The organism is Stenotrophomonas sp. YJH_SMC_16, from assembly GCF_059367875.1.
In genome coordinates, this window is record NZ_JCAFRH010000007.1 from 1 (window position 1) to 112,212 (window position 112,212).

General features: G+C 67.5%; 101 protein-coding genes, 1 pseudogene and 1 riboswitch. Of the genes and pseudogenes, 60 read left to right on the plus strand and 42 right to left on the minus strand.

Features of this window, described 5'->3' with window-relative positions; genetic code table 11:
- Positions 1-553: 553 nt before the first annotated feature.
- Positions 554-1,168: a DUF938 domain-containing protein gene (locus tag AC5P6E_RS15690; RefSeq protein ID WP_019337590.1), complete on the plus strand. Its 615-nt coding sequence runs from the start codon at positions 554-556 to the stop codon at positions 1,166-1,168.
- Positions 1,169-1,241: 73 nt separating this feature from the next.
- On the opposite strand, the gene AC5P6E_RS15695 is transcribed toward AC5P6E_RS15690, so the two are convergent.
- Positions 1,242-4,928 (minus strand): indolepyruvate ferredoxin oxidoreductase family protein, encoded by a 3,687-nt coding sequence (locus AC5P6E_RS15695; RefSeq protein WP_329836175.1) that lies wholly within the window; start codon positions 4,926-4,928, stop codon positions 1,242-1,244.
- A gap of 169 nt (positions 4,929-5,097) precedes the next feature.
- On the opposite strand from AC5P6E_RS15695, the gene AC5P6E_RS15700 reads away from it, so the two are divergent.
- Positions 5,098-5,733 (plus strand): tetratricopeptide repeat protein, encoded by a 636-nt coding sequence (locus AC5P6E_RS15700; protein ID WP_019337591.1) that lies wholly within the window; start codon positions 5,098-5,100, stop codon positions 5,731-5,733.
- 600 nt (positions 5,734-6,333) lie between these two features.
- Here AC5P6E_RS15700 and AC5P6E_RS15705 read toward each other — a convergent pair.
- Positions 6,334-7,818, minus strand: a complete 1,485-nt coding sequence (locus tag AC5P6E_RS15705) for an AAA family ATPase (protein WP_019337592.1) — start codon at positions 7,816-7,818, stop codon at positions 6,334-6,336.
- A gap of 123 nt (positions 7,819-7,941) precedes the next feature.
- Here AC5P6E_RS15705 and AC5P6E_RS15710 point away from each other — a divergent pair, with 123 nt between their 5' ends.
- From AC5P6E_RS15710 to AC5P6E_RS15750, 9 genes are all read left to right on the plus strand, one after another.
- Positions 7,942-8,571 (plus strand): ParA family protein, encoded by a 630-nt coding sequence (locus tag AC5P6E_RS15710; RefSeq protein ID WP_019337593.1) that lies wholly within the window; start codon positions 7,942-7,944, stop codon positions 8,569-8,571.
- A 49-nt stretch (positions 8,572-8,620) separates the two neighbouring features.
- Complete coding sequence (locus AC5P6E_RS15715; protein ID WP_019337594.1) at positions 8,621-9,097, plus strand: SixA phosphatase family protein; 477 nt, start codon at positions 8,621-8,623, stop codon at positions 9,095-9,097.
- A 4-nt stretch (positions 9,098-9,101) separates the two neighbouring features.
- On the plus strand, positions 9,102-9,719 hold the full coding sequence (locus AC5P6E_RS15720; RefSeq protein ID WP_043400783.1) for a YceI family protein: 618 nt from the start codon (positions 9,102-9,104) through the stop codon (positions 9,717-9,719).
- Entirely contained in the window at positions 9,716-11,767 is a 2,052-nt protein-coding gene (locus AC5P6E_RS15725) for a phospholipase D family protein (protein ID WP_019337596.1), read from the plus strand. The genes AC5P6E_RS15720 and AC5P6E_RS15725 overlap by 4 nt, the downstream gene beginning before the upstream one ends.
- 10 nt (positions 11,768-11,777) lie before the next feature.
- Positions 11,778-12,212 (plus strand): hotdog fold thioesterase, encoded by a 435-nt coding sequence (locus AC5P6E_RS15730; RefSeq protein ID WP_010487227.1) that lies wholly within the window; start codon positions 11,778-11,780, stop codon positions 12,210-12,212.
- A 120-nt stretch (positions 12,213-12,332) separates the two neighbouring features.
- Positions 12,333-13,124: a lysophospholipid acyltransferase family protein gene (locus AC5P6E_RS15735; RefSeq protein ID WP_019337597.1), complete on the plus strand. Its 792-nt coding sequence runs from the start codon at positions 12,333-12,335 to the stop codon at positions 13,122-13,124.
- A gap of 52 nt (positions 13,125-13,176) precedes the next feature.
- Positions 13,177-14,166: a YheT family hydrolase gene (locus tag AC5P6E_RS15740; RefSeq protein ID WP_029380138.1), complete on the plus strand. Its 990-nt coding sequence runs from the start codon at positions 13,177-13,179 to the stop codon at positions 14,164-14,166.
- 56 nt (positions 14,167-14,222) lie between these two features.
- Entirely contained in the window at positions 14,223-16,292 is a 2,070-nt protein-coding gene (locus AC5P6E_RS15745; protein ID WP_305730311.1) for a tetratricopeptide repeat protein, read from the plus strand.
- Positions 16,293-16,302: 10 nt separating this feature from the next.
- Positions 16,303-16,914 (plus strand): YbhB/YbcL family Raf kinase inhibitor-like protein, encoded by a 612-nt coding sequence (locus tag AC5P6E_RS15750; protein ID WP_019337126.1) that lies wholly within the window; start codon positions 16,303-16,305, stop codon positions 16,912-16,914.
- Between the two features lie 132 nt (positions 16,915-17,046).
- Here the strand turns inward: AC5P6E_RS15750 and AC5P6E_RS15755 are convergent, their stop codons facing one another.
- The 3 genes from AC5P6E_RS15755 to AC5P6E_RS15765 all read right to left on the minus strand — a co-directional run bounded on the left by AC5P6E_RS15755 (position 17,047) and on the right by AC5P6E_RS15765 (position 19,321).
- A complete protein-coding gene (locus AC5P6E_RS15755; RefSeq protein ID WP_019337127.1) occupies positions 17,047-17,496 on the minus strand; it encodes an META domain-containing protein in 450 nt (149 codons plus the stop codon).
- Between the two features lie 129 nt (positions 17,497-17,625).
- A complete protein-coding gene (locus AC5P6E_RS15760; RefSeq protein ID WP_019336486.1) occupies positions 17,626-18,453 on the minus strand; it encodes an META domain-containing protein in 828 nt (275 codons plus the stop codon).
- Between the two features lie 73 nt (positions 18,454-18,526).
- Positions 18,527-19,321 (minus strand): undecaprenyl-diphosphate phosphatase, encoded by a 795-nt coding sequence (locus AC5P6E_RS15765; protein WP_010487209.1) that lies wholly within the window; start codon positions 19,319-19,321, stop codon positions 18,527-18,529.
- A gap of 224 nt (positions 19,322-19,545) precedes the next feature.
- Here AC5P6E_RS15765 and glnA point away from each other — a divergent pair, with 224 nt between their 5' ends.
- The 4 genes from glnA (at position 19,546) to AC5P6E_RS15785 (ending at position 24,080) form a co-directional block, all read left to right on the plus strand.
- Positions 19,546-20,955: a type I glutamate--ammonia ligase gene (gene glnA / locus AC5P6E_RS15770; RefSeq protein WP_010487206.1), complete on the plus strand. Its 1,410-nt coding sequence runs from the start codon at positions 19,546-19,548 to the stop codon at positions 20,953-20,955.
- 345 nt (positions 20,956-21,300) lie between these two features.
- Positions 21,301-21,639, plus strand: a complete 339-nt coding sequence (locus AC5P6E_RS15775) for a P-II family nitrogen regulator (protein ID WP_004134334.1) — start codon at positions 21,301-21,303, stop codon at positions 21,637-21,639.
- Between the two features lie 21 nt (positions 21,640-21,660).
- A complete protein-coding gene (amt, locus tag AC5P6E_RS15780) occupies positions 21,661-23,088 on the plus strand; it encodes an ammonium transporter (RefSeq protein ID WP_019336488.1) in 1,428 nt (475 codons plus the stop codon).
- Between the two features lie 245 nt (positions 23,089-23,333).
- The gene (locus AC5P6E_RS15785; RefSeq protein ID WP_019336489.1) at positions 23,334-24,080 is read left to right on the plus strand and encodes an N-acetylmuramoyl-L-alanine amidase; all 747 of its coding nucleotides are present in this window, start codon (positions 23,334-23,336) and stop codon (positions 24,078-24,080) included.
- Positions 24,081-24,110: 30 nt separating this feature from the next.
- On the opposite strand, the gene AC5P6E_RS15790 is transcribed toward AC5P6E_RS15785, so the two are convergent.
- Together AC5P6E_RS15790 and AC5P6E_RS15795 are read right to left on the minus strand one after the other, a co-directional pair.
- On the minus strand, positions 24,111-24,812 hold the full coding sequence (locus AC5P6E_RS15790) for a LytTR family transcriptional regulator DNA-binding domain-containing protein (RefSeq protein ID WP_019336490.1): 702 nt from the start codon (positions 24,810-24,812) through the stop codon (positions 24,111-24,113).
- Positions 24,800-26,398 carry a histidine kinase gene (locus tag AC5P6E_RS15795; RefSeq protein WP_483698450.1) on the minus strand — a complete coding sequence of 533 codons (1,599 nt, stop codon included), beginning with the start codon at positions 26,396-26,398 and terminating at the stop codon, positions 24,800-24,802. Before AC5P6E_RS15795 ends, AC5P6E_RS15790 begins: the two co-directional genes overlap by 13 nt.
- Positions 26,399-26,636: 238 nt before the next feature.
- Between AC5P6E_RS15795 and AC5P6E_RS15800 the strand changes: the two genes are divergently transcribed.
- The 8 genes from AC5P6E_RS15800 (at position 26,637) to AC5P6E_RS15835 (ending at position 35,908) form a co-directional block, all read left to right on the plus strand.
- The gene (locus AC5P6E_RS15800; RefSeq protein WP_029550661.1) at positions 26,637-28,145 is read left to right on the plus strand and encodes an alpha/beta hydrolase; all 1,509 of its coding nucleotides are present in this window, start codon (positions 26,637-26,639) and stop codon (positions 28,143-28,145) included.
- Between the two features lie 66 nt (positions 28,146-28,211).
- Positions 28,212-29,387, plus strand: a complete 1,176-nt coding sequence (mltA, locus tag AC5P6E_RS15805) for a murein transglycosylase A (RefSeq protein ID WP_019336493.1) — start codon at positions 28,212-28,214, stop codon at positions 29,385-29,387.
- A gap of 84 nt (positions 29,388-29,471) precedes the next feature.
- Complete coding sequence (locus AC5P6E_RS15810; RefSeq protein WP_008268793.1) at positions 29,472-29,786, plus strand: hypothetical protein; 315 nt, start codon at positions 29,472-29,474, stop codon at positions 29,784-29,786.
- A gap of 138 nt (positions 29,787-29,924) precedes the next feature.
- The gene (locus AC5P6E_RS15815; RefSeq protein WP_495231080.1) at positions 29,925-31,970 is read left to right on the plus strand and encodes a TonB-dependent receptor; all 2,046 of its coding nucleotides are present in this window, start codon (positions 29,925-29,927) and stop codon (positions 31,968-31,970) included.
- 114 nt (positions 31,971-32,084) lie between these two features.
- On the plus strand, positions 32,085-33,146 hold the full coding sequence (locus tag AC5P6E_RS15820) for a two-component system sensor histidine kinase NtrB (protein WP_029380135.1): 1,062 nt from the start codon (positions 32,085-32,087) through the stop codon (positions 33,144-33,146).
- Positions 33,139-34,587 carry a nitrogen regulation protein NR(I) gene (ntrC, locus tag AC5P6E_RS15825; protein WP_019336496.1) on the plus strand — a complete coding sequence of 483 codons (1,449 nt, stop codon included), beginning with the start codon at positions 33,139-33,141 and terminating at the stop codon, positions 34,585-34,587. The genes AC5P6E_RS15820 and ntrC overlap by 8 nt, the downstream gene beginning before the upstream one ends.
- Positions 34,588-34,680: 93 nt before the next feature.
- Positions 34,681-35,250 (plus strand): superoxide dismutase family protein, encoded by a 570-nt coding sequence (locus tag AC5P6E_RS15830; RefSeq protein WP_019336497.1) that lies wholly within the window; start codon positions 34,681-34,683, stop codon positions 35,248-35,250.
- A gap of 31 nt (positions 35,251-35,281) precedes the next feature.
- Positions 35,282-35,908: a superoxide dismutase family protein gene (locus tag AC5P6E_RS15835; protein ID WP_019336498.1), complete on the plus strand. Its 627-nt coding sequence runs from the start codon at positions 35,282-35,284 to the stop codon at positions 35,906-35,908.
- Positions 35,909-36,120: 212 nt separating this feature from the next.
- Here AC5P6E_RS15835 and AC5P6E_RS15840 read toward each other — a convergent pair whose 3' ends face one another.
- Positions 36,121-37,008: a hypothetical protein gene (locus AC5P6E_RS15840; RefSeq protein ID WP_019338204.1), complete on the minus strand. Its 888-nt coding sequence runs from the start codon at positions 37,006-37,008 to the stop codon at positions 36,121-36,123.
- Positions 37,009-37,101: 93 nt separating this feature from the next.
- Between AC5P6E_RS15840 and AC5P6E_RS15845 the strand changes: the two genes are divergently transcribed.
- Positions 37,102-38,397, plus strand: coding sequence for an acetyl-CoA C-acetyltransferase (locus AC5P6E_RS15845; RefSeq protein ID WP_029550824.1), 1,296 nt, complete (start codon positions 37,102-37,104; stop codon positions 38,395-38,397).
- A 131-nt stretch (positions 38,398-38,528) separates the two neighbouring features.
- On the opposite strand, the gene AC5P6E_RS15850 is transcribed toward AC5P6E_RS15845, so the two are convergent.
- The 3 genes from AC5P6E_RS15850 to AC5P6E_RS15860 form a co-directional block, all read right to left on the minus strand.
- Positions 38,529-39,824 carry a heme biosynthesis HemY N-terminal domain-containing protein gene (locus tag AC5P6E_RS15850; protein ID WP_019338206.1) on the minus strand — a complete coding sequence of 432 codons (1,296 nt, stop codon included), beginning with the start codon at positions 39,822-39,824 and terminating at the stop codon, positions 38,529-38,531.
- A gap of 6 nt (positions 39,825-39,830) precedes the next feature.
- Positions 39,831-40,808, minus strand: coding sequence for a uroporphyrinogen-III C-methyltransferase (locus tag AC5P6E_RS15855; protein ID WP_019338207.1), 978 nt, complete (start codon positions 40,806-40,808; stop codon positions 39,831-39,833).
- A 104-nt stretch (positions 40,809-40,912) separates the two neighbouring features.
- Positions 40,913-41,722: a uroporphyrinogen-III synthase gene (locus AC5P6E_RS15860; RefSeq protein WP_019338208.1), complete on the minus strand. Its 810-nt coding sequence runs from the start codon at positions 41,720-41,722 to the stop codon at positions 40,913-40,915.
- Between the two features lie 35 nt (positions 41,723-41,757).
- Between AC5P6E_RS15860 and AC5P6E_RS15865 the strand changes: the two genes are divergently transcribed.
- The 5 genes from AC5P6E_RS15865 to AC5P6E_RS15885 all read left to right on the plus strand — a co-directional run bounded on the left by AC5P6E_RS15865 (position 41,758) and on the right by AC5P6E_RS15885 (position 44,842).
- Positions 41,758-42,225, plus strand: coding sequence for a YiiD C-terminal domain-containing protein (locus tag AC5P6E_RS15865; protein WP_005407593.1), 468 nt, complete (start codon positions 41,758-41,760; stop codon positions 42,223-42,225).
- A gap of 32 nt (positions 42,226-42,257) precedes the next feature.
- Complete coding sequence (locus AC5P6E_RS15870; RefSeq protein WP_019338209.1) at positions 42,258-42,683, plus strand: hypothetical protein; 426 nt, start codon at positions 42,258-42,260, stop codon at positions 42,681-42,683.
- Between the two features lie 57 nt (positions 42,684-42,740).
- Positions 42,741-43,178 carry a rhodanese-like domain-containing protein gene (locus AC5P6E_RS15875; protein WP_004153552.1) on the plus strand — a complete coding sequence of 146 codons (438 nt, stop codon included), beginning with the start codon at positions 42,741-42,743 and terminating at the stop codon, positions 43,176-43,178.
- 99 nt (positions 43,179-43,277) lie between these two features.
- The gene (secB, locus tag AC5P6E_RS15880) at positions 43,278-43,796 is read left to right on the plus strand and encodes a protein-export chaperone SecB (RefSeq protein ID WP_004153553.1); all 519 of its coding nucleotides are present in this window, start codon (positions 43,278-43,280) and stop codon (positions 43,794-43,796) included.
- A 20-nt stretch (positions 43,797-43,816) separates the two neighbouring features.
- A complete protein-coding gene (locus AC5P6E_RS15885; protein WP_010487166.1) occupies positions 43,817-44,842 on the plus strand; it encodes an NAD(P)H-dependent glycerol-3-phosphate dehydrogenase in 1,026 nt (341 codons plus the stop codon).
- Between the two features lie 142 nt (positions 44,843-44,984).
- On the opposite strand, the gene AC5P6E_RS15890 is transcribed toward AC5P6E_RS15885, so the two are convergent.
- Positions 44,985-45,437 (minus strand): YybH family protein, encoded by a 453-nt coding sequence (locus tag AC5P6E_RS15890; RefSeq protein ID WP_010487164.1) that lies wholly within the window; start codon positions 45,435-45,437, stop codon positions 44,985-44,987.
- Between the two features lie 135 nt (positions 45,438-45,572).
- Between AC5P6E_RS15890 and AC5P6E_RS15895 the strand changes: the two genes are divergently transcribed.
- The gene (locus tag AC5P6E_RS15895) at positions 45,573-46,247 is read left to right on the plus strand and encodes an Ivy family c-type lysozyme inhibitor (protein ID WP_019338210.1); all 675 of its coding nucleotides are present in this window, start codon (positions 45,573-45,575) and stop codon (positions 46,245-46,247) included.
- A gap of 60 nt (positions 46,248-46,307) precedes the next feature.
- Here the strand turns inward: AC5P6E_RS15895 and AC5P6E_RS15900 are convergent, their stop codons facing one another.
- From AC5P6E_RS15900 to AC5P6E_RS15920, 5 genes and pseudogenes are all read right to left on the minus strand, one after another.
- A complete protein-coding gene (locus AC5P6E_RS15900; RefSeq protein ID WP_019338371.1) occupies positions 46,308-46,682 on the minus strand; it encodes a hypothetical protein in 375 nt (124 codons plus the stop codon).
- A 490-nt stretch (positions 46,683-47,172) separates the two neighbouring features.
- Complete coding sequence (gene arsB / locus AC5P6E_RS15905) at positions 47,173-48,204, minus strand: ACR3 family arsenite efflux transporter (RefSeq protein ID WP_019338372.1); 1,032 nt, start codon at positions 48,202-48,204, stop codon at positions 47,173-47,175.
- 13 nt (positions 48,205-48,217) lie between these two features.
- Entirely contained in the window at positions 48,218-48,721 is a 504-nt protein-coding gene (locus tag AC5P6E_RS15910; protein WP_029550843.1) for an arsenate reductase/protein-tyrosine-phosphatase family protein, read from the minus strand.
- 36 nt (positions 48,722-48,757) lie between these two features.
- A pseudogene (gene arsN2 / locus AC5P6E_RS15915) lies at positions 48,758-49,177 on the minus strand (arsenic resistance N-acetyltransferase ArsN2); the annotation flags it as partial.
- Position 49,178: 1 nt separating this feature from the next.
- Positions 49,179-49,508: a metalloregulator ArsR/SmtB family transcription factor gene (locus AC5P6E_RS15920; protein WP_019338374.1), complete on the minus strand. Its 330-nt coding sequence runs from the start codon at positions 49,506-49,508 to the stop codon at positions 49,179-49,181.
- Between the two features lie 17 nt (positions 49,509-49,525).
- Here AC5P6E_RS15920 and arsH point away from each other — a divergent pair, with 17 nt between their 5' ends.
- A complete protein-coding gene (gene arsH / locus AC5P6E_RS15925; RefSeq protein WP_019338375.1) occupies positions 49,526-50,254 on the plus strand; it encodes an arsenical resistance protein ArsH in 729 nt (242 codons plus the stop codon).
- Between the two features lie 23 nt (positions 50,255-50,277).
- Here arsH and AC5P6E_RS15930 read toward each other — a convergent pair whose 3' ends face one another.
- The 3 genes from AC5P6E_RS15930 to AC5P6E_RS15940 form a co-directional block, all read right to left on the minus strand.
- Positions 50,278-50,964, minus strand: a complete 687-nt coding sequence (locus AC5P6E_RS15930; RefSeq protein ID WP_019338376.1) for a L,D-transpeptidase family protein — start codon at positions 50,962-50,964, stop codon at positions 50,278-50,280.
- Positions 50,965-51,121: 157 nt separating this feature from the next.
- Positions 51,122-51,394, minus strand: a complete 273-nt coding sequence (locus tag AC5P6E_RS15935) for a hypothetical protein (protein ID WP_010487149.1) — start codon at positions 51,392-51,394, stop codon at positions 51,122-51,124.
- Between the two features lie 212 nt (positions 51,395-51,606).
- Positions 51,607-52,557, minus strand: coding sequence for a DUF2268 domain-containing putative Zn-dependent protease (locus AC5P6E_RS15940; protein WP_019338377.1), 951 nt, complete (start codon positions 52,555-52,557; stop codon positions 51,607-51,609).
- A 206-nt stretch (positions 52,558-52,763) separates the two neighbouring features.
- Here AC5P6E_RS15940 and AC5P6E_RS15945 point away from each other — a divergent pair, with 206 nt between their 5' ends.
- From AC5P6E_RS15945 to AC5P6E_RS15965, 5 genes are all read left to right on the plus strand, one after another.
- Positions 52,764-53,339 (plus strand): OmpO family porin, encoded by a 576-nt coding sequence (locus AC5P6E_RS15945; RefSeq protein ID WP_004134798.1) that lies wholly within the window; start codon positions 52,764-52,766, stop codon positions 53,337-53,339.
- Between the two features lie 123 nt (positions 53,340-53,462).
- The gene (locus AC5P6E_RS15950) at positions 53,463-54,230 is read left to right on the plus strand and encodes a helix-turn-helix transcriptional regulator (RefSeq protein WP_010487141.1); all 768 of its coding nucleotides are present in this window, start codon (positions 53,463-53,465) and stop codon (positions 54,228-54,230) included.
- Positions 54,231-54,298: 68 nt separating this feature from the next.
- Complete coding sequence (locus AC5P6E_RS15955) at positions 54,299-54,667, plus strand: VOC family protein (RefSeq protein WP_019338378.1); 369 nt, start codon at positions 54,299-54,301, stop codon at positions 54,665-54,667.
- 121 nt (positions 54,668-54,788) lie between these two features.
- The gene (locus AC5P6E_RS15960) at positions 54,789-55,763 is read left to right on the plus strand and encodes a Dyp-type peroxidase (protein ID WP_010487139.1); all 975 of its coding nucleotides are present in this window, start codon (positions 54,789-54,791) and stop codon (positions 55,761-55,763) included.
- An 84-nt stretch (positions 55,764-55,847) separates the two neighbouring features.
- A complete protein-coding gene (locus tag AC5P6E_RS15965; RefSeq protein ID WP_019338379.1) occupies positions 55,848-56,267 on the plus strand; it encodes a hypothetical protein in 420 nt (139 codons plus the stop codon).
- Positions 56,268-56,373: 106 nt separating this feature from the next.
- Here the strand turns inward: AC5P6E_RS15965 and pnuC are convergent, their stop codons facing one another.
- The 7 genes from pnuC to AC5P6E_RS16000 all read right to left on the minus strand — a co-directional run bounded on the left by pnuC (position 56,374) and on the right by AC5P6E_RS16000 (position 65,147).
- Positions 56,374-56,943 carry a nicotinamide riboside transporter PnuC gene (pnuC, locus tag AC5P6E_RS15970; protein WP_019338380.1) on the minus strand — a complete coding sequence of 190 codons (570 nt, stop codon included), beginning with the start codon at positions 56,941-56,943 and terminating at the stop codon, positions 56,374-56,376.
- Between the two features lie 8 nt (positions 56,944-56,951).
- Complete coding sequence (locus AC5P6E_RS15975; protein ID WP_019338381.1) at positions 56,952-59,141, minus strand: TonB-dependent receptor; 2,190 nt, start codon at positions 59,139-59,141, stop codon at positions 56,952-56,954.
- Positions 59,142-59,211: 70 nt separating this feature from the next.
- Positions 59,212-59,307, minus strand: a riboswitch (TPP riboswitch).
- A 43-nt stretch (positions 59,308-59,350) separates the two neighbouring features.
- Entirely contained in the window at positions 59,351-60,475 is a 1,125-nt protein-coding gene (locus tag AC5P6E_RS15980; protein WP_019338382.1) for a phosphotransferase enzyme family protein, read from the minus strand.
- Between the two features lie 128 nt (positions 60,476-60,603).
- The gene (locus AC5P6E_RS15985; protein ID WP_005407617.1) at positions 60,604-61,011 is read right to left on the minus strand and encodes a glycine zipper 2TM domain-containing protein; all 408 of its coding nucleotides are present in this window, start codon (positions 61,009-61,011) and stop codon (positions 60,604-60,606) included.
- A 246-nt stretch (positions 61,012-61,257) separates the two neighbouring features.
- Positions 61,258-63,249 (minus strand): peptidoglycan-binding protein, encoded by a 1,992-nt coding sequence (locus AC5P6E_RS15990; protein ID WP_029380126.1) that lies wholly within the window; start codon positions 63,247-63,249, stop codon positions 61,258-61,260.
- 111 nt (positions 63,250-63,360) lie between these two features.
- A complete protein-coding gene (locus AC5P6E_RS15995) occupies positions 63,361-64,131 on the minus strand; it encodes a hypothetical protein (RefSeq protein WP_019338383.1) in 771 nt (256 codons plus the stop codon).
- Positions 64,132-64,508: 377 nt separating this feature from the next.
- A complete protein-coding gene (locus AC5P6E_RS16000; protein WP_010487129.1) occupies positions 64,509-65,147 on the minus strand; it encodes a response regulator in 639 nt (212 codons plus the stop codon).
- A gap of 74 nt (positions 65,148-65,221) precedes the next feature.
- Here AC5P6E_RS16000 and AC5P6E_RS16005 point away from each other — a divergent pair, with 74 nt between their 5' ends.
- Positions 65,222-68,818, plus strand: a complete 3,597-nt coding sequence (locus AC5P6E_RS16005; protein ID WP_010487128.1) for an ATP-binding protein — start codon at positions 65,222-65,224, stop codon at positions 68,816-68,818.
- Here the strand turns inward: AC5P6E_RS16005 and AC5P6E_RS16010 are convergent.
- The gene (locus AC5P6E_RS16010; RefSeq protein ID WP_019338385.1) at positions 68,812-69,213 is read right to left on the minus strand and encodes a c-type cytochrome; all 402 of its coding nucleotides are present in this window, start codon (positions 69,211-69,213) and stop codon (positions 68,812-68,814) included. The genes AC5P6E_RS16005 and AC5P6E_RS16010 overlap by 7 nt on opposite strands.
- Positions 69,214-69,278: 65 nt before the next feature.
- Positions 69,279-70,955 carry an electron transfer flavoprotein-ubiquinone oxidoreductase gene (locus AC5P6E_RS16015; protein WP_019338386.1) on the minus strand — a complete coding sequence of 559 codons (1,677 nt, stop codon included), beginning with the start codon at positions 70,953-70,955 and terminating at the stop codon, positions 69,279-69,281.
- A 257-nt stretch (positions 70,956-71,212) separates the two neighbouring features.
- Here AC5P6E_RS16015 and AC5P6E_RS16020 point away from each other — a divergent pair, with 257 nt between their 5' ends.
- The gene (locus tag AC5P6E_RS16020; protein ID WP_329835091.1) at positions 71,213-72,376 is read left to right on the plus strand and encodes an acyl-CoA dehydrogenase family protein; all 1,164 of its coding nucleotides are present in this window, start codon (positions 71,213-71,215) and stop codon (positions 72,374-72,376) included.
- Between the two features lie 99 nt (positions 72,377-72,475).
- Here the strand turns inward: AC5P6E_RS16020 and AC5P6E_RS16025 are convergent, their stop codons facing one another.
- A complete protein-coding gene (locus tag AC5P6E_RS16025) occupies positions 72,476-72,955 on the minus strand; it encodes a tRNA (cytidine(34)-2'-O)-methyltransferase (RefSeq protein ID WP_005407625.1) in 480 nt (159 codons plus the stop codon).
- 69 nt (positions 72,956-73,024) lie between these two features.
- Positions 73,025-73,501: an XAC0231 family protein gene (locus AC5P6E_RS16030; protein WP_010487121.1), complete on the minus strand. Its 477-nt coding sequence runs from the start codon at positions 73,499-73,501 to the stop codon at positions 73,025-73,027.
- Positions 73,502-73,916: 415 nt separating this feature from the next.
- Here AC5P6E_RS16030 and AC5P6E_RS16035 point away from each other — a divergent pair, with 415 nt between their 5' ends.
- The 4 genes from AC5P6E_RS16035 (at position 73,917) to AC5P6E_RS16050 (ending at position 79,428) form a co-directional block, all read left to right on the plus strand.
- Entirely contained in the window at positions 73,917-76,766 is a 2,850-nt protein-coding gene (locus AC5P6E_RS16035; RefSeq protein WP_019338388.1) for a M16 family metallopeptidase, read from the plus strand.
- Between the two features lie 194 nt (positions 76,767-76,960).
- The gene (locus AC5P6E_RS16040; RefSeq protein WP_005407628.1) at positions 76,961-77,278 is read left to right on the plus strand and encodes a DUF4156 domain-containing protein; all 318 of its coding nucleotides are present in this window, start codon (positions 76,961-76,963) and stop codon (positions 77,276-77,278) included.
- A 102-nt stretch (positions 77,279-77,380) separates the two neighbouring features.
- Positions 77,381-78,397: a 3-oxoacyl-ACP synthase III gene (locus tag AC5P6E_RS16045; RefSeq protein ID WP_010487115.1), complete on the plus strand. Its 1,017-nt coding sequence runs from the start codon at positions 77,381-77,383 to the stop codon at positions 78,395-78,397.
- A gap of 140 nt (positions 78,398-78,537) precedes the next feature.
- Complete coding sequence (locus tag AC5P6E_RS16050) at positions 78,538-79,428, plus strand: alpha/beta fold hydrolase (protein ID WP_019338514.1); 891 nt, start codon at positions 78,538-78,540, stop codon at positions 79,426-79,428.
- Between the two features lie 32 nt (positions 79,429-79,460).
- Here AC5P6E_RS16050 and AC5P6E_RS16055 read toward each other — a convergent pair whose 3' ends face one another.
- Complete coding sequence (locus tag AC5P6E_RS16055; protein WP_019338515.1) at positions 79,461-79,892, minus strand: YkgJ family cysteine cluster protein; 432 nt, start codon at positions 79,890-79,892, stop codon at positions 79,461-79,463.
- A 104-nt stretch (positions 79,893-79,996) separates the two neighbouring features.
- Here AC5P6E_RS16055 and oleC point away from each other — a divergent pair, with 104 nt between their 5' ends.
- The 3 genes from oleC (at position 79,997) to AC5P6E_RS16070 (ending at position 82,882) form a co-directional block, all read left to right on the plus strand.
- On the plus strand, positions 79,997-81,655 hold the full coding sequence (oleC, locus tag AC5P6E_RS16060) for an olefin beta-lactone synthetase (protein WP_029550854.1): 1,659 nt from the start codon (positions 79,997-79,999) through the stop codon (positions 81,653-81,655).
- Positions 81,652-82,644: a 2-alkyl-3-oxoalkanoate reductase gene (oleD, locus tag AC5P6E_RS16065; RefSeq protein ID WP_019338517.1), complete on the plus strand. Its 993-nt coding sequence runs from the start codon at positions 81,652-81,654 to the stop codon at positions 82,642-82,644. The genes oleC and oleD overlap by 4 nt, the downstream gene beginning before the upstream one ends.
- Positions 82,645-82,726: 82 nt before the next feature.
- Complete coding sequence (locus AC5P6E_RS16070; RefSeq protein ID WP_004153593.1) at positions 82,727-82,882, plus strand: DUF1328 domain-containing protein; 156 nt, start codon at positions 82,727-82,729, stop codon at positions 82,880-82,882.
- Between the two features lie 82 nt (positions 82,883-82,964).
- On the opposite strand, the gene ddlA is transcribed toward AC5P6E_RS16070, so the two are convergent.
- A complete protein-coding gene (gene ddlA / locus AC5P6E_RS16075; RefSeq protein ID WP_029550855.1) occupies positions 82,965-84,059 on the minus strand; it encodes a D-alanine--D-alanine ligase in 1,095 nt (364 codons plus the stop codon).
- A gap of 378 nt (positions 84,060-84,437) precedes the next feature.
- Between ddlA and AC5P6E_RS16080 the strand changes: the two genes are divergently transcribed.
- The 4 genes from AC5P6E_RS16080 (at position 84,438) to AC5P6E_RS16095 (ending at position 88,160) form a co-directional block, all read left to right on the plus strand.
- On the plus strand, positions 84,438-85,073 hold the full coding sequence (locus AC5P6E_RS16080) for a ubiquinone biosynthesis accessory factor UbiJ (protein WP_019337432.1): 636 nt from the start codon (positions 84,438-84,440) through the stop codon (positions 85,071-85,073).
- Complete coding sequence (gene ubiB / locus AC5P6E_RS16085) at positions 85,070-86,725, plus strand: ubiquinone biosynthesis regulatory protein kinase UbiB (protein WP_126560772.1); 1,656 nt, start codon at positions 85,070-85,072, stop codon at positions 86,723-86,725. Before AC5P6E_RS16080 ends, ubiB begins: the two co-directional genes overlap by 4 nt.
- Before the next feature lie 5 nt (positions 86,726-86,730).
- A complete protein-coding gene (locus AC5P6E_RS16090; RefSeq protein ID WP_019337434.1) occupies positions 86,731-87,309 on the plus strand; it encodes an O-methyltransferase in 579 nt (192 codons plus the stop codon).
- Between the two features lie 107 nt (positions 87,310-87,416).
- Positions 87,417-88,160: a pseudouridine synthase gene (locus AC5P6E_RS16095; RefSeq protein WP_019337435.1), complete on the plus strand. Its 744-nt coding sequence runs from the start codon at positions 87,417-87,419 to the stop codon at positions 88,158-88,160.
- A gap of 70 nt (positions 88,161-88,230) precedes the next feature.
- On the opposite strand, the gene AC5P6E_RS16100 is transcribed toward AC5P6E_RS16095, so the two are convergent.
- On the minus strand, positions 88,231-88,758 hold the full coding sequence (locus AC5P6E_RS16100; protein ID WP_010487093.1) for a DUF2059 domain-containing protein: 528 nt from the start codon (positions 88,756-88,758) through the stop codon (positions 88,231-88,233).
- A 133-nt stretch (positions 88,759-88,891) separates the two neighbouring features.
- Between AC5P6E_RS16100 and arfB the strand changes: the two genes are divergently transcribed.
- The 3 genes from arfB to dcp all read left to right on the plus strand — a co-directional run bounded on the left by arfB (position 88,892) and on the right by dcp (position 92,198).
- Positions 88,892-89,323, plus strand: a complete 432-nt coding sequence (gene arfB, locus AC5P6E_RS16105; protein ID WP_019337436.1) for an alternative ribosome rescue aminoacyl-tRNA hydrolase ArfB — start codon at positions 88,892-88,894, stop codon at positions 89,321-89,323.
- Between the two features lie 4 nt (positions 89,324-89,327).
- Positions 89,328-89,930, plus strand: coding sequence for a 1-acyl-sn-glycerol-3-phosphate acyltransferase (locus AC5P6E_RS16110; protein WP_019337437.1), 603 nt, complete (start codon positions 89,328-89,330; stop codon positions 89,928-89,930).
- Between the two features lie 111 nt (positions 89,931-90,041).
- Positions 90,042-92,198: a peptidyl-dipeptidase Dcp gene (dcp, locus tag AC5P6E_RS16115; RefSeq protein ID WP_019337438.1), complete on the plus strand. Its 2,157-nt coding sequence runs from the start codon at positions 90,042-90,044 to the stop codon at positions 92,196-92,198.
- A gap of 134 nt (positions 92,199-92,332) precedes the next feature.
- Here dcp and AC5P6E_RS16120 read toward each other — a convergent pair whose 3' ends face one another.
- Entirely contained in the window at positions 92,333-92,779 is a 447-nt protein-coding gene (locus AC5P6E_RS16120) for a 3-dehydroquinate dehydratase (protein ID WP_004153636.1), read from the minus strand.
- Positions 92,780-92,782: 3 nt separating this feature from the next.
- Positions 92,783-93,184 (minus strand): hypothetical protein, encoded by a 402-nt coding sequence (locus AC5P6E_RS16125; protein ID WP_010487081.1) that lies wholly within the window; start codon positions 93,182-93,184, stop codon positions 92,783-92,785.
- 257 nt (positions 93,185-93,441) lie between these two features.
- Here AC5P6E_RS16125 and lepB point away from each other — a divergent pair, with 257 nt between their 5' ends.
- Both lepB and AC5P6E_RS16135 read left to right on the plus strand, forming a co-directional pair.
- On the plus strand, positions 93,442-94,068 hold the full coding sequence (gene lepB / locus AC5P6E_RS16130; RefSeq protein ID WP_010487079.1) for a signal peptidase I: 627 nt from the start codon (positions 93,442-93,444) through the stop codon (positions 94,066-94,068).
- 124 nt (positions 94,069-94,192) lie between these two features.
- Positions 94,193-95,449 carry an MFS transporter gene (locus AC5P6E_RS16135; protein ID WP_019337439.1) on the plus strand — a complete coding sequence of 419 codons (1,257 nt, stop codon included), beginning with the start codon at positions 94,193-94,195 and terminating at the stop codon, positions 95,447-95,449.
- An 81-nt stretch (positions 95,450-95,530) separates the two neighbouring features.
- On the opposite strand, the gene AC5P6E_RS16140 is transcribed toward AC5P6E_RS16135, so the two are convergent.
- On the minus strand, positions 95,531-96,439 hold the full coding sequence (locus AC5P6E_RS16140; protein WP_019337440.1) for a LysR family transcriptional regulator: 909 nt from the start codon (positions 96,437-96,439) through the stop codon (positions 95,531-95,533).
- Between the two features lie 325 nt (positions 96,440-96,764).
- Positions 96,765-97,733: a LysR family transcriptional regulator gene (locus AC5P6E_RS16145; protein WP_012478790.1), complete on the minus strand. Its 969-nt coding sequence runs from the start codon at positions 97,731-97,733 to the stop codon at positions 96,765-96,767.
- Between the two features lie 109 nt (positions 97,734-97,842).
- On the opposite strand from AC5P6E_RS16145, the gene aceB reads away from it, so the two are divergent.
- From aceB to AC5P6E_RS16165, 4 genes are all read left to right on the plus strand, one after another.
- Entirely contained in the window at positions 97,843-99,465 is a 1,623-nt protein-coding gene (aceB, locus tag AC5P6E_RS16150; protein WP_012478791.1) for a malate synthase A, read from the plus strand.
- Positions 99,466-99,530: 65 nt separating this feature from the next.
- Complete coding sequence (gene aceA, locus AC5P6E_RS16155) at positions 99,531-100,832, plus strand: isocitrate lyase (RefSeq protein WP_019337654.1); 1,302 nt, start codon at positions 99,531-99,533, stop codon at positions 100,830-100,832.
- Between the two features lie 417 nt (positions 100,833-101,249).
- Positions 101,250-102,290: a GGDEF domain-containing protein gene (locus tag AC5P6E_RS16160; RefSeq protein WP_019337655.1), complete on the plus strand. Its 1,041-nt coding sequence runs from the start codon at positions 101,250-101,252 to the stop codon at positions 102,288-102,290.
- Positions 102,291-102,294: 4 nt separating this feature from the next.
- The gene (locus AC5P6E_RS16165) at positions 102,295-104,793 is read left to right on the plus strand and encodes a putative peptide modification system cyclase (protein WP_329835101.1); all 2,499 of its coding nucleotides are present in this window, start codon (positions 102,295-102,297) and stop codon (positions 104,791-104,793) included.
- A 7-nt stretch (positions 104,794-104,800) separates the two neighbouring features.
- On the opposite strand, the gene AC5P6E_RS16170 is transcribed toward AC5P6E_RS16165, so the two are convergent.
- Positions 104,801-105,097 carry an NHLP-related RiPP peptide gene (locus AC5P6E_RS16170; protein ID WP_019337657.1) on the minus strand — a complete coding sequence of 99 codons (297 nt, stop codon included), beginning with the start codon at positions 105,095-105,097 and terminating at the stop codon, positions 104,801-104,803.
- A gap of 138 nt (positions 105,098-105,235) precedes the next feature.
- Between AC5P6E_RS16170 and AC5P6E_RS16175 the strand changes: the two genes are divergently transcribed.
- Entirely contained in the window at positions 105,236-106,402 is a 1,167-nt protein-coding gene (locus AC5P6E_RS16175) for a putative peptide maturation dehydrogenase (protein WP_019337658.1), read from the plus strand.
- A 19-nt stretch (positions 106,403-106,421) separates the two neighbouring features.
- Here the strand turns inward: AC5P6E_RS16175 and AC5P6E_RS16180 are convergent, their stop codons facing one another.
- Genes AC5P6E_RS16180 through AC5P6E_RS16190 form a run of 3 tightly spaced genes read right to left on the minus strand, consistent with a single transcriptional unit; the run spans position 106,422 to position 111,215 of the window.
- The gene (locus AC5P6E_RS16180) at positions 106,422-108,422 is read right to left on the minus strand and encodes an acetyl/propionyl/methylcrotonyl-CoA carboxylase subunit alpha (protein ID WP_010487059.1); all 2,001 of its coding nucleotides are present in this window, start codon (positions 108,420-108,422) and stop codon (positions 106,422-106,424) included.
- Positions 108,423-108,430: 8 nt separating this feature from the next.
- Positions 108,431-110,041, minus strand: coding sequence for a carboxyl transferase domain-containing protein (locus tag AC5P6E_RS16185; protein WP_010487057.1), 1,611 nt, complete (start codon positions 110,039-110,041; stop codon positions 108,431-108,433).
- A gap of 10 nt (positions 110,042-110,051) precedes the next feature.
- A complete protein-coding gene (locus AC5P6E_RS16190; RefSeq protein ID WP_019337659.1) occupies positions 110,052-111,215 on the minus strand; it encodes an isovaleryl-CoA dehydrogenase in 1,164 nt (387 codons plus the stop codon).
- Between the two features lie 161 nt (positions 111,216-111,376).
- Here AC5P6E_RS16190 and AC5P6E_RS16195 point away from each other — a divergent pair, with 161 nt between their 5' ends.
- Positions 111,377-111,994 (plus strand): TetR/AcrR family transcriptional regulator, encoded by a 618-nt coding sequence (locus AC5P6E_RS16195; RefSeq protein ID WP_019337660.1) that lies wholly within the window; start codon positions 111,377-111,379, stop codon positions 111,992-111,994.
- Positions 111,995-112,212: the final 218 nt, after the last annotated feature.

Consider the following 112,212-nt stretch of genomic DNA (forward strand, 5'->3'; position numbering starts at 1 on the left):
ACCACAAGGCGAACCGCCTCGTCCCTCATGCCCTGAGTGATCTGCTTTGCCATGGGTCTACCTCGATGCTTGAAATTGATCCTATCGAGTGTCCAAGTTGATTAGACCACCACAACCCATCCATGGGGGCTCGATGGCGCCATCCATGGCGCCAACGGTCCTGTCCACCCACACCGCCCCACCTCTGACAGCTGGCCGGTGGCTGTTGGTGGGTGCCGACCGTTGGTCGGCACATCTGTCAGATATCGAATGAATTCATCCGTGCCGACCAACGGTCGGCACCCACCAAGGCTGTACGCCGTTCCGACAGATCGCGGAAGTCTGTCGAAGGCGGGGCGGGTCCGGTTGAGGGGGCGTGAGCCGCATGGATGCGGCGACCGAGCTTACATGGACGTACTTGCAGCGACCCCCGCAACCGGGCCCCCCCCGCCAACCCACGGAATGCCAGCTTTTGACGTTGCTCTGGCTCCGGCTCCTGCGGGTGCAGGGCTGCAAGCCCTGCAGACACCCCCTCGTGCACAATGGGGCCGACCCCGCCTGGACACCGTCCCTGATGTCGAGCAAGCCGTATTCAGAAGCCTGCGAGCGCAACCGCGAACCGATCGCCACGGCACTCGACCCGTGGATGGGCGACCGCCATCGGGTGCTGGAAATCGGCAGCGGTACGGGACAGCACGCGGCCTTCTTTGCCGAGCGCTGGCCGTGGCTGCGCTGGCAGCCCAGCGATCATCCGGACCATCTGCCCGGTATCGAGGCCTGGCGTGCGGAGGCCGCGCTGCTGAACCTGCTGCCGCCGGTGGCATTGCAGGTGGAACTGCCGCCTGCGCCGGGCCTGACGCTGCCCGAAGGCAGCACGTTCGATGCGGCGTTCAGCGCCAACACGCTGCACATCATGGGCTGGGACCACGTGCAGGCGTTGTTCGCCGCGCTGCCACCGGTGCTGCGTCATGGTGCGCTGCTGGCAGTGTATGGCCCGTTCAACTACGGCGGTCGCTACACCAGTGACAGCAATGCGCAGTTCGATGCCTGGCTGAAGGCACGTGATCCGCGCAGCGGCATCCGCGATAGCGAAGCGGTGCAGGCGCTGGCGGCCGACAATGGCTTCACCCGCCTGGGGGATGTGGCGATGCCGGCCAACAACCGCCTGCTGCTGTGGCGGTTGGGGTAAACCGCCGGTAGTGCCGGCCGTTGGCCGGCAACCGACTGCCGGGATGAATGCCGGCCAGCGGCCGGCACTACCATCAGGCCACCTGCACGATGTGCAGTGCCTTCGGATTGCGCCACTGCGCCAGCAGGGCGGCTTCGCGTGCCTTGGCCTGCTCGAAATGCGCTTCCTTGACGTGGCCGTAGCCGCGGATGTGCTCGGGCACGCTGGCGATCTCGACCGCCAGCGCGAGGCGGTCGTCATCGAGGCCATCCAGCAGCAGCTGCACGGTCGCCTCGTAATCCCCGATCAGTTTGCGCTCCATGCGGCGTTCCTCGGTGCGGCCGAACACGTCGAGTCGGCCGCCACGCAGGAACTTCAGCTTCGCCAGCAGGCCGAAGGCCTTGAACATCCACGGGCCGTATTCCTTCTTCAGCAACCGGCCCTGCTCGTCCTTCTTGGCGAACAGCGGCGGTGCCAGGTGGAAACGCAGCTGGTAGTCGCCCTCGAACTGCTGCTGCAGCCGGCGCTGGAAGTCGCCGCTGGTGTACAGGCGGGCCACTTCGTACTCGTCCTTGTAGGCCATCAGCTTGAACAGGTAGCGGGCCACCGTCTCGGTCAGCGCGGTGGAACCACCGATGCGGTCGGCTTCGGCGGCGCGCACGCGCTCGACCAGGCTGCGGTAGCGGTTGGCATAGGCGGCATCCTGGTACTCGACCAGGAAGGCGGCGCGACGCTCGATCATTTCGTCCAGCGAGCGCGACAGGCGCGCATCGTCCAGCGGCAGGAACGCCACGTCGCCACCGTGCGAGGGCAGGCCGCGCAGTTCGCGTTCGTCGCCGGTGTTGCGCGGTGCCGCGGTGGCGCCCCACTCGTTGCCTTCCCACTCGCCCGGCGGCAGCGGGTGCAGCGGGCCCGGGGTGGATTCGGTATCGGTGTGGCGGTTGCGCACCAGGCCGGCAGCCTGCTGCACGGCCTGCGGATCGACCGCCGCCAGGCGGCCCCAGGCAAACGCCTGCTGGTTCATCGCCACGGCGGCGCCATTGAGTTCGATGGCGCGCATCAGCGATGCGAACGACAGCGGCACCAGGCCCTGCTGCCATGCGTAGCCGAGGATGAACAGGTTGGCGGCGATGGCATCGCCGAGCAGCGCGGTGGCCAGCTGGGTGGCATCGAGCAGCAGCGGTTCCTCGCCACCCAGCGCCACGCGCACCCCGGCCACGATGTCGGCGGCGGGGAACTGCATGTCCGGGCGGGTGGTGAAGGTGCCGGGCATCGCCTCGTAGGTGTTCAGCACCACCTGCGAACGGCCGGCACGCACCTTCGACAGGGCCCAGTAGTCGTTGACCACCACCATGTCGCAGCCCAGTACCAGATCGGCTTCGCCGGCGGCGATGCGCACGGCGTGGATGTCTTCAGGGCGACGGGCAATGCGGATATGCGTGGTTACCGCGCCGCCCTTCTGCGCCAGGCCGGTCTGGTCGAGCACGGTCGCGCCCTTGCCTTCCAGGTGGCCGGCCATGCCCAGCAGCGCGCCGATAGTCACTACGCCGGTACCGCCCACGCCGGTGATCAGGATGTTCCAGGGCTGTTCCAGGGTGCCGCGGATGGTCGGCGCCGGCAGGTTGTCCAGCAGGGTGGAGGCATCGCGCTTGCTGCCCTTGCGCGGCTGGCCACCGTGCACGGTGACAAAGCTCGGGCAGAAACCATTCACGCAGGAATAGTCCTTGTTGCAGTTGGACTGGTCGATCTCGCGCTTGCGCCCGAACTCGGTTTCCTTCGGCAGCACCGACACGCAGAAGCTCTTCTTGCCGCAGTCGCCGCAGCCTTCGCAGACCAGCGAATTGATCATCACCCGCTTCTGCGGGTCTTCCATCTTGCCGCGCTTGCGGCGGCGGCGCTTCTCGGTGGCACAGGTCTGTTCGTAGATCAGGATCGAAACACCCTTCACTTCGCGCAGGCGCTTCTGCACTTCGTCCAGTTCGCTGCGGTCGTGGAACTCGACATCGCTGGGGAAGTGCTCGCGCTGGCCGGTCCACTTGCCGATGTTGTCCGAAAGCACCACGATGGTGTGGATGCCTTCGGCGCGCATCTGCTTTGCGATGTCCGGCACGCTCAGCGGGCCGTCCACCGGCTGGCCGCCGGTCATCGCCACCGCATCGTTGTAGAGGATCTTGTAGGTGATGTTGACGCCGGCGGCGACCGCTTGGCGGATCGCCAGCGAACCGCTGTGGAAATAGGTGCCGTCGCCCAGGTTCTGGAACACGTGAGGGGTGTCGGTAAACGGCGCCTGCCCGGCCCAGGTCACGCCTTCGCCGCCCATGTGGGTGAAGGTATCGGTGCTGCGGTCCATCCAGGTCACCATGTAATGGCAACCGATGCCGGCCAGCGCACGCGAGCCTTCCGGCACCTGGGTGGAGGTGTTGTGCGGGCAGCCCGAGCAGTAATGCGGTACGCGCGGGAAGCTGGCGCGCGGCAGCGCAAGCTCGGCTTCCTTCTCCTGCATCCACTGCAGGCGCTGCTCGATCGATTCGTTGTTGAAGAACTTCTGGATGCGGCGGCCGATCACGCCGGCGATGGTGGCCGGCGTAAGTTCACCGGTGGACGGCAGGATCCATTCGCCGCTCTCGTCGTACTTGCCAACGATGGACGGGCGCTGGCCCCAGCTGGCCGGCCAGTTGAAGAACTGTTCCTTCATCTGGCGCTCGATGAAGGCACGCTTCTCCTCCACCACGATGATGTCTTCCAGGCCCTGCGCGAAGCGGGCGATGCCTTCCGGCTCCAGCGGCCAGGTCATGCCGACCTTGTACACGCGGATGCCGATGTCAGCGCATGCGGCTTCATCCAGGCCCAGGTATTCCAGCGCCTGCAGCACGTCCAGGTAGCTCTTGCCGGTGGTGACGATGCCCAGCCGCGCGCGCGGCGCGTCCATCACCACCTTGTCGACGGCGTTGGCGCGGGCGAAGGCCTGCGCGGCCTTCACCGCGTAGCGGTGCAGGCGCATTTCCTGGTCCAGCGGCGGGTCCGGCCAGCGGATGTTGAGGCCGCCCGAGGGCATCTCGAAGTCTTCCGGCAGCACGATGCGGCGTGCCAGCGGATCGACCTCCACCGACGCCGACGATTCCACCGTCTCGGCAATGGTCTTGAAGCCGACCCAGCGCCCGGTATAGCGGCTCATCGCCCAGCCCAGCAGGCCCATGTCCAGGATGTCCTGCACGCCGGCCGGGTTCAGCACCGGCATCATCGCGCTGACGAATTCGTCTTCGCTGCCGTGCGGCAGGGTCGAACTGCGGCAGGCATGGTCATCGGCGGCCAGCGCCAGCACGCCGCCGTAGCGCGAGGTACCCGCAGCATTGGCATGCTTGAACACGTCGCCGCAGCGGTCCACGCCCGGGCCCTTGCCGTACCACATGCCGAACACGCCCTGCACGTTGGCGCCGGGGAACAGGTTGGTCTGCTGCGTACCCCACACCATGGTGGCGCCGAGGTCCTCGTTCAGGCCGGGGGTGAACTTCACCTTGGCGGCCTCAAGATGCTTGCGCGCGCGCCACAGCTCCAGATCGAAGCCACCCAGCGGGCTGCCGCGGTAGCCGCTGACGAAGCCGGCACTGTCGATGCCTTCGGCGGCGTCGCGCAGGCGCTGCATCAAGGGCAGCCGCACCAGCGCCTGCACGCCACTCAGGTAGATCCGCCCCTCGTTGCGGGTGTACTTGTGGTCGAGCGTGTAATCACGGTCGAGCAGGTCGGCGGAAGAGGGCGAAGTGAGTTGCGCGGTACTGGTCATGGCTGGCCCGGTAGGATCGGCTGGCACCGGCCGCGTGCAGGCACGCGGCGGGAAAGGCGCGAATTGTAGCAGCGGGGCCGCGCAGGCCCCGGCACTCGCGCCCGTGGCGGTGCTGGGGTTAGGATCGGGAAGAGAGAGGGAGGCTGCAGTTGCGGCCTGGGGAGAAGGGATGTCAGTTCCAGGAAAGATCCTGGCCAGCATGCTGCTGGCCTCGGGAGTGGTCACTGCGTGGGCCGCGCCGGTCGTGCCGGCACCACAGGAGTTCTACTTCGACAACGACCCGGCGGCCACGCCGATGGTGGCGGTGCACGGCGAGGGCGATGACCTGGTGGCTCAGCTGGTCAAGCTGCGTGAACGCGGCCGCCGCGCGGTCGAGGCGACGGTACAGCTGGCATCGGTGGCCGGGGCGCAGGGTCGCGGTGAACTGGCCGAGCAGCTGTACGGCGAAGCTCTGAAAGAGGCCCCGGCGCAGAGCAGCAGTGGCCGCAGCGTGCGCTGGAACTACGGCTGGGACCTGCTGCGCCAGGGCAAGCCGGAGGCAGCGCTGGAACAGTGGCTGGCTTCGGCCGGCAATGCGCGCAGCAAGCCCAGCTGGGTACCGCCGACCTATGCGCTGGCGCTGTGGCGCATGGGGCAGAAGCAGGAGGCGGTGCAGTGGTATGCGGCTGCGGTACGCACCGAGCCGACGCAGTGGAGTACCAGTGCCCACCATGCGCAATTGCTGCCGCAGTGGCGTGAGGACGAGCGCGCGTCGCTGGCCGAGGTGCAGCAGGCGTGGGTTGCCGCGCCGCCTGCCTGGCCCTGAGGGAGGGGTTCGGCCGGGTTGCACCCGGCACCCCCAGAGGCAACAGCCAAAGCCAAAGCCAAAGCAACAGCAACAGCAACAGCAACAGCGGGCAATCCGTGGGATGGCGGGGCGGTGTGGGTTGGCAGGACACGCCGTAAACCCGTCCATGGGGGCTCGATGGCGCCATCCATGGCGCCAACGGACCTGCCAACCCACACCGCCCCGCCTCCGACAGTTCCCTGCTGCTGGTAGGTGTCGACCTTGGTCGACACGGTAGATCCACGTCATGCGTGGATGAATCTGTATCGGAATCGACTATTCGATATCTGATCGAAGAGCAGCCGAGCGTGGGCTCGGCTCTACAGAAGGCGGCCAACCAACCGGCTTTTGCTTTTGCTTCTGCTTTTCTTTTTTCTTTTCCGTGGCGGACGCACTCGGAAATTGTCAGAGGCCGGGCGGGGTGGGTTCGCGGGGGTGTCCGCGGCATGGATGCCGCGGCCAAGCCCCCATGGACGGGTTGACGGCGTCCCCCGCGAATCCATCCCGCCCGGCCAAGCGCGGCTTTTGATGTTCACGGTCAACCAGCCGCCACGAGGGGCTGCGCCGTTCGCTGGAAACTCAATCGTCCGCGGAAACTGTCCGCCCCGACGCCCACGCCCGTAGTGCCTCCACCTGCTCGGCCATCAGCACCGACAGTGGCCGCGTGGCGCGGATCTCGGTCATCAGCAGCTCGGTGTCCAGCGGCCGGCCCTCGGCATGCGCCGCATACAGGCCGGCGACGATCGCCTGCTCGATCTCGGCGCCGGAGAACCCATTGGCGGCCGCCGCCAGCGCGGGCAGTGCGAAGTCGTCGGCGTTGAGCTGGCGCCGGCCCAGGTGCAGCCGCAGCAGTTCCACGCGCACGTCAGGCGAGGGCAGGTCGACGAAGAAGATCTCGTCGAAGCGGCCCTTGCGCAGCAGCTCGGCAGGCAGCTCGTGCACCTGGTTGGCAGTGGCCACGATGAACACCGGCGCCTTGCGCTCGGCCATCCAGGTCAGCAGGTAACCGAGCACGCGGCGTGACACGCCGCCGTCCTCGCCACCGCTGGCCAGGCCCTTCTCGATCTCGTCCATCCACAGCACGCAGGGCGCCAGCTGCTCGGCCGAGGCCAGCGCCTGGCGCAGGTTGGCCTCGGTCTCGCCGTGGTACTTGTTGTACAGCGCGCCCACGTCCAGGCGCAGCAGTGGTACGCCGAAGCCGGCGGCGGTGGCCTTGGCCAGCATCGACTTGCCGCAGCCCTGTACGCCCAGCAGCAGCATGCCGCGCGGCGGGTCCAGCCCGGCCGGGGCCGAACCGGCAATGAAGGCCACGCGGCGCTGGTTGATCCAGCGCTTGAGCCGGTTGGCACCGGCCACATCGCCGAAACGCGCGCTGTCGTGCTCGAAGAACAGGTGGCCGCTGCGGTTGAGCAGCTCGAACTTCAGCCGTGCCAGCTGTGGCAGGTCGTCGTCGCGCAGCGCGCCATCGGCGTAGATCAGCTGGCGGGCGATGCGCCGGGCATCGACCAGGCTCAGGCCCTGCAGGTTCTTCAGGATCTTCTTCACCGCCTCGCTGTCGACTTCAACCCGGCGGCCGCCATGCTCACGCGCATAGGCGTCGGCCTCTTCGCGCAGCATCTTCAACAGGGCGTTGGCATCGGGCAGGCGCGGGTTGAAGCGCACCGCCAGTGCTTCCAGCTCGGCCGGCAGCTCCACCTTGGCACCAATCAGCACCAGCACATGCGGCTCGCTGTGGCGGCGCTGGATCAGGTCGCGCAGGGCGCGCTGGTGACTGGCATAGCCCAGGTAGGGGTGGAAATCGAGCAGCAGGTAGACCCCGCGCTGCTCCGCCTGGCGGATCATCTGCAGGGCCGCGCTGGCGTCGGGCGGCCCGACCGGCGGGTCTTCGCTGTCCAGGTCGATCCGGCGCAGGCCCTCGGTGATCGACCAGCGGTGCAGCGCCCGCCATACGTGCATCAGCGTCTGCCGGAACAGCTCGACGATGCGACCCTCGTCCTGGGTCTCGATGACGATCAGTGGGGTGTTGGCGCGGATCAACGCGCTCAGATCCTGCAGTTCGCTCATGCCGGTTCGATCCTTCGGGGGCGCCACGATAGCAAAGGCGATGGCCGCTGGTTCAGCACGACGCTACCTCCCGTCACCATCGCCGGTGTACGCTCGGGGCACGTACCCGGAAGCGAGGCTGGCATGAAGACGATCCTGGTGGCCGGTTCCAAGGGCGGGGTGGGCAAGACCACCGTCGCCACCCACCTGGCCGCGTACGCGGCATTGCAGGGCAAGGCCACGGTGATTGCCGATGCCGACCCGCAGGGCTCCAGCACCCGCTGGGCACAACGCCGTGCCGGGCTGGAAAGCGCGGTGCTGCCGATCGATGTGTATCGGAAGAAGCAGTGGGCGCAGAAGCTGCCCGATGGCACCGACACCGTCATCATCGACGCGCCGGCCGGTGCCCTGGCTGACGATATTCCCCATTTCCTCGACGCTGCCGACGCGGTGGTGGTACCGGTGCTGCCCTCGGCGCTGGACATCGAAGCGATCGTCGGCTTCCTCAACAGCCTGGCCCGGAACCCGCGCGTGCACAGCCGCAAGCTGCCGGTGGGGCTGGTGCTCAACCGTACCAAGCCATGGACCCAGACCTCGCAGCAGGCGCTGCAGATGCTGGGTGAATGGCCGTACCCGGTGGTCGCGCAGCTGCGCGACAGCCAGAGCTACGTGGTCATGACCGGCCTTGGCCGCAGCCTGTTCGACTACCGCTCGGCCCAGGTGCGCGAGCACCAGGCCGACTGGGAGCCGCTGCTGTCCTGGCTCAAGCTTTGATGCCTGCATCACTCTTTCTGCTGCATCCTCTTCTTCATGGAAACCCGCGATGCGTGAATTGATCCTGCTGCGCCATGCCCATGCCGAACCGGCGACCCCCGGCCAGGCCGACCTCGACCGGCCGTTGTCGCCGGTGGGGCTCGCCGAAGCCGAAGCCGCCGGCAAGTGGCTGAAGGAGAAAAACCTGCTGCCGGACTGCGTGCTGTGCTCACCGGCGCGGCGCACCCGGGAAACCCTGGAAGCCGTGCTCGGCACCATCGGCTACGTCGAGAAGCGCCTGGAAGACCGTATCTACGAGGCCACCCCCGGCACCCTCGCGGCGCTGGTGGACGACCGCCGTGACCTCGACCGGGTGCTGATCGTCGGCCATAACCCCGGCCTGGAGCGCCTGGTGGCGTTGATGACGGAAGGCACCAGCAGCGACTATCGCGGCATGCCGCCGGCTGGCATTGCCGTGCTCGGGTTCCCGCGCGAGGCCTCGATCGAGCCGGGCGTGGCCAGCCTGAACGCGTTCTGGTGGCCGTGATCCAATGAGCCTGGCGCGGCGCAGCCGCTTTCTGCTGCCCGTGCTGCTGGTTTCCGGCGCGGCCTGGGCTGCCGCGCCACCGCCAACGCCCCTGCCGCCGGTGGTCGCCGAGGCGCACCGGGTCCTGCGCCTGGATACCCAACGCTCGCAGATCGGTTTCGAGGTGCGCACCCGCTTCGGGCAGCGCATCGAAGGCCTGTTCCCGCACTTCGAAGGTCGCATCGAGGTCCTCTCCGATGGCCGCCACCAGGTGCACCTGAAGATGTTCACGCGCTCGGTCGAAATCCCCGGCAAGGCGCGCTACACCGGCTGGATGCGCGGCGAGGAGTTCTTCGACGCGGGCCGCCACCCGGTGGTCGAGTTCGACTCGCTGCCGTACTGGCCGGAGACCGTGGAAGACGGGGGCGACATCAACGGGCGGCTGACCCTGCGCGGGATCAGCCACCCCGAGACACTGAAGGTCGAGAAGGCGGAGTGCGCCCGACCCGGCTATGATTGCGACGTCGTCAGCCGCGGTACCGTGCAGCGAGGCCGGTATGGAATGGACAGCTGGCAGCTTGCCTTGAGTGACCGAGTGACCTTCGTATTGCGAGCGCGCCTGAGCGAGGCGCCGAAACCGTGAACCTCCTGCTGCGTGTACTGGCGCTGGCAACCGTGTTGCTGGGCAGCGGTTGTGCATCGCTGTCCACTGCCGAGCGCGACCGTGCCGAAGCGATCGCCGTGCAGGCGCGATCGACCCAGGTCGACTGCCAGCGCGCCGACCGCTGCGCGCAGGACTCGCCGCTGCGTGCGCTGGCCGGCCGGGCGTTCACCGAATCCACCCCGGAGCAGCCGCGCCACTACGCCACCCTGCTGGATGAGGGGGAGGGCGCCCTGGTGGCACGCCTGAACCTGCTGCGCAGTGCCACCCGCAGCATCGACCTGCAGACCTACATCTTCGACAAGGACGACAGCGCACGGCTGGTCATCGACGAACTGCTGGCCGCGTCGCGGCGCGGGGTAAAGGTGCGGGTGCTGATCGACCAGCTCTCGGCGATTTCCGACCTGCAGATCCTCGGCGCGTTGTCCGGTGCCCACCAGAACTTCCAGCTGCGGGTCTACAACCCGACCTTCGGCAAGGCCCGGCTGAACTACTTCGACTACGCCGGCAGCGTGCTGTGCTGCTTCCGCCGGTTCAACCAGCGCATGCACAACAAGCTGCTGGTGATCGACGATGCGATCGGCGTGGTCGGCGGCCGCAACTACCAGGACGACTATTACGACTGGGACCGCGAGTACAACTTCCGCGACCGCGACGTCATGATCGCCGGCCCGGAAGCGCGCGCGATGGCGGCCAACTTCGATGCGTTCTGGCGCGCCCACCGCAGCGTGCCGGCCGAGCGCCTGAATGACGTGGGCCGCACCCTGCTGCGCGAGGGCGTGCCGGTGCTGCCACCGGCCACCTTCCGCCGCCCCGAGCGGGTGCAGCGGGTCAGCGCCGAAGCCAATGACATGGACTTCGTCACCCGTTCCTTCGTGGATACCGCGCTGCCGGTGGCTTCGGTGCGCTACGTCGCCGACCTGCCGCGCAAGCACCGCCGCGAGAAAGCCGATGCCCCGCTGGCCGGCCAGCACGTGACCGAGCCACAGCTGGATGCACTCATTGCCGGTGCGCAGAAGGAAGTGATCCTGCAGACCCCGTACCTGGTGCTGTCCAAGCCGGCGCAGAAGCTGTTCCGTGAGCTGCGCAAGCGCCCGCAGCCGCCGCGCGTGGTGGTGTCGAGCAACAGCCTGGCGGCCACCGACAACCCGATCGTGTATGCGCTGTCGTACAAGTACAAGCGGCGCAACATGCGCGAACTGGGCTTCAACATCTTCGAATACAAGCCGTTCCCGCTGGATGCACCGGTCGACTACCGCAACCTGCTGCCTGATCCGATCGCCGCGCCCGCGGGCGACGACGACGGCGGGCGCAATCCGCTGATTGGCGGCAGCGCCGCTGGCAGCAATGCCGGCGGTGGCAGCGATGGGGATCTGGCCGCGACCCGCAGGCAGGTACCGGTGAACCATCCGCGTACCGGCAGCGCCTACCAGAACGCCCGCGAACGCCGTCGTGCCGCTGGCAGCGAAGTGGAAACGCGCCTGCTGCGTACCGAGACGCGTCCGTCGTTCCTGGGCAGCAAGGCGGTCAACAAGCCGCTGCCGGTCACCCGCAAGGGTGCCCGCATGGGCCTGCACGCCAAGTCGCTGGTGGTCGACCGCCGCATCGGCGTGGTCGGCACCCACAACTTCGATCCGCGCAGCGAGAACTACAACACCGAAGGCGCGGTGATCATCGACGATCCGGTCTTCGCCGAGCAGCTGGCCGAGAGCATCCTGCGCGATACCCATCCGCAGAACGCGTGGACGGTGGCGCCGCGGGCCAAGCCGCCGGTGCTGTCGGGCCTGAACTACAGCGTCGGCAAGGCCTCCGAAGCGCTGCCGATTCTCGACTTCTGGCCGTGGCGCTATGCCACCGACTACGAGTTCAAGCCCGGCCCGGACTGCCCGCAGCCGCTGCCACGGCAGGACCCGGATTTCCATCGCTGCTACGTTGCCGTCGGCGACTTCCCCGAAGTCAACGTCGGCCCGAAGTGGCTGCTGGTGCGCATGCTGACCGCATTCGGTGCCGGCCTCGTTCCCATTCTCTGAAGGTGCCCGCATGACCCAGGTGTTCCGCGAAGCTGTTTCCATCGAGCAGCTCAATGCGCTCAGCCGCAATACGGCGATCGAGTCGCTGGGCATCGTCTTCAGCGCCGCGGGCGAAGACTGGCTGCAGGCCACCATGCCGGTGGACGAGCGCACCCGGCAGCCCTACGGCATCCTGCACGGCGGTGCCTCGGTGGTGCTGGCCGAGACCCTGGGCAGCAGCGCCGGCAACCTGTGCGTGGATACCGCAAAGCAGATCTGCGTGGGCCTGGAAATCAACGCCAACCATGTGCGTGCGGTGCGCTCGGGGACTGTCACCGGCACCGCGCGCGCGCTGCACGTGGGCCGCAGTACCCAGTTGTGGGAAATCCGCATCGAGGACGAGCAGGGCCGGCTGGTGTGCATCTCGCGGCTGACCCTGGCGGTGGTGGCCGCCGGCCACGGTTGAGCCCCCATCGGGCGTGTTGACGGCGGCAGAACCCAGCGTTCCCCGCCGATTGCCCCGGTCAATGGCGGTTATGGCCTAAATCGGCTGGCAGCTGCCGCGGCGCTCCGGTATCGTGCGCGGATGACTTCCCCCACTCCGGCCCCCCGTGGCGGCGTGGCGCGTGTGTGCCGTTACCTGTACCGCGTACCGCTGCTGTTGGTCCACATCACCGTGTTCCTGCCGCTGATCCTGATCGGCATGCTTCCGCCGTGGGGCGAGCTGCGCGTGGGCGAGGATACCTTCGGCGCGAAGGTGGTGAACTGGTGGCAGGGCGGGCTGATGTGGATCTTCGGCTTCCGCCTGTCACGGGTGGGCCAGCCCTTGCCCGGTGCCGTTCTGTTCGTCGCCAACCACGTCAGCTGGGTCGACATCTCCATCCTGCACAGCCAGCGCATGATGGGCTTCGTTGCCAAGCGCGAGATCGCCAGCTGGCCGTTGGTGGGTTGGCTCGCCGCGCGCGGCCAGACCATCTTCCATCAGCGTGGCAACACCGAATCGCTCGGTGGGGTGATGCAGGTGATGGCCGATCGCCTGCGTGCCGGCAAGGCGGTCGGTGTGTTCCCGGAAGGGCGCACCCGCGGTGGCCACGAAGTGGGGCCGTTCCATGCCCGCATCTTCCAGGCCGCGGTTGAAACCGGCGTGCCGGTGCAGCCGGTGGCGCTGGTGTACGGGATGAAGGGCGACGCACAGACCATCGTCGCGTTCGGCCCGGGCGAGAGTTTCGCCGCCAATTTCCTGCGCCTGCTGGGTGAGCCGGCGCGGCATACCGAAGTGCATTTCCTGGAGCCGATCGGTACCCAGGACCTGGAAGGCCGTCGACGCATCGCGGAAACCTCGCGCGCGCGCATCGTGGCGGCCATGAGCACGCAGTGAGGGTGCGGTGGCCCTGATACCGCCACCTGTCCTGGACGCCGGTACGCCGACGCTGCATGCGGCTGACTATCAGCCGCCGCGCTGGCTGCGCAATCCGCACCTGCAGTCGATGCTCAGTTCCAGCCGCATGCGCCTGCAGCGCGGCCTGCTGCTGCTGGCGGCCACCGGTGCAGTCAGCGAAGAGCTGATCCTCGATGGCGGTGATGGCGTGCGCCTGCAGGGCTGGCACAGTCATGTCGAAGGCCGCGAGCCGAAGGGTGTCGCGCTGCTGCTGCATGGCTGGGAAGGCAGTGCCGAATCCAGTTACATGCGCATGGCCGCCGCGCGCATGATCGAGCAGGGTTTCGACGTGGTGCGGCTGAACTTCCGCGACCACGGCAACACCCATCATCTCAATCCCGGCATCTTCCACTCCAATCTCATCGATGAAGTGGTGCACGCCGCAGGCGACATCGCCCAGCGCTGGCCGCAGCTGCCGCTGGTGGCCGCCGGCTATTCGCTGGGTGGCAACTTCGTGCTGCGCCTGGCTCTGCGTGCACCGGCCGCCGGCGTGCCGCTGCTGCGCGTGGCCTCGGTGTGCCCGGTGCTGGATCCGGCGTTGACCATGGAGAACATCGAGAACGGCCCGGCGATGTACGACTGGTACTTCCGCCGCAAGTGGGCCGGCTCGCTGCGCCGCAAGCGCGATCTGTTCCCCGAGCTGAGCGACTGCGACGACCGCGTGCTGAAACTGGACATCCGTGCACTGACCGCCTGGCTGGTCGAACGGCACACCACCTTCGGCTCGCTGCAGGCCTATTTCGATGGCTACTCGATTGCCGGTGACCGCCTGTCCACCCTGCAGGTGCCGGCCGACATCCTGATGGCGCAGGACGACCCGGTGATCCCGTACGCGACCTTCAGCGATTGGCAGCTGCCGCGCCAGGCGCACCTGGAAACCGCCTGCTGGGGAGGCCACTGCGGCTTCCTGGAAAACTGGCGGGGTGACGGCTTCTCCGAGCGCTGGGTGGCGCAGCGCCTGCAGCGGGTGCTGGCGGGCTGAACCGGCACCGGTGCGCGGACCGCTACAATGCGGGTTTGCACTTGAACCGGACCGCCATGCAAGACCAGATCATCCAAGCGTTGCGCCAGAACCAGGCCGACCAGGCCGTGCAGCTGGCCCAGGCATGGACCCGTGATGAACCCGGCCAGGCCGGCGCCCACCGCTGGCTGGCGCTTGCGCTGCAGCAGCAGGGCAAGGCCGAAGATGCCATGGAAGCCCTGCAGCAGGCGTTGCAGCTGGCACCGGACGACGCCCAGCTGCACCTGCAGCATGCTGGCCTGCTGCTGGCCCTGCGCCAGTACGAAGGCGCCGACGAAGCGCTGGCGCGCACCACCGGGCTCGACCCGAACTCCTTCTCCGCCTACCTGATGCAGGCGCACCTGGCGATCGGCCGCAACGACTTCGATGAAGCCCAGCGCCTGTCCACGCTGGCCTCGCGCGTTGAGCCGGATCACCCGGAACTGCTGACCATCGACGGCATGATCGCGCTGCGCCGTGACGATCCGGATCGTGCGCTGACGCTGCTGTCGGCGGCCAACCAGGCGCAGCCCAACGACACCCGCGTGCTGTACGCGCTGGGCTTCGCCTACCTGGGCAAGGACATGCTGGCCTTCGCCGAGCAGGCGTTCCGCCGCGTGCTGGAACTGAACCCGGCCATCAGCTCGCTGCATGGCCTGGTGGTGCAGCTGGCGCTGCGCCAGGGCAACCTGGAGGCGGCTGCCGAAGCGATGCAGATCGCCCTGCAGCAGGAAGGCATGGATACGCCGTCGATGCGCCGCCTGGCCGGTGAACTGTCGCTGCGCGGTGGCCAGCCGCTGCGGGCGCTGGACCACCTGCTGCCGTTGCTGGAATCGATCCCCGACGACCGCCAGGTGCTGCAGCTGCTGCTGATGTCCTGGCAGCGCCTGGGCCGCGAAGACGAGGCCCGCGCGCGCCTGGACGCCGCCTTGGAGCAGCACCCGCAGCTGCACGACCTGTGGCTGGCGCGCCTGGCCGTGGAAGAAGTGGGCAGCCCGACCGCCGCCGCGACCGTGGAACGCTGGATGGACGCGATGCCAGGTCATCTGCCGGCCCTGGAAGCGCGCCTGCGCCTGCATGACATGGTGGGCGAACACGAACAGGCTGAAGCCATCGCCGAGCGTATCGTCAGTCTCGAACCGGGCCGCGTCAGCGGCGAAACCCGCCTGGTTGAAGGCCTGTTGCAGCGTGATCCGGTCGCCGCGATCGCCCGCGTGCAGGCGCTGATCGACAGGGCGCCGGACGGCCATCGCGCCGACCTGCGTACCTGGCTGGGTGAAATCCAGGATCGCGCTGGCCAGCCGGAACAGGCGTTGCAGACGTGGATGGCGCTGCAGGCCGACCAGGCGCCGCAGCGCCTGCCGCTGCCGCCGCAGGCCAAGGCGCCGCCGAGCTGGCCGGACAAGGGCGAGATCGACGCTGATGCCAGCTCCGCGCCGATCTTCCTGTGGGGCGCGCCGGGTTCGGGCGTGGAGCGGGTTGCGACCGGCCTGGCCGCCGCCAGCCCGGTGCTGCGCAGCGACCGTTACACCAGCAATCCGCCGGATGATGCATTCCAGAACTACCACACGCTGCAGGACCTCGCCTCCGGCGTGCTGACCCCGGAGCGCCTGGTGCAGCGCTGGCGCGAGCAGTTGCCCGCGCGCGGCGTGCAGGGCGATGCCGTCATCGACTGGCTGCTGTGGTGGGACAACGCACTGCTGTGGGCGCTGCGCCCGCAGCTGCCGCAGGGGCGCTTGGTGCTGGTGCTGCGTGATCCGCGCGACATGCTGCTGGACTGGGTGGCCTACGGCGCCGCCGCACCGCTGGCGATGACCTCGCTGGCTGAAGCCAGCGAATGGCTGGCGCGCGCGCTGGCGCAGGTTGCCACCCTGCACGAGGAAGATCTGTACCCGCACGTGCTGCTGCGCATCGACCAGATCGGCAACGATCCGCATGCGATGGCCGAGCTGCTGGGACGCCTGTTCGAGCGGCAGATGCCGCCGGCCGCACAGCTGGGCGCACCGCGCTTCCCGCCGGGCCACTGGCGCAACTATCGCGACGTGATGAGCGCCGCCTTTGCCAAGCTCACCCCGATTGCGGTGCGCCTGGGTTACCCGGAAGAGTAAGGAGAAGCCGATGCAACTGAGCAGCCACAGCCTGACCAACGGCGCGCCGATCGACCGCGAGTTCGCCGCTGGCGATGCCGCAGGCTTCGCGCCGGACCGCAACCCTCATCTGGCCTGGAACGGCGCGCCGGAAGGCACGCGTTCGTTCCTGCTGGTGTGCGTGGATCCGGATGTGCCGACCGTTGCGGAAACGGTCGGCCGCAGCGACATGACCGTGCCGCGCGACCAGCCGCGCTGCGACTTCGTGCATTGGGTGATGGCCGACATTCCGGCCTCGGTGCAGGAGATCGCCGCCGGCAGCTGCAGCGATGGCTTCGTGGTGAAGGGCAAGACCGCACCGGCGGGCCCGGCCGGCAGCCGCCAGGGCCTGAACGACTTCACCGGCTGGTTTGCCGGCAATCCGGACATGGCCGGTGACTATCTGGGCTACGACGGCCCGTATCCGCCGTTCAACGACGAACGCGTGCACCGCTACTTCTTCCGCGTGTTTGCGCTGGACGTGGCCTCGTTGGAGCTTCCGGCACGCTTCACCGCCGCAGATGCGTACCGTGCCATGCACGGCCACGTGCTGGCCGAAGCGGCGTTGCACGGTACCTACACATTGAATCCTGCGCTGGGTTGAGCGCGTCTGCAGGGCCGGGCCAAACCCGACTTTGCTTTCTGTAGCCATGCTCGCCTGCTTTTCGCCCAGTCGAGCATGGCTGGCCTCTATAAAGCCCCGATCGAGCCGGCTCGACCTTGCCGGCTGCACTTCTCATCTGTTTTTCAGTGGCACCGGCGCGAACACCAGCGTGTCGCCACGTGCGGTATGCAGGGTCAACGGCCCCGCGCGACCCATGATCAGTGTGGAGGCCCCCAGAATCCTGCGCTTGGCTTCGGTTTCCTGTTCGCCTTTGGCACCGAAGCATCCCTTCAGGTTCTGTTCCATGCTGCCCAACGTGAGCTGGCTGTCTTTCAACGTGTATGGGCCGCCCATGCCGTTGCACAGGTTCAGCACGTTGGCACTGGTGCCGCGGAACAACAGACCGACGGGCGGATCACTGGCGATGAACAGTGCATCCAGGCGCTTGCCGTTGCCGTCGACTGCGTGGGTGAGATGCCACTCGTATGCCTGTAGGCGTTGCAGATCGCTGGCATCACTGGCTGCCGCGAGGCCGGCAGGCGTTGTGGCCAGCAGGAGCGCGAAAATGCGGGAAAGAATCATGCCTGTCTCCTTGGCGGTTGGGTATGTAGAGTCGAGCCATGCTGGACTGCCTTCTTCCCAGCCGAGCATGGCTCTACTTCAAGGTGTCCCATGGAAGAAGGGCGACCTCGCGGCCGCCCTTCTGTTTTCTTACTTCTTCTCGATGGCCGACTCGACCACCATGTCCAGCACGTACGCCTGCGACGGCGCATCAGCCGGCGGGTTCTTCACTTCGTAGCGCTTCACGCGCACCACGTTGCGCACGCCGTCTTCGTGGGTGTAGCCCTCGATGTTGCCGTAGAAGTTCTCGAACTTGCCCGGCTCACCCTGCTTCAGGCCCTTGTCGTCGAACTTGACCTCACGCACCTGCAGGCACTGGTAGTCCGGGATCAGCGGGTGCGAGCACTTCTCGGTCTTCGCGGCCACTTCCAGGAACACGGTTTCGCCGGCGCCGCCATAGCGGGTTTCAGCGGTCGGTTCCGGGTTGAACACCAGCACGTCGCCCTTGGCGGTGGTCAGGGTCAGCTTGCCATCGGCATCCTGCTCGGCCTTCAGCTCGCCCTGCAGGCGGCTCGACACGGCCTCGTCCAGCGCCATCAGCGCCTTGTCGGTGCAGGCCATCATGGTCGACGCCATCGCGCTGACGCTCAGCTTGCCAGCGTCGAAGGTGTAGCCGCCGCCCATGCGGTTGCAGGTATTGCTGACCGACAGGCGGCCCTCAGCGAAGTCCAGGGTGACCGGCTTGTCTTCGCGGGCGAACAGCGCGTCGATGCGCTTGCCGTCGGCGCCGGTGGCCTGCTGCAGCCGCCAGTGCTGGCTCTGCAGGCGCTGCGCGTCCAGGTGCGCCAGCGTCTGCTGGTCTGCTGCCTTGGCCACGGCCGGGGCCACGTCGTCGCCGCCGGTGCCGGCCGGGGCCGGGGTCTGGCTGCAGGCGGCCATCAGGGCCAGCGGGAGGAGCAGGGTGAGCTTGCGGTTCATGGTGATTCTCCTTGGGGAACCGTGGGGGAAACGGGGTAGGGCCGACAACGGGGTTACCGTGCCCCGGCGCTGTTCAGCTGCCGGACGGCAACCACAGCAGCAGCGCCGCGCCCAGCGCGATGCGGTAAATGGCGAAGGCGGTGAACCTGTGCGACTTGATGTAGCCCATCAGCCACTTCACTACGACGAAGCCGGTGACGGCCGCGGCAAGGAAGGCCACGCCCACGTCGGCCCAGTTCTCGCTGCCCAGCTGCCCGGCCTTGGCCATCTCCAGGAAGGTGTAGGCGCTGGCGGCGAACATGGTCGGGATGCCGACCAGAAACACGAACTCAGCGGCGGCGGCGCGGCGGCTCAGGCCCAGCAGCATGGCCAGGAAGATGGCCGAGGCCGAGCGCGAGGTGCCGGGGAACACGCCGGCCACCACCTGCGCCAGGCCCACACCGATCGCCACTGTCCAGGTCACCTGGTCGCGGTCGGGCAGGCGCGCGGTATAGGCCTCCACCAGCAGCATCCAGACGCCACCGATGATCAGTGCCCAGGCCACCGGGCTGACCGTCTCCGGCAGCGACCAGCCGGCCTTGCGCACCACCAGGCCGACCACGGCGGTGACCAGGAAGGCCGCGCCCAGCTTGAACACGTACTCGCGGTTCTCGCGCTGGTTCAAGCCGGTGGCCAGCTGCAGCAGGCGCTGGCGGAACACCAGCACCACGGCCACGATCGCGCCGGCCTGGATGACGATGTTGAAGAAGTCCGAGCGGGCACCCAGCCAGTGCTGGGCGATGAGCAGGTGGCCGGTGCTGGAGATCGGCAGGAATTCGGTCAAGCCTTCGAGGATGCCCAGCAGCAGGGCGGAGAGCAGGTCGGACATGGACAGTGCGGGCACGCGCGGCAGGAAGGAAGAAGGTCGAGAGGATAGACGATCCCTGCTGCACCAAACGGGTGCATCTGGTGCTGGATGCACCCAATTGGTGCGCACCGATTTGCACCGGTCCAGGGCACCCTTTTTGAAATCAATGACTTGCAGCCTGCGAAAAGTTGGCACGGTCGTTGCTCTACCTCAGCAGGCATTCATCCCCATCCGAGGTCGTACCGATGTCCGTGGAAAACGTTGAGAAGCTGATCAAGGACAACCAGATCGAGTTCGTCGATCTGCGCTTTGTCGACATGCGTGGTGTCGAGCAGCACGTGACCTTCCCGGTCAGCATCATCGAGCCGTCGCTGTTCGAAGAAGGCAAGATGTTCGACGGCAGCTCGATCGCCGGCTGGAAGGGCATCAACGAGTCGGACATGGTGCTGCTGCCGGATACTGCCAGCGCCTACGTCGACCCGTTCTACGCCGATCCGACCATCGTGATCAGCTGCGACATCCTGGACCCGGCCACCATGCAGCCGTATGGTCGTTGCCCGCGCGGCATCGCCAAGCGCGCCGAGGCTTACCTGAAGTCCTCCGGCATCGCCGAAACCGCGTTCTTCGGCCCGGAGCCGGAATTCTTCATCTTCGACTCGGTCCGTTTCGCCAATGAAATGGGCAATACCTTCTTCAAGGTCGATTCCGAAGAAGCCGCCTGGAACAGCGGTGCCAAGTACGACGGCGCCAACAGCGGCTACCGTCCGGGCGTGAAGGGTGGCTACTTCCCCGTGCCGCCGACCGACACCCTGCACGACCTGCGCGCCGAGATGTGCAAGACCCTGGAACAGGTCGGCATCGAAGTGGAAGTGCAGCACCACGAAGTGGCCACCGCAGGCCAGTGCGAGATCGGCACCAAGTTCAGCACCCTGGTGCAGAAGGCCGACGAACTGCTGCGCATGAAGTACGTCATCAAGAACGTCGCGCACCGCAATGGCAAGACCGTCACCTTCATGCCCAAGCCGATCGTCGGCGACAACGGCAGCGGCATGCACGTGCACCAGTCGCTGTCCAAGGGCGGCACCAACCTGTTCTCCGGTGACGGCTACGGTGGCCTGAGCCAGCTGGCGCTGTGGTACATCGGCGGCATCTTCAAGCACGCCAAGGCCATCAATGCCTTCGCCAACTCGGGCACCAACAGCTACAAGCGCCTGGTGCCGGGCTTCGAAGCGCCGGTGATGCTGGCCTACTCGGCCCGCAACCGTTCGGCCTCGTGCCGCATTCCGTGGGTCTCCAACCCGAAGGCGCGCCGCATCGAAATGCGCTTCCCGGATCCGATCCAGTCCGGCTACCTGACCTTCACCGCGCTGATGATGGCCGGCCTGGACGGCATCAAGAACCAGATCGACCCGGGCGCACCGAGCGACAAGGACCTGTACGACCTGCCGCCGGAAGAAGAGAAGCTGATCCCGCAGGTCTGCTCCTCGCTGGACCAGGCGCTGGAAGCGCTGGACAAGGACCGCGAGTTCCTGAAGGCCGGTGGCGTGATGAGCGATGACTTCATCGACGGCTACATCGCGCTGAAGATGCAGGAAGTGACCAAGTTCCGCGCGGCCACCCACCCGCTGGAATACCAGCTGTACTACGCCAGCTGACCGGATGCGATGGCGGTGGGCTTCCCCTCCCACCCGCCGCCATCGCTTCCGTTCTCGCGGCTGGGGAGCCGCAAGGCGGGCGCAGGCCCGCCGTTGTAGAGCGGACTGTCGGTCCGCTGCATTGGAACGCGGGCCTTTGGCCCGCTTATCCAGGGGCAAGAGAAAGACCGGATACGCGACCAGGGCCGCCCTCCCTCCCGCGTCGGTCGTGCAAGGAGAGAGGCACGGCCGTCCCGGCCCTGTATGTGTCCGGTGCAACAGCCACGGCCATCATCTGATGGCCGCGGGTTGCCTGATGCCAACGCGCGTCTGCGCGCTGGCCCCATCCACCATCGGGACATGCGCATGAAACTGATCTCCGCCATCATCCGGCCGTTCAAGCTCGACGAGGTCCGCGAGGCCCTGTCCGACGCAGGCGTGTCGGGCATCACCGTGACCGAAGTGAAAGGCTTCGGTCGCCAGAAGGGCCACACCGAGCTGTATCGCGGCGCCGAGTACGTCGTCGATTTCCTGCCCAAGATCAAGATCGAAACCGTGGTCACCGACGAGCGTGCCGACGCGGTGATCGAAGCGATCCAGTCGTCGGCAGGCACCGGCAAGATCGGTGACGGCAAGATCTTCGTCACCGCCGTCGAACAGGTCATCCGCATCCGCACCGGCGAAATCGGTGCCGACGCGCTGTAACCCCCTTCCGGAGACTCCCCCATGAAGATGCGCCTTCTCACCGGGTGGCAAGCCCGGTTCCATGTCGTGTGGCTGTTGATGCTGCTCAGCGCGTTCGCCGCCGGTGCGTGGCCGGGCAGCGCCCATGCCCAGGCACAGGTGTCGCCGCTGCCGAGCGAAACCGTAGCGGTTGAACCGTTGCAGGCCCCGGTGGCCGCAGCACCTGCCGCTGCCGAAGCAACGGCCCCGGCGTTCGACCACGGTGACGTGGCCTGGATGCTCACTTCCACCCTGCTGGTGCTGCTGATGGTGGTGCCGGGCCTTGCCCTGTTCTACGGCGGCCTGGTGCGTTCGAAGAACGTGCTGTCGGTACTCAGCCAGATCCTGGTGGTGTTCTCGCTGGTGCTGCTGCTGTGGGTGGCGTACGGCTACAGTGCGGTATTCAGCGCCGGCAACCCATTCTTCGGCTCGTTCACCGAATTCGCCTTCCTCAAGGGCTTCACTCCGGAGTCGGTCGGCAACACGCCGATCAAGGGCCTGCCGGATTACCTGTTCGTCGCCTTCCAGTCGACCTTCGCGGGCATCACCACTGCGCTGATCGTCGGTGCCTTCGCCGAACGCATCAAGTTCCGTGCGGTGCTGCTGTTCTCGGCGCTGTGGTTCACCCTCAGCTACATCCCGATGGCGCACATCGTCTGGGGGGGCGGCTACCTGGGTGAGATGGGCGCGATCGATTTCGCCGGTGGCACCGTGGTCCACATCAACGCAGGCGTTGCCGGCCTGGTGGCCGCATGGTTCGTCGGCAAGCGCCTGGGCTATGGCCAGACCGCGCTGAAGCCGCACAACGTGCCGTTCACCTATATCGGCGCGATGCTGCTGTGGGTGGGTTGGTTCGGCTTCAACGCCGGCTCCGCCGCTGCGGCCGATACCGTAGCTTCACTGGCCTTCCTCAACACCGTGCTGGCCACGGCTGCGGCTGTACTCGGCTGGACGCTGGTGGAAGCGATCAGCAAGGGCAAGCCGTCGGCACTGGGCGCGGCCTCGGGTGCGGTGGCCGGCCTGGTCGGCATCACCCCGGCCTGCGGCACCGTCGGCCCGCTCGGCGCGATCGTCATCGGCTTCGTCGCCGGCGTGGTCTGCGTGTGGGGCGTGACCGGCCTCAAGCGCCTGCTGAAGGTGGACGACACCGCCGACGTGTTCGGTGTGCATGGCGTCGGCGGCATCGTCGGCGCGATCCTTACCGGCGTGTTCAGTGCGCAGTCGCTGGGTGGCACCAAGGCCGATCTGGATATCGGCCACCAGGTGTGGGTGCAGGTGGTCAGTGTCGGTCTCACCGTGGTGTGGTCGGCCGTGGTGACCGCGGTCATCCTGCTGGTGGTCAAGGTCGTGGTCGGCCTGCGCGTGACCGAAGAGGCAGAGCGCACCGGCCTGGATGTGACCTCGCACGGCGAATCGGCCTACGAGGCCTGAAGTAGCGGTGCATGGACGGGGTGGGTGCCGACCGTTGGTCGGCACTTCCACTGTCCTCGTTCTGGTAGGTGCCAAGCTTGCTTGGCACGGGGTCTGGGTCTGCTCTGGTGGGTGCCGACCGTTGGTCGGCACAGCCGGTAGCCCATCCACGCATGGCGTGGATCTACCGCATCCTCTCTGGTGGGTCCCAAGCTTGCTCGGCACGGCGGCATGCATCATCGCGCCCGATCGCGCACAATCAGGCCATGCGCCCGATCCGCACTGCCTTCATGCTCTCGGCCTGCCTGTTGCTGGCCGCCTGTGCCTCCGCGCCACGGGAGACGCACAACCCGCTCGCCACCTGGGTGCCGTCGCCCAACCAGAACGCGCGCACGCCGGTCATCATCGTCATCCACCACACCGAGCAGAAATCGGTGCAGCAGAGCCTGCACACTCTGCGCACGGCCAACAGTGGTGGACCGGTCAGCGCGCACTACCTGATCGGCGCCGATGGCCATCGCTACCAGCTGGTGGCCGATGTGCGCCGCGCCTGGCATGCGGGGGCCGGACGCTGGGGCACCATCACCGATCTCAATTCGGCCTCGATCGGCATCGAACTCGACAACGATGGCCGCAGCCCGTTCAGTGCGGCGCAGATCGAATCGCTGATCGTGCTGCTTCGCGATCTCACCACCCGGTTGAACATCCCGCCGCGCCAGGTGATCGCCCACGCCGACCTGGCACCGACGCGCAAGCAGGATCCGAGCCGCTTCTTCCCCTGGCAGCAGCTGGCCGAGGCCGGGTTCGGGGTCTGGCCGCGCGCTGCGGATGGTGCTGCGCCGGAAGGCTTCGATGCGTGGAATGCACTGGCCCGCTTCGGCTATCCGCTGGACAACCGCGAAGCCACCGTCGCCGCCTTCCACCGCCGTTTCCGTGGCCGCGACGACTTGCCGAAGACGCTGGATGCCGAGGACGCCCGCATCCTGCATTCACTGCTGCTGCAGACCCCATGAGCCAGTAGTGCCAGCCCATGGCTGGCAGCCTCACTCCATCCCCAGCTCGCTGCGCAGTGCCGCCACATGCGCGCGCCCAACAGGCAACTCGCTGCCGTCGCTCAGCACCAGCCAGTAGCGGCTGCCCGAGGCCGCATGCAGGGTACGCACCTGGCGCAGGTTGACCAGGTAGGAACGATGGCAGCGGACGAAATCCGCAGGCAGCACGCTGGCCAGCGCGGCCAGGGATTTGTCATGCAGTTCACTGCCACCGTCGCGCAGGCGCACCTGGCAGTAGTCGCCGTCGGCGCGTATCCACAGCACGTCCGCCAGTTCGACGGTCGCTGTACCCTGCGCACGCCAGATGCCCAGATACCGCGCGCGACCGGCGCGGACGCCACCGGTATCGAGCAGGCGTTCCAGCGCCTGGGCAAGGCGCTCGCGTGAGAAGGGCTTGGGTACGAAGTCGAGTACGCCGTGTTCGAACGCCTGCAATGCGCGCTCGCGGTGTGCCGACACCACCACGCACTGGTAGCGCCCGGCCACGGCGCGGCGCAGCAGCTCGAAGCCATCGTCGCCGCCAAGGTTGAGGTCCAGCAGCAGGCCGTCGTAGACGCTGCGCTGCAAGCGGTCGCCGGCCGCTTCCAGATCGGCCACCGCATCGAAACGCGCCCGTGCACCGGCCACCTCGCCGCACAGGCGCAGGAGGCGCTGTCGCACCAGCGGCTCGTCCTCGACGATCAGGATGCGCATGTCAGCTCGATCCGGCCACACCAGTGGTCACCGTCGATGCCCTGCACGAAGCTCCAGCCGGCGGGGCTGGCTGCCGCCAGACTGGCCTCGATGTAGCGCGTGCCGGTGCCACGTCCGCGATGCGGGGCCGAGCCTCGCGCACTGTGCAGTTCCAGTATCCAGCGCGCGTTGTCGCGCTGCACGCGCAGGCGGAAAGGGTGCAGTGCACAGGCGACAGCACCGGCATGGGTCAGTGCATTTTCCACCTGCGCATGCAGGATGCCGGGCGGCAACGAAATCGCCGCATCCTCGCCCTCGACGTCCAGCATCATGCGCCGGTCCAGAGCAAGACCGACGATATCCAGATGGCTGCGGCACAACGCCAACTCGTCCTGCAGGGGTACGCTCTGGCGGCTGCTGCTGTCGCGCAGGCGATCGAACTGATCAGCCAATGACTCCACCAGGCGGCTGGCGCGCATCGGTGACTGTTCGATCAGCTCCTGCAGGCAGGTCAGCGTGTTCATCAGCCAATGCGGCTGGATACCCCGTTGCAACAACTGCAACGACAGCTGCGCGCGTTCTTCGCGCAGCCGGGCGTTGTGCCGGTCTAGCGCCTGCAACTGGGCAGCGTGGCGCAGTAGCAGGAACACCATCAGCACCGCCAGCAGCAGGAAGTAAGGGCCATCAAGGAAGGCGCCGCGTGCGACCAGCAGCGCGAGCAGGCCGGCAGACAGCAGCGCCAGGATCGGCCATCGGTCTTCCTGCCCCGCAGGCGTGCGCAGCAGCACCCACACCGAGGCGAGCAGGCTCAACAGCAGCACCGCCGCTGAGCGGGTGTCGAAGCCGGGCAATGCGATGGCCGCGGCCATGATCAGCGCCAGATAGATGAAACCACTTGCCTTGGGCACGACCACCTCGAAGCGACGCGCAAGATAGGCTGGCAGCAGCACGGCCGCGATGACATGCAGTGCAAGCAGCGCGACCAGGCGAACGCCGTGCCACGGGTAGGTGTAGCCCAGCAGTGATCGCCACGCCTCGACCGCGGGCAGTGCAAGTCCCACCACCCCCAGCGCCAGCAGCAGCCGCGCGCCGGGTTTGTGCGCCTGTCCCCGCAGCACGGCCAGGAAGTACAGGCACGCTGCCGCCAGCGCACCGGTGGCGAACGCGGCGATCAGCCACGGCAGGATCACCTGGCCGTACAGCACGGCGGCAGGCGCGATCAGTACCATCGCATTGGCACCATGCAGAGCAAAGCGTTGCTGTTGGCTGGACGCAAGCGCCACCAGCTCATCGCTGGCGTTGGCCGAAGGAGGCGGCAGCACGCGGACGATGTCGATGCGTCCCGGCCGCTCTTCTTCGGCGGTACGGCCGACCACGCCATTGCTGATCCACGGTGTGCCATTCCAGTACAGCTGGCTGGCCGCGCGCAGCGACAGTCGCAGGGCGCGGCCGTGATCACCGGCGACAGCCGGCGCAGGCACATGCCAGCGCAGCCAGTACGGGCCGCGCCAGCGCGCCAGCGCGCGTTGGTCCAGTGGCTGCCAAGCCAGGTCCTGCGCCGGTCGCGTCGGCAGGGGGCCGGATGCTCCGAGGTTCGCAGGTGCCATCTCCGCCCCGCGCAGCTGCACCATTCCGGGCGGGGGCGTCGTCGCGATCAGCCACGCGGCGACGGCCGCAAGCAATACAACGAGGACAGCCAGGGTTCGTAGGATCTGCATGGCGGCCATCGTATCGGCTGCGCGGAGACATTGGGCTGCCGTCTGGAGACGTTCGGCAGATGGACGCGCCCGCAGCGCGGCGAGGGAGCAGATGCTGGCGGTGCACATCCTTCCATCGGAGCCCAACATGACCCGCAGCGCCTCTACCTCCGCCGGCCGTTTCCAGGTTCGTCGCCCTGTCGTGGCTGCCACCCTCGCCGTGCTCTGCCTGGCCCTGGCCGCGGCCCTTCCCGCGCAGGCCAGTCCGGCGGCGCTGACATTCGAGCCCTACACACTGCAGACCAAGGGCCATGGCGATATTCCCGCCGAGATCGCCACGCTGGAGGTGCCGCGTCGGCACAGCGAGCCGGACGGTCCGCGCCTGCACCTGAAGGTGGTGCGCCTGCGCGCGACGGCCGGCAATGGCCGCGCGGCACCGGTGGTCTACCTGGCGGGTGGTCCGGGTGGTTCCGGTATCGACACTGCACGGGGTCCGCGCTGGCCTGTGTTCGACCAGGTGCGGCGCGAATCCGACGTGCTGCTGCTCGACCAGCGCGGCGCCGGCCAGTCCGAGCCGCCGCCGGAATGTCCGCATGAAACACGTTTCGACGACGCCCAACCCCTGCAGCGCGATACGGCCCTGGCCGCAGTGCAGGCCACGGCGGCGAAGTGTGTAGCGTTCTGGCGTCAGGCCGGCGTCGATCTCGGCGCTTACACCACGGCCGAGAGTGCCGGTGACCTCGACGACCTGCGGCGCGCGCTGGACGTGCCGAAGATCAGCCTGTGGGGCATGAGCTACGGCACCCATCTGGCCTTGGCCACGGTACGCCTGCATGGTGCCGGTCTGGAGCGCGTGGTGCTGATGGGGTCCGAAGGGCCCGACGATACGCTGAAGCTGCCGCTGAGCAGCGACGCGCTGCTGCAGGAGCTGACAGTGCTTGCGCGCAAAGACGGCTTCGACGATCTCGCCGGATCGGTCACCCGCGTGCTGCAAGCGCTGCGTGAGCAGCCGCGGCAGGGCCGCAGCCACATGCATGCGGGCAAGCAGGTCACCATCGGCCTGTACGACGCGCAGATCGTCATCGCCAACATGCTGGGGCAGCGCATCACCCAGCAATGGCTGCCGTTGGTGCTGCGCGAGGCCGAGCGCGGCAACTACGATCCGCTGGCAGACCTGGTGCTGATCGGGCGCGCCCAGTTCGCACAGTTCCCGGCCATGGGCCTGGCGATGGACGTTGCTTCCGGGCAGAGCCCGCAGCGCCGGGCGCTGGCCGAAGCACAGGCACGCCAGAGCCTGTTCGGCGACGGGCTGAACTTCCCCTTCCCGGCCATCGGCGAAGGCCTCGGCCTGGCCGATCTGGGTGAGGGCTTCCGCCGGCCGCTACACAGTGAGGTGCCGGTGCTGTTCATCAGCGGCACGCTGGATGGACGCACGCCCCCGGCCAATGCCGCTGCACTGCTGCCGGGGTTCAGCAACGGCCACGCGCTGCTGGTGCGCAATGCAAGCCACCACAACGAGCTGTGGACCGGCAACCCCGCCATCGCCCGCAACATCGTCGACTTCCTCGCTGGCCGCGCCGTGAGCGACACCGTGCTGGACGTGCCGCCGCCGGTGTTCGCCACCCACAGCAGTGAGTCGCTGGGCGGCAAGCGATAAGGCCGTCGTGTGGCGCAGGATGCGATCCCGGTCCTGCGCCACGCCCGATTGCACTACATTGGGGCAATGACTGACCTCATCGCCCCCTTCAACCGCACGTGCTGGAGTCTTCTTGCGCTTGCCGTGCTTGCTGGTTGTTCCACCACCGCCCCCCGCACCGGATCCGAAGTGCCGACGGCCGTCACACCGCCGGCGGCCACCTACGCCAAGGTCGCATGGAGCGCACTGCCGCCGGTCTCCGACAGCGATCTGCAGGCCGGCTTCGTTGCCTGGCGCAGCAGCTGCACCCGCCTGAAGAACGATGCAGTCTGGGCCAGACCCTGCGCCACCGCCGCGACGGTGGCGGACAAGGACCCGGCCGCGATCCGCCAGTTCCTGCAGCGCGATTTGGATGTCTATGCACTGCGTGCCGGCGGCCACCAGGCCGACGGGCTCATTACCGGCTACTACGAACCGATCTATCCCGGCAGCCTCACCCGCACGGCCACTGCCACGGTGCCGGTGTACGGCACGCCGGATGATCTGGTGGTGGTGCAGCTGGAGAGCCTCTACCCGGAACTGAAGGGCAAGCGTTTGCGCGGGCGCGTCGAAGGCAAGGTGCTCAAGCCCTATGACGACGCCGGTACCATCGCGGCCAAGGGCGCCAAGGCGCCGGTGCTGGCCTGGCTGACTGATCCGATGGACCTGCAGCTGCTGCAGATCCAGGGATCCGGCCGGGTGCGACTGGGCGATGGCACGCAGGTGCGGCTGGCCTATGCAGAACAGAATGGCCACCCGTACCGCGCCATCGGTCGCTGGCTGGTGGACCAGGGCCAGCTGAAGAAGGAAGACGTCACCATGGACGCCATCCGCACCTGGGCCCGAGCCAATCCCGCACGCGTGCCGGAACTGCTGCGCAGCAATCCCAGCTACGTGTTTTTCGTGCGCAACCCGGACAGCCCGGAAGGTCCACGCGGTTCACTGAACGTGCCGCTCACCGCCGGTTACAGCGTGGCAGTGGACCGCACCGTGGTGCCGCTGGGCAGCCTGCTGTGGCTGTCCACCACGCGCCCGGACGGCAGCCCGGTGGTGCGCCCGGTGGCCGCGCAGGACACCGGCGGTGCCATCGCCGGTGAAGTGCGCGCCGACCTGTACTGGGGCAGCGGCGATGCCGCCGGCAAGCTGGCCGGTGACATGAAGCAGAAGGGCAACATCTGGATGCTGTGGCCGAAGGGCGTGGCGTTGCCGGCGCCGGCCCAATGAAGCGCTCACCTGCGTGCTGCAAGGTCGGGCGATAATGGCGCCATTCCGAACTTTCCGGCCGCGTCTGCGGCCAGGACCTCCGCAATGACCTACGCAAAGCACAACGCAAGATCCGGCGCGAAATCCGCCGCAAAGAAGTACTACAAGCACTGGGCCGAATCGGGCCTGGGCAAGGGCAACGTGCTGATGGAAGCACGCGGCGAGAAGATCGTGCGCCAGGTGGAAATCTACGGCACCAAGATGGTCTGGGCCGACGAGCATGCCCACAGCGACGACCGCTTCCTGCTGGCCGACCAGCCGGTGTCGTTCCTGGATTTCGACGAGGACGACGAAATCTCCGCGCGCGAATTCGAAAGCGCCTGGAAGAAGGCCAGGGAAGCCACCGGCTACCCGGTGTAAGCACCGCTCCACCCCGCTGTGTAGAGTCGAGTCATGCTCGACTGCTGTTTGCCAGGAGCCGTCGAGCATGGCTCGACTCTACATGGCAGGCGTGTGAAATGTTATATGATTACATTTCATCCGCACCCTTCCACCCCCATGAAGACCTCCACGCTGGTGGCCGCCCTCGCGGCCGCTCCGTTCGCCCCTGAAGCTTTCGCACAGTCCGCCGATGCCGCGCTCACCCTCGGCAAGGTACAGGTGCACCAGCATGGCGAAGGCCAGCTCAGCGCACACCAGGTGCTGACCTCGGTGGACGTGCTGGGCGCGGACCAGATCGAAGACCGCAACGTCTCGCACAGCTGGGAACTGCTGGGGCAGATGCCCGGCATCCAGCTCACCGAAACCCGGCAGGGGGCCGAATCGGGCAAGGTCAGCTTCCGCGCCTTCAACGGCGAGGGCTACCTCAACGCCATCAAGACCCTCATCGATGGCATCCCCAGCAACGTCAACAGCGGCAACCAGCGCTTCATCGACATGCTGTTCCCGCTGGAGATCAGCTACATCGAAGTGGTGCGCGGAACCAACGACCCGCGCTACGGCCTGCACAACATCGGCGGCAACGTGAACTTCGGTACGCGCCAGGGCGGCAACTACACCGATGCGCGGCTGGCCTACGGCAGCTACAACACCCGCGATGCGCAGCTGGCGATCGGCCGCGAAAGCAATGGCTTCGCGCAGAACTACTTCGTCGGCACCCAGGCCAGCGATGGGTACCGCGACCACGACACCTCGAAGAAGTATTCGCTGGGTGGCAAATGGTTCTACGGGTCGCTGGACAACGGCCTGCGCGTGGGCCTGAGCGCGCGCGCCTACCACCACGAAGCGGACGAACCCGGCTTCATGACGGCCGACGAACTGCGCACGCATCGTCGTGGCAGCGACCTGCGCAACGGCAACGATGGCGATGACCGCGACATGCGGCAGATCGCCGCGCACGTGGACCTGAAGCTGTCCGACGCGCTCACCTTCGGCACGCGGCTGTACTACAACCGCTACGAAGACGACCGCCGCGTGACCTTCAGCGACCTGCCCACCGGCAACCTGCCACGCCAGCGCCGCGTGTGGGATGAGCGCCAGACCGGCCTGCTCAGCACGCTCACCTGGCAGGCCAGCCCCGCGCTTACCGTCGAATGCGGCCTGAACTACGAGCAGCAGGACAACGGCTACGTCCGCGAGCGCTACGCCTACGCCGAACCCACCGATTTCAGCCAGGCACCGGCGCGCGTGCAGAACAACGACCGCCACAGCTTCGACAACTGGGGTGCCTACGTGCAGGCCATCTACCAGCCCGGCGAGGCGTGGAAGATCGTGCCGGCCTACCGTATCGACCGCTTCAGTGGTAGCACGCACCTGATGAGCGGGATCAGCGCCCGCCTGCAGGACTACGGCACGATCGGCCAGCCCAAGCTGAGCGTCATCCACAGCCTGGGCCAGACCACCCACGTCTACGCGAACTGGGGCCGCACCTTCCAGGTGCTGACCGGTTCCACCGCACCGGCCTACCTCACCCCGGGGCAGGCGCCGATGCAGCCGTCCACCAACACCGGCATGGAGCTGGGCCTGAAATTCCAGCCGTTTGCCGGCAGCCAGGCACGCCTGGCGGTGTGGCAGCAGGATGCAGAGAACGAGGTATCCAACATGCCGGCTACCGGTACGACGGTCACCTTGGGCAAGACCCGCCGACGCGGCGTGGATGCGCAGCTGAGCCTGCAGATGGGCGACGACTGGACGGTCTGGGCCTCGCACGCCTACCAGGAAGCGAAGATCACCCGCGACGACCGCGATGCCAGCGTTTCCCTGCAGGGCCGCGAAGTGGCCGCCACCCCGCGCCACATCAGCAATCTGGGCGTGGACTACCGCGCCACTGATGCGCTGCGGCTGGGCCTGCAGGCGCGTGCACAGGGCGATTACTACCTGGAAGAGCGCAACGCGGCCGGCAAGTTCGGAGGCTTCGCCGTGCTCGACCTCAGCGGCGCGTACCAGATCAACCCGCGCTGGAGCGTGGACCTGCAGCTGAAGAACGTCACCGGCCGCGAGTACGCCTACGCCTGGTACGACAGCTTCTTCTGGGACAGCGCCCGCCCGATGTTCTCGCCTGCCCCGGGCCGCAGCGTGTTCGTCGGCCTGAACATGAAGCTGTAATCGGCCACGCACCCGGTAGTGGTCGAGCCTGCTCGACCTGCGGCAGGGGTCAGAGCCCTTTCCGCGAGGAAAGGGCTCTGACCCCGAACCCACGTTTTGCACTACATTGGTGCAATGTCCGACCCCGCACCCCCGCCGTCCCTTGATGCCCTCGGCACGCCGCTGGCCTGGGCCGGGGCCGATGGCTGCATTGCCGGCTGCAATCCGGCGTTCGCCCGCTGGCTGGGCGTCAGCGTCCGGCGCCTGTTGGGTCGGCCGCTGGCCGCACTGGAAGTGCAGGGCGAGGCACTGGCCCATTTCCTGGCCCGCGATGAACGCGACAGCCTGCGCCTGAACCGGCTGGCGCTGGCGGTGCCCGGCGAGGCCCCGCGCTTCGCCGAGGGCTGGATGAGCCGCCGCGACGATGGCGGCTGGCTGCTGGAGGCGCATCCGGTCGATGAATTCCCCGGGCTGGACCCGACCCAGGCCCTGCCCAGCGCGCTCAGTGCAGCGTTGAAGGGGCTGGCCCACGAGCTGCGCAACCCGCTGGCCGGGCTGAAGGGCGCGGCCCAGCTGCTGGCCCGCCGCGCGGCCCAGCGCGATGCCAGCGAACGCGAGCTGATCGAACTGATCGGCTCGGAGATCGAGCGCCTCAACGGCCTGCTCGACCAGCTGCTGTCGCCGGCCCCGGCCGCGCCGCATGCCGAACTGAACATCCATGCCGCGCTTGAGCGCGTGCTGCGACTGGCCGAGAACGAGGCCGGCTGGGCGGTACGCCTGCAGCGCGACTACGACCCCAGCATTCCCGAATTCCATGGCGACGCCGACCGCCTCACCCAGGCGGTGTGGAACCTGGTGCGCAACGCGATCCAGGCCGGTGCCGGCAACATCACCCTGCGTACCCGCGTGGAGCATGGCGTGCGCATCGCCGAGCAGCTGCACACGCTGGCGTTGCGCCTGGAAATTGCCGACGACGGCCGTGGTGTACCCGAGGAACTGGCCGAGCACCTGTTCCTGCCGCTGGTCAGTGGCCGTGCCGAAGGCACTGGCCTGGGCCTGGCGCTGGCCCAGCAGGTGGCGCGCGAGCACCGCGGCACGCTGACCTACCGCTCGCGCCCGGGCCATACCGTGTTCACCCTGCTGCTGCCGATCGTCAGTGGCACCGCCCCAGCCGAGGAGGCCCCGCGCGATGTCTGAGTCTTCTTCGTCCCCGCAGCGCATCTGGGTGGTCGATGACGATCGTGCCGTGCGCTTCGTGCTGTGCACCGCGCTGCGCGAGGCGGGCTACCAGGTCGTCGATTTCGACAGCGCTGCGCCCGCGTTGCAGGCGTTGAACGAGGGCCCACCGCCGGCGCTGCTGTTCACCGACGTGCGCATGCCCGGCGACGACGGCCTGGTGCTGCTGGACAAGCTGAAAGCCGCATTGCCGCAGCTGCCGGTGGTGGTGATGTCGGCCTATACCGATGTGGCCAGCACGGCCGGTGCGTTCCGTGGTGGCGCGCATGAATTCCTGTCCAAACCGTTCGACCTGGACGACGCGGTGGCGCTGGCGCAGCGTGTGCTGCCGGCAATTGCGCCGGCACTGGCGGCGCCCACACCTGCGGCGGAAGCGCATAGCGACCAACCGCCGCAACTGGTGGGCGATACCCCGCCGATGCGCGCGCTGTTCCGTGCCATCGGCCGCCTGGCGCAGGCGCCGCTGGCGGTGCTGATCACCGGCGAGACCGGCACCGGCAAGGAGCTGGTGGCCAATGCGCTGCATCGCGAATCGCCGCGCGCGCAGGGGCCGTTCGTCGCGCTCAATACCGCTGCAATCCCGTCCGAGCTGCTGGAAAGCGAGTTGTTCGGCCACGAGGCTGGTGCCTTCACCGGCGCGCAGCGCCGCCATATCGGCCGCTTCGAACAGGCCGACGGCGGCACGCTGTTCCTCGATGAGATCGGCGACATGCCGCTGTCGCTGCAGACGCGCCTGCTGCGCGTGCTGGCGCAGGGCGAGTTCTTCCGCGTGGGTGGCCGCGAGCTGATCCGCGTCGATGTGCGCGTGGTCGCCGCCACCCACCAGGATCTGGAAGGCCTGGTTGCACAGGGAAAGTTCCGCGCCGACCTGCTGCACCGCCTGGACGTGGTGCGCCTGCAGCTGCCGCCGCTGCGTGAGCGCCGCGAGGACATCGCGCAACTGGCCAGCACCTTCCTGGCCGCCGCCGCGCGCAAGCTGGATACGCCGCCGAAGCGCCTGACCGCTGCCGCACTGCAGGCGCTGCGCGAACACGACTGGCCGGGCAACGTGCGCGAACTGGAAAACGTGTGCTGGCGGATGGCGGCGTTGGCCGCCGCCGACACCATCGGCGTGGCCGACGTCGATACCGCGCTGAACCGCACGCGCGGCCGTCGCGGCAGCACCAGCGGTGCCGATCCCGGCCAGTGGGAAGCGCTGCTGGCCGAATGGGCACGCCGTCAGCTGGCCGAAGGCGTGGAAGGGTTGCACGCGCAGGTGCGTGAGCGGGTCGACCATGCCCTGCTGGAGGCCGCGCTCCAGATCACCCATGGCCGTCGTGCCGAAGCCGCTGCCCGCCTGGGCCTGGGCCGCAATACCCTTACCCGCAAGCTGGGCGCTGGCCGCCGCCGCGGGGGCCATTGAACGGTCCCTGCACGCGATCCTCGCGCCCGCTTGCCGAACCGTTGATCGTTCATGGACGATGCCGTCCGTAGTGTCACCTGCAAGGAGTCTTCGATGCGTCTGTCCTTTGCCATCCTGCCGTTGTCCGCCGCCGTGCTGCTGTCTGCCTGTGGCAGCGCGCCGAAGAAGGCCGGGCCCACCCCGCCACCACCGACCGTGGTCAGCGCCGCGAAACAGGCCGAGGCCAATCTCTCGCCGGCCTCGGCCAGCATCGTCAGTGGCCGCATCGCGCTGATGGTGGAGCCCGGTGGTCTCCACATCACCGGCCTGATCGGTGGCCTGCAGCCGATGCAGCAGGCCGGCTTCCACATCCATGAGCGTGGCGACTGCAGCGCGGTGGATGCCAGCAGTGCCGGCAATCACTTCAATCCCGGTGGCGCTGCGCACGGCCGCGCCGGCACCGGCAAGCACCACCTGGGCGACATGGACAATCTGCGTGCCGACGCCCAGGGCCGCGCCAACGTCGATATCCACCTCAAGGGCGTTACCCTTGGCGGAGGCGCCGCCACCGATATCGCCGGACGTGCACTGGTCGTGCATGCCAACGCCGACGACTATCGCAGCCAGCCCGCCGGCAATGCCGGCGTCCGCATCGCCTGTGGCGTGATCCGGGTTGTCCGCTGATCACTGCAGGCATCATCCAGGGAGAGATTCCATGCGTTTGATCCACACGTCGCTGTTCGCAGCCATTGCTGCACTGGGCCTGGCGGCCTGCAACCAGCAGCCGGCCGCGCCGCAGGCTGAAACCCCGCCGGCCGCACCGGCCGACGGCGCCACCACCGAACCGGCCGCAACGCCGGCGCCGGCCGCTGCAGCGGCCACCGATGCCACCGCCACCGCGGAACTGGCACCGACCCAGGGTAACGAGACCAAGGGCAGCGTCACCTTCAAGGTGGTTGACGGCAAGGTCCACGTGACCGGCCAGATCAGCGGCCTGAAGCCGGGCAGCGAGCACGGCTTCCACATCCACGAGAAGGGCGACTGCAGCGCCCCGGACGGCATGAGCGCCGGTGGCCACTTCAACCCGGGCAAGCAGGATCACGGCAGCGTGTCCGCTGATCCGCACCACGGTGGCGACATGCCCAACATCAAGGCCGACGACAAGGGCGTGGCCACCATCGACGGCCCGGTGTCGAGCAACGTCAACATCGGCAAGGGTGATGACTTCGACATCATCGGCCGTGGCCTGATCGTCCACGCCGACGCGGACGACTACAAGACCCAGCCGACCGGCAACGCCGGCGCGCGCCTGGCATGTGCGGTGATCCAGAAGGCCCCGTAAGGGCGCTTTTGCTGGAAACGGAAAACGCCGGTGCAAGCCGGCGTTTTTCTTTGCATCGCTTTCTGTAGAGCCGAGCCCATGCTCGGCTGTGCTTCCGGCGGCCTGAGCCGAGCATGGGCTCGGCTCTACAGCAATACGCACGGCGGTCGCGCCCCGGCGAAACGCAATTGCACGGTAGCGCCGGGCCATGCCCGGCGGCGCGCATCCGCAGATCAGCGCGCCAGCAGCTCGCGCGCGTCCTGCCCGGCCTCGCAGTGCACGAACAGCACCGGCACGCCGTGCGCTTCCAGCACCGCGGCCATCTGCCGCTGGCGCATCAGGAACTGCTCGTAGATGCCCTTCAGGCGGTCGCAGTCGTTGTTGCCGTGGTTGTAGTGCGCGCACCAGCCGGCCGGGTCGAACAGCGCCATGCGTGCCTCGCCGTGGGTGTAACGCAGCAGCGGCTCGGGTGCGGCGTTGAGCCATTCGTCCTCACCCGGCGCCATGATCGCCGTCTCGATCAGCGGCCACAGCGCGGCCAGGCCCTGGTTGTCGTACTGCATCGACATCATCGCGGCCAGATCGTTCACGGTGAAGTAGCGTGCGTGCTCGATGCGGGCACCAAAGGTGTTCTGCGCCATCAACGCGGTGTCGGCATGCGCCATGCCGTTGGCCAGCAGCGTATCTTCCAGCGCCTCGGCCACCGCATTGGTGGTGGCCACGTCACTGCCGGCCAGCAGGAACGGCACCACACGCAGGCCACCACCCACCAGGCTGGCATCGGCCTGGAACGGCAGCGGCACGTCACCCTGGGCGTCGGTACCGAACGCCAGCAGGCGCGGGCCCTGGTTGCGGCCCGGCGCACGCATCTGCAGTTCTTCCAGCCGGCGATGGATCGGCCAGCCCGGGCGCAGCACTTCGGCCGGGTCGAAATGGGCGGCGGCGAACACCAGGTCCAGCTCGGCCACCTGCGGCACCAGCTTGGACAGGTCGCGGCCGACGCGATCGGCCAGTTCACCGGCCTGTTCGGCGCTGAGTACCGCCTGGCGGGGGATTTCGCCGCCGGCCAGTTCCAGGGCCAGCACGCCAAGGGCATTCATCGCGGGGTCGGGTTTGCTCATGGTTCCACGGTTGGCCCATCACAGGGCGGCAGCTACACTTGGCTCCATTATGCCTGCTCCGCCGTGCAGGCCATGTTGCAGACACCCTCATCCATGCCAGGTATCTCCATGCCCAACGCTCGTCCCGTCGCCATCCTCGGTGGCGTCCGCATTCCGTTCTGCCGCCAGAACACCGCGTATTCGGATGTCGGCAACCTCGGCATGTCGGTCCGTACGCTGGGCGCGCTGGTCGAACGTTTCGGCCTGCACGGCCAGCAGCTGGGTGAAGTGGCGATGGGTGCGGTGATCAAGCACTCCAGCGACTGGAACCTGGGCCGCGAAGCCACGCTGTCCTCCGGCCTGTCGCCGCTGACCCCGGGCATCACCCTGCAGCGCGCCTGCGGCACCTCGCTGGACAGCATCATCACCGTCGCCAACAAGATCGCGCTGGGCCAGATCGAATCGGGCATCGGCGGTGGTTCGGACACCACCTCCGACGTGCCGATCGTCTACGGCAAGAAGCTGCGCGCGCGCCTGCTGGCCGCCAACCGTGCCAAGAGCACCGGCGACAAGATCCGTGCGCTCACCGCCGGCTTCAAGTTCTCCGAACTGAAGCCCGAGTTCCCGGGCGTGGCCGAGCCGCGCACCGGCAAGAGCATGGGTGACCATTGCGAGGACATGGCCAAGGAATGGAACATCTCGCGCGACTCGCAGGACGAGTGGGCGGTGTCGTCGCACAAGAAGCTGGCTGCCGCCTATGAGCGTGGCTTCTTCAACGACCTGATCGCACCGTTCCGTGGCGTCGAGCGCGACAACATCCTGCGCCCGGATACCTCGCTGGAAAAGCTCGCCACGCTGAAGCCGGCCTTCGACAAGGTCTCCGGCCGCGGCACCCTGACCGCAGCCAATTCCACCCCGCTCACCGATGGCGCTGCCGCGGTGCTGCTGGCCAGCGAGGAATGGGCCCGCGCACACGGCCACGAACCGCAGGCGTACCTGCGTGATGCCCACGTCTCGGCCGTTGATTTCGTGCATGGTGAAGGCCTGCTGATGGCACCGACCGTGGCTGTGCCGGAGATGCTCAAGCGCAATGGCCTGACCCTGCAGGACTTCGACATCTACGAGATCCACGAAGCCTTCGCCGCGCAGGTGCTGTGCACCCTGCGTGCGTGGGAGAGCGAGGATTACTGCCGCAACCGCCTGGGCCTGGATGCACCGATGGGCCGCATCGACCCGGACAAGATCAACCTGCTGGGTTCGTCGCTGGCCACCGGCCACCCGTTCGCTGCCACCGGCGCCCGCGTGATTGCTACGGCCGCCAAGCAGCTGGCCGAACGCGGCGGCGGCCGCGCGCTGGTGTCGATCTGCACCGCCGGCGGCATGGGCGTGGTGGCGATCGTCGAACGCTGATTGTTGCGACCGCACGCCAACCAAGGTTGGCGACTACCGGGTTCCACACATGAAAACGCCGCCCAATGGGCGGCGTTTTCGTTGGTGGCTCCGGTGGGTGCCGACCGTTGGTCGGCACACCTCAGCCATGCTTACGGCAACCGCGGATTACCGAATTCGTCGCGCTCTTCGTTGGCGTCATACACCGGCGGCTGCACCGTGATGGGCTGCTCTTCCACCGTGGCCCGTGCAGGTGCTTCAATGCCGCGCACCAGCTCCACGCTGTCCTCGCCGCGCTGCAGTCGCAGCGCATTGGCCAGGCATTGCGCGGCCAGCGCGTGCTCGCCACGCTGCGCGAACAGCTCACCCAGTGCTTCCCACGCAGGAGCACCAGCGCCGGCGGCGATGGCCTCATGCAGGAACGCATCGGCGGCATCCCACTGCTGCTGGGCCAGGGCCACGCGGCCCTGTGCCAGGCGCAGCGCGGCCGACTCGTCATGCACGTTGCGCCAGCGCGCCAGGTTGCTCTGGCGGGTGGCCAGGCGCTCGGCCGGCAGGCGGCCATACAGCGCCACCAGTTCGTCGTCCCAGCGATGGTCCAGGGCCTGTTCCAGCGCCAGCAGCGCCGGCTCGTCCCAGTTCAGGGCTACCGCGCGGCTGGCATACGCGCCGACCACGTCCGGGGTGGGGCGCAGCGCCTTCGGCGTGGCTTCCCACTGCGCGGCCAGCGCGTTGACGTCGGCCGCTTCCAGCAGCGCCTGTGCGGCCAGGCGTGCTTCCAGTTCGCTGTTGGCGTCGGCCGGCAGCACCTTGCTCTGGCGCAGTGCACCCAGCTGGCCATACGCCTCGTGGGCGCGGCCGGCCTGTGCCAGTGCTTCGGTGCGCAGCCACAGGCCGCGCGGCGGCAGCGGCTGGATCGCCGCCACGTCCAATGCGTTGATTGCATCCACCGGCAGATCGCGCGCCAGCAGCTGTTCGGCGCGCAGCAGCGCCTGCAGGGTGGCATCGCTTTCGCCCAGGCGCTGCAGCAGCGCTTCACCGGCGGGGCCGTCGGCACGCGCCTGCGCACTGCGCACGGCGTTGGCCAGCGCCACCGCGCTCACTTCCGGATCCTTGGCGGCGCCGTCCAGCAGCTTCTCGGCACGCTGCCACTGGCCGTGCTCATAGGCCTGCAGGCCGTCGATCAGGCGCACCCGGCCCTGCTTGCGGCGGTAGCGGCCCCAGGCGCGGAACGGTGCAGCGATCAGGCTCCACAGCAGCCACAGTACCAGCACCGCGATCACCGACAGCAGCGCCACCTTGGGCAGGTTGCTGTGGTAGTCGTAGCCGCCGTAGCGCAGGGTCACTTCGCCGAAGCGGTTGAGGTCATCGGCGCCGAGCCATTGCGCGGCAACCACGCCGATGGCCACGGCCAGCAACAGCACGACCAGGGATTGCAGGGGTTTCATGTGGGATTACCTCCGGTCGGTCTGGGTACGCAGCTGCTGCAGGGTGCTGCCAAGAACAGCGTTGCTGGCCTGCAGCGGAAGCTCGCGCAAGGCCTTCAGTTCAGCACGTTGCGCGCGCAGGGCCGGTGAATCCGGCCAGCGCCGTTGCGCCCAATGCTCCACGCGTGCCAGCGCAGTATCGCGGCCGGTGCGGTCGCCACGTTCGATCGCGGCGCGCGCCAGGGTCAGTTCCAGCTGCAGTGCATCGTCTGCATTGCGGCGCTCGGCGGCGGTCAGCGGACCGTTCTGGCGGCTGGGGCTGATGTCCACGAACGGGGCCAGCGTGGCCTGCCACCAGGTCTTGCCGACGCCGGGCGCGCTGTCGCCTGTTACCTGCGAGGGCAGGCCCTGCAGGGCTTTGGCCAGGCTATCCAGGCGCTGCAGCGATTGCGCGCGCGGGCCGGCACCAAGGGAATCCAGTGCATCGCGCTCCTGCACCAGGGCCTGGCGCAGATTCAGGCCGTCGCTGTCGGGCAGATCGGCCAACGCGGTGGCGGCCTGTGCATACAGGCGGCGTGCGCCTTCCACGTCGTCGGCGTAGTTCAGTCGCTGTGCCGCCTGGGTCAACAGCAGCTCGGCCTCATCGCGCTGTACCGCCTGGCGGCCCTGGTTGGCGCTGTCGGCCAGCTTGGCCAGGTTCTCTTCCAGCAATGCACTGCGCTGCGAAAGGCCCAGCATCTCGTCGCGCAGCACGCGGTTGGTGGTCGCCGCATCCTGCAGGCGCTGGCTGGTCGCGCGCTGGTCGCGGCGCAATGCATCCAGCGTCGCCTGCAGGCCCTGCAGCTGCACGGCCGTGGTCTGTGCCTGCGCTTCCTGTTCGTGCTGTTGCTGTTGCCAGACGTACCAGCCGGCATAGCCGCCCACGCCAAGCACGACCACCCCGGCCAGCGGCAACAGCCAGCGCACAGGTCGACGGGGCGGGGAAACGGGCGGAGTCTCGTTCATGGGGCTTCCTTGTCGGCAACGTCGCCGGTCAGGTTCCGGCAGGCCGCGTTGTGCACAGCATCACTGTTGCCGACCACAGCGGCAAGCGTGACCCACGTCCCTGTTCAGGTCGCTGCCGGGACGGTGAGCGTGGCGTGTGCAGCGGCCACCAGTTGTGCCGTGGTGGGCCCGGCCGCGCGCACCACGCGTTGCAGCCCCAATGCGTGCGCCTGTTCGCCGAGCCGTTCGCTGGCCACGACCACGGTGGCCAGCGCCTGAAAGCGTTGCTGCAATGCCGGCGGAAGCTGCTGCCAGAAATGCAGCAACGCCTCACCACTGCTGACCGCCAGCACCCACGGCTGCGCTGAATGCGCCAATCGAGCCAATGTGCGGGGCGGCAGGCGCAGCAATCGGCGCTGGTAGACGTCGGCGCGTTCGATCGTGGCGCCCGCCGCCTGCAGTTGCGCGGCAATCAGGCCGCGCCCGCCAGGGGCGGTGACCAGGCCGATGCACAGGCCCTGTACGTTGGCCAGCACCGGCAGCGCCAGCAGCCCCTCGCTGTCCATCCGCTGCGGTGCATGCACCTCGGCGACGCCCTGCGCCCGCAGCGCGCGCGCGGTGCCTTCGCCCACGGTCAGCCACGGGCTGCGTTGTGCTTCGGCCAGTGGCAGCAGGGTGGCGGCCGCAGTAACGGCGGCCGGGCTGGTAAACACCACCCGATCGCAGTTCAGCGTGCGTTGCAGCTGACGTACCACTGGCGTGCCGTTCAGGCGCTGCAGACGCCAGGGCGGCAGGGCCACCACATGCCCGCCCAGCCCAGCAACGGCGCGGCGCAGCGCGGAATTCTGGCCTTGCGGTCGCAGCGAAATGAAGGTCCAGCCCGGCTCGGAACCGGCGGCGCCAGTGGGTATCGTATGGTCGGCCATTGCCTGCATTATGCGGGCCCTTCGTTGTCGTGGTCTCTGCTCCGATGTCCGTTGATGCTCTGACTTCCTCGCTGGCCGCCCTGCAGGACGTGCTGGACTGCATGCCGGCGGTACGCGCCATGCAGATCCAGCTCGACGGCTATGCCGATGGCGTGCTGCGCATCACCGCGCCGCTGGCCGCCAACGTCAACGACAAGGGCAACGCCTTCGGTGGCAGCCTGGCCTCGGTGCTGACCCTGTCGGGCTGGGCCCTGGTCAGCCTGCGCCTGCGCCTGGCCGGCCACGATGCCGAGGTCTACGTGGCCGACAGCAACCTGCGCTACCTGGCGCCGGTCTACGAAGACCTGCACGCCCACGCCGAAGCGGCCGAAGCCACCGGCTGGGACGCTTTCCTGAACACCTTCCGGCAGCGCCGCAAAGCCCGCATCAGCATCATCGCCACCCAGCCCGGTGCCGATGGCAAGCCTGCCGCCGAGTTCAGCGGTCGCTTCGTTGCCTTCGCCAAAGGGTAGGATGGCAGGCTGACGTTCTGGGGAAACCACCGATGCGCCGCCTCATCCAGTTCCTGATGTGTTCCCTGCTGCTGGTCAGCGCCGTGGCTTCGGCCGACGACCTCAGCCGCAAGCAGCGCAAGCTGCTGGAAGAGACCCAGATCGCCTACGGCGCCACCATCCGCTGGGGCAGCATGGACGATGCGATCGGCTATCTGGACCCCAAGCTGCGCAAGGAAAAGCCGCCCACCGAGTTCGAGCTCAACCGCTACGCGCAGCTGCGCGTGTCGTCCTACCGTGAGCGCAGCAGCGCCTCGCTGGACGGGGGCCTGGTCGAGCGCCGGGTCGAAATCGGGGTGATCAACCAGAACACCCAGGCCGAACGCACCGTGGTGGTGGTCGAGCGCTGGCGCTGGGATGCCGAGGCCAAGCGCTGGTGGCAGACGGCCGGCCTGCCGGACCTGTGGAAGGGGCAGTGACGGGCCGCGTCCGGCTTGTGCGACAATCGGCGCCCGCTTAATCGACCCGTGACCTGAGTGAATTACGAAGAGTTGCTGGCCTTTGCAGGCCGAAACCCGATGCTGTCCGCGGCCCTGGTCGGCCTGACCGTGGCCATCATCGTCACCGAGATCCGCCGCCTGTTCCGGGGCTTCAAGGGCATCAAGCCCGCCGAACTGACCCAGCTGATGAACGCGGGCGGCACGGTGGTGGTCGACCTGTCGGCCAGCGGTGACTTCGAGAAGGGCCACATTGCCGGCAGCCGCAACGCCCAGGCCAGTGCCTTCGGCCCGGACAACAAGCTGGTGGCCAACGCCAAGCAGTCGCCGGTGGTGCTGGTGTGCCGCAGCGGCAACGCATCGGAAACCGCCGCCAAGGCGCTGAAGAAGGCCGGTTTCGAGAAGGTCTACGTGCTCGACGGCGGCATTCCCGCCTGGCAGCAGGCCGAGCTGCCGCTGGTCAAGGGCCGCAACTGATTGCCGCAGGTGGCGGATCCGGCCTTGTATGGGCCTGATCCCGCCCCCATCGCAGTAGTTCGACCATCGTTTTCATTGCATTCATTGGAGTTACTGGAAATGTCCGAAGAGATCACCAACGGCGCCGCTGCGCCGGTCGATGCCGCCACCGGCCCCGCTTTCACCGTCGAGAAGATCTACGTCAAGGACGTCTCCTTCGAGTCGCCGAACGCTCCGACCATCTTCAATGACCAGGTGCAGCCGGAGCTGCAGCTGAACCTGAACCAGCAGGTGCAGCGCCTGGGTGAGAACGCCTTCGAAGTCGTGCTGGCCGTGACCCTGACCTGCCAGGCCGGTGAGCGCACCGCCTACGTGGCCGAAGTGAAGCAGGCCGGCGTGTTCGGCCTGGTCGGCCTGGACCCGCAGTCGATCGACGTGCTGCTCGGCACCCAGTGCCCGAACATCCTGTTCCCGTACGTGCGCCAGCTGGTCAGCGACCTGATCCAGGCCGGCGGCTTCCCGCCGTTCTTCCTGCAGCCGATCAACTTCGAAGGCCTGTACGCAGAAACCCTGCGCCAGCGCCAGGAGCAGGGCGACGCACCGTCGCTGGCTGACTCCGAGCCGGCTGGCAACGCCTGATTCCTGCCGCGACGTCACGGATGAGCACTCCCGCTGACAAGATCGCCGTGCTTGGCGCCGGTTCCTGGGGAACCGCACTGGCCAGCCTGCTCGCACGGCACGGTCACCCGACCGTGCTGTGGGGGCGCGACGCTGCCGTGGTCGAAGCCATCGACCAGCGCCACGAGAACCCGCGTTACCTGCCGGGCATCCCGCTGCCGGACAGCCTGCGTGCCACCACCGACCTGGCGTCGGCGGTGGAGGGCGCGGCCTGGATCCTGGTGGTGACCCCGTCGCACGCCTTCGGTGAAACCGTGCGTGCGCTGGCGCCGCTGCGCCCGGCCGGTGCCGGTGTGGCCTGGGCCACCAAGGGCTTCGAGCCCGGTTCGGGCCGCTTCCTGCATGAAGTAGCGCGCGAAGTGCTGGGTGAGGACGTGCCGCTGGCCGTGGTCACCGGCCCGTCGTTCGCCAAGGAAGTGACCCAGGGCCTGCCGACCGCGATCACCGTGCACGGCGACGTGCCCGAGTTCGCGCAGACGGTGGCCGAAGCGATGCATGGCCCAGCGTTCCGCGCCTACACCGGCGACGACATGGTCGGTGCCGAGCTGGGCGGTGCGATGAAGAACGTGCTGGCCGTTGCCACCGGCGTGGCCGATGGCATGCAGTTGGGCCTGAACGCTCGTGCCGGCCTGATCACGCGTGGCCTCAACGAGATGCTGCGCCTGGCCGCTGCCATCGGCGCCAAGCCGGAAACGCTGATGGGCCTGGCTGGCCTGGGCGATCTGGTGCTGACCTGCACCGGCGACCTGTCGCGCAACCGCCGCCTGGGCCTGGCCCTGGGCCGTGGCCAGACGCTGCAGGATGCCGTGCGCGAAATCGGCCAGGTGGTCGAGTCGGTGCAGACCGCCGACGAAGTGATGCGACAGGCACGCCGCCATGGCATCGACCTGCCGATTTCCGACCGCGTGCGCGCCGTGCTGCACGGCGAGCAGACGCCGGAAGAAGGCCTGCGCGCACTGCTGGCGCGGGAACAGAAACCGGAATACCCGGACACGCTGTTCAAGTGAATCGAAAAACCCCGGCCCAGTGCCGGGGTTTTTTGTGCGCGCCCCATCCACGCATAGCGTGGATCTAGGACGGAACCCGCTTCTGGTAGCTGCCAACCTTGGTTGGTGCCCGGTAGCGCCGGGCCATGCCCGGCGGCATTCATCACCGCGCGCGCGGCCGCGCGTTGCTGTTGTCCATGTCCGAGAAGATCACCCACGGCCCATCCCCCTCACGCTTCAGCGTGAGCGTGAACTTGCCGGTATCGCCCACGTTGTTGCCGTAACTGTAGGCACCGATGATGTAACCCGTGTTTTCTTCCACGGCGTAGGCTAGCGCACGCAACCGCAACGGGCTGCTGCCCTGGCCGGCATACGCGGCCTCGATCGCGCTGCGGCCGCGCACCGGCGGCTGGTTGCTCTGCAGCACAAAGCCATCTTCGGCGAACAGTGCAGCCAGTGCCTTGGCATCACCGGTGCGCCACGCCTGCTCGTAATCGCGCAGTACGCGATCCAGCGGTGCGGGCAGGGGGGTATCGGGCAGGCGCGCAGACGTCGTGCCTTCTGCATCGTGGGAAATTGCCGGCGTTGCCAGCAGCAGGGCACTGCAGAAGATCATGGCGAGTGGTCTACGGCGCATGCGTCCGGCTCCAGGCGATGACGGGAAGCTGCGAACGCATCCTAGCGCGGTGCTGGTTAGAATCACGCGGCCGCAGATTCGGCGGATGCAGCGCAGATCAGACAAGGACACGGAATGAAGATGCGAATCACAGGGATGGCGATGATGGCCGCGCTGTTGGCAGCCTGCGGACAGGCACCGGAGAAGACTGGCGGGACTGCACCTGCTGCGGCGCCAGCGCCGACCACCGAAGCACCGGCCGCCACGGCCACCGTGGTCGAGAAGGAACCGTCCATCGAAGAAGGCGTGGACCCTGCGGTGTGGGACAACGAAGGCGAGCCGGAAGACCCGGCCGCCGGCGGCGAACTGACCTGCGCGGACAATCCGCTGGCGACCCACTTCTTTACTCTGGTGGGCGGCAACACCGTGGATGACTGCGGCCGCAAGGACCCGAAGGTGCTGGCCGCGTTCGATGCGCTGATGAAGGGCACGCAGGACGCCGAATCCAGCGACAAGGACATTCCGTCGCTGCGCAAGCGCCTGTTGAGCGGACCCAGTGGCCCTGGCGAGCTGCTGGTGCTGCAGGGCGAGCCGTGGTGGTTCTACACCGCCTGCCAGGCCCACGATTGCCCCGGCACCGCGTTGGCGATGTTGTACTCGCCCGATCAGTCGAAGCTGGTCGGCCGTCTTACCGCGCGCTGCCGTGTGTGGTGGCTGGGCGAGCCGACGGCGGAACAGCGTGCGCAGATCGAACAGCGCCAGCCACTGCAGGATGCCGCGTTGAAGGAAGACAGCGTGCTCTGCGAGTGATGTGGCGCGCTCTGCAGCGCCGGGCCGTGCCCGGCGCTGCAGTGAGCGTTGTTCCCCGTATTACCCTTCCGGCCGCATGCGCGCGCTGACCTGTGCGGCCAGCGACAGGCTGGCCATCATCAGGCCCTCCATCACGCGGTCGCCCACGTACTCCTCGTCGGGTCCGTTCTGGCGCACGCGCTCGGCAGCCAGCAGCATTTCCAGCGCCACGCGCAGCCCGGCCAACGCACAGTCCGCGTCGGCCAGCGCCATGCGGCGCCCTGGCATCTGATGACGTTCGGGCCAGGGCTGGCCGTCGGCGGCCGCGCCCTTGCCGATGCGGTCGAGCGTGGCGATGAAACCGTGCGGATCGTGCGGGTGCGGTGCTTCCGAGGGCGCGTCCGCGTTGGCGGGCACATACTGCGCGCGCAGGCGGGAGGATTCGGGTGTGCTCATGGCAAGGGCTCCGTGCAGGACAGACGGTAACCGCCACATAGAGGTGGCGGGCGGAGACGTGGCTCGAAAACCGGGAGATCACGAACAAGACCGGCAGGCGCAAGGCCTCCACGCTCCGCCCGCCATAGCCGGCAGACGGAATGCCAGCCGGCGCCACGCGGGGTGACGCCGGCTGGCAAGCGCAAACAACGTTCGTGATCTAACGGGTTTTCGAGGCCCGGCCACCCATTTTCCGGCGGCCCACCATCTGTACCGCCGTCGCTGCGCAACGCCAATCAGAAGAGTTGCATTCAACGCTGGATCAAAGACGCTTTTGGCATTTTTGCATGCTGTTAAGCCGTCGCAGACGCAGGCGCCGCAACGTCCGTAGCGGCATGGGGAATATGCGACATGGGTCGAAGTTGATGACGTGGCGTACGGGCACTCCACCAGGCCGATGACGACAGTGCGGGGCGAAGAACGTAAATCGACTTCGGCGCACTCCGGTGTGTCAGTGCTCTTCGCGTCTCTCGTACCAGGCTTGAGTACGGTTCACGATCCGCACCACAGACAACATGACCGGCACCTCGATCAGTACACCCACCACCGTCGCCAGCGCAGCCCCCGAATGCACGCCGAACAGTCCCACCGCGGTGGCTACCGCCAGTTCGAAGAAATTGCTGGCACCAATCAACGCCGAAGGGCCGGCCACGCAATGCGCCACGCCCAGGCGACGATTGAGCAGGTAAGCCAGGCCGGAAGTGAAATAGACCTGGATCAGGATCGGCACCGCAATCAGTGCGATCACCAGCGGCTGCTCCACGATCTGTCGGCCCTGGAAGCCGAACAGCAGCACCAGTGTGAGCAGCAGCGCGCACAGCGAGACGGGCGCCAGCTTGCGAAGCACCCGCTGCAACGCTGCCTCGCCACGACGCATCAGAATCCAGCGCCGCAGCAACGCCGCCACCAGCACCGGCACCACGATGTAGAGGCCCACCGACAGCAGCAACGTATCCCACGGCACGGTGATCGCCGACAGGCCCAGCAGCAGTGCAACCACCGGCGCGTAGGCCACCACCATGATCGCGTCGTTCAACGCCACCTGGCTCAGGGTGAAGTTGGCATCGCCACGGCACAGGTTGCTCCACACGAACACCATGGCGGTGCAGGGCGCGGCCGCCAGCAGGATCAGCCCGGCGATGTAGCTGTCGATCTGTGCTGCGGGCAACCAGTCGGCGAAGGCGTGGCGCAGGAACAGCCAGCCCAGCAGTGCCATCGAGAATGGCTTGACCGCCCAGTTGATGAACAGCGTTACGCCGATGCCCTTCCAGTGCTGCTGCAACTGGCGCATCGCAGTGAAGTCGACCTTCAGCAGCATCGGGATGATCATCAGCCAGATCAGCAGTGCAACCGGCAGGTTGACCTTGGCCACTTCGGCGGAGGCCAGCACCGCGAAGGCATCGGGCAGGACATGGCCCAGCAGCGTGCCCATCGCAATGCACAGCACAACCCACAGCGTCAGGTGTCGCTCGAACAGGCTCATGGCAGTGGCACCGTCAATGCGCGCCGTCGGTCGGCAGCAGCCGGCCGATCCGGTCCAGCGCGTGCTGCAGCGCCGTGCGGTCGGACCACAACGATTCGGGCAGCGCGAGCAATGCACGCAGTCGCAGCTTCACGATGGCATGGGCCTGCGCGAATGCTGCGGCCTTGTCGGCATCGCTACCCGCGACGGCCGCCGGATCGGGCAGGCCCCAGTGGCTGCGGATGAAGTCACCGAACACCACTGGGCAAGCTTCGGCGGCCGCCGAATCGCATACGGTGATGACCAGGTCCATCGGGGCCGCGTCCACGAACTCATCCCACGATTTGCTGTGCAGCCCATCGATCGGCATGCCTTCGGCCTGCAACTGGGCCAGCGCGAAGGGGTTGATCTGGCCAGTGGGCTGGCTGCCCGCACTGAATGCGCTGAAGCGATCGCCGCCCCAGGCGCGCAGGGTGGCTTCAGCAAGCACGCTGCGGGCGCTGTTGCCGGTACAGAGGAAGAGGACATTGCGGGTCATGTGGCTTCCATGGTCAGTGAGTGGCTTGGACATGCAAAGCGCGCTGGCCGGGCAGAGACGAGTGAACTCGGCAGATCTGCGGATCGCCTCCGCTATCTGCGCGCGATCACATCCGGCATAGCCGTGCCGCGCGAACCACGTGCCTGCCGATGTTGTCAGCAGCACCAGTTCCCTGACCTGCATACGGCGGGCCATCTCTTCGGCCGTTGCCAGCAATGCGCGTCCAAGGCCGGTGCCGCGTCGGTCATCAGACACCACCAGGGAGCGGAGCAGCGCCGAGGCGCCGAAAACCTGCAATCCAACGGCGCCCACGGGGACGCCGTCGAGGTCTGCGACGAAAAACACGACCTTGCTGCTTTCCAGATCGGCCACGGGCAACTGCGCCTGCTGCAGAAGGTCCCGGATGGAGGACAGGTCGTCGCGTGTGCCGGCACGAATCACGGGGTCTGGCTTCATCTCAGCACCTGCATGCCGGTTCGCTCACCGCGCACCGCTCGTCCGGCGAGCCCGCGCAGCAGTTGTGCGTCAGGTACTCGATCAAGCCGTTCATGGCATCGAAGTTGGCCCGATAGCAGACATGGCGGCCCTGGCTTTCGCTCTCCACCAGCCCGGCCTGCACCAGCTCCTTCAGGTGGAAGCTGAGCGTGGCCGGCGGCACGCGCAGGGCCGTGGCGATGTCGCCTGCCATGCGCCCTGCCGGGCCAGCCTCCACCAGCAGGCGGAAGGCAGCCAGGCGGGTGGCATGACCGAGCGCAGTGAGGGCGGTGATTGCATTTAACGTTTCCATATTTCTAGAATAATCGAATGAATAAGCCAATCACAAGCCCTGACCTGCCCAATCTGGTGGAATCGTCATTGCCCCAGCCCGATCACCGCCAGCTTGCCGCCGCAGATCTGGGGCCACCACGCATCCTCCTGCTCTACGGCTCGCTGCGGCCGCAGTCGTTCAGCCGCAAGCTGGCGCTGGAAGCCGAGCGATTGCTGCGCCACCTGGGGTGCGAAACCCGCATGTTCGATCCGCATGCGCTGCCCATGCTGGACAGCGTGGACACGAGCCACCCCGAAGTGCAGCGGTTGCGTGCGTGGTCGCAGTGGTCGGAAGGCCAGGTCTGGGTCAGCCCCGAGCGGCATGGCACGGTCACCGGCGTGTTCAAGAACCAGATCGACTGGTTGCCGCTGGAAGATGGCAGCGTGCGGCCCACGCAGGGCAGGACGCTGGCGGTGATGCAGGTGAGCGGCGGCTCGCAGTCGTTCAACACGGTCAACACGCTGCGCGTACTGGGACGTTGGATGCGCATGCTGACCATCCCCAACCAGTCGTCGGTGGCCAAGGCCTGGCAGGAATTCGATGACGAGGGGCGCATGAGGCCCTCGCCGTACTACGACCGGGTGGTGGATGTGATGGAAGAGTTGGTGAAGTTCACGCTGCTGACGCGAGGCCGGTCGGACTACCTGGTGGACCGCTACAGCGAGCGGAAGGGCGACGCGCACGCCGCTGCATTGGCGCGGGCTGCAGGGGCTACGGCTTCCTGAATTCCAATCTGCCGACGAGCGTATTACTTGCTTGCGCGCCGCGCGCCCTTCTCATCTTCGTCCTTCGCATCCCCGCGGCTCTGCGCGAACTCCGGGAAGGTCTTCGCGATCGAATCCTTGTCCGGCAGGATGTAGAACACGCCGCCCTTCTCGAACATGGGCTGCACGATCTGCCCGTAGAACGCGGGCGAGACATTGATGCAACCGTGGGTGACGCGGTTGTCGTCCGGCGTGGGCGATGCCAGTCGTTCGGCACGCTTTTCCTTCGGGCTGCCCGGCGGCAGCGGGTGCATTGAAACCGCGGAATCGTAATCCACCCACAGCACGCGCCCGGCATCGTCGGAGGGGCCGTAGCCACCGATGAAGCGGCCGGCCGGCGTGGTGCGGTCGTGGCCGGGAATCGCGCTCAGTGCCAGCTTGGCGACGCCGGGTGCGGAATGATCGCCGATAGCCGAACCGAACAGCGCCGGTGCCGCGCCACGCAGCTTGCCGTCACCGCTGAAGATCAGAACCTGCGCCGCCGCCTTGTCCATGACTGCAAACGGATAGCCCTGGTTGTCCTTGCTGGCGACGACCCAGCCGGCCAGCTCGATCACCGTTTCGGACACGCTCTGGTCAGCCGGAAGTTCATCAATGGCGGCTACCGGTGGTGCAGGTGCGTCCTTGTCCCTGGCGTTGGCTACGCCGCTGCACGCAACGACCAGTGCCATGGCCAGTGCGGCATGGAGGGCGCGGCGTGCAGGGGAGGAGTAGGTACGAATGAGACGGCTCCTTGCAATGCAGTCTTGGGTGGAAGGACGCCAGTGGCCGGCGAAGGCCACTGGTTCCCGATACAGAGATGGATCAATTCAAGCAGTGAGGGAGCGATTACCCGCGCGGCTTGCGGCCGGCCGGTGCCCTTTCAAGCTGCTGCACGCGGCCTTCGATCTGGTCCAGACGCTGGTTGGCCTGCTGTGCGGACTGGTTGGCGGATTCCGCACTCTGCGCAGCACCCTGCACCTTGACGTCGAGCTGATCGAGACGCGAGTTGATGGTTGCAAACTCGTTCTTGTAAGAGGCGCAGGCGCCAAGGCTGACGGTGGCGATGAGCGCTACAGCAAGTGCGCGGGCCGTCTTCATGTGTTGCGGGTTCAGGTTCATTGCACTCCCTCCTTCGTCTGGGGAAGCTGGAATATAGCGGCGTTTGTTCCCGTCGCTACCAAGCGCTTTCAGCTGGAATTTGAGTACGTGGATGGGCTGTGAAGGCCTGTAAATCAACAAACCTTAACAAGCGGGATCAGGCGAGCTGATCTGCGCCGGCCAAGCGCCTTGTGCCTGTTCAATATCACCCATTCACCAGCATGAAGCCTGCATCACGGTATCTGCGCCTGCGCGCTTTCGCCTGCTCCGCACGCAGGTTGCCATCCACTTGCTTCCAGCAGCGCTGCAGCGTTTCCAGGCTGGACATTCAGCAGTTCGGCGATGGCGTTGCGCGTGTCCGGCGCGCGCGCAACGTAGGCATGGGCAATGCGGTAGCCGATCCAGTAGCCGAGATCTCCACGGCGCGCATCGTCGCCGGGGCCGTTGTACAGCCACCTCGAAAGATCGGTGCCCATGCTGTCCTGCAGGAACGCGCGCTCCAGCGCACACTCACGACCCTGCATCCAACGCTGCAGATGCGCATTGGCCGGTTGCCCGGAGATCCGTTCGGCCACGTACTCGGCGCCGCCTTCCAGCAGCGTCTGATAGAGCAGGGTGGGCTGCTCGAACTCCACGCGTGCACCAGGCTGTTGCACGTGCACATACTCATGGGCGATCAGATGCACGAAGCGGTCACTCACATCGGCCTGCATCCAGTCGGCGTTGCACAGCGCTTCCAGGCCGATGACCACGCCTGCTTCGGTGGTCACGCCACCACTGTTGCCGCGGCCCACCAGTACGGTGACCGGGGGAAAGCGCGCAGACGGCAACAAGGCGCCCAGCTGATCGACGGCAGCGGCGACGCGCGTGCGGATCGATGGCAATGCTGTCGCGCAGGTTCTCGCTTTCGCAAACAATGCCGGCTTGTCCTGGATGGCACTGGCCAGCCGCTCCATCGAGCCGATACGGCTGTCGGTGAAGCTGCGCAGGGCATCCGTACCCGCATCAAGATAGCCGTGTTGCAGTTCATCGGCGCTTGGGCGCCCTTGGTTGGCGTCCATCACCTTGAAGAAGCGCGTGACATCGTCTGTCTGCACGACGATGTGCCCGGCAGAAACGATGCGCTCAGCCGCCTGTGCCTGCAGCAGCGCGACCGGCGAGGCGATCAGGATCAGTGCCCACATCAAGCATCGAGCGTGGTGCGTATAAGAAGCCGGCAGCAGTGCCATGCAGAGTTCCCTGAACGCCAGCCTTATTTATACACCAGTCAGTTCAATATTCAGGGTTGATTAGACCCCCTAACGGATAATTCACACCTGTCGACCGCCTCCTTTCTCTCCCCCTCCCGGGAGGCGGTCGACGAAACCAAAATAATTAAAGGTGTGTCCCGATGAACAAGAATTCGCTGCTTGCCCTGGGTCTTCTGGCTGCCCTGCCGTTCGCTGCATCGGCAACCGATGGCCTGTCGTACAACTACGTTGAAGGCGGCTACGTGAACACCGATGCCAAGGGCGGCGACGCCGATGGCTGGAAGGTGAAGGGTTCCGTTGCGGTGCACCCGAACTTCCACGTCTTTGGCGACTACAGCGCCCAGGAAACCGACAAGTTCAAGAATGACGTCGACCAGTGGCGCCTGGGTGTCGGCTACAACTACGGCATCGCACCGAACACCGATCTGGTGGCCCGTGTTGCGTACCAGAAGTACGACGAGAAGCGCGGCCTGGACTTCAACGGCTACTCCACTGAAGTGGGCGTGCGCACCGCGTTCAACCCGTACGTGGAAGGCTACGTGATGGCCGGCTACGAAGATTTCAGCAAGAAGCACGGTTACAACCCGGACGGCGAGTTCTACGGCCGTGTCGGCGCCACCGCCAAGTTCAACCAGAACTGGGGCCTGAGCGGCGAAGTGAAGCTGGCCAAGGCTGGCGACCGCGAGTGGTTCGTGGGCCCGCGCTTCACCTGGTAACAAACGCCTGTCGTTAGTGCGTGTTGTGCTGGCGTGTGACTCTCTCTCTCTCCCACACGCCAACCGAAGCCCGGCCTCGCGCCGGGCTTCACTTTTATGGGCCCTGTAGCGCGACAATGCGGCATGGGCGACTCTTCCCCCCTCGCAGGTACTGGCACGGCCTACCAGGAGCATCCGGCGCCTGCGCCGCTGCGCGGCCACTTTGGTCAGCTGTGGCAGAGCCAGCTTCCTGACGATGCCGATGGGCACATCACCGTACTGCCCGATGGTTGCGTGGATATCCTCTGGCGCGACGGTGCGTTGTTCGTGGTCGGCCCGGACCGCGTGGCCGCGCACCCGGCGCTGGCACCCGGTGCGCAGGTGCTGGGGGCACGCTTCCGTCCCGGCCAGGCATTGGCCGCGCTGGGCCTGCCCCTGGCCGAGATCATCGGCCAGGCCGTGCCACTGGCCGATCTGAAGGGCGCGTGGGCGAGCAAGGCGGCGGCCTCCATTGGTGACACCGCGCCTGCACAGCGCCTGCAGCGGATGGCGCACTGCCTGCAACAGCATATGGGTGCGTCCGCGCTCGATACCCCGGCGCAGCGTGCACATGCCCTGTTCCAGGCGCTCGCCATTGGTGACGCCACGCTGGATACGCTGGCGGCACGCCTGAGCCTGAGTCCGCGCAGCCTGCGGCGCTTCAGCCAGTCGCAGTTCGGCTACGGCACCAAGACGCTGGAGCGGATCCTGCGCCTGCAACGTTTTCTTCGCCACAGCCGCGCGCTGCCGCAGCACTCGCTGGCGATGCTGGCCGCCGAGGCCGGCTATGCCGACCAGGCCCATCTCAGTCGCGAGGCGCGTGAGCTGGGTGGCATGACCGCACGCGAACTGCGTCTGGAGTGGGGCCAATGATGGCCGTTTCGTTCAAGACCGCGATGCCACGTTGATTGAAGCTGGGGCTCCCACCACGGAGCCACGCCATGAGCCACGTCGCACCCCACGATGCCGAATGCCGCATCGACAACATTGAATTCAACGTCGCCGACATCGCCCGCAGCAAGCGCTTCTATGGCGAGGTGTTCGGTTGGCAGTTCACCGACTACGGGCCGGCCTATACCGAGTTCGACGATGGCCGCCTGAAAGGCGGCTTCGTGGCCGACGCGCCGGTGCGTGCCCACGGCGGGCCGCTGGTGATCCTCTACTGCGCGGACCTGGCCGATGCACAGCAGCGTGTGACTGCCGCTGGGGGCGAGGTGGTGCAGGCGGTGTTCGCGTTCCCCGGTGGCCGCCGCTTCCAGTTCCGCGATCTGGATGGCTACGAGTTGGCGGTCTGGAGTGATGTGGATTGAGGTCTTCGTACCTTCGCTGGTGGACGGAACGAGAACCGCTCCGTCCCCGGTCAGGTGGTTCCGCTATGATCGCCCGCACATCGCCACGCGATGCGCCCGCCTCAAGCCAGCAGGAACCGCCGTGAACTCCCAGCCCGCACCGATCACCGCCCTCAACCACACGCTCGACAACGAGCCGCAGCAGATCACTGCGCCACTGACCCATTCGGCGGCGTTCCTGGTGCTGAAGGTGAAGGACGACGAGGCGTCGATCGCGAAGGCACGCGAGGTCCTGGCCAGCACCGATGACCTGATCAAGAACACCGCCATCCGCGAGATCGAGCGCACCTTCACCTGCAACGTGGCCATTGGTCACCGCGTGTGGAAGCCGCTGGTGGGCACCACGCCGCCGCGTGAGCTGCAGCCGTTCCGCGAGATCAAGGGCGCGACCCACACCGCCGTGTCCACGCCCGGCGACCTGCTGTATCACATCCGCGCACGCACCATGGACCTGATCGTGGCGTTCGAGCGCAACCTGCTGATGGCCTTCGGCGATGCGGTGGAGACGGTCGATGACGTGGCCGGCTTCCGTTATTTCGATGGCCGCGATCTGCTCGATTTCGTCGATGGCACCGCCAATCCGGAAGGGCTGTCGCTGCCGGAAGCCACCATCGTGGGCGAAGAAGATCCCGAACATGCCGGTGGCAGCTATGTGGTGGTGCAGAAGTACCTGCACAACCTTGATGCCTGGCGCGCACAGAAGACCGAGGCGCAGGAAGCGATCATCGGCCGCACCAAGCACGACAACATCGAGCTGGATGATGCGCCGGCGGATGCGCAGAAGTCGCACAAGACCCTGTGCACCATTGAAGACGCCGACGGCGAGCACGAGATCCTGCGCGACAACATGCCGTTCGCCAACCCGGGCCGTGGCGAGTACGGCACCTATTTCATTGGTTACACCCGCCGCCTGTGGGTGATCGAGAAGATGCTCGAGCGCATGTTCATCGGCAATCCCGCGCCGCTGCACGACCGCATCCTCGATTTCTCCACCGCCACCACCGGCGTGACCTTCTTCGCGCCCTCGCGCAAAGTGCTGGCCGATCTGGGCGATTGATCGCGCCGGGCAGCGGCGACCGCCATCTGCCTGTCATCTACCGCCCCGACCATCTGCTGTTGGATGCGAGTGCAGGAGCAGGTGATGGCCATGGCAAGGAACACAACCGGCGCACGCCGCTGGTGGCGGCCGCTGGCCGCGTTGTTCGGTGCGCTGGCACTGGGGTGCGCCGCGGTGTCCGCGCAGGAAGCTCCTGCACACTGGATGGCCTATGCCGCCGCCGTGGGGGGCCAACTGCAGCAGCGCCTGCAGCAGGAGCAGGACCCGCAGGCGCAGCGCGTGCTGGAATGGCTGCAGGCACATCCGGACGCACCGACGCCGCTGCCGGTGAGCGTGTGGATCGCGGCGGATGGCCGCATCTCGAAGCTGGAATTTGACAGCCTGGGCGATGCCCAGGTTGATGCAGACCTGCGCGCGACCCTGCAGGCAGCGCCGCTGCAGGCGGCGCCACCGGCCGACATGCGCCAGCCGCTGCGGCTGGGGCTGGTGCTGGAGCCGAAGTAGATTCACGCCATGCGTGGATATGCCTGGTAGATGCCGACTTTGGTCGGCAGGCACGCCAACCAAGGTTGGCGACTACCGGTGGCCCCCAGCCACGCATGGCGTGGCTCTACTGCGTTGCCACCTGCGGTTCACGCGCGGCCGCGCTCCATGCGCGCAGGCCGAACACGGCCAGGCCGAGGAAGAACACGTACAGCGCGGCGGTCACGTGCAGCGACTTGAACAGGTACGCACCCACATAGACCACGTCCACCGCGATCCACACCCACCAGCAGGCCACGTGGCGGCGTGCCTGCCACCACTGGCCGACCAGGCTCAGCGCGGTCAGCATCGCGTCCAGCCAGGGCAGTGCGGCATCGGTGAAGGTATGCATGGCCGCACCCAGCGCCACGCCACCACACAGGCCGATGGCCAGGTCGCGCAGCAGCTTGCCGCGCGCCAGCGGCACGATGCGGATGCTGCCCTCATCGGCGGCATGCTGCCGCCAGTTGAGCCAGCCGTAGACCAGGAAGCCACCGAAGGCGACCTGCAGCAGGGTGTCCGAGTACAGCTTGGCCTCGGCGAATACCAGCCCGTACAGCGTCACCGACAGCAGGCCCACCGGCCACGCCACCAGCCGGCGCCGGGCCATCAGCCAGACGCCAAGGATGCTGCACAGTGCGGCGGTCCACTCGAGCATCACGCCGCTCACAGCGCGAACGTCACCGACAGGCGGGCCTGTCGCGGTGCGCCGGGGAACAGGTAGTAGTCACCGCCGCTGCTGCCGGTATCGCGCCAGTAGAAGCGGTTGAACACGTTGTCCACCGACAGGTTCCAGGTCACCGCACGCTCGTGCAGGCGATGCTGGAAGCGCAGACCAGCGTCGAACACCGAGTAGTCCGGTGCGCGCACGCCGCCGTCGGCACGTGCGACGTTGGCACCGGCATAACGCCAGCCGCCAGTGACATCCAGGCCCTGCACGAACGGCAGCGCATAGGCCACATGCACGCTGGCCCGCACCTTCGGCACATTCACCAGCTGATGGCCTTCATAAGCCGGCGTGCCGGTGTCGCGCGCACGCGCCTGCAGCACGCTGGCACTGGCCACGATCTGCAATGCATCGGTCAGCTGGCCGTTGGCGGTCAGCTCCAGGCCGGTGTGGGTCTGGGTGCCTTCCTCGACGAAGGTGTAGCCCACGTCGCTGTTGTCCGGCCTGGCGTACTGGTACGGCTGCGAAATGCGGAACACGGCCGCACCCAGGGTCAACGCCTCGACCGGTACGTACTTCACGCCCACTTCCAGCTGGCGCGACTGCACCGACGGCAGGAAGGTGTCGGCATTGCTGGTCCAGAACGGCGCTTCCTGGCCCAGCGAAATGCCGCGCACGTAACTGGCATAGGCGTTGAGCTGGTCGGTGGCCTTCCACACCAGCGCGGTCTGCGGCAGGAAGCGCGACAGGCGGCTGTGGCGCTGCGGGGTGCCGCGCTTGTCGTAGGCGCGCTCGTCGAGGCGCACGAAGCGGCCACCGGCCAGCCACTGCCAGTCGTCACCGAAGCTGATCCGGTCCAGCGCGAAGAAGGCGGTCTGGCGGCTGTCCAGGCGACGTGCGGACGGGCCGGGCATCTTCGGCGACGGCTCGAACACCGGCACCGGTGCCTCGTGGATGTTGGTGGTGCCGACGTACTCGTTGACGCTGGGGCGCTTGTCCACGGTGCGGCGGAAGTAGTCGGCACCGAGGGTCAGCTCATGGCCGACGCTGCCGGTCTCGAAACGGCCGCGCAGCTCGGTACGGGCCTGCTGGTTGCGGCGGGTGTCGCCCGGGCTGCGGTAGTCGTAGACGTCGTAGTCGCCATTGGGCGCGAAGTAGTTGCCCGGCACGGTGCCATCGGCGCATTGCGTGGCGTAGTAGCAGCCGTAGGCGAAGGCGACGTTGTCGTCGATCACCGACCGGCTGTGGCCGACCGACACGCGCGACTGCCAAGCGTCATTGAAGTCGTAGGTGTGCAGTGCGGTGATGTTGGTGCTGGCGATATCCACCGGGCGCTGCCACGGCTGGTAGCCGAGCAGGTGCTCGCGGTCGACGCCGCGCGGCAGGTCACGCGCGCCCAGCAGCTGGTAGCCGGACACCGAACGCTGCGAGCTGGTCTGGTAGTTGGCATCCACTTCCAGCTTGCCGCGTTCGCCGATCAGCCAGTCGGCCGCCAGCGAGTAGAAATTGCGGCGGCCATCGGCGTGCTCGACATAGGAATTGCTGGAATCCCACGCGGCATTCAGGCGCAGGCCGAAGCGCGGGGTGATCCAGTGGCCGACATCGACGGCGACGTAGCGCGAGCCTTCCGAATCGGTACCGAGCGTGGCGGTGCGCACTTCGGCCGGGCGCTTGCCGATGTAGTTGATGATGCCGCCGGGCGCCATCACGCCTGCGGCCAGGCCGGCTTCACCCTTGAGGATCTCCACCGACTGCACGTTCTCCAGCGCCAGGCGCTGTTCGCCGGCGATGGACAGGCCGTTGAAGCGGTAGCCGGTGGCGGCGTCCAGCGCGAAGCCACGGATGGCGATGTTCTGGTAGTAGCCCACCGGCGCATACGCATCACCCAGCGAGGCATCGTTGCTGGCCAGCTCGGACAGCGAACGCACCTGGCGGCGATCGAGGTAGTCGCGCTCGAGCACGTTCACCGAGGCCGGCGTGTCCTTCCAGCTGCCGCCACCGAAGGCGTTCACGCGTGAGGTATCGGCCTTCGGTTTGCCGGCCTGCACGCGCACCGCTGCCAGTTCGGTCGGCGAGCGTTCGGCGCCGGTGGCAGCCACATCAGGGGACGCCTCGGCCTCGCGGGCATGCAGCGGCAGCGCGGCGCAGAGGGCGAGGGAGAGCAGGGTGGGGCGCAGGCAGCGGTTCATTCGATTCGTCTTCGGACAACAAGGGAGACGAAGCGACGGCGCGCAGGTGCACCGGCCCATGACGGGGGTGTGGCTGCGGCTCAAAGCTCCCTACGCCGGTGCAAACCGGATCAGGTTCCAAGGGACTCTCTCAGCCTGGCAGATCCAGGCACCCCCGCTTCAGGTGACCATTTCACTACAAATGGTACGGATTTGCGAGCCGGCGCCCTTCAGGCTGCCGCGTGCAGGGCCTGCAGCAGTGCCTGTCCCGGCGCGCTGTGGAACCACGCCGGGTGCCCCAGCATGAAGGGCTGCCACGCCACGTCGGCATTCGCGGTCGAGCCGGTGACACCTTCGAAGTACTCCACTTCGGACAGTGCGAAGTCGAAATGGACCATCGGCAGCAGGTCGGCCAGCAGGTGCACGCGTGCCGCCGACAGCGGCAGTACCTGGCGGTAGCCGTCGAGCAGGGCCAGCGCGATATCGATGCGCACCGCCTCCATGCCGCGCTCCAGCTCCAGCCACGCCACCGCGTTGCGCTCGATCGCGGTGGCGAGGTCGAACAGTGCGCTGGTGGGCGAGGCCAGGCCGAAATCCAGCACGGTGCTGATCTGCCCATCGCGCCACAGCAGGTTGGAAACATGCCAGTCGTTGTGGGCCCACAGCCGCGGCTCGTCGCGCAGGCGCCTGGCCAGGCCGGCATGCCACGGCAACACGTCACGCTGCAGCTGCGCTTCCCACGGAATGCGCGCGAGATAGCGGGCCAGCCCGGGGCGCTCGTGCAGCCCTGCCTTGACGGCCGCGATCGGATCGTCGGCGCGGATCAGATCGTCGCGCGCGACCAGCACATGCGTGCTGCGCTGGGGCGCGTGGTAGCTGGCTGCGGCACGGTGCAGCTGTGCGAGTGCGCGTCCGGCTTCACGGGCCTGCGCGATATCGGTCAGCAGCGACCACGACACCGCGTCGCGATACAGGTCCTCACCGACGCCAACCGCATGCAGCTCGAAGGTCCATTCGCCATGCTCGACGGCAGTGTGGCCATCGGTGGCCGGCAGCACCTGTACTACCGGCACGCCGGCGGCGGCGAGATGGGCGATGAAGTGGTGTTCTTCTTCCAGGCAGGCCGCACTGCGCACGCTGTGGTGGTGGCGCTTGATGAACAGCGCGCCGTCCACGCCGTCGACGATGGCGGCGGCCGACAGCGGTCGGGGGCTGTGCCAGCGCGGTTGGCTGTGCTCGCCCAGCTGCGGGTAACGCCGGCGCAGCCACGCGATGTCCGCCGCGCTGATCGGTGGCCAGTCGGCAGCGACCTCGTCGTTGTTGAGGCCCTGCACGCGGTGGGAAGAAGAATTCATGCCGCAGCCCCGGTGGGGAAAGTCACATCCAAGGCTGCGCATTCAACGCCATGCACGCGGCCAACGCAAACGGGCGGGTCATCGACCCGCCCGTCCGTGCATCAGCTGCGGTGATGCTGCCGCGCTTCTTACCAGCCGCGATGGCGGCCGCGGTCGTGGTAGTAGCGGTTGTCGTAGTAGCGCTCGCGCTGCCAGCGACGATCGTTGCCACGGTCGTAGTAGCCGCTGCGGTAGTAGCCACGGTCGTAACGGCGATCGTAACGGTCGTCGTAACGGCGATTGTCGTAGTAACGACGGTCGCGGCGGTCGGAGGTCGTCAGGTTGCCGATCGCCCCGCCGGCCACGGCGCCGCCCACGGTGGCGGCAGGATCGCCGTTGGAGAGCAGGTTGCCGGCCACGCCACCGACCACGGCGCCGACCAGGGTGCGCTTGTCCTTCCTCGACATCGCGCTGGCATCGCTGACCACGGCCACACCGGCCACCAGTGCCAGAGCCATCGCCAGACCACGGAAGCTGAGTGCGGAAGTACTGAGCATGTAAGTTCTCCTGTGAGGTGCATGCCACGCTGGGCAGGGAGGGCGCGGGGCGCCCCGGCTGCCGTGGTGTCCACGCTGGCGTTCCAACGTTGCCGGAACATTGCCTGGTCCACCGTGCGGCTTGCGCATTCATCTAGCGGCAGGTGGCATGAAGCGAGGCTGAAAGCGGCCTCGGCCGCTCAGCTGGCAGAAAGGGAAAAGGCCACGCGGACGTGGCCCTCCCTTCTCTCCCAAGGCGCTGCGGGCTTAGATGCCCATCGCCTTCTGTGCCTGCCGGGCCTGCTCCTGCTGGGCATCCTGCTGCTGGTGCAGCACGTTGGGCGCACCCTGCACGGCACCACTGCTGAGCGCAAGGCTCTGCTCGCTGGCGGCACGGGTATCCACCGCCACGCGGCTGGCGGCGGGGTCACCGATCGTGCCCTGCACGGCAAACAGGCGCTCACCGTTCGGGCTCGGCACCACCGTGTCGATGCGCTGCAGGCCGGCGGCATGCGCCTCCTTGGTCAGGGCCGCAGCGGCGCTTTCCAGCGCGTGGCGATCCTTGAAGGTGCCTGCCGGCATCAGTTCCAGACCCTTGCTGGCCTGGATGAACAATGGATTGCGCGGGTGCCGCTCGTCGTTCAGCAACGGCCGTTCGCGGGCGTCCTTGATCGCCTCCAGGGTCTTCGCCCCGACAATGCCGTCGGCCACCAGGCCGTTGTCTTTCTGCAGCTGGCGCACCGCCGCGTCGGTGTTGCGGCCGAAGCGGCCATCCTCGACCAGCGGCTTGCCGTCGGCACCGACGTAGCCGAGGTGGCCCAGCTGCTCCTGCACCCTGCGCACGCCCTCGCTGTGCGCACCCTGCTTGTACAGTTCGGCGTGCGGGGTGGCAGCGGCCTTGTGCTCGGCCGCAGGCTTGCCCTGTGTCTGCTCGTGCGACTGGGTGCGGTTTTCCAGCAGGTCGCGCGCCTTGGACAGCGGATCGGAGGCGTACAGCTTCCAGTTCGGGTGCTCCTTCACCTGCTTGAGGTAGTCCTCGACCGGCATGGTGTGCACGCCCTTGCTGCCGGTGGACTGGCTGATCAGCAGCTTGTCGGTGTTGGGGTCGCGCACCACCATCACAATGTGGTCGATGCCGTTCCAGTGCTCATGGCGGGTCTTGGCCGTATCCAGGCCGATGATCATGCCTTCCTTCAGCGCATCGGGCTTCAGGATCGCGTCGCGGTCCAGCAGCACGCCGGACTGGTCGAACGCCTTGCGCACGATGCCGCCGGAACCCAGGTTGCCCAGGTCGATGCGATCAGCCTTGCTGAACACCGCATGCCCGGCCTTCTGGTTGATCTCGTCCATGGTCCGGTTCTGCAGCGTGCCGACCCAACCGGAACAGTCGATGTAACCCTGCTCCACGTTCTTGCCGGTCTTGCCCGGCACGTACAGCGCGTGACCCGGGATGTTGATGGCGTACTTGACGTGGTCGTACTTCACGCCGGCCTCGTAGGCGGCCTGCAGTTCGATGCCCGGCTTCGGCGCGGCAGCGGCTGTTGCGGTTGCCGCCAACGTGGCAGCACCGGCCGCTACGGCTGCGCTGACCTGTGCGGGCGCTGCCGCGGTCTGGCCCTGGCCCTGCGCCACCGCCTGCGGTTCGATGTTCTTTTCCGGAATGCTGATCGCCGCGTACTTGTGGATGTAGTAGCTGGAGAACGTCCGCGCCAGGTCGCCATCGTTCATGCCGCGCATCTCGGCCAGGGTGTGGCCGGTCAGCGCCTTCGCGTCGGAACCGATCTGGTTCAGCACGTTGCGGCGCATGTTGATCTCTTCGCCGTGGCTGTTGCGCACCACGCCGAAGGTGCCGGTGGCAATGGCGGTCTGCACCGAGCCATAGCCGGCGCTGCCCTGCTGGTGGGCCAGGTACAGGTCCAGGCCGGTGGGCGTGTTGCCACCGGACAGGTACGGGTTGCCGGTGCGCTCGTTGCGGCGCGCCATCGAGTCCAGGTTGTCCTGGTACATCTGCGCGGCCGCCTCGGTGTTGCGGGTGGGGTCGAACTCGTGGCCGGTCAGGTGGTACTGGCGCGCGGAGCCGGGCACGAACTGGAACAGGCCCTTGGCGCCGGACGAGGTGTTGTGGGCGCGCTCGTTGAAGGTGCCGCCCGTCTCGATGTGCGCGAAGCGCATGAAGTCATCGACCGGAATGCCTTTCTGCCGGGCGACCTGCTCGACGATGTCCAGGACTTCCTTTCTGCTGTAGTCATGCTGTGCCATGACGTTTTCCTCGGGGTTGATGGAGCGGCGCATGCCGCGAATCGCCAACCGGACTCATCCGTGAGTCAAGAACATGTCGGTCAACAGGGAACCCGCGCGTGGCGGGTGCTATCAAGGCGCGACGTACTGCTGGGTCGCGCTGTCGAAGGTGTAGTGCACGGTGTCGCTGGCACCCAGGGCGCGGGTCTTGCCGGGGCCTTCGATGGTGGTGCCCTTGAAGGTCACGGTCAGGCGCGGCAGGCCGTTGCCCTCGGCAGCGAAGGCCAGTTCGCCATCGCTGCCGGTGCAGGGCATCACGTTGCCTTCGTCGCAGGCCGCGCTGTTGTCCTCACCGGTGCGCACCGAGCCGACATAGCGCCAGACCTTGCTGTCCACGTCGTCTTCGCTGCGCTTGGGGTTGAACAGCAGCAGCGCATAGCCGGTGCTGCTGATGCCGCGGTCGAAGCTGCGGGTCGGCACCGCCAGCAGCAGGCGGCCGTCGGCGGTGCGATGTTCAAGTGGCTTGCGCCGGGTATCGACATCGTCGGCCTTGTCGTACGCGCCCAGTGCGCCGATGGTCCATTCCTGGCCACGGAACTTCCATGGCTTCCTGGCGTCGGTGCCGGCCAGCACGAAGGTGGCCTCGGCGAGGTTGGCGCGGTCATCCGGACCGGCCGGCGTCTGCTCGCCCGGCTTGCCGTAGTGCTCGCGGGTATCCCAGGAGAAACCCGTGTAGAACGTGGTGCCATCGAGGGTGAAGGTGTGGCCGAACCAGAAGGTCGCCACGCTGCCGTTCTGGACCTCATAGGAGGTCGCGCCATCGCCGTCCACCTGGTAGGTGAAATACATGACGGTCGGCGCGTCGGGCGGGATGACGGCGGCATCGGGGGTGGGGGTCTGCATCGGGGCAACATCCTGTCGGGGCGCATTGGCAGCCTGCGCAGGAGCGCCGGGCTGGGAGGACGAGGGGGCCGGATCGGCGGCGCTGCAGGCGGCAGCGGAAAGAGAGACGAGCAGGCACGCCGCGAATGCGCGCAGGGGTCGCACCGGCAGGGTCCAACGTAGCTTGGGGGAATGATGCATGCGCCTCTCCATGGTCAGCGTTGCCGGGCCAGACGGCCGGCAGGAAACCGCACCCCATCCACCAGGGACGGGAGCGAGGACATGAGCCGGTCGATTCCTTCGACCTCGCATTGAGAACTCATGCCGGGCCATCTTGGCACAGATCGGCGGCGGGTCAAAGAGGGCGGTGGCAGATGCCCTTCTTTGTGATCTGGCTCTCAGATATTGCCGTCGCGCAGGTAATCGAACAGCTCGGCGTCGCCCTTCAGGCCCAGTTTGAGCATGGCGTCACCCTTCTGCCGGCTGATGGTGCTGACGCTCTTGTGCAGCTGCAGCGAGATTTCCTTCACGGTCATGCCGGTGCCCAGCAGCCGCAGCACCTCCACTTCGCGTGGCGACAGCGGCTTGCCGTCGCCCTCGCGCATGCGCCAGCTGCCGGCGGCCTCGACCCGCTCGCGCAGGCTTCGGCTGATGTAGGGCTGGCCCCGGTAGACCGACTGGATGGCCTGCGGCAGTTCGTCCATCGACGAACTCTTGTCGACCAGGCCGAGCACGCCGCTGTCGAGCACCATGCGCAGGATCGCCAGATTGTTGGAGACACTGAGCATCAGTACAGGCAGGTCGGGATGGCGCCGGCGGATCATGCCGATCATGGCGAAGCCGTCGGCCTGTGGGCTGCCGGGCATGGAGTAGTCGGTCACCAGCAGGTCGCAGGGCTGGCTGCCAAGCAGGGCCATCAGCGCCTGTGCACTGTCGGCTTCGCCGACCACGCGGCCAACCCCGCTCGATTCGATGACGGCGCGGGTACCGATACGGACCACCGGGTGGTCGTCTGCGATGATGATGCGCAAGCTCATGCTCTAGTATGACCACCGGGCAGGCCGGGCCGCGACCATCGCGGCTCCTGGCAGATTCTAGGAGATCGACGCCGATGCGTAGCTGGGCTGTTCGCGGGCTGGTCCTGCTGCTGGCCGTGCTGGCGTTGCCTGCGGCGCTGGCACAGGCGGTGCCTGGACCGTTGCCGCTCACCCCGCTGCAGCGCGAGTACGTTGCCGCGCATCCGAGCATCGTCGTGGGCCAGTATGACAGTGGCTGGCCGCCGTTCGAGTCCCTCCGTGATGGCCAGCAGGTCGGCCTCGGACCCGATTATCTGTCGCTTCTCGCCCGTCAGCTAGGCATGAAGGTCGAGGCGAGGCGCTATTCCGACTGGACATCCGTGCTGGACGCGGCATGTCGTGGTGAGATCGACGTGGTGATGAATGTCGGTCTCAGTGCCGACCTCACCCGCTGCATGGTCTATACCGCCGCTTATGGCGAGGCGCCGCTGGCCCTGGTGGGACGCCCGGATGACCTGCGTGCCTCCGACATCCCCGACCTGGATGGACTGCGGGTGGTGATCGAGCAGGACTTCCTGACCGGCCCGCAGGTGCGGGCGCGCTTCCCCCGGGCACGACAGCTTGTCGCAAACAGCTCGCTGGCGGCGCTGGAGATGGTCAGAGACGACAAGGCTGACGTTTACATCGGCAATGCGTACGTAGCCACCGAACTGATCGCCCGCGAGGACCTGCAGGGGGTCGTGCTGCTGCGCCCCAGCGATCTGCCGCCCGAACGGCTGCACTTCGGCATTCCCAACAGCAAGCAGCCGCTGGCCGAAGCGTTGGACCTGGCGCTGGCCGCGACCAGCCAGGCCCAGCGCGATGCGCTGGTGCAGCGCTGGCTGCCACCTCCGCGGTGGTCGGCATCGGCACAGCTGGCGCTGAGCCAGGCCGAGAAGCGGGTACTGGAGCAGCCGTTGAAGATCGGCTTCGCGCCGAACGCGGCGCCGCTGTCGTTCGCGGACCAGGATGGCAGACCCAGCGGCCTGGCCAGCGAATACCTGCGGCGTTTGCTGCAGGCCGGCGCCAACCTGCAGGTGGAAAACAGCCATGACTGGTACGAGGTGCGCGAGAAGGCACGCCGCGGCGAGCTGCAGGCGGTAATGGGCATTCCTGCCGATTCGCGCTACCTGGGCCCGGACTGGGTGTTCAGCCAGCCCTTCATCAGCGTGCCGAACGTGATCGTCAGCCAGCGTGACAGCCCGGCGCTGCTGGGCCTGTCCGACCTGCAGGGCAGGCGGGTGCTGCTGTCCGATCCGGAGCGTGTGCGTGGCTATGTGCTGCAGCAGGCACCGCAGGCCCGGATCATCGCGGCGCGCAGCGCGGAACAGGCCCTGCAGCGCCTGATCAATGGCGACGCCGATGCCTATGTAGGCAATCTGGCCGTGGTTGACCATCTGCTGCGCAGCCGCTTCCCGGGGCGCCTGCAGGTGGCCGCACCGGCTGGCTTCAACGATCAGCTGGTGCTGGCTGTCGAGCGCCGCCATGCCGCCCTGGCCACTACTTTCGACCGCCTGCTGCTGCAGATGACCCCACGCCAGCGCGAGGCCCTGCGCGGCGACTGGCTGGCCGTCGAATATCGCAACGGGCTCGACTGGACCCGCGTGGCGCGCTGGGGCGTGCCGCTGCTGCTGGTGCTGCTCACTGCGCTGCTGGTGCACGCCATCGGGCATTGGCGGCTGCGCCGCGAGGTGGCCGGGCGACGTCATCTGGAACAGCGCCTGGCCGAAGTCACCGACAACCTGCCCGCCGTGGTCTATCAGGCGCGCCGTGCGGCAGACGGAACCCTCAGCTTCCCGTTCATTGCCGGTGACCTGCAGGCGTTGTTCGGAATCAGCCGGCAGCAGGCCGAACAGGATGCAACGTGCCTGCTGGAGCGCATCGAGGAAGACGACCGCGAGCACATCCTGCATGCGGTCGAACAGGCGGCGCGCCAGTTCGCACCGCTCATTCTGGAATTCCGGCTGCGACCTGAAGGTGCCGGCGCGCGCTGGGTGCGCAGCCAGGCCCATCCCTATGCGGCCGAAGCAGGTGCGGTGACCTGGAGTGGTTACTGGGTGGATGTCAGCGAGGCGCGTGCGCAGGCCGAGGCCCTGACTGCGGCCAAGGCCGACGCTGAACAGGCCGCGGAAGCGAAGTCGCGTTTCCTGGCAACCATGAGCCATGAGATCCGCACGCCGATGAGTGGCGTGCTGGGCATGCTGGAGGTGCTGGCGCATTCGCCGCTGGATGCCGAGCAGCAGCGCATCCTGGGGGTGATCGAGGATTCGGCGCAGATGCTACGGCAGATCCTCGACGACATCCTCGATTACTCGCGGCTGGAGGCCGGCGCGCTGCGCCTGGAACCGGTGCCGCAGCCGCTGCGGCCATTGCTGGAAAGCGTGTGCCGGTTGTTGTCGGCGCAGGCCAGTGCGCGTGAGCTGGACCTGCACGTGCAGATCGACCCGCAGCTGGCGGCCGCGCACGAAGTGGATGGTGTGCGCCTGCGTCAGATCGTGTTCAACCTGCTCAGCAACGCCATCAAGTTCACCGTGCGCGGCGAAGTGCGGCTGCAGCTGGAAGTGCTGGGGCCGACCGCCGAGGACGGCAGCCAGCCGCTGTGCCTGAGCGTCACCGACACCGGCATCGGCATCGCACCGGAAAAGCTGCAGCACCTGTTTGCGCCGTTCACCCAGGCCGGTGCGTATATCCAGCGCGACCATGGTGGTACCGGCCTGGGCCTGAGCATCTGCCAGCGCCTGGTGCAGATGATGGATGGCGAGCTGGAGCTGCACAGCACGCTGGGTGAGGGCACCCGCGCCGAGGTGCGGCTGTCGCTGGTGGAAGCCAGCAGTGGTGATGTTGAAGCGTTGGTCGCTGAGCAGGAACAAGCGGCGCTGCTGCCGCCGGCGCTGCGCGAGGCACGCGTGCTGGTGATCGAAGATCATCCGACCAACCAGGCGATGATGGCCTGGCGCCTGCAGCAACTGGGCGTGCCGCATGTGCTGGTCGGCGATGGCCAGCAGGGGCTGGATCGGTTGGCGTCGGAGTCGTTCGATCTGGTCATCACCGATTGCCGGATGCCGGTGCTGGATGGCTTCGCATTCACCCGCCTGCTGCGCGAACGCGAGGGCCGCAACGGCCAGCCGCGGCTGACCGTACTGGCGCTGACCGCCAGTGTGCTGGACGACGATGCGCGTCGTTGCCGCGAGGCCGGCATGGACGAAGTGCTGGCCAAGCCGTTGTCACTGGCCACGCTGCGTACCGCGCTGCTGCGCTGGTTGCCGCAGGCGCAGGGACAGTCGTTTGAGGAGCTGGCCGAGTCCGTTGCCGACGATGGTGGGACGCTGCCCGATCTGGACAGCCTGCAGCGGCGCTTCGGCTCGCGCGCGGTGGCCGAGCAGCTGCGCGACAGCCTGTTGCAGGCCAGCGAAGGTGATCTGGCGGGCGTACGGCGCGCCGTGCAGGCCGGTGACCGCATGTCTGCCGCACTGCACCTGCATCGCCAGGCCGGTGGATTGGGTGCGGTGGGGGCGACGGTGCTGGCCGGGCAGGCCAATGCCCTGGTCGAGCGCCTGCAGGACGCAGCCGAGACCGATCCGGAGCCGTTGTTCGAGGCGGTGGCGGGGTTCGTCGCGCGGCTGCAGCAGCAACTGCAGCGCCTGGCTCACTGAGCCGGCTGCTGCTGCAGGTAGGCGATCACCAGCGCGCGGCGTTCGGCGCTGGGGAAAGCGTTGTACATGCGCGTGCCGGGCACCACGTGGGTGGGCGACTGCAGGAACGCATCCAGGGTCTGCGCGGTCCAGGTGATGTCGGCGCGGCGCATGCCCTCGGAGTAGCCGTAGTCGGGCAGGCTGCCGGCGCGACGACCGATCACGCCGTGCAGGTTCGGCCCGAAGCGGTGGATGCCGCCGGGCTGTACGGTGTGGCAGCCGGCACACAGTTCAAACGCGCGCTGCATGGCCTGCTGGTGCGCCTGTTCCGGCGTGGCCGGAGCCGCAGGCGGGCGCTGGCAGGCCGTGGCCGCCAGGGCCACGACAACGGTGATGGGCAGGCAGAAAGCGCGCATGGGCGGGCAGGATAGCGACGCTGCGGGGCAGGCGGGCTGCGACACGCCGTCGCAGCCCGGAGCAATCACATGCCCGAATAGTTCGGGCCGCCGCCGCCCTGCGGGGTCACCCAGACGATGTTCTGGGTGGGGTCCTTGATGTCGCAGGTCTTGCAGTGCACGCAGTTCTGCGCGTTGATCTGCAGCCGCGCGCTGTCGGCTTCGCCGACGAACTCGTACACGCCGGCCGGGCAGTAGCGCGCTTCCGGACCGGCGTATTCGGCCAGGTTCACCTTCACCGGAATGCTCGGATCCTTCAGCGTCAGGTGGCTGGGCTGGTTCTCGTCGTGGTTGGTGCTGCTCAGGAACACCGAGCTGAGACGATCGAAGGTCAGCACGCCATCGGGCTTGGGGTAGGCGATGCGGGTGTGCTTGGACGCCGGTTCCAGGCAGACATGATCCGGCTGGGTGCGGTGCAGCGTCCACGGCGGATTGCGCACGCCCAGCTTGGGCAGCAGCCACTGCTCCACGCCGGTCATCAGCGTGGCCACGGTCTGGCCCTTCTTGAACCACTGCTTGAAGTTCTTGGCCTGCTGCAGTTCGGTGAACAGCCAGCTGGCTTCGAATGCCTTCGGGTAGGCGCTCAGTTCATCGTGCTGGCGGTCGGCGGCCAGCGCGTCGAACGCGGCGTCGGCGCACAGCATGCCGGTCTTGATCGCCGCGTGGCTGCCCTTGATGCGGCTGGCGTTGAGGTAGCCGGCCTCGCAGCCGACCAGTGCGCCACCCGGGAACACCGTCTTGGGCAGCGACAGCAGGCCACCGGCGGTGATCGCACGCGCGCCGTAACCGATGCGGGTGCCACCCTCCAGGTGCTTGCGGATGGACGGATGTGTCTTGAAGCGCTGGAATTCCTCGAACGGGCTCAGCCACGGATTCTTGTAGTCCAGGCCGACCACGTAGCCGATGGCGACCTTGCCGCCGTCGGCGTGGTACAGGAACGCACCGCCGTAGGTATCGCTGTCCAGCGGCCAGCCGGCGGCATGCACCACCAGGCCCGGCTCATGCTTGGCCGGGTCGATCTGCCACAGTTCCTTGATGCCGATGCCGTAGGCCTGCGGGTCCTTGCCTTCGTCCAGCGTGTAGCGGGCGATCAGCTGGCGGCCGAGGTGGCCGCGCGCGCCTTCGGCGAAGATCGTGTACTTCGCCTGCAGCGCCATGCCGCGTTCGAACGCCGGGCCGATGCTGCCGTCCTTCTCGATGCCCATGTCGCCGGTCGCCACGCCGATCACCTCACCGTTGTCGCCATACAGCACTTCGGCGGCGGCGAAGCCGGGGAAGATGGCCACTTCCAGCGCCTCGGCCTGCTGTGCCAGCCAACGGGTCACTTCACCCAGGCTGATGATGTAGTTGCCTTCGTTGTGGAAGCACTCCGGCAGCAGCGCGTTGGGCGTGCTGCGTGCGCCGGTTTCGCTGAGGAACAGGAATTCGTCGCGGGTGACCTTCTGCTTCAGCGGTGCGCCGCGCTCGGCCCAGTCCGGGAACAGTTCGGTCAGCGCGCGCGGGTCCATCACCGCACCGGACAGCACGTGGGCGCCTGGTTCGGAGCCCTTTTCCAGCACGCACACCGACAGCTCGCGGCCGGCTTCGATCGCGCGCTGGCGCAGGCGGATCGCGGTGGCCAGGCCGGCGGGGCCGGCGCCGACGATCACCACGTCGAACTCCATTACTTCACGCGGGGGCAGGGCGTTGGCTTCAGCGCTCATCGATTGCATGACTCGTGGGTAGGGCCGGCATCGGGGCCACCGGCGGTGCCTGGGAATCGCGCGTGCGGCCACGGGCGAAACGGTTGTTTGAATGTGTCAGGGTACCGGGACGCGCGTGATCGAGCTAGATAGACGCCGTTCACCGCACGATTGCTGCAGCGCAGCGTAGTGCCTCAGCCCTGGTGGGGGCTAACCCTGGTCGGCACGCGCTGCCCGGATGACCGACAATGGCCGGGTCCTGACTGCGTGTGAGTGCCATGGCTTTGCATCCGTACGATCTGTTCGATGTCCGTTCCCTGCTCAAAGAGGAAGAGCGTGCGGTGCAGGAGAGTGTCGCCCGCTTCACCAACGAGCGCGTGCTGCCGATCATCGGCGATGCCTTCGACCAGGCCCGTTTTCCGTCTGAACTGGTGCCGGAGATCGCGTCACTGGGCCTGCTGGGTGCAACGCTGCCGGCCGAGTACGGCGGCGGTGGCCTCGGCGCGGTCAGCTACGGCCTGATCTGCCAGGAGCTGGAGCGCGGCGATTCGGGCCTGCGCAGCTTCGTCTCGGTGCAAAGCTCGCTGTGCATGTACCCGATCTACGCCTATGGCAGCGAGGAACAGCGCCAGCAGTGGCTGCCGGCGATGGCGCGCGGCGAGCTGATCGGCTGCTTCGGCCTGACCGAGGCGCATGGGGGTTCCGACCCGGCCAGCATGAAGACCCGCGCCGTGCGCGACGGCAGTGACTGGCGCATCAGCGGCAGCAAGATGTGGATCACCAGCGGCCCGGTGGCCGATCTGGCCATCGTCTGGGCGCAGACCGAGGACGGTATCCAGGGCTTCGTGCTGGAGAAGGGCATGGCCGGCTTCACCACGCAGGAAATCAAGCACAAGATGAGCCTGCGCGCGTCGCTGACCGGTGCGCTGTTCTTCGACGACGTGCGCGTGCCCGACAGTCACCGCCTGCCGAACGTGAAGGGCCTGAAGGGACCGCTGGGTTGCCTGACCCAGGCCCGCTACGGCATCAGCTGGGGGCCGATCGGTGCGGCGATTGCCTGCCTGGATGAAGCGCTGGGCTATGCCAAGGAGCGCGTGTTGTTCGGTCGTCCACTGGCGGCCACGCAGAGCGCGCAGATCAAGCTGGCCGAGATGGCCCGCCGCATCACCACCGCGCAGCTGCTGGCGCTGCAGCTGGGCCGCCTGAAGGAAGCCGGTCAGTTGCAGCCGCAGCAGGTCAGCCTGGCCAAGTGGAACAACTGCCGCATGGCCATCGACATCGCCCGCGAGTGTCGCGATCTGCTGGGCGGAGCGGGCATCACCACCGAGCATGTGGCGATCCGGCATGCGTTGAACCTGGAATCGGTGATCACCTATGAAGGCACCGAGACCGTGCACCAGCTGGTGATCGGGCGCGAACTGACCGGCATCAACGCGTTTTGACGCTATCCGGTTTCCGGACGCGATACGGGGGAGCCGAGCGCGGGCTCGGCTCTACAGGAGCGTACGTGTAGAGCCGAGCCCATGCTCGGCTGGTTTCTTTCACGCGCCGCCGGCAAACCCGTGCTGGCGCCAGGCCTCGTACATCACCACGGCAACGGTGTTGGACAGGTTGAGGCTGCGGTTGTCCGGCCGCATCGGCAGGCGCAGGCGGCGGCCATCGGGCAGGGCATCGAGCACGTCCTGCGGCAGGCCGCGGCTTTCGGGGCCGAACAGGAATGCATCACCGTCTTCAAAGGCCACGCTGTCATAGCGGACGCTGGCACGCGTACTCAGGGCGAACAACCGCTTTGGTGCGATCCGCGCCAGCGCGGTGTCCAGGTCGGGGTGCACCTGCAGGCGTGAATACTCGTGGTAGTCCAGCCCGGCGCGCTTGAGCTGCTTGTCTTCCAGTGCGAAGCCGAGCGGCTCGACCAGGTGCAGCTGCGCGCCGGTGTTGGCACAGAGCCGGATCACATTGCCCGTGTTGGGCGGGATTTCCGGTTGGAACAGGATCACGTGGAACTGGGGCGCGGCATTCATCGGCGCAGTGTACCTGCGACGGCGGCCGCCTTTACGGCGCACGCCCTGCGCTGGGCAGGGCGGCACCGCTTACGGGCGCAGCAGGACCTGGGCGGTTTCGGTGGCCAGGGCCTGCAGGTCGGCGGCGCTCGGACGCACCTGCAGAGCCGGCAGGTTGACGATGACCGAGTGGGCAACGTTGGTGGCGGCGGCAGCCAGGGTGGCGGCGTAGCGCTGGGCTTCCAGTTCGGCGGCCAGGGCGACGCGCTGTTCCAGGCTCGGGCGCACTTCCACCGAGGCCAGGGTGGTGATCGGCATCGCGGCCGCAACCGGGGCGGCGACGTAGCCGCTGCGCTCGGCCAGCTGGTCGGCGCTCGGGCGCACTTCCACGGTGGCCAGGGTCGGGATGCCGCTGGCCTGTTCCCAGGCCTGCTGGGCCAGCTGGTCGGCGGCCGGGCGGACCTGCACGGTGGACAGCGTCTTGATGGATTCGGAGGCCTGCACCGACGAAACAACCGCGGTGCCGGCGATCAGGGCGATGGCGATGGCAATGGTCTTGGCGTTCATGACGGGGCCTGTTTAGTGTTGGTGATCAGTGGTGTGGTAGTAAGGTAGTACACCGATTCTGGGCATGCAAGGAGAATTTTCGATTTCCTGCATTTGTTCAGTCTTCAGTCAGCTTTCGTCTGAAGCCTTTCCTGGCGCAGGAAGTACCAAGCAATCCCCGTGCCAACTTTTAGTTGTTGATTTACAAGGGTTTTTTTGCGACGGAAAGTGTCCGGTGGGCGGACACCTGTCCATTCGATGCGCCGCGGACACTGTCCGGACGTTCCTGGCGGGCGCCTGTGACGGGTCAGGCAGGGCAGATCGGCACCGCGGATGGGGCACAGGGGCAAAACACCCCCAGTGACTGCTGGCCGATTCCTGCCGCTGCGTGCGCAGGCTAGGATCGGGGTTCACCTATGTGACCAAGGATCCGGATATGTCTCTCGCCCTTCGCCCGCGCGCTGCACTGCTGGCCGTCGCCCTCAGCACCGCCCTGGGCACGCTTGTGCCTTCCCATGCGCTGGCGGCTAAGCCGGCCGCACCGGCGAAGGTCGATATCCCGTATGAGCAGTTCACCCTGCCCAACGGCCTGCGCGTGATCGTGCATACCGATCGCAAGGCGCCGATCGTCGCGGTCAATGTCTGGTACCACGTGGGCAGCAAGGACGAGCCGGCGGGCCGTACCGGCTTCGCGCACCTGTTTGAACACCTGATGTTCCAGGGCAGCGAAAACCACGACGGCGAATTCTTCGAACCGTTCAAGCAGGTCGGTGCCACCAACCAGAACGGCACCACCAATACCGACCGCACCAACTACTTCGAGAACGTGCCCACCACCGCGCTGGACATGGCGCTGTGGATGGAATCGGACCGCATGGGCCATCTGGTCGGTGCGATCGACCAGGCGGCGCTGGACGAGCAGCGTGGCGTGGTGCAGAACGAGAAGCGCCAGGGCGAGAACCAGCCCTACGGCCAGGCCTGGGACCAGCTCAACAAGGCGCTGTACCCGGTTGGCCACCCGTACCACCACGGCGTGATCGGTTCGATGAACGATCTGAACGCGGCGTCGCTGGATGACGTGAAGACCTGGTTCCGCACCTGGTACGGCCCGAACAACGCGGTGCTGGTGCTGGCCGGCGACATCGACCTGGCCACCGCCAAGGAAAAGGTCGGCAAGTACTTCGGCGCCATCCCGGCCGGCCCGACCATGGCGCAGCCGGCAGTGAACGTGGCCAAGCGCAGCGCCGACACGCGCGAGACGATGACGGACAAGGTGCCGCAGGCGCGCATCTACCGCGCCTGGAACGTGCCGCAGGTCGGCACCACCGAGGTCGATCAGCTGCAGTTGTTCGCGCAGGTCCTGGGCGGTGCCAAGTCCTCGCGCCTGAGCCAGCGCCTGCAGCACCAGGACAAGCTGGTGGACAGCATCGCGTCGGGCCTGTCGACGTCGCAGCTGGGTTCGAACTTCGTGATCATGGCGACGGTCAAGCAGGGCCAGGACCCGGCCAAGGTCGAGAAGATCATCGACGAGGAACTGGACCGCCTGATCAAGCAGGGCCCGACCGCGGCCGAGCTGGAGCGCGCCAAGACCGGTGCCCGCGCCGGTTTCATCCGCGGCATCGAGCGCATTGGTGGCTTCGGCGGCAAGGCCGACGCACTGGCCGAGTGCGCGGTGTTCACCGGCGACCCGGGCTGCTTCCGCACCTCGCTGGCCAACATCGAGAAGGCCAGTGCTGCTGATCTGAGCCGGCTGGGCGCGCAGTGGCTGGACAAGGGCAGCCACACCCTGGTGATCGCACCGGGTGAGCGCGTGGCGCTGAAGGAAGAGCCGAGCCAGGCGCCGAAGCCGTTCAACGTGCCGGCGGTGGACCCCAAGTACAGCACCCTGCCCGAGCAGGTCGACCGCAAGGCCGGCGTGCCGCAGACCCGCGAGTTCCCGCAGCTGAAGTTCCCGGCGCTGCAGCGCGCCACGCTGAAGAACGGCACCCAGGTGATCCTGGCCGAGCGCCACGAGATTCCGGTGGTGCAGTTCAGCTACCAGTTCCCGGGCGGCTTCAGCGCCGACCAGGGCCGCAAGCCGGGCACCGCCAACTTCACCATGAGCCTGATGACCGAAGGCGCCGGCAAGCTCGGCTCGCTGGCCTTCGCCGATGCCGCCGACGCGCTGGGTGCCAGCCTGGATGCCTCGGCCGGCCTGGACTCGATGAGCGTGGACCTGTCGGCGCTGAAGGAAAACCTAGCACCGTCGCTGGCGCTGTACCGCGACCTGCTGCGTGAGCCGCGCTTCGAGCAGGGCGAGATCGACCGGGTCAAGGCGAGCTGGATCGCCGGCATCCAGCAGGAGAAGGTCAACCCGGGTGCGGTGGCGATGCGCGTGCTGCCGCCGCTGCTGTACGGGAAGGGCCACCCGTACGCCATTCCGTTCACCGGCAGCGGTGACGAAGCGGCGATCAATGGCCTGACCCGCGAAGACCTGGTCGACTTCCACCACGACTGGCTGCGCCCGCAGAACGGCACCCTGATCGTGGTCGGTGACACCACCCTGGCCGAGATCGTGCCGCTGCTGGACAAGCAGCTGGGCGACTGGAAGGCCAGTGGCGACGCCCCGCAGGTGAAGGCGGCCACCGACGTAGCGCTGCCGAAGGGCCCGCGCGTGTTCCTGATCGACCAGCCGGGCGCGGTGCAGGCCAACCTGTTCGCCGGCCAGGTGGTGGCGCCTTCGAGCGCTGCCAGCTCGACCCGCTTCGACATCGCCAACGGCGTCATCGGCGGTGACTTCACCTCGCGCCTGAACATGAACCTGCGTGAAGACAAGCACTGGTCGTACGGTGCACGCAGCAGCGCGGTCAACTCGGTGGGCCAGCGTCCGTGGATGGCCAGCGCGCCGGTGCAGATCGACAAGACCGGTCCGGCGATGGCGGAAATGCGCAAGGAAATCGCCGCGTTCGCCGATGGCAGCAAGCCGGCCACCGCCGACGAGGTGAACCGCATCCGCAACATCCAGACGCTGAGCCTGCCCGGTGCCTACGAGACCGCCAGCGCGGTGGCGTCGACCATCGGTTCGATCGTGCAGTTCAAGCGCCCGGACGACTACGTGCTGCGCCGCAAGGCCGAGATCGAGGCGATGACCCCGGCGCAGGTGCAGCAGGCCGCTGCCGAGATCAAGCCGCAGGCCCTGACCTGGGTGGTGGTGGGTGACCTCAAGCAGACCGAAGCGGCCGTGCGTGCGCTGAACCTGGGCGAGGTGACGGTGATCGATGCCGAAGGCAACCCGGTCAAGAAATAAGGGATGTGCCTGCCCGCCATGGCGGGCAGGCCTCTCGTGGTAGCGCCGGGCCATGCCCGGCGGCTTTCCGGTGGCCAGCCATGCCGCGCCGTGCGCTCGCCGGGCATGGCCCGGCGCTACCGGGACCCCATCCCGGCTACCCCCGATTCAGGCTGTTCAGGCAGAATCCCCCCATACCCTTCCAGGATCTGCCCATGCGCGTTCTGCTGCTTTCCTCCCTGCTGCTCACCGTCACCGCCTGTACCTGGGTGCCGATCGAACCGGCCGGCAAGGCAACCCGCGTGCTGCCGGCAGGCCCGGTTCCCGCCGGCTGCATCGCCAAGGGCGAGGTGGTGGTCACCGTGAAGAGCAAGGTCGGCTTCTACAACCGCAACCCGCTGCGGGTGCAGGAAGAGCTGGAAACCCTGGCCCGCAACGAGGCCCCGAGCGCCGGCGCCAATGCCGTGCAGGCCGCTGCGGCCCCGGCCGATGGCAGCCAGCGCTTCGCCGCCTTCCAGTGCCCGCCGCGCTGAACGCTTCACCATACGGGCAAGGCTGAATTCGTAAAGATGCGGTGAAAGCCCGGGGGTTATAGAATAGCGCCCCCTTTTGCCTGAGCCTTGGCGCTAACCTCGATGCTCTTCAAGAATGTCTCGATCGCCGGCCTGGCACACGTCGACGCGCCGCATACGCTGACGACCAAGGAAATCAACGAACGCCTGCAGCCGACGTTGGATCGCCTCGGTATCCGCACCGACGTGCTCGGCGATATCGCCGGCATCCATGCCCGCCGCCTGTGGGACAACGGCGTGCTGGCGTCGGACGCCGCCACCATGGCCGGCCGCAAGGCACTGGAAGACGCGGGCATCACCGCGACCCAGGTCGGCCTGCTGGTCAACACCTCGGTCAGCCGTGACTACCTGGAGCCGTCCACGGCCTCCATCGTGTCCGGCAACCTCGGCGTCAGCGACGAATGCATGACCTTCGACGTCGCCAATGCCTGCCTGGCCTTCATCAACGGTATGGATATCGCGGCGCGCATGATCGAGCGCGGTGATATCGACTACGCGCTGGTGGTGGATGGCGAGACCGCCAACCTGGTGTACGAGAAGACCCTGGAGCGCATGACCGCCCCGGACGTCACCGCTGACGATTTCCGCAACGAGCTGGCGGCGCTGACCACCGGTTCGGGTGCTGCGGCCATGGTGATGGCGCGCTCGGAACTGGTGCCGGACGCCCCGCGCTACAAGGGCGGCGTGACCCGCTCGGCCACCGAGTGGAACCAGCTGTGCCTGGGCAACCTGGACCGCATGGTCACCGATACCCGCCTGCTGCTGATCGAAGGCATCAAGCTGGCGCAGAAGACCTTCAGCGCCGCCAAGATTGCACTCGGCTGGGCCGTGGAAGAGCTGGACCAGTTCGTGATCCACCAGGTCAGCCAGCCGCACACGGCCGCGTTCATCAAGAACTTCGGCATCGACCCGAAGAAGGTCATGACCATCTTTGGCGAGCACGGCAACATCGGCCCGGCCTCGGTGCCGATCGTGCTGAGCAAGCTCAAGCAGCTGGGCAAGCTGAAGAAGGGCGATCGCATCGCGCTTCTAGGTATCGGCTCGGGCCTGAACTGCTCGATGGCTGAAGTGGTCTGGTAAGCAGCCCGCTGCCCGACCTCCTGTAGAGCCGAGCCATGCTCGGCTCACGCGCGCAGCGCGGCTCTTCCGCAGCGGACCGGAGAGCAGCCGAGCATCGGCTCGGCTCTACACCGCGCCGCGATTCTCCTTAGGTGCTCCGCATGCGCGATCTCCCCGGTTACCCCGCCCACCCGCAGCGCTTCGAAGTGCGCCCTGGCCTGTCGATGAACTATCTCGACGAAGGCCCGCGCGACGGCGAGGTGGTGGTGATGGTGCACGGCAACCCGTCGTGGAGCTATTACTGGCGCACGCTGGTGGCTGGCCTGTCGGACACGTACCGCTGCATCGTGCCGGACCACATCGGCATGGGCCTGTCGGACAAGCCCGATGACAGCCGCTACGACTACACGCTGCAGTCGCGCGTGGACGACCTCGATGCGCTGCTGAAGCACCTGGGCATCACCGGCCCGGTGACCCTGGCCGTGCACGACTGGGGCGGCATGATCGGCTTCGGCTGGGCGCTGTCGCACCACGACCAGGTGAAGCGCCTGGTGGTGCTCAACACCGCTGCGTTCCCGATGCCGGCGGCGAAGAAGATGCCCTGGCAGATCGCGCTCGGCCGCCACTGGAAGATCGGCGAGTGGATCATCCGCAGTTTCAACGCATTCTCGTCCGGCGCCTCGTGGCTGGGCGTGGAGCGGAAGATGCCGGCCGACGTGCGCCGCGCCTATGTGTCGCCGTACAACAGCTACGCCAACCGCATCAGCACCATCCGCTTCATGCAGGACATCCCGCTGTCGCCGGCCGACAAGGCGTGGTCGCTGCTGGAACGTGCCGGCAAGGCGCTGCCGTCGTTCGCCGACCGCCCGGCCTTCCTCGGCTGGGGCCTGCGCGACTTCGTGTTCGACCATCACTTCCTGAAGGGCTTCCAGGCCGCGCTGCCGCAGGCCCAGGTGCATGCCTTCGAGGATGCCGGCCATTACGTGCTGGAAGACAAGCACGAGGTGCTGGTGCCGGAGATCCGCGCGTTCCTGGACGCCAACCCTCTCTGAGAGGTGTGCCGACCGTTGGCCGGCACACCGGACTACGCGGCGATCGGCGCCTGCGGCGGTGAGGACGGGCTGTTGCCGTTGTCGTCCGGATGGTCGTCGTCATTGTCGGCGTCATCGCGCCAGCGCCAGTCGGCCAGCGTCAGCGGATCCAGGCCGTAGGCAATGCGCGCCTTGTCGCATTGCGGGCTGGCCTTGCCGTACTCCCACGATGCATCCACCTCGCGGCACACGCTGGGCCGGTTGGGGTGGATGGTGCAGCGTGAATACACGCCGATCTGCGCATCCAGCGCCACGCAGCGCACCGGCTTGGAGTGGGTGCCGCGCATGCACAGGCGATGCGGGTCGAGCACCTCGGTGAGCTGGTGCGGTACGCCGCCGGGAGTGACCTCGTCCGATTCCATCCAGTGGAAGGCCACGCGGTATTGGGTGCAGCAGGCGCCGCAGGTCATGCAGGGATGTTGCATGGGCAAGCCGCCCCGGGCGGCAGTCGGAATCAGGAACGAGGGTGCGGATTTTCCACGAAGTGGGCCGCCGCGCAAGAAATTCCGTAAGCGGCGACAATGAACGGATGAACCGACCCTGCAACATTGCCGCGCGCCTGCCTGAACTGGCGCGTGAACGCCCCGACCAGATCGCCATCCGTTGCCCCGGCCGCCGTGGCGCCGGCAACGGCATGGCCGCCTACGACGTCACCCTGGATTACCGCCAGCTGGACGCCCGCAGCGACGCCATGGCCGCCGGCCTGGCCGGCTACGGGATCGGCCGTGGGGTGCGGACGGTGGTGATGGTGCGGCCGTCGCCGGAGTTTTTCCTGCTGATGTTCGCCCTGTTCAAGCTGGGCGCGGTGCCGGTGCTGGTCGATCCGGGCATCGACAAGCGCGCGCTGAAGCAGTGCCTGGACGAGGCGCAGCCAGAGGCCTTCATCGGCATTCCGCTGGCGCATGTGGCGCGGCTGGGGCTGCGCTGGGCACCGTCGGCGACCCGCCTGGTGACCGTCGGCCGCCGCCTCGGCTGGGGCGGAACCACGCTGGCCGCGCTGGAGCGCGCCGGTGCCAATGGTGGGCCGATGCTGGCCTCCACTGACGGCGAGGACATGGCCGCGATCCTGTTCACGAGTGGCTCCACCGGCGTGCCCAAGGGCGTGGTCTACCGCCATCGCCACTTCGTCGGCCAGATCCAGCTGCTGGGCAGTGCCTTCGGCATGGAAGCCGGCGGGGTGGACCTGCCCACCTTCCCGCCGTTCGCGCTGTTCGATCCTGCGCTGGGCCTGACCTCGGTCATCCCGGACATGGACCCGACCCGGCCGGCACAGGCCGACCCGGCGCGCCTGCACGACGCCATCCAGCGTTTCGGCGTCACCCAGCTGTTCGGCTCGCCGGCACTGATGCGGGTGCTGGCGAAGCATGGCCGGCCGCTGCCGACGGTCACCCGGGTGACCTCGGCGGGTGCGCCGGTGCCGCCGGACGTGGTCGCCACCATCCGCAGCCTGCTGCCGGCCGACGCGCAGTTCTGGACGCCGTATGGCGCCACCGAGTGCCTGCCGGTGGCGGTGGTCGAGGGCCGCGAGCTGGAGCGCACCCGTGCTGCTACCGAAGCAGGTGCCGGTACCTGCGTGGGCAGCGTGGTTGAGCCGAACGAGGTGCGCATCATCGCCATCGATGACGCGCCGCTGCCGGACTGGTCGCAGGCACGCGTGCTGGCCACCGGCGAGGTCGGCGAGATCACCGTAGCCGGGCCGACCGCCACCGACAGTTATTTCAACCGCCCGCAGGCCACGGCGGCGGCAAAGATCCACGAGACGCTGGCCGATGGCAGCACGCGCGTGGTCCATCGCATGGGCGACGTCGGTTACTTCGATGCGCAGGGCCGACTGTGGTTCTGCGGGCGCAAGACGCAGCGCGTGGAGACCACGCGCGGACCGCTGTACACCGAACAGGTCGAGCCGGTGTTCAACACCGTGGCCGGGGTGGCGCGCACGGCGCTGGTCGGTGTCGGCGCCCCGGGTGCACAGGTGCCGGTGCTGTGCGTGGAACTGCAGCGTGGCCAGGCAGACAGCCCGGCGCTGCAGGAAGCGCTGCGTGCGCATGCCGCAGCGCGCACGCCTGAGGCCGGCCTGCAGCACTTCCTGGTGCATCCGGCGTTCCCCGTCGATATCCGTCACAACGCCAAGATCGGCCGCGAGAAGCTCGCCGTCTGGGCCAGCGCCGAACTGGAGAAGCGCGCATGAAGATCCTGGTCACCGGTGGTGGTGGTTTCCTTGGCCAGGCGCTGTGCCGCGGGCTGGTCGAACGTGGCCACCAGGTCCTGGCGTTCAACCGCAGTCACTACCCGGAGCTGCAGGCGATGGGTGTGGGCCAGATCCGTGGAGATCTCGCCGACGCGCAAGCGGTGCTGCACGCGGTGGCCGGCGTCGATGCGGTGTTCCACAACGGTGCCAAGGCCGGCGCCTGGGGCAGCTATGACAGCTACCACCAGGCCAACGTGGTCGGCACCGACAATGTGATCGCCGCCTGCCGTGTGCATGGCATCAGCCGGCTGGTCTACACCTCCACGCCCAGCGTGACGCACCGTGCCACCCATCCGGTGGAAGGCCTGGGCGCCGATGAAGTGCCTTACGGCGAAGATTTCCAGGCACCGTATGCGGCGACCAAGGCGATTGCCGAACAGCGCGTGCTGGCGGCCAACGACGCCTCGCTGGCGACGGTGGCGCTGCGCCCGCGCCTGATCTGGGGCCCGGGCGACCAGCAGCTGGTGCCGCGCCTGGCCGAACGTGCACGGCAGGGCCGCCTGCGTCTGGTGGGCGATGGCAACAACAAGGTGGATACCACCTACATCGACAACGCCGCGCTCGCACACTTTCTCGCTTTCGAGGCATTGGCGCCGGGGGCCGCGTGTGCGGGCAAGGCCTACTTCATTTCCAACGGCGAACCGCTGCCGATGCGCGAGCTGGTCAACAAGCTGCTGGCCGCCGTTGGTGCGCCGACTGTGGACAAGGCGATCAGCTTCAAGGCCGCTTACCGCATCGGTGCGCTCTGCGAGCGCCTGTGGCCGCTGCTGCGCCTGCGCGGCGAGCCGCCATTGACCCGCTTCCTGGCCGAGCAGCTGTGCACGCCGCACTGGTACAGCATGGAGCCGGCACGCCGTGACTTCGGCTACGTGCCGCAGGTCAGCGTCGAAGAAGGGCTGCGCAGGCTGAAGGCTTCATCTGCTGCATAGATCGCCGTCACTGGCTGCACACCGCCAGATCGGGAGGATGGACCCACGCCATCCAACGGCCCGGACATCTGCGAGGAGCGCCATGCTGCATTACGCCGTCATCTTTTTCGTCATCGCCATCATCGCCGCCGTGCTCGGCTTCTCCGGCATTGCCGGCGCTGCCAGCAACATTGCCTGGATCCTGTTCGTTGTGTTCCTGGTACTGGCAGTGATCTCGATGTTCCGCAAGCGCGGGTAGAAGACCGCAGGGTAGTGCCGGCCGCTGGCCGGCACGCCCTCTTTGTAGCGTCGAGCATGGCTCGACGCTACACACAGCGCCGCTACACGGCGCTGTGCAATCCGCGATCGGCTTCATGACGCTCCAGCGCCAGTTCGATCAGCCGCGTGATCAGCGTGGTGTAGTCCACACCGCTGGCGCCCCACAGCTTCGGGTACATGCTGATGCGGGTGAAGCCCGGCAGCGTGTTGACCTCGTTGATGACGATCTCACCGTCTGCGGTGAGGAACACATCCACGCGCGCCATGCCCGCACACTCCAGCGCCTGGTAGGCCCGCAGCGCGGTCTGCTGGATGCGCGCCTGGGTTGCAGCATCGATATCCGCCGGCACCACCACCTCGGCGCCGTCGGCGTTGATGTACTTGGTGTCGTAGGCGCAGAACTCGTCGTGCACCACCACTTCCCCACACAGGCTGGCCTGAGGATGTTCGTTGCCCAGCACCGCGCACTCGATCTCGCGACCGACCACCGCCGATTCCACCAGCACCTTGTGGTCGTAGCGCAGCGCCAATGCCAGCGCCTCGGCGAAGCCCGCTGCATCCTTGACCTTGCTCACCCCCACCGACGAACCCTGGTTGGCCGGCTTCACGAACAACGGCAGGCCGAGCTGCGCGATCACCGCGTCGACATCGACTGCCGCCGCCTGATGGCGACGGATGCACAGCCACGGTGCCACCTGCAGCCCGGCGTCGCGCAGCAGGCGCTTGGTCACGTCCTTGTCCATCGCCACCGCCGAGCCCAGTACCGGTGAACCGACGAAGGGCAGGTTGGCCATGCGCAGCAGCCCCTGCAGCGCACCGTCCTCGCCCAGCTGCCCGTGCACGATCGGCAGCACCACATCGATCTGGCCGAGCGCGCTGGCCGCATCGGACGGCTGCAGCTGCGCCTGCTCGGCGCCCGGGCGCACCGCCAGCGACGTACCGGACCGATGCAGGGCGATGCGCGACGGATCATCGGCATTGATCAGGAAGGTATCCGGCTGGCTCAGATGCCACTGGCCCTGCTTGTCGATACCGACCAGCACCGGTTCGAAGCGCTCGCGATCGAGCGCATCGAGGATGTTCTTCGCCGACTGCAGCGAAACTTCGTGCTCGGAAGACTTGCCACCGAAGATGATGCCGACCCGGGTCCGTGCCATGGGGAATGCGATGTCCTGTGCGTTGCGTGGCCCCATAGCATGAACCTTCATAGGCCTTCCGCGTGAGGCACAGATGAACCAGAAATCCATCCACGCATGGCGTGGATCTACCGTGTCGACCAAGGTCGACACCCACCAAGAGCAGCAGGAACCTGTCGAAGACGGGGTGGGTCCGGTTGCGGGGGTGTCCGCGGCATGGATGCCGCGGCCAAGCCCCCAAGGACGGGTTTACGGCGTCCCCCGCAACCGGACCCACCCCGCCACCCCACGGAATACCCGCTGTTGCTGTTGCTTCGGCTATTGCGGTTGCCGTTGCCTCTGCGGGTGCCGGGCGGCAGCCCGGCCCAAGCCCCCCACCCACGCAGGTAGAATGCACACATGGCTCTCTCCCTGCTCAAGTCCCTCAAGCCGGTCGCCGGCCGCGCCCTGCAGATCGCCCTGAACCGCGCGCTGGCGCTGGATCCGGATACCCGCCATGCGCTGACCAGCCTGGATGGCCGGCATATCGATCTGACCCTGGAAGCGCCGTCGCTGGCCATGCGCATCAGCGTCGACGGCGACCAGCTGCGGGTCGGCCCGGTGGATGCGCAGGAAGCCGACCTGGCCGTGCGCAGCAGCCTGGCCGGCGTGCTCGCGCAGCTGCCGCTGCTGGCCAACGCACGGCGCGGTGACAACAACGGCAAGGGCCGCGTGCGCGTGGCCGGCGACGCCGAACTGGCACGCCGCCTGCAGCAGCTCGCCAAGGGCTTCGACCCGGACTGGCAGCAGCCCTTCGTCAGCGTGTTCGGCGAGGTACTGGGCGTGCAGGTCGCCAATACCCTGCGCAGCGCCCTGCAGCACGCACGCCAGGGCGCGGTCGACCTGGCCCACAGCGCCGCAGAATTCATCACCGAGGAATCGCGCGATGTAGTGCCGCGCGCTGAACTGGATGCCTTCCACGATGATGTGGACGTGCTGCGCGACGACGTGGAGCGCCTTGGTGCACGCGTACAGCGCCTGCGGGGTGCCGCATGAAGGCCGTGCTGCGCGCCAGCCGCATCGGCCGGGTGATCCTGCGTTACCGCCTCGACGACCTGCTGCAGGGCACACCGGCCGAGCGCTGGTTGCGCCTGGCCAAGCCGTTCGTGCCGCGCGCCTCGGCCGACATCGCCGCACAGTCGCGCGGTGCGCGCCTGCGCCTGGCGCTGCAGGATCTCGGCCCGATCTTCGTCAAGTTCGGCCAGATCCTGTCCACCCGCCGCGATCTGGTGCCGCCGGATGTGGCCAATGAGCTGACTCTGCTGCAGGACCGGGTCAAGCCGTTCGATGGTGAGACCGCGCGTCGCATCGTCGAGGAAGCGCTCGGCCTGCCGGTCAGCGAGGCCTTCGCCAGTTTCGACACCGAACCGCTGGCCTCGGCCTCCATCGCACAGGTGCACGCGGCCACGCTGGCCGATGGCCGCCAGGTGGTGGTCAAGGTGCTGCGCCCGGGCATCGAGAAGCAGATCGACGCTGATATCGCCCTGCTCAATTCGCTGGCCGCCCTGGTCGAGCGCACCCATCCACGCGCCGACAAGATCCGTCCGCGCGAAGTGGTGGCCGAGGTCGAAAACACCCTGTCCGCCGAGCTGGACCTGCAGCGCGAAGGCGCCAATGCCAGCGTGCTGCGCCGCTTCTGGGAAAACAGCGACGACCTGTACGTGCCGGAAGTGATCTGGAGCCACACCGCCGAGCGCGCGCTGACCCTGGAGCGCGTGTGGGGCATTCCGTCCGACGACATCGCCGCGCTGGACAAGGCCGGCATCGACCGCAAGGCGCTGGCCGCCAAGGGCGTGCGGGTGTTCTACACCCAGGTGTTCCGCGACAACTTCTTCCATGCCGACGCGCACGCCGGCAACATCTGGGTCGACACCGATCCGTCGCGTCGCGCCAACCCGCGCTTCATCGCGCTGGACTTCGGCATCATGGGCCAGCTCTCGCAGGAAGATCAGTACTACCTGGCCGAGAACTTCATGGCCATCTTCAACCGCGACTACCGCCGCATCGCCGAACTGCATGTGCAGGCGCGCTGGATGCCGGACAACGTGCGCATCGATGACCTGGAAGCGGCCGTGCGCTCGGTGTGCGAGCCGTACTTCACCCGCCCGTTGTCGCAGATCTCGCTGGCCGAAGTGCTGATGAAGCTGTTCCGCGTGGCCCAGCGTTACCAGCTGACCCTGCAGCCGCAGCTGATCCTGCTGCAGAAGACCCTGCTGAACATCGAAGGCGTCGGCCGCCAGCTCGATCCGCAGATCGACATCTGGGCAGTGGCCAAGCCGGTGCTGGCGAAGATCCTGCGCGAGCGCTACAGCCCGCGCCGGGTGGTACGCGAGCTCGGCAAGCGCCTGCCGGAAATCATGACCCACGCGCCGGACATGCCGCGCCTGGTACACGCCTGGCTGACCCAGCAGGTGGAAGGCCGCCACGAACTGTCGATGCGTTCGCGCGACCTGGCCGCACTGGATGCCAGCGTGCAGCGCCTGCAGAAGCGTGCGGTGGGCGCGATCACCGGTGTCGGCCTGCTGGCCATCGCCGCGCTGATCTACGTGGTGCAGCCGCCGGGCTGGTACTGGGGCGACCTGCCGATGTGGAGCTGGCTGTCCGGTGTGGTCGGCGTGGTGGCGCTGGCGCGCGCGTGGTGGAAGTAGGTCCCATGCTGCAGGCACTCAAGGACGAACTGGCCCGCTTCGGCGCCGACAACGATGCCCGCGAAAGCGCGCGCGGGCGCCGCATGCTCAACATCACGCCGGAGACGGGTGAATTCCTGTCCGTGCTGGTCCGCTTCGGCGCTGCGCGCCAGGTGCTGGAGATCGGCACCTCCAACGGCTATTCGACGCTGTGGCTGGCCGAGGCTGCCACAGCCATCGACGGCCACGTGACCACGCTCGAATACGCCGAGGACAAGGTGGCGATGGCGCGTGACACCTTCGCGCGCAGTGGCCTGGCCGATCGCATCACGCTGGTCCACGACGATGCGGGACCGTGGCTGGCGCTGGTCGCGGATGCCAGCGTCGACCTGCTGTTCCTCGATTCGGATCGCGGGCAGTACGCCGGCTGGTGGCCGCAGCTGCGCCGCGTGCTGCGGCCCGGCGGCCTGCTGGTGGTGGACAACGCCACCTCGCATGCAGAACAGATGGAACCGCTGCGGGCGCTGCTGGAGGCTGATCCGGACTTCAGCACCAGCCTGGTGCCGGTGGGCAATGGCGAGCTGTTGGCCGTACGCAGCGCCTGACTGCTCTACAGGCAGGTGCCAACCTTGGTTGGCACGCCGTTGCCGGTCGCGCAGAGCCGCCGAGCGCGGGCTCGGCTCTACAGAAGGCAGGCCTTTATAATCCCGCGGTGAGCACCGAACCCGAGACCCTCGCCGCGGTCGAGACCGACACCGCGCCCCTGCAGCTGCTGCACCTGGATGAACGCCTGGCCGTGGTCAACAAGCCTGCCGGGCTGATGGTCCACGACAGCAAGCTGGCCCGTGGCGAAGACGACTTCCTGGCCGACCGCCTGCGCGAGCAGCTGGGCCGCCCGATCTTCCTCGTGCATCGCCTGGACCGGGCCACCAGCGGCTGCCTGCTGTTGGCCTTCGACCGCGAAACCGCCAGCGCGCTGGGCAAGGCATTGATGGGCGGTGAAGTGCTGAAGGACTACCTGACCGTCTGCCGTGGCTGGCCGGCAGAACCGTCCTGGCGGGTCGACCACGACCTCGACGGTGGCCCGGGCAAGCCGGTGAAGAAGCCGGCGGTCACCGACTTCCAGCGCCTGACCACCGGCGAGCTGTCGGTCCCGGTCGGTGAGTTCACCCGTTCGCGCTACGCGCTGCTGCGCTGCCAGCCACAGACCGGGCGCTTCCGGCAGATCCGCCGGCACCTGAAGCATCTCTCGCATCACATGATCGGCGACACCAGCCACGGTGATGGTCGTCACAACCGCATCTTCCGCATGCAGGGCGTGCACCGCATGCTGCTGCATGCCGAGCGCCTGCGTTTCCCGCATCCGGACGGTGGCACGGTGGATGTGCGTGCGCCGCTGGACCGCGAGTTCCAGAAGGCGCTGGGCCTGTTCGGCTGGCAGGTGGACGACGCCTGATGCTGCTGCGGTAAGCCGAGCGTGGGCTCGGCTCTACAGCCAGCGGCTGGGCGTGGCCCGGCGCACCCCGTTATTTCTTTTCCGGCTCGTTGACGATCGCTTCCAGGTCCTTCTGCAGATCCGCGAACAGCGGCTGCATGCGCGCCTGGATGGCCACCATCACGTTCTGCATCAGCGCCGGGGTCTTGTCCAGCAGGCTCTGGCCGGCCGCGCTCTCGTAGAACTCGGCCATCGCCAGCACGTCTTCCTTGCTGAAGGTCTTCTTGTAGAGGTCCACGTACATCGGCCGCAGCTGCTGCCACGACAGGGCCTGGCGCAGGGTCTGGCTGGTCCGCGCCTGGATCCGCTTCAGCTGTTCCTGCTGCTGGGCGTTGAGCTGGCGCTGTGCGGCCACCTGCTGGAACTGCTGCTGCTGCATCGCCTCGATCTGCGGCAGCATGGTGTCGATCATGCTCTGCGCACGTGACGCGGACAGCAGGCGGTTGATGTCGCCATCGGTCGGCGGCGCGGCCAGGGCCGGAACGCTGGCCACGGCCAGCGCCAGCAGCAGGGCGGCGCGGCGCAGCAGGGACGGCAGGGCGGGTGCGGTGCGGGTCATGCGGGCTTCCTGCGGTACATGGGACGGCCAGCATACCCGCAGCCAAGGCGAAGGCGGCGTGTTCGGTACCTGATCGGCGGCATACGGTGCGCGATGCCGCACTCCGGCACGTGGCTGCCGCTACAATGCGCGGATGGGCAGTGGACCGGTCACCATCAGCGCGCAGCTTGAAATCCCCGACGGCGAGATCGTCGAGCGGTTCGTGCGTGCCAGTGGTGCCGGTGGCCAGAACGTCAACAAGGTCTCCACCGCGGTGGAACTGCGTTTCGACGTGGCCAACTCGCCCTCGTTGCCCGAACCGTTGCGCATGCGCCTGCTGGCGCGGCGTGACCGGCGCATGACCGGCGAAGGCGTGCTGGTCATCGACGCGCAACGTTTCCGGACCCAGGATCGCAATCGCGAGGATGCGCGCGATCGGCTGGCGGCCTTCATCCAGGCCGGGCTGAGCGTGCCCAAACCGCGCAAGGCCACCAAGCCGACCCTCGGGTCGAAACTGCGTCGTCTGGACGCCAAACGCGGGCGCGCGCAGATCAAGCGCGGGCGCTCATCACGTGACTGGGAGTGATTGCTTGAACAACCCGACTTCGTTGCTGCCGGCTGTGCCGCCGCAGATGCCGCAGGTCAAACCCAACGCCTTCCTGCGCTGGCTGGCGCGCTGCACCCTGCGCATGGGCGGCTGGAAGGTGACCGGCACCCTGCCTGACATCCCCAGGCTGGTCTTCATCATCGCCCCGCATTCGTCCAACTGGGATGGCCTGTGGGGCATGGCGGCCAAGATCGCACTGGGCATGAAGGTGAAGGTGTTGGGCAAGGCATCGCTGTTCTGGTGGCCGCTGGGCCCGCTGCTGCACAAGCTGGGCGTGATCCCGCTGGACCGCAGCTCGCCGCAGGGCACAGTGGGCCAGGCGGTGGACCTGCTGCGCTACAACGAGAAGATGTGGTTCGCCATCACGCCCGAGGGCACCCGCAAGGCCGTGAAGGACTGGAAGGCCGGCTTCCTGAAGATCGCCCGGATGGCCGACGTGCCGATCCTGGCCGCGTATTTCCACTATCCGGAAAAGACCATCGGCATCGGCCCGCTGTTCACGCCCAGCGGCGATGACGCCGCCGACATGGCCGCCATCCGTGAGTTCTACCGGCCGTGGATGGGCAAGACCCGCGGTACGGTCTGAGCCGGCCGCAGGTCGCCGCATAGACGCCACGTCCGGCACATGCCGGGCGAGCGCGACAGGAGTAGGGTGGAGGGCTGGTATCCCGTACCGTCTGCCCAAGGAGCGTTTTACATGTCGCGTACCGTAGTCCTGGCCGCCGCCATCAGCCTGGCGCTGGCGGCCTGTTCCGGCAAGGAGTCCACCCCCGTGTCCGATGCCCAGAAAGCCCCGGCCCAGCAGCCGGCCGAAGCCTCCACCAATCCGCTGCTGAGCGCCAGCACGCTGCCGTTCCAGGCGCCGCAGTTCGACAAGATCAAGGACAGCGACTACCTGCCGGCGTTCGAGGAAGGCATGCGCCAGCACCTGGCCGACGTGCGCAAGATCGCCGACAGCAGCGAACCGGCCACCTTCGACAACACCATCGTGGCGATGGAGCGCAGCGGCGAGACCCTGAACCGCGTGTCGCGCATCTTCTTCGGCCTGGTCCAGGCCGATACCAACGATGCGCGCCAGAAGATCCAGGAAGAGGTGGCACCGAAGCTGGCTGCGCACCAGGACGAGATCAACCTCGATCCGAAGCTGTTCGCGCGCGTGAAGTCGCTGTACGACCAGCGTGACACGCTGGAACTGGACCCGGTGCAGAAGCGCCTGGTCGAGCATTACTACGACGGCCTGGTGCGCGCTGGCGCACAGCTGTCCGACGCCGACAAGGCGAGCCTGCGCAAGCTCAACGTGGAAGAAACCACCCTTTCCACCCAGTTCCATACCCGTCTGGTGGCCGCCACGGCCGCTGCGGCCGTCGTTGTCGACGACAAGGCCAAGCTGGCCGGCCTGGACGAGAATGCGATCAACAACGCTGCCACCGCCGCCAAGGATCGCAAGCTGGATGGCAAGTTCCTGCTGCCGTTGCAGAACACCACCCAGCAGCCGGTGCTCGGCTCGCTGAGCGACCGCGACCAGCGCGCCGCCGTGCTGAAGGCTTCGGAAACCCGCGCCGAGCGCGGCGATGCCAACGACACCCGGCAGACCGTGCAGCGCCTGGCCCAGCTGCGTGCGCAGAAGGCCAAGCTGCTCGGCTTCGACACGTTCGCCGACTACCAGCTGGGCGACCAGATGGCCAAGACCCCGGCCGCCGCGCTCAAGCTGCTGACCGACACCGTGCCGGCCGCCACCGCCAAGGCACGCGCCGAAGCCGGCGAGATCCAGAAGGTGATCGACGCGCAGAAGGGTGGTTTCCAGGTCGCCGCTTCGGACTGGGACTTCTACGCCGAGCAGGTGCGCAAGGCCAAGTACGATCTGGACGAATCGCAGATCAAGCCGTACTTCGAACTGGACAACGTGCTGCAGAACGGCGTCTTCTACGCCGCCACCCAGCTGTACGGCATCACCTTCAAGCCGCGTACCGACATTCCGACCTACAACCCGGACATGAAGGTGTACGAAGTGTTCGACAAGGACGGCACCTCGCTGGCGCTGTTCTACACCGACTACTTCAAGCGTGACAGCAAGTCCGGCGGCGCCTGGATGGACGTGTTCGTCGAGCAGGACGGCCTGACCGGTGCCAAGCCGGTGGTCTACAACGTCTGCAACTTCACCAAGCCGGCCGCCGGCCAGCCTGCGCTGATCAGCTTCGACGACGTCACCACCATGTTCCATGAGTTCGGCCATGCGCTGCACGGCATGTTCTCGAACGTGAAGTACCCGTCGATTGCCGGCACCGCCACCTCGCGTGATTTCGTCGAGTTCCCGTCGCAGTTCAACGAGCACTGGGCGCTGGATCCGAAGGTGTTCGCCAACTACGCCAAGCACTACAAGACCGGCGAGGCGATGCCGCAGGAACTGGTCGACAAGATCCTCAAGGCACGCAGCTTCAACCAGGGCTACGCGACCACCGAGTACCTGTCGGCCGCGCTGCTGGACCTGGCCTGGCACACGCAGAAGGCCGACGCGCCGCTGCAGGATGTCGGCGCCTTTGAAGCCAGCGCGCTGAAGAAGTTCAAGGTCGACCTGCCGCAGGTGCCGCCGCGTTACCGTACCACCTACTTCGACCACATCTGGGGCGGTGGTTACTCGGCCGGCTACTACGCCTACTTCTGGGCCGAAGTGCTGGACCATGACGCCTACCAGTGGTTCACCGAACACGGTGGCCTGACCGCGGCCAACGGCCAGGAATTCCGCGACAAGATCCTCTCGCGCGGCAACAGTGTGGAGCTGTCGACCCTGTACCGCGATTTCCGCGGCAAGGACCCGTCGGTGGAACCGCTGCTGAAGTTCCGCGGGCTGAAATAAGAAAGCGAAAACGGCGGGGGCAACCCCGCCGTTTTTCTTTGCTCTTCTGTAGAGCCGAGCCTACGCTCGGCTGCCTTTCGCGCCCTTGTAGAGCCGAGCCCATGCTCGGCTGGTTTTCCACGAAAGGAAGCACGCTACGTCCCCACATGCACCCGGTTCGCCTGCTCGGCCAGCCCCAGGTGATCCAGTGCGATGTCCAGCGCCAGCACATAGCTCTGCGCGCCATAGCCGGCGGCGATGCCCAGGCGCTGGCCGACACCGGCCGGCAGGCACGGCTCGGCCACCGCGCCGTCGTCATGCACTTCCACGTACGCGTTGTGCAGATAGGGCAGCAACCGTTGCAGGCGCAGGCTGTTGGCACATGCACCCGGATCGAGCAGCGTCACCTCGCCGCGACTGTGGTCGGCCACGCGCAGTGCGTCCAGCAGTTCCTGTTCCGAACCGCAGGCACGGATCGCCACGCTGGTGCCGGCATCGATCGCGCGATGCACCAGCGACTTCAGTACCGGCGCCGGCAGTGGCATTGCCGTGCGAATCAAGGCGCCGGCGGCTTCCGGGCCGCGGATGATGAAGATCGACATGGCTCAGCCCTCCTGCGCCAGGCGACGGCCGACGATGGCCAGCGACAGCGGATAGCCGGCCTGCTGGCTGCGCTGGTCGACCACCACCGCGGCGGGGCCGTGCTGCAGGCGCAGGCGCGCATCCAGGCCGGGCTCGCTGGGCGACTGCAGCTCGATGTACTGCGCCGGCAGCCGTTCCAGCGCCGCCTGCAGTGCGCCACCCTCGGCCTGCCATTGCGCCTCGTCGGCCACGCCGACATCCAGCAGCACCCAGTCGGCCGAGCGCGCCTGCGGCTGGCACAGGCACTGGCGCACTTCGGACAGACTCGCGCAGTCGCTGCACAGCACGCGATGGCCGCTCAGCTGCGCCGGCAACTGCGGGCGCGGCGCCGACGGAGACGCGTGGCGGATCACCAGGAGGGTCATACAACACCTTGCGGAATGCGCCCTGCGGCGCGGTGGGCACACGATGCACGTGCTGGCCGTAAAGGTGCGATGCCCGTGGCCGGGTGCGCGCGTAAAACCTGCGTAACCCTTCCTGTAGAGCCGAGCCTACGCTCGGCTGGCGTGCACCGACGCTTGAAGAGCAGCCGAGCGCGGGCTCGGCTCTACAGCAAGCCGGTGCGGGAACCTCTTCGGCCCGGATGTGGTCTGATGCAGCTACCACTGACCCGGAGCCTGCCATGGACGCTGTTGCCCGCCCTCCCTTTTCCGAACGCGCGCTGGCCTGGCTGAAGAAAGAGGCGCTGCCGTTGCTGGTGATGCTCGGCCTGCTCGCCGCCGCCCGCGATACCCTGGCCAACCACTACGTAGTGCCCAGCGGCTCGATGCAGCCGACCCTGCAGCCCGGCGACCGGGTGGTGGTGGACATGCGTGCCTATGGGCTGCGCCTGCCGTTTACCGGCAAGGAACTGATGGCGACCGGCACCCCGCAGCGCGGCGAGGTGGCGGTGTTCGATTCGCCGGCCGACGGCACCCGCCTGATCAAGCGGGTGGCCGCGGTGGCCGGTGACCATGTGCAGCTGCACGAAGGGCACCTGAGCATCAACGGCCAGCCACTGCAGACCGCCGACCTGCAGGACGTGGAAGCCTTCGGTGAACGCCGTGCCCGCCTCGATCTGGACATGGGCGGCGGCCCGGATATCGCCGATCTGGTGGTGCCCGACGGTAAGGTGCTGGTGCTGGGTGACCACCGCGGCAACAGCTTCGATGGCCGCTTCTTCGGCTTCGTCGACGCTGACAAGGTCTACGGCCGCGCTGTGGCGGTGTACTACCGCCGGGGCGCCGGCTTCGAGTGGCAGCGCCTGTAAGCTGAATTGATACTTTCCGTGTATCAATCCTGACCTATCAGGTTATGGATCGACTGGATGGACGGGCCTAGTCTGAGGCCCGTTCCCTCCCATACCCGGCCGTCCCCACCGGCCCACCGATCCCATGACTGGCGAAACCGCCGCGACCGTCGAACGCCGCCCCCACGCTGTTGACCCCGCTTCCGACACCCGCATCCAGCAGGGCACGCCGGCTTTCCGCCGCACCGCGCTGGCGCTGTTCCTGGCCGGCTTCTCCACCTTCGGCCTGCTGTACACGGTGCAGCCGCTGCTGCCCGAATTCAGCCGCCACTTCGGCGTGTCCGCCGCCGGCAGCGCAATGTCGCTGTCGCTGACCACCGGCACGCTGGCGGTGGCCATGCTGCTGGCCGGCCTGCTGTCCGACGCGGTCGGCCGCCGCCCGTTGATGATTGCTGCGCTGCTGGCCTCGGCCATGCTGTCGCTGAGCACCGCGCTGGTGGACGACTGGACCACGCTGCTGGTGCTGCGCACCCTGCTGGGCCTGGCGCTGAGCGGCGTGCCGGCCGTGGCGATGACCTACCTGGTCGAGGAAATGGACAGCCGCGCGCTGGGCCTGGCGATGGGCCTGTACATCGGCGGCAACGCCATCGGTGGCATGAGCGGGCGACTGCTGGCAGGCATCATCGCCGACCACTGGGGCTGGCGCTGGGGCATCGGCGTGGTCTCGATCATCGCCGTGGCCAGCACCGTGCTGCTGTGGCTGCAGCTGCCGCCACAGCGTCACTTCCACCCCCGCCGGGATGGCCTGCGTCAGTTGCCGTCACGCTGGCGCATGCTGTTCGCCGACCCGGGCCTGCCGTGGCTGTTCGCTACCTCGTTCGTGCTGATGGGCGTGTTCGTCACCCTCTACAACTACCTGGGCTACCACCTGCTGGCGCCGCCGTACCACCTCAGCCAGACCGTGGTAGGCCTGATCTTCAGCGTCTACCTGGTGGGTACTTTCAGTTCGGCGTGGATGGGCCAGCAGGCTACGCGTTACGGACGCGGTCGCATCCTGTCGATCTCGTTCGCGCTGATCGGTGCCGGCATCGCGCTGCTGGCATTGCCTTGGCTGAGCACGATGGCACTCGGCATCGCGCTGGTGACGTTCGGCTTCTTCGGCGGTCACTCGGTAGCCAGCAGCTGGGTTGGCAGCCGTGCCGGCACGATGCGCGCGGAAGCCTCGGCGCTGTACCTGTTTGCCTATTACCTGGGTTCGAGTGTACTCGGTGGTTTAGGCGGCCTGGCTTATGCGGCGTGGGACTGGCGGGGTGTGTGCCTGTTCGCCGCCGTGCTGACCCTGATCGGCGGTGGCATTGTCTGGGCGCTGCAGCAGCGCGCCCCGCAGCCGGTGACCGCGTGATCCTGGTCTGGTAGAGGCCGACCTTGGTCGGCGTTGTGGTCGTGGGCCAACCAAGGTTGGCCACTACCGGGGGGGGCACGCTCAGCCCTCCACGAACGCCTCGCGCAACAACCCGGCGAAATTGCGGATCAGCGGCGTCACCCCCTCGCGGTGCCACGCCAGCTGCACCTCCGAATGCGCACCGGCATCGGCCAGCGCCACGAAGCGCGCGCCCTCCACCCGGATGTGATCGCAGGACGACGGCAGGATCGCCGCACCCAGGCCGGCAGCAGCAAGACTGATCAGGGTCGAGGCTTCGCCCGCCTCCTGCGCGATGCGCGGCGTGAACCCGGCGGCCGCGCACAACGCGATCATGTGGTCATGGATGCCCGCACCCGCGCTGCGGCGAAATGCCACGAACGGCTCCTGCGCGAAGTCGCGCAGCGACAGCGTTCCTTGTTTCGACAGTTTGCGCAGGGCGGGGTGGTCGGCATGCACGATCAACGCCAGCGGGTCGACGAACAGGCTGTGCGCCACCAGTTCCGGCGGCAACGCGCGCTTGCGGATGATGCCCACGTCCAGGCTGCCATCGAGCAGCGCATCGATCTGCTGCAGCGTGTTCATCTCGCTCAGCTGCAGCCGCACCTGCGGGTACTGCTGGCGGTAGCGCAGGATCGAACGCGGAATCTGCGGTGACAGTGGCGTGGCCCGGGTCAGGCCGATACGCAGTTCGCCCTGCTCGCCGCGCTGCGCACGCTGCACCTCATCTACCGCCGTTTCCACCTGCTGCACGATGGCGCGTGCACGCTCCTGCAGCAGCTCACCGGCAGGCGTCAGCTGCACACGACGATGGCTGCGCACGAACAGGCGCGCACCGATCAGATCTTCCAGCTGGCGGATCTGCTGGCTGAGCGGCGGCTGCGACATGCCCAACCGCTCCGCCGCCTGGCCGAAGTGCAGCGTATCGGCGACGGCAAGGAAGTAGCGCAGGTGGCGGAGTTCGACGGACATGGGTCCAGTTTATTCATCGTCAGCCGGAAATGAATCAGAGGCGGGGTCAGAGCCCGTTGCGCAGCAACGGGATCCGACCCCGTGCCGACCAACGGTCGGCATCCACCATGGGAAGCATTTGCCACAGTTCGCAGAAAACGGTCGAAGGCGGGGTGGGTCCGGTTGCGGGGGCGTGAGCGCCATGGATGGCGCGACCGAGCCTCCATGGACGGATTTACGGCGTCCCCCGTAACCGGACCCACCCCGCCATCCACGGAAAGCCCGCTGTCGCCGTTGCTGTTGCTTCGGCCTCTGCGGGTGCAGGGCGCAGCCCTGCCGAACACCCCTACCGCTCGGAATGCCCGCTCTGGTCGTAATCGCGCGGACTGAACAACTCCGGCTGGATCAGCTCGATGAACGCCCGCGCCTGCGCCGACAACGCCTTGCCACGCCGCACGATCACCCCGTAGCTGCGCTCGGGGAACCAGCGCTTCATCGACCGCGCCGCCAGCCGCTCGTGGTCGGCCTCGTTCAGGCACAGCGCCGGCACGATGGAAATGCCCATGCCCATCGCCACGTACTGCTTGATCACCTCCCAGCCGCCCACCTCCAGGGCCACGGTGTAGGCGATGCGGTGGCGCTGGAACACCTGGTCGACCAGCCGATAGGTGATCTGCCGCTTCGGTGGCAGCACCAGTGGATAGCGCGCGATGTCGGCCAGCTCCAGCTCGCCACCGCTCGCCAGCGGATGATCGTGCGGCGCGATCAGTACCTGCTCGAAGCGATAGGCCGGGGCGTAGCTGAGATCGGCCGGCACATCGGTCATCGAACCGATTGCCAGGTCGGCGGCATCCTCGCGCAGCAGGTCGGTGCCGTCGGCGCTGATCGCGTTGTGCAGGGTCAGGCGCACGTCCGGGTGGTGCAGGCGGAAGCGTTCGACGATCTTCGGCAGCAGGTACAGGATGGTCGAGCTGTTGGCGGCGATGTTCAGCTCGCCCGCATCCAGGCCGCGTACCTTGTCGCGGAAGCGTGCCTCCAGCCCGTCCAGGTTCTCCACCAGCGGCTGCGCCATTTCGTACAGCAGCTGGCCCTCGCGGCTGGGCACCAGGCGACGCCCGCTGCGCTCGAACAACGGCACGCCCAGCTCCCGTTCCAGAGCCTGCAACTGCAGGCTGATGGCCGGCTGGCTGACGAACAACGCCTCAGCCGCCCGTGAGACAGAGCCCAGGCGCACGGTCTGGCAGAACGCGCGCAACGGCTTCAACCGGTCGGATTTGTAGGAAAAACGCGGACTTGGCGAGGGGCGCGTGGTCATGGCGTTACAAGTATTAGCACAACTTATGTAGAGCATTGCAAAAACTGTTTTGCCAAATACTCGGCCAGGGCGGCACCGTGGAGGCGTTCCCCACCGCTGGAGTCGCCCCATGTCCGCCGTCGCTTCCGCTGTTCCCACCCCTGCCAGCAAGGCCACCCCCGGCATCGCCCTGGCGACCCGCGTGGCCGGTCAGGACACCGTGCTGCCGGCGCCGCTGCTGGCCCTGCTGGTGTCGCTGCACCGTGCGGTGGAACCGGGCCGGCAGGCACGGCTGCAGGCCCGCCGTGAACGCCAGGCGTTCTTCGACCAGGGCGGCCTGCCGGACTTCCGTGAAGACACCACCGCGATCCGTAGCGGCGACTGGCGCGTTGCGCCGCTGCCGGCCGCGCTGCAGGATCGCCGCGTCGAGATCACCGGCCCGACCGACCCGAAGATGGTCATCAACGCGCTGAACTCCGGCGCCAAGGTGTTCATGGCCGACTTCGAGGATTCGACCTCGCCGACCTGGCGCAACCTGCTGGCCGGGCAGCAGTCGCTGGCGGCGGCGGTGCGTGGTGATCTGGAATTCACCGCCGCCAATGGCAAGCACTACACGCTGCGCCCGTACGACGAACAGGCCGTGCTGATCGTGCGCCCGCGCGGCTGGCATCTGGACGAGAAGCACGTGCGCATCGACGGCCAGTTCATCGCCGGCGGCCTGTTCGACGCGGCGGTGTTCGCCTTCCACAACGCCCGCACCCTGCAGGCCAAGGACCGCGGCCCGTACTTCTACCTGCCCAAGCTGCAGAGCATGGAAGAGGCCGCGCTGTGGGAGACCGCGCTGTCGCACATCGAAGGCATGCTCGGCCTGCCGCACGGCCAGATCAAGGTGACCGTGCTGATCGAAACGCTGCCGGCGGTGTTCGAGATGGACGAGATCCTGCACGCACTGCGTGACCGCATCGTCGGCCTGAATTGCGGGCGCTGGGATTACATCTTCTCGTACCTGAAGACCTTCCGCCGCCACGCCGACCGCGTGCTGCCCGAACGCGGCCAGGTGACCATGACCCAGCCGTTCCTGAAGGCGTATTCGGAACTGCTGATCCAGACCTGCCACCGCCGCGGTGCGCATGCGATGGGCGGCATGGCCGCGCAGATCCCGATCAACAACGATGCCGCGGCCAACGAACAGGCGATGGCCCGGGTGCGCGCCGACAAGCTGCGCGAAGTCACCGCCGGCCATGACGGCACCTGGGTTGCGCATCCGGCGCTGATTCCAGTGGCGATGGCGATCTTCGACGAACACATGCCCGGTGCGAACCAGCACAGCGTGCTGCGCCAGGATGTGCGCGTGGGCCGCGATGAACTGATCGCGCGCCCGCCGGGCACCATCACCCGTGCCGGCTTCGAAGGCAACGTGGAAGTCTGCGTGCGCTACCTGGCGGCGTGGCTGGATGGCAACGGTTGCGTGCCGATCCATCACCTGATGGAGGACGCGGCCACCGCCGAGATCAGCCGCAGCCAGCTGTGGCAGTGGCTGCATACGCCGGGCCAGCAACTGGACGACGGCACCGCGATCGATCTGGCGCTGCTGGATTCCACTCTCTCGCAGCTGCCGGCACGGCTGGGCGATACCGCCGCGCTGCCTGGTGGTACACGCATCGGCGAAGCCATCACCCTGCTCGGCGAACTGAGCCGCAGCGACGAACTGACCGATTTCCTGACCCTGCCGGCCTACGCGCGCATCGATTGACTCCCGCCCGCGTTTCCACGCCGTTTCCCTCCCCGCTGCACGCACGAACCGAACTGGAGAAAGACATGAGCAAGCTGCCCACTGCCGAACAGATCCAGCACGACTGGGATACCAACCCGCGCTGGGAAGGCATCCAGCGCAACTACAGCGCCGCCGACGTGGTGCGCCTGCGCGGCACCGTCCACATCGAGCACTCGCTGGCCCGCCTGGGTGCGGAGAAGCTGTGGGCGTCGCTGCATGAGCGCGAGTTCGTCAACGCGCTGGGTGCGCTGACCGGCAACCAGGCCATGCAGCAGGTCAAGGCTGGCCTGAAGGCCATCTACCTGTCCGGTTGGCAGGTGGCGGCCGACGCCAACCTGGCCGGCCAGATGTACCCGGACCAGTCGCTGTACCCGGCCGATTCGGTGCCGGCGGTGGTCAAGCGCATCAACAACACGCTGCTGCGCGCCGACCAGCTGCACCATGCCGAAGGCAAGGATGACATCGACTTCCTGCAGCCGATCGTGGCCGATGCAGAAGCCGGTTTCGGCGGCGTGCTCAACGCCTTCGAACTGATGAAGGCGATGATCGAGGCCGGTGCCGCCGGCGTGCACTTCGAGGATCAGCTGGCCTCGGTGAAGAAGTGCGGCCACATGGGCGGCAAGGTGCTGGTGCCGACCCGTGAGGCGATCGAGAAGCTCAACGCCGCGCGCCTGGCCGCCGACGTGCTGGGTGTGCCGACCCTGCTGGTCGCGCGCACCGATGCCGAAGCAGCGGATCTGTTGACCAGTGACATCGACGGCAACGACAAGCCGTTCACCACCGGTGAGCGCACCGTCGAAGGCTTCTACAAGACCCGCAATGGGCTGGACCAGGCGATCAGCCGTGGCCTGGCCTATGCACCCTACGCCGACCTGGTGTGGTGCGAGACCGGCAAGCCGGATCTGGAATTCGCACGCAGGTTCGCCGAGGCGATCCATGCGAAGTTCCCGGGCAAGCTGCTGGCCTACAACTGCTCGCCCAGCTTCAACTGGAAGAAGAACCTGGACGACGCCACCATCGCGAAGTTCCAGCGCGAGCTGGGCAGCTACGGCTACAAGTTCCAGTTCATCACCCTGGCCGGCTTCCATGCGCTGAATTACGGCATGTTCAACCTGGCCCACGGCTATGCACGCCGCCAGATGAGCGCGTTCGTGGAGCTGCAGGAAGCCGAGTTCGAAGCGGCCGAGCGTGGCTTCACTGCGGTCAAGCACCAGCGTGAGGTCGGTACCGGTTACTTCGACGCGGTGACCCAGGCGATCCAGCAGGGCCAGTCGTCGACCACCGCGCTGACCGGCTCGACCGAGGAAGAGCAGTTCCACGGCGGGCGCAGCGAACGCGCTGCGTGATGCGGTAGTGCCGGCCGCTCGCCGGCAACCCGTCGATGTTTCCGAGGTCCAGATGGTTGCCGGCCAGCGGCCGGCACTACCGAGCCTCAGAGCGATCAGGGTGGCCAGGGAAGGGCCAGACAACGCCGGCCGGTCGGGGGACCTGCCGGCGTTGTTGTATCGATGCAAAGGCGCGGCCAGCAGGCAGCGTCAATCAGGCGCACCCCGTGTGCCGGCAACTTGGCCGAAACCCTGTGAAACCCGGCATCGGATTGATCCAGCAGGGGTTTTGCCCGGACACCCGTGACCAGAACGGGCCACCATCGATCTTCACATCAATCAAGATCGGCAGAAGGGTCAAAATGAGATAGGGCGCACACTTTAAAGCGGTGCTATGCTCCGCGGCTCACCAGGGGACGCTGGCGGCGGGTGCAGGGAATGACCGGCAGGGGTGCGGCCGAGAACAGTGATGTGACGTCAGGTATCGCCCGGGTGGCGATGGCCGAGATCGTGCACGCGCTGCTGTCCGCTGCCGAGGTGGCATTGTTCGCCAGATTTGCCCGTCCATGCAAGCTTCATGCCGGACAGTGGTTGTTCCAGCGTGGCCATCGCGGCGAACGGATGTATGTGATCCTCCAGGGCCAGATCGAACTGGACTTCGGCGAGGACCTGGTGATCAAGACGCTCGGCCAGCATGAGTTCTTCGGTGAGCTTGGCCTGCTGGTCGGTGATCACCTGCGCAGCGCCAGTGCACGCGCGCTGGCCGACTGCGAAGTACTGGAGCTGGGCCCGGCCGATTTCCATCGCCTGGTGGAATCCGATCCCGGCCTGGTCGCCTACTTCCTGCGCCGCACGATCATGCGCGTGCTGACCAACGAGCAGGCCCTGATCAGCCAGCTGCGCCGGCGCAACCATGATCTGGAAACCGCGCTGGACAATCTGTACATCACCACCCATCAGCTGACCCACACCCGTGAGCTGGTGCGTACCGATGAACTGACCGGGCTGCACAACCGCCGTGGCCTGACCCTGTACCTGCAGGAGTGCCGCGCCGACGGTGACGGGTTGCCGCAGGCCCTGCTGCTGATCGACTGCGACCGCTTCAAGCAGATCAATGATCGTCACGGCCACCAGGCCGGCGACCGTGTGCTGCAGAGCATGGGCAACATCCTGCGCTCGATGGCCGGTGAGCAGGACCTGGCCTGCCGCCTCGGCGGCGATGAGTTCTGCCTGATCCTGCGCCGTGGCAATCACGAGATCGTGCAGCACGCGGCCGAGTTCATCCTCAGCGCGGTGCATGGCCTGCTCGAACGCAGTCATGGCACGCCGCATGTCAGCCTGGTCAGCATCGGTGCCAGCCTGCTGGCGCCGGAGGCCGGCTGGAGCGAGTGGTATGCCAGTGCGGACCGCGCGCTGTACCAGGCCAAGCGCGATGGCGGCAACTGCCTGCGCTGGGTGGATGCTCCGGACGGCCCATAGGGAGATGCAGGCGATGAATGGCGACAACGGAACGTCAGCCCCGCATAGCCCCCAGCTACGCGCCCTGCTGTTCACCGATCTGTGTGATTCGCTGCAGCTGGTCGAGCGGATCGGCGACGTCGCGGCCGCGAGCCTGTTCCAGGAACACGACCGCCTGGTGCTGGTGTTGCAGCACCGCTGGAATGGCCAGCTGATCGATCGCTCCGACGGTCTGTTCATGCTGTTCGAGCGCGCCATCGATGCGCTCGGTTTCGCGCTGGACTACCAGTGCGAACTGCACACGCTGGGCCAGCAGCGTTCGATTGAACTGCGTGCGCGTGCCGGCCTGCATGTGGGTGACGTACTGACCTGGGACAACAGTCCCGAAGCGGTGCGCGCCGGCGCCAAGTCGATGGAAGTGGAAGGGCTGGCCAAGCCGATGGCGGCGCGCCTGATGATGCTGGCACGGCCTGGCCAGATCCTGTTGTCGGCCGTGGCCGAATCACTGACCCGCCGCGCCACCGATGCGTTGGGCGAGCGCGGCGCGCGCCTGCTGTGGAAGTCGCACGGGCGCTGGCGCTTCAAGGGCGTGCCGGTGGTGCAGGAAGTGATCGAAGTAGGCGAGATCGGCTCGGCGCCGTTGCGCATGCCGCGTGCCAATGCCAAGGCGCGCCGTGACCTGCCGCTGTGGCGGCAGCCACTGGTGCTGGCCGCTGAAGGTCTGGTACTGACGGTGGTGGTGCTGGGCGGCTGGCTGCTGCTGCGACCTGAACCGGCGATCGCGTTCGCCGAGCGCGACTGGGTGGTGCTCGGCGATGTCGACAACCTCACTGGCGACCCGATCTTCGACGACTCGATGCGGCACGCCATCCGGATTGCGCTGGAGCAGTCGCGTTACGTGAACGTGCTGTCGGAGGGCAAGATCCGCGAGAGCCTGGAAATGGCGCGGCTCTCGGGCGATACCCGGCTCAACCGCGATACCGCGGCCGAGGTGGCGGTGCGCGAGGGTGCGCGCGCCGTGTTGTTGCCGACCGTGCGGCAGAAGATTGGTGGCTATGAGCTGGCCATCGACGTCGCCGCACCCGGCACCGGCCAGGTGATCCAGACGTTCACCGCCACCGCGGATCGATCCGATCAGATGGTGTTCGCGGTGGACGACGTGGTCGGACGCCTGCGGCGCGGACTGGGCGAATCGGTGGCGAGCCTGGAACAGTCGTTGCCGCTGCCGCGGGCATCGACCCAGGACCTGCGCGCACTGCGTGCGTTTGCCCTGGCCGAAAGCGCACTGGGCCAGCGTCGCTTCGAAGAAGCACGCAACCTCTACCAGGCGGCGATCGATATCGATCCCGGTTTCGCCCTGGCCTACATGGGCGTGGCCAAGCTGCTGGCCCGCACTGCGCAGGTTGCGGACGCGCGTGACGCGCTGGAGCACGCGCTGGCCCAGCAGCAGCGCTTGCCCGCGCGTGAGCGCCTGTACCTGAAGGGCTGGCAGGCCGAACTGGAACCCGGTGGCTGGCCGCTGGAACAGTGGCGTGCACTGGCCAAGATCTATCCGGATTCGTTTGCGGGGCTGTCCAATACCTCCTGGGGGCTGCTGCAGGACAATCGCTTCGCCGAGGCCGTGCCCTACGCGCGCGCCGCGACGGTGCCTCAGGACCCGTTGCGGCTGTATCCGATGATCCATCTGGCGCGCGCACAGTTGGGCCTCGGCCAGCCGCAGCAGGCAATGCGCACCTTGCACCAGGCACAGATGCTGCGCGGCAATGACGAGGCCGACGACCTGGATGTGGACGTGCTGGTTGCGCAGGGCCTGGACGCACAGGCACAGCAGCTGTTGATGCGGTTGCCGCGGGGGGATGACCTGCAACAGCGCATGCGCCTGCGGGCAAACCTGCTGGTGGCTGCGGAGCAGCGTGATTGCAGCAGCCTGCATGCCGCGATCGCTGCGGATGGCCCAGCACCGGATCTGATCGACTACCAGATCCATCAACGGCTGCAACACGCCACCGTGACCACGTTGTGCACGGCCGGCGATGCGAAGGAACTTGAATCCATCGCCGCCATGCTGCGACCGCTGCTGCGGAAGAACGACGACTCCGCCGTGGGTAGCCGCAGTCTGCAGTTGCTGGCCCTGACCTATCTGGCCCAGCGCCAGGGCCAGCATGCGCTGGCCGCAGAGTGGCTGCGTGACCACGGCGAACTGCTGGAGCGGCAGCGCAGCCCTGTGGTGGGCAAGTGGCGCCGGGTTGTGCTGGCGATGGCCGAACTGGCGCAACAGCGTCCACAAGCGGCACGCCATCTGCTCGAGCCCACCTTTGATGGCAGCGAACCGGTGCAGGCCCATGTTGTGCTGCTGCAGGCATTGCGTGCCGAGCAGGACACTGCCGGCGTGCGCCGCGAGCAGGCCTGGCTGGCCCGGCACCACGGTCAGGCCATTGCCGAGGTGGCGTCCATGCAGGTCTGGCAGCCCCTGAATGTGCACGACATCGCCACGGAGGCGACGTGGGTGCGGGTACCGCGCTGATGCGGACTCAGGCGTTGACGCGCTCGTCGATCCGGTCGGCTTCGAAGCAGAACACCACCGTCATCGAGGCGGTCGAGGCACTCAGGTATGCATGCAGCGAATCGCGGGTGCGGCGCAGCTCCTCGACCGAAGCCAGGGTGCCGACCTTCATGCAGTCGTTCTCGCCAACGGCACCGTCCAGGCCGATCGAGGCCAGGGCCTTGCCCGGCGATGCGGTGAAGTGGTTGCGGAAGTCGTCGTTGCCGATGAGGTGGTCCAGCAGGGTGCTGGCGTCTTCGGCGGAAAGGCGGGGATGGGTGCTCATGGAGATCGTCCGTAGGTTGAGTTTCTCGTATCGGCCGCGACAGCCTGCCATTGAGGGCGGTGGCGTGCATGTCGCTAAAGTTGGCCGCGTCGCGGTCGTTGCTGCTATGCCGGTTGTGCGGCAGAAGGAAGGAAACCCATGCGCCTGCGCCGCTGCGCCAGCCTGATGTTCGAGCCCCGCGAGTCGGTCACCCTGGACCTGCGCGCGATGCTGGCCGGCCAGGCCGAGATGGACAGCCAGATCAGCTGGGTGGCCCTGGCCGCCCATCTGGACCAGCCGCTGCCGGTGGACGCCGAGGAGCGCCAGCTGCTGGGCGAGCTCAGCGCGCACCGCTGGAGCGAACCGCCGGCCGGCATCTCTCCGGCGATGCTGGCGCGCCTGGTCGAGCAGGGGCTGGTGCTGACCGACCCGCCGGATGAGGTCGGGCACCAGATGCGTGATGAGGCATTGCGTCGCAGCCAGTGGTGGCCGTTGGCCGCACTGGCCCATCGCCATGCGCGCTGGCAGGCGGTGGACAGCGTGGAGGACATGCGTCGCCAGGGTCTGGATACCGCTGCCGGCCTGCGCCAGCGGCTGGGGCCGCCACCACCGGTGGTGCAGGCCCTGCAGGGCGACTACCAGCCGCTGCCGCGCAGTGAAGAGGCGGCGTTCGACGCGCTGCTGGCGCAGCGCACGACCTGCCGCAATTTCGACCCGCAGCGCGCGCTGCCATTGCCGCTGCTGGCCCAGGTGCTGCAGCGCACGCTGATGGCCCACGCGGTGCAGAAGGTCGAGCGTGATACCGAGTTCCTGAAGAAGAACGTGCCCTCCGGCGGCGGCCTGCATCCCACCGAAGGTTTCCTGCTGGTACAGAACGTGGAAGGACTGGCACCGGGCCTGTACCACTACCACCCGGTGCAGCACGCCGTGCTGCCGCTGCCCTCGCCGCCGCCTGATGCATTGCCCGCGCTGGCACGGCGGATGCTGTCCGGTCAGGAGTGGTTCGCCGATGCACCGGCGCTGCTGGTGCTGGCACCGCGGTACGACCGCTGCTTCTGGAAGTACCGCAACCACGCCAAGGCGTATCGTGCGGTGACGCTGGATGTCGGCCACATCTCGCAGCTGCTGTACCTGTGCGCGACCGAGCGTGGCCTGGCGGCATTCGTCACCGCAGCCATCAACGATGCCGATGTCGATCGTGCCTTCGGTTTCGACGGCATCGGGCAGAGCGCGATGGCCATCTGCGGCCTGGGCTGGCGCAGTGCCACGCTGGACACGGCCGAATTCGATCCTGCTGGCCGGGTGGTGGTGGGCGACGACCGCTGAGCGGTCGCCGCCGCGGCGTTCACGCCGCCTCGAAGTCCACCAGTACTGCACCGTCACCCACCTGGTCGCCGGCCTTGGCGCGGTAACCCTTCACCGTGCCGTCCGCCGGTGCCTGCAGGGTGTGCTCCATCTTCATCGCTTCCAGCACCACCAGCGGCGTGCCGCGCTTGACCTCGGTACCGGCGGCGACCAGCGTCGCAACGATCTTGCCCGGCATCGGCGCCAGCAGGCTGCCGGCGTCGGCCACGGCGTGGTCCGATTCACCCACCGGATCGTGCAGGGTGAAACGGTGCTGGCCGTCGGCGCCGAACAGGTACAGCTGGTCACCGTCGCGCAGCAGCTGCAACGACCAGCGGCGCTCGCCCAGCTGCACCGTCAGGCCCTGCATACTGGCCGTGCCGATCACCTGCACCGGCGCCGCATCGTCGCACTGCACGCGCCAGCCATCGGCCTGCGCCCACACCTTCAGCGTGTGCCGGCGCTCTCCCTGCTGCAGCGGCAATACGCGCGGCGCGGACGCGCCAAGGCGCCAGCCGTCCTGCGCCTGCCACGGCGAATGCGGGTCGCGCGCATCGCTGCCGGCACCGGCAGTGCTTGCAACAGCGGCCACGGCGGCCAGCTGCCACAGGGCATCATCCGTATCGCCCGCTGCACTCAATGCCGCCTGTTCGCGTTCGATCAGCGCGGTATCCAGCTTGGCGTGCGCGAACGAATCGGTGTTCACCAGGCGGCGCAGGAAGCCGGCATTGGTGGTCACGCCCACCACCTGGCAGTCGGCCAGTGCCTGGCTCATGCGGCGCAGCGCGGCGTCGCGGTCCACGTCCCAGACGATCAGCTTGGCGATCATCGGGTCGTAGTACGGGGTGATGCTGTCGCCTTCCTCCACGCCGGTATCCACGCGCACATGGGCAGACGGAGCCGGCAGGCGCAGGCGGCGCAGGGTACCGGTGGAGGGCAGGAAGCCGCGGTCGGCATCTTCTGCGTACAGGCGTGCTTCGATGGCATGGCCGTGGATCGCCAGCTGCTCCTGGCGCAGCGGCAGCGGCAAGCCCGAGGCCACGCGCAGCTGCCATTCCACCAGGTCGGTGCCGGTGATGTACTCGGTCACAGGGTGCTCGACCTGAAGGCGGGTGTTCATTTCCATGAAGTAGAAATCGCCGTCCGGGCCGGCGATGAACTCCACCGTGCCGGCACCGACGTAGCCCACCGCGCGCGCGGCATCGACCGCCGCCTTGCCCATCGCCGCGCGACGTTCTGCGCTCATGCCCGGGGCGGGTGCTTCTTCCAGCACCTTCTGGTGGCGGCGCTGCACCGAGCAGTCGCGCTCGAACAGGTAGACCGCCTCACCGTGGCTGTCGCCGAACACCTGGATCTCGATATGGCGCGGGCGCTCGACGTACTTCTCGACCAGCACGTGGTCATTGCCGAACGCCGAGGCCGCCTCGCGCTGGCAGCTGGCCAGCGCATCGACGAAGTCCTCGCTGCGCTCGACCTTGCGCATGCCCTTGCCACCGCCACCGGCGCTGGCCTTGATCAGCACCGGGTAACCGATGGCGTCGGCCTGTTCGCGCAGGAAGGACGGTTCCTGCTGGTCGCCGTGGTAGCCCGGCGTCAGCGGCACGCCGGCTTTCGCCATCAATGCCTTGGCCGCGCTCTTGTCGCCCATCGCGCGGATGGCGCTGGCCGGCGGCCCGATGAAGGTGATGCCGGCGGCGGCGCAGGCATCGGCGAAGTCGGCATTCTCGGACAGGAAGCCGTAACCGGGGTGGATCGCCTGCGCGCCGGTCAGGCGTGCGGCGTCGAGCAGGGCATCGCCGCGCAGGTAACTTTCACGTGCAGCGGCCGGACCGATGTGGATGGCTTCGTCGGCCAGGCGCACGTGGCGCGCGTTGCGGTCGGCATCGGAATATACCGCCACGGTGGCGATGCCGAGGCGGCGGCAGGTGGCGATGACGCGACAGGCGATTTCGCCGCGATTGGCGATCAGGACTTTGGTGAACATGGCAACAGGCTCGGTCATGGCACGGGTTACATGCGGAACACGCCGAAGCGCGTCTGCTGCGGGGCGGCGTTGAGGCTGGCCGACAGCGCCAGGGCCAGTACGCGGCGGGTGTCGGCCGGATCGATCACGCCGTCGTCCCACAGGCGCGCGCTGGCGTAGTACGGGTGGCCCTGCTGCTCGAACTGCTCGCGGATCGGTGCCTTGAACGCGTCTTCCTCCGCTGCCGGCCACTGGCCGCCCTTGGCTTCGATGCCATCGCGCTTGACCGTGGCCAGCACGCTGGCGGCCTGCTCGCCACCCATCACGCCGATGCGCGCGTTGGGCCACATCCACAGGAAGTTGGGCGAGTACGCACGGCCGCACATGCCGTAGTTGCCGGCACCGAACGAGCCGCCGATGACCACGGTGAACTTGGGTACCTTGGCGCAGGCCACCGCCATCACCAGCTTGGCGCCGTCCTTGGCGATGCCGCCCTGTTCGTACTTGCGGCCGACCATGAAGCCGGTGATGTTCTGCAGGAACACCAGCGGGATGTTGCGCTGGGTGCACAGTTCGATGAAATGCGCGCCCTTCAGCGCCGACTCGGAGAACAGGATGCCGTTGTTGGCGATGATGCCGATCGGGTAGCCGTTCAGATGCGCGAAGCCGGTAACCAGTGTTGCGCCATAGCGCGGCTTGAACTCGTCAAAGCGCGAGCCATCGACCAGGCGTGCGATCACTTCGCGCACGTCGTAGGGCTTGCGCGTATCGGCGGGAATCACCCCATACAGTTCATGCGCCGGCAGCAGCGGTTCCTCGGGCGCCTGCACCGCCATCGCCGGTTCCGGCTTGCGCCAGTTCAGCTGGGCGATGATCGCGCGTACCCGTGCCAGTGCCTGCAGGTCATTGTCGGCCATGTGGTCGGCCACGCCGGAAATGCGCGTGTGCACATCGGCACCGCCCAGTTCTTCGGCCGTGACCACTTCACCGGTGGCCGCCTTCACCAGCGGCGGGCCGCCGAGGAAGATCGTGCCCTGCTCGCGCACGATCACCGTCTCATCGCTCATCGCCGGCACGTAGGCGCCACCGGCGGTGCAGCTGCCCATCACGCAGGCGATCTGCGGAATGCCCTGCGCCGACAGGTTGGCCTGGTTGTAGAAGATGCGGCCGAAATGGTCGCGGTCGGGGAAGACTTCGTCCTGCAGCGGCAGGAACGCGCCACCGGAATCGACCAGGTAGATGCACGGCAGGTGGTTCTGCTCGGCGATCTCCTGCGCGCGCAGGTGCTTCTTCACCGTCATCGGGTAGTAGGTGCCGCCCTTGACCGTGGCGTCATTGGCCACGATCACGCATTCCACGCCGCTCACGCGGCCGATGCCGGCCACCACGCCGGCGGCGGGCACGGCATCGTCATACATGCCGTGCGCGGCCAGCGGCGCGATTTCCAGGAAGGCGCTGCCGGGGTCGAGCAGGGCGTCGATACGGTCGCGCACCAGCAGCTTGCCGCGCGCGGTGTGCTTGGCGCGTGCCGCCTCGCTTCCGCCCAGTGCAGTGCGGGCAAGCGTGGCGTGCAGGTCGTCGACCACGGCCTGCATGGCCGCGCGGTTGCTTTCAAACGTTTCGCTGCCCGGTTGCAGCTGGCTGTTCAGGACGGTCATCGCGGTGGCCTTACAGGGTGCGCTGGAACAGTTCGCGGCCGATCAGCATGCGGCGGATCTCCGAGGTGCCGGCGCCGATTTCATACAGCTTGGCGTCGCGCCACAAACGGCCGGTCGGGTATTCGTTGATGTAGCCGTTGCCGCCCAGGATCTGGATCGCCTGGCCGGTCAGCCAGGTCGCCTTCTCGGCGGCGTACAGGATGGCACCGGCGGCGTCCTGGCGGGTGGTGCGGCCCTGGTCGCAGGCGCGTGCCACGGCATAGACATACGCACGGCAGGCGCCCAGGCCCACGTACATGTCGGCAATTTTGCCCTGGATCAGCTGGAAGCTGCCGATCGCCTCACCGAACTGGTGGCGCTCGTGCACGTAGGGCATCACCACGTCCATCGCCGCGGCCATCAGGCCCAGCGGGCCGCCGGACAGCACCACGCGCTCGTAGTCCAGGCCGGACATCAGCACGCGCACGCCGCCACCGATCTGGCCCAGCACGTTTTCTTCCGGTACTTCGCAGTCCTGGAACACCAGCTCGCAGGTGGGCGAGGAACGCATGCCCAGCTTGTCCAGCTTCTGCGCGGTGGAGAAGCCCTTCATGCCCTTCTCGACCAGGAACGCGGTGATGCCCTTGGCGCCGGCGTCCATGTCGGTCTTGGCATAGACCACCAGCACGTCGGCATCCGGGCCGTTGGTGATCCACATCTTGTTGCCGTTGAGCACGTAGCGGTCACCACGCTTGTCGGCGCGCAGTTTCATCGACACCACGTCCGAACCGGCACCCGGCTCGCTCATCGCCAGCGCGCCGACCAGGCTGCCGTTGCACAGGCCCGGCAGGAAGCGCTGTTTCTGTTCTTCGTTGCCATTCTTGCGCAGCTGGTTCACGCACAGGTTGGAGTGCGCGCCGTAGGACAGGCCGATGCCGCCGGAAGCACGCGAGATCTCTTCCATCGCCACCACGTGGGCCAGGTAGCCCATGCCGGTGCCGCCGTATTCTTCTTCCACGGTGAGGCCGAGCAGGCCCTGTTCGCCCAGCTTCGGCCACAGGGCCAGCGGGAACTGATTGGTGGCATCGGCCTCGGCGGCCAGCGGTGCGACCTCGGCGGCGGCAAAATGGGCCACGCTCTGGCGCAGCAGGTCGATGTCTTCGCCAAGGTCGAAGTTCAGGGATGGCACGTGCATTGTGGTGGCTCCACGGCGGGATGGCAGGAAATGGACGCACCCGGCGGGGGAGCGGGCGGCGGTCTGCAGGACCGCTGCCCGCACGGGCGATTGGACCCCAGCGTAGCGGGGTTCGGGTAAGAAGTGAATACAAATTCAAAAATTGAAACTAGAATCAAAACATGGCCTACAAACGCTCTGCACTGATGGAAGAACGGCTGGCCGGGGCCCGTGAACGGATCCTGTTGGCCACCCGCGAGCTGGTCGCCACCGGCGGCTGGCGCAATGCTCCGGTAACCGCCGTGGCGACCCAGGCGGGGGTGTCCACCGGCCTGATCTACCGGCACTTCCCGTCCAAGGCCGAGTTGTTCGTGGAGGTGCTCAACGCCGCCGTGGCCCACGAGGTTGCGATCATGGAACGCATCGCCAGCGGCCCGGAGGTGGCCAGCGAGCGCCTGCGGCTGGCGATCACCGCCTTCGTCCGCCGCGCCCTGGCCGGGCCGGGGCTGGCGCACGCCTTCATCGTTGAACCGGTCGACCCGGACGTGGAAGCCGAGCGCATGCGCGGTCGCCGCGCGTTCGGTGACGTGTTCCTGCGGCTGGTGGAGGAGGGCGTGGCGGCCGGTGAGCTGCCGGCGCAGGACGCGCATGTGGCCGCCGCCTGCCTGGTCGGCGCCTTCACCGAAGCCATGGTCGGCCCGACCGCGCCCAGCCGCGAAGCACACCGCGACGAAGACGCACTGGTGGATGCGATCTGCAGCTTCTGCCTGCGTGCGATCGGCGCCCCCGCAAAACGGTAGCGCCGGGCCATGCCCGGCGGCTGTTGCCATCCTCGACCGTTGTTGCCGCGCTTCGCGCTCGCCGGGCACGGCCCGGCGCTACCCGCATGCGGCCACGGCCGCATGTTGCGCCGCACCAGCAGTGACGCCTGTTGTCGCACGCAAAGCGCGTTCTATACTCGGTCCATCACGCAGTCGCTCAGCCGTGGTCCAACGACTATCAGCCAGGGGTAACGAAG

Bases quoted from the DNA above. Each gene is read 5' to 3' on its own strand.
- AC5P6E_RS15690 (WP_019337590.1), top strand. From the start codon at position 554: ATGTCGAGCAAGCCGTATTCAGAAGCCTGCGAGCGCAACCGCGAACCG.
- AC5P6E_RS15695 (WP_329836175.1), bottom strand. From the start codon at position 4,928: ATGACCAGTACCGCGCAACTCACTTCGCCCTCTTCCGCCGACCTGCTC.
- AC5P6E_RS15700 (WP_019337591.1), top strand. From the start codon at position 5,098: ATGTCAGTTCCAGGAAAGATCCTGGCCAGCATGCTGCTGGCCTCGGGA.
- AC5P6E_RS15705 (WP_019337592.1), bottom strand. From the start codon at position 7,818: ATGAGCGAACTGCAGGATCTGAGCGCGTTGATCCGCGCCAACACCCCA.
- AC5P6E_RS15710 (WP_019337593.1), top strand. From the start codon at position 7,942: ATGAAGACGATCCTGGTGGCCGGTTCCAAGGGCGGGGTGGGCAAGACC.
- AC5P6E_RS15715 (WP_019337594.1), top strand. From the start codon at position 8,621: ATGCGTGAATTGATCCTGCTGCGCCATGCCCATGCCGAACCGGCGACC.
- AC5P6E_RS15720 (WP_043400783.1), top strand. From the start codon at position 9,102: ATGAGCCTGGCGCGGCGCAGCCGCTTTCTGCTGCCCGTGCTGCTGGTT.
- AC5P6E_RS15730 (WP_010487227.1), top strand. From the start codon at position 11,778: ATGACCCAGGTGTTCCGCGAAGCTGTTTCCATCGAGCAGCTCAATGCG.
- AC5P6E_RS15735 (WP_019337597.1), top strand. From the start codon at position 12,333: ATGACTTCCCCCACTCCGGCCCCCCGTGGCGGCGTGGCGCGTGTGTGC.
- AC5P6E_RS15745 (WP_305730311.1), top strand. From the start codon at position 14,223: ATGCAAGACCAGATCATCCAAGCGTTGCGCCAGAACCAGGCCGACCAG.
- AC5P6E_RS15750 (WP_019337126.1), top strand. From the start codon at position 16,303: ATGCAACTGAGCAGCCACAGCCTGACCAACGGCGCGCCGATCGACCGC.
- AC5P6E_RS15755 (WP_019337127.1), bottom strand. From the start codon at position 17,496: ATGATTCTTTCCCGCATTTTCGCGCTCCTGCTGGCCACAACGCCTGCC.
- AC5P6E_RS15760 (WP_019336486.1), bottom strand. From the start codon at position 18,453: ATGAACCGCAAGCTCACCCTGCTCCTCCCGCTGGCCCTGATGGCCGCC.
- AC5P6E_RS15765 (WP_010487209.1), bottom strand. From the start codon at position 19,321: ATGTCCGACCTGCTCTCCGCCCTGCTGCTGGGCATCCTCGAAGGCTTG.
- glnA (WP_010487206.1), top strand. From the start codon at position 19,546: ATGTCCGTGGAAAACGTTGAGAAGCTGATCAAGGACAACCAGATCGAG.
- AC5P6E_RS15775 (WP_004134334.1), top strand. From the start codon at position 21,301: ATGAAACTGATCTCCGCCATCATCCGGCCGTTCAAGCTCGACGAGGTC.
- amt (WP_019336488.1), top strand. From the start codon at position 21,661: ATGAAGATGCGCCTTCTCACCGGGTGGCAAGCCCGGTTCCATGTCGTG.
- AC5P6E_RS15785 (WP_019336489.1), top strand. From the start codon at position 23,334: ATGCGCCCGATCCGCACTGCCTTCATGCTCTCGGCCTGCCTGTTGCTG.
- AC5P6E_RS15790 (WP_019336490.1), bottom strand. From the start codon at position 24,812: ATGCGCATCCTGATCGTCGAGGACGAGCCGCTGGTGCGACAGCGCCTC.
- AC5P6E_RS15795 (WP_483698450.1), bottom strand. From the start codon at position 26,398: ATGGCACCTGCGAACCTCGGAGCATCCGGCCCCCTGCCGACGCGACCG.
- AC5P6E_RS15800 (WP_029550661.1), top strand. From the start codon at position 26,637: ATGACCCGCAGCGCCTCTACCTCCGCCGGCCGTTTCCAGGTTCGTCGC.
- mltA (WP_019336493.1), top strand. From the start codon at position 28,212: ATGACTGACCTCATCGCCCCCTTCAACCGCACGTGCTGGAGTCTTCTT.
- AC5P6E_RS15810 (WP_008268793.1), top strand. From the start codon at position 29,472: ATGACCTACGCAAAGCACAACGCAAGATCCGGCGCGAAATCCGCCGCA.
- AC5P6E_RS15815 (WP_495231080.1), top strand. From the start codon at position 29,925: ATGAAGACCTCCACGCTGGTGGCCGCCCTCGCGGCCGCTCCGTTCGCC.
- AC5P6E_RS15820 (WP_029380135.1), top strand. From the start codon at position 32,085: ATGTCCGACCCCGCACCCCCGCCGTCCCTTGATGCCCTCGGCACGCCG.
- ntrC (WP_019336496.1), top strand. From the start codon at position 33,139: ATGTCTGAGTCTTCTTCGTCCCCGCAGCGCATCTGGGTGGTCGATGAC.
- AC5P6E_RS15830 (WP_019336497.1), top strand. From the start codon at position 34,681: ATGCGTCTGTCCTTTGCCATCCTGCCGTTGTCCGCCGCCGTGCTGCTG.
- AC5P6E_RS15835 (WP_019336498.1), top strand. From the start codon at position 35,282: ATGCGTTTGATCCACACGTCGCTGTTCGCAGCCATTGCTGCACTGGGC.
- AC5P6E_RS15840 (WP_019338204.1), bottom strand. From the start codon at position 37,008: ATGAGCAAACCCGACCCCGCGATGAATGCCCTTGGCGTGCTGGCCCTG.
- AC5P6E_RS15845 (WP_029550824.1), top strand. From the start codon at position 37,102: ATGCCAGGTATCTCCATGCCCAACGCTCGTCCCGTCGCCATCCTCGGT.
- AC5P6E_RS15850 (WP_019338206.1), bottom strand. From the start codon at position 39,824: ATGAAACCCCTGCAATCCCTGGTCGTGCTGTTGCTGGCCGTGGCCATC.
- AC5P6E_RS15855 (WP_019338207.1), bottom strand. From the start codon at position 40,808: ATGAACGAGACTCCGCCCGTTTCCCCGCCCCGTCGACCTGTGCGCTGG.
- AC5P6E_RS15860 (WP_019338208.1), bottom strand. From the start codon at position 41,722: ATGCAGGCAATGGCCGACCATACGATACCCACTGGCGCCGCCGGTTCC.
- AC5P6E_RS15865 (WP_005407593.1), top strand. From the start codon at position 41,758: ATGTCCGTTGATGCTCTGACTTCCTCGCTGGCCGCCCTGCAGGACGTG.
- AC5P6E_RS15870 (WP_019338209.1), top strand. From the start codon at position 42,258: ATGCGCCGCCTCATCCAGTTCCTGATGTGTTCCCTGCTGCTGGTCAGC.
- secB (WP_004153553.1), top strand. From the start codon at position 43,278: ATGTCCGAAGAGATCACCAACGGCGCCGCTGCGCCGGTCGATGCCGCC.
- AC5P6E_RS15885 (WP_010487166.1), top strand. From the start codon at position 43,817: ATGAGCACTCCCGCTGACAAGATCGCCGTGCTTGGCGCCGGTTCCTGG.
- AC5P6E_RS15890 (WP_010487164.1), bottom strand. From the start codon at position 45,437: ATGATCTTCTGCAGTGCCCTGCTGCTGGCAACGCCGGCAATTTCCCAC.
- AC5P6E_RS15895 (WP_019338210.1), top strand. From the start codon at position 45,573: ATGAAGATGCGAATCACAGGGATGGCGATGATGGCCGCGCTGTTGGCA.
- AC5P6E_RS15900 (WP_019338371.1), bottom strand. From the start codon at position 46,682: ATGAGCACACCCGAATCCTCCCGCCTGCGCGCGCAGTATGTGCCCGCC.
- arsB (WP_019338372.1), bottom strand. From the start codon at position 48,204: ATGAGCCTGTTCGAGCGACACCTGACGCTGTGGGTTGTGCTGTGCATT.
- AC5P6E_RS15910 (WP_029550843.1), bottom strand. From the start codon at position 48,721: ATGACCCGCAATGTCCTCTTCCTCTGTACCGGCAACAGCGCCCGCAGC.
- AC5P6E_RS15920 (WP_019338374.1), bottom strand. From the start codon at position 49,508: ATGGAAACGTTAAATGCAATCACCGCCCTCACTGCGCTCGGTCATGCC.
- arsH (WP_019338375.1), top strand. From the start codon at position 49,526: ATGAATAAGCCAATCACAAGCCCTGACCTGCCCAATCTGGTGGAATCG.
- AC5P6E_RS15930 (WP_019338376.1), bottom strand. From the start codon at position 50,964: ATGGCACTGGTCGTTGCGTGCAGCGGCGTAGCCAACGCCAGGGACAAG.
- AC5P6E_RS15935 (WP_010487149.1), bottom strand. From the start codon at position 51,394: ATGAACCTGAACCCGCAACACATGAAGACGGCCCGCGCACTTGCTGTA.
- AC5P6E_RS15940 (WP_019338377.1), bottom strand. From the start codon at position 52,557: ATGTGGGCACTGATCCTGATCGCCTCGCCGGTCGCGCTGCTGCAGGCA.
- AC5P6E_RS15945 (WP_004134798.1), top strand. From the start codon at position 52,764: ATGAACAAGAATTCGCTGCTTGCCCTGGGTCTTCTGGCTGCCCTGCCG.
- AC5P6E_RS15950 (WP_010487141.1), top strand. From the start codon at position 53,463: ATGGGCGACTCTTCCCCCCTCGCAGGTACTGGCACGGCCTACCAGGAG.
- AC5P6E_RS15955 (WP_019338378.1), top strand. From the start codon at position 54,299: ATGAGCCACGTCGCACCCCACGATGCCGAATGCCGCATCGACAACATT.
- AC5P6E_RS15965 (WP_019338379.1), top strand. From the start codon at position 55,848: ATGGCCATGGCAAGGAACACAACCGGCGCACGCCGCTGGTGGCGGCCG.
- pnuC (WP_019338380.1), bottom strand. From the start codon at position 56,943: ATGCTCGAGTGGACCGCCGCACTGTGCAGCATCCTTGGCGTCTGGCTG.
- AC5P6E_RS15975 (WP_019338381.1), bottom strand. From the start codon at position 59,141: ATGAACCGCTGCCTGCGCCCCACCCTGCTCTCCCTCGCCCTCTGCGCC.
- AC5P6E_RS15980 (WP_019338382.1), bottom strand. From the start codon at position 60,475: ATGAATTCTTCTTCCCACCGCGTGCAGGGCCTCAACAACGACGAGGTC.
- AC5P6E_RS15985 (WP_005407617.1), bottom strand. From the start codon at position 61,011: ATGCTCAGTACTTCCGCACTCAGCTTCCGTGGTCTGGCGATGGCTCTG.
- AC5P6E_RS15990 (WP_029380126.1), bottom strand. From the start codon at position 63,249: ATGGCACAGCATGACTACAGCAGAAAGGAAGTCCTGGACATCGTCGAG.
- AC5P6E_RS15995 (WP_019338383.1), bottom strand. From the start codon at position 64,131: ATGCAGACCCCCACCCCCGATGCCGCCGTCATCCCGCCCGACGCGCCG.
- AC5P6E_RS16000 (WP_010487129.1), bottom strand. From the start codon at position 65,147: ATGAGCTTGCGCATCATCATCGCAGACGACCACCCGGTGGTCCGTATC.
- AC5P6E_RS16005 (WP_010487128.1), top strand. From the start codon at position 65,222: ATGCGTAGCTGGGCTGTTCGCGGGCTGGTCCTGCTGCTGGCCGTGCTG.
- AC5P6E_RS16010 (WP_019338385.1), bottom strand. From the start codon at position 69,213: ATGCGCGCTTTCTGCCTGCCCATCACCGTTGTCGTGGCCCTGGCGGCC.
- AC5P6E_RS16015 (WP_019338386.1), bottom strand. From the start codon at position 70,955: ATGAGCGCTGAAGCCAACGCCCTGCCCCCGCGTGAAGTAATGGAGTTC.
- AC5P6E_RS16020 (WP_329835091.1), top strand. From the start codon at position 71,213: ATGGCTTTGCATCCGTACGATCTGTTCGATGTCCGTTCCCTGCTCAAA.
- AC5P6E_RS16025 (WP_005407625.1), bottom strand. From the start codon at position 72,955: ATGAATGCCGCGCCCCAGTTCCACGTGATCCTGTTCCAACCGGAAATC.
- AC5P6E_RS16030 (WP_010487121.1), bottom strand. From the start codon at position 73,501: ATGAACGCCAAGACCATTGCCATCGCCATCGCCCTGATCGCCGGCACC.
- AC5P6E_RS16035 (WP_019338388.1), top strand. From the start codon at position 73,917: ATGTCTCTCGCCCTTCGCCCGCGCGCTGCACTGCTGGCCGTCGCCCTC.
- AC5P6E_RS16040 (WP_005407628.1), top strand. From the start codon at position 76,961: ATGCGCGTTCTGCTGCTTTCCTCCCTGCTGCTCACCGTCACCGCCTGT.
- AC5P6E_RS16045 (WP_010487115.1), top strand. From the start codon at position 77,381: ATGCTCTTCAAGAATGTCTCGATCGCCGGCCTGGCACACGTCGACGCG.
- AC5P6E_RS16050 (WP_019338514.1), top strand. From the start codon at position 78,538: ATGCGCGATCTCCCCGGTTACCCCGCCCACCCGCAGCGCTTCGAAGTG.
- AC5P6E_RS16055 (WP_019338515.1), bottom strand. From the start codon at position 79,892: ATGCAACATCCCTGCATGACCTGCGGCGCCTGCTGCACCCAATACCGC.
- oleC (WP_029550854.1), top strand. From the start codon at position 79,997: ATGAACCGACCCTGCAACATTGCCGCGCGCCTGCCTGAACTGGCGCGT.
- oleD (WP_019338517.1), top strand. From the start codon at position 81,652: ATGAAGATCCTGGTCACCGGTGGTGGTGGTTTCCTTGGCCAGGCGCTG.
- AC5P6E_RS16070 (WP_004153593.1), top strand. From the start codon at position 82,727: ATGCTGCATTACGCCGTCATCTTTTTCGTCATCGCCATCATCGCCGCC.
- ddlA (WP_029550855.1), bottom strand. From the start codon at position 84,059: ATGGCACGGACCCGGGTCGGCATCATCTTCGGTGGCAAGTCTTCCGAG.
- AC5P6E_RS16080 (WP_019337432.1), top strand. From the start codon at position 84,438: ATGGCTCTCTCCCTGCTCAAGTCCCTCAAGCCGGTCGCCGGCCGCGCC.
- ubiB (WP_126560772.1), top strand. From the start codon at position 85,070: ATGAAGGCCGTGCTGCGCGCCAGCCGCATCGGCCGGGTGATCCTGCGT.
- AC5P6E_RS16090 (WP_019337434.1), top strand. From the start codon at position 86,731: ATGCTGCAGGCACTCAAGGACGAACTGGCCCGCTTCGGCGCCGACAAC.
- AC5P6E_RS16100 (WP_010487093.1), bottom strand. From the start codon at position 88,758: ATGACCCGCACCGCACCCGCCCTGCCGTCCCTGCTGCGCCGCGCCGCC.
- arfB (WP_019337436.1), top strand. From the start codon at position 88,892: ATGGGCAGTGGACCGGTCACCATCAGCGCGCAGCTTGAAATCCCCGAC.
- dcp (WP_019337438.1), top strand. From the start codon at position 90,042: ATGTCGCGTACCGTAGTCCTGGCCGCCGCCATCAGCCTGGCGCTGGCG.
- AC5P6E_RS16120 (WP_004153636.1), bottom strand. From the start codon at position 92,779: ATGTCGATCTTCATCATCCGCGGCCCGGAAGCCGCCGGCGCCTTGATT.
- AC5P6E_RS16125 (WP_010487081.1), bottom strand. From the start codon at position 93,184: ATGACCCTCCTGGTGATCCGCCACGCGTCTCCGTCGGCGCCGCGCCCG.
- lepB (WP_010487079.1), top strand. From the start codon at position 93,442: ATGGACGCTGTTGCCCGCCCTCCCTTTTCCGAACGCGCGCTGGCCTGG.
- AC5P6E_RS16135 (WP_019337439.1), top strand. From the start codon at position 94,193: ATGACTGGCGAAACCGCCGCGACCGTCGAACGCCGCCCCCACGCTGTT.
- AC5P6E_RS16140 (WP_019337440.1), bottom strand. From the start codon at position 96,439: ATGTCCGTCGAACTCCGCCACCTGCGCTACTTCCTTGCCGTCGCCGAT.
- AC5P6E_RS16145 (WP_012478790.1), bottom strand. From the start codon at position 97,733: ATGACCACGCGCCCCTCGCCAAGTCCGCGTTTTTCCTACAAATCCGAC.
- aceB (WP_012478791.1), top strand. From the start codon at position 97,843: ATGTCCGCCGTCGCTTCCGCTGTTCCCACCCCTGCCAGCAAGGCCACC.
- aceA (WP_019337654.1), top strand. From the start codon at position 99,531: ATGAGCAAGCTGCCCACTGCCGAACAGATCCAGCACGACTGGGATACC.
- AC5P6E_RS16160 (WP_019337655.1), top strand. From the start codon at position 101,250: ATGACCGGCAGGGGTGCGGCCGAGAACAGTGATGTGACGTCAGGTATC.
- AC5P6E_RS16165 (WP_329835101.1), top strand. From the start codon at position 102,295: ATGCAGGCGATGAATGGCGACAACGGAACGTCAGCCCCGCATAGCCCC.
- AC5P6E_RS16170 (WP_019337657.1), bottom strand. From the start codon at position 105,097: ATGAGCACCCATCCCCGCCTTTCCGCCGAAGACGCCAGCACCCTGCTG.
- AC5P6E_RS16175 (WP_019337658.1), top strand. From the start codon at position 105,236: ATGCGCCTGCGCCGCTGCGCCAGCCTGATGTTCGAGCCCCGCGAGTCG.
- AC5P6E_RS16180 (WP_010487059.1), bottom strand. From the start codon at position 108,422: ATGACCGAGCCTGTTGCCATGTTCACCAAAGTCCTGATCGCCAATCGC.
- AC5P6E_RS16185 (WP_010487057.1), bottom strand. From the start codon at position 110,041: ATGACCGTCCTGAACAGCCAGCTGCAACCGGGCAGCGAAACGTTTGAA.
- AC5P6E_RS16190 (WP_019337659.1), bottom strand. From the start codon at position 111,215: ATGCACGTGCCATCCCTGAACTTCGACCTTGGCGAAGACATCGACCTG.
- AC5P6E_RS16195 (WP_019337660.1), top strand. From the start codon at position 111,377: ATGGCCTACAAACGCTCTGCACTGATGGAAGAACGGCTGGCCGGGGCC.